The sequence below is a fragment of the Kiritimatiellia bacterium genome, assembly GCA_028715905.1.
Lineage (GTDB): Bacteria > Verrucomicrobiota > Kiritimatiellia > JAAZAB01 > JAAZAB01 > JAQUQV01.
In genome coordinates this window covers 1-115343 of sequence record JAQUQV010000002.1, presented here as the reverse complement: position 1 = coordinate 115343, position 115343 = coordinate 1, and the positions used below count along the sequence as shown (strand labels likewise).

The window sequence follows — 115343 nt, the reverse complement described above, 5'->3', positions numbered from 1 at the left end:
GTTTCAAGGTGAACAATATTGATCGGAGTTATGCCGGGCATATCAACCTCTACGGCGGTATAGTTCAATTTTACCGCGGGGCGGTCGGAAGAATAACCCCCACGGGTTATCGCAAGAATTATACTTTTGACCAGCGCCTGGAAACCAAGCCGCCGCCGCACTATCCCTGCATAACAAACGAGTATCTTTGGACCGGCTGGCGGGAGAAATAAACGGCGTCTGAAATTGGAATTCACGTCTTTCGCCAGCGGGCAACGCCCGCTTGAGCGAAAGCGGTTTGCCGCCGTGGCCGGCGGGTTTGCTGATTGGAAAAAAAACATGCGAGAGGAGTTTTCAAAATTGATATTCTGGCCCGCGACCGTTGCCGGAGCGGCCGGAGTCATTGTGCTGGCATGGCTGACCTGCCAATCCATGTTCCGCCTGTGTGGCGCGCAGCCGGATCATGACAATCCGCTTCCGGCGGTTGAAACCGCGCCGGCGGCGCGGGAAAACATTAACCCGGACAATACCGGCCGGATGTTTTCTCCCCCGCCGGTTGATAATGAGTTCTGCACGGATTCGGCGTTAATCCGCCAGCGGGAAAAAGAGCGGCAGGAAATGAAGACCGGCCTGCCCTTAACGGGAGACAATGCGTCTAACGTCTTGGCGCCCGGAACGGGACGGCAAAACAAACCCGCGGATCCGTGTCTCTAGAAACTTTCAGCCCGACGGAGCCGTTTTATGAATAAAACTTATTGCCAGCGTGGTTTCACCCTCCTGGAAACCATGATCACCGTGCTCTTGTTCGGGCTGGTGATGGCGGGGATCGTGGAGGTGTTTATAATGTGCAACAAATTTTGGCATGTTACCTCTCTCAGCATGGAAACCGAACAAATGGCCAACCTGGCCGTTTCAAGGATAATTAACGGGTACGGCACGAACATGGGCATCCGGGGAGCGGCGAGCATGGAATTGCAGACAAACGTTTACGGCCATCCTATTCCATTCTTAAGCAGTTATAAATACTGGGAAACGGGCGAAAGCCCGCCCGCGGCGGCCGATACGGCACATTATGCGCACATGGGTTGCGCATTCGGTTCCGACGGCAGCTGGCGGCTGATTTTCTCCAATTCTTTTGACGGGGTTCATTGCATTGATTATAATATCAGAATGAGAAATATCCTTTTCTGTCCCGACACCAACCAGACCTCCGCGGCCAGGCAGAATAGAACATTAATTTGCAATTATGTTTCCGCCGCGAGCGTTATCCCCAACGCCGACGGCTCGGCGGAAATCCGGTTCACGGTTGAGAAACGGGATGGCATGTTTCTTGCCAGCAATCAGGCCAGCCTGTTTATCACCGAACGAAATTAGGAACAAGGAGATTATGGCAAACATACAGGCAAGCAAGGGCCCGCCGGGCAAACGGAGGCTTGTCATGCTGTCCGTTCTGGCCGCCGCGCTGATTCTGGCCGTCCTTTGGACATTGATGCGCATGTTGAATGGTTCTGGCGCCGACTCGGCGGAAAATTCGTCATCCCGGCAGGATTTCGGCGCCGGCGGAGGATTGGCGGCCATGCCTTCCGCGGAGGAACAGGAGGAGGCGGAAAAACAGCATGCGAAAGAACGGCGGATGGAAACATCGGCTCAAATAACCGCTTTCGCGCATCCGGCGGAGCCCGTTGCGGCCGGCCGGCATGACGATGAGATCAAACTGCAGAAGTTGAAAACCGATGTCAACCGGCAGCTCCTTGAACGGTTGAAGCAGTGCGTTAAAGACCATCCCGACCGCGACAACCATGAGCTTGAACGGCAAATTAAAAGACGCGAAAAACAAATCAATCCGATGTTTTGACGGGAAAACACAATCATGACCAGGCATGCAACATATACCGGACGGCAACAGGCGTCGTTTACCCTGCCGGAAGTCATGATTTCCGCGCTGATAATCGTGATCGTGCTGGGCGCCCTGCTTTCCGCCTTTGTCAGCGCCAGACGCAGCAACGCCCTGGCGCAGAACTATCTCATGGCCCAGCAGATCGCCCGCAGCGAAGCCGAGCGGCTCCTGACAAATTCATATTCCGCCATCGGCGGCTCCACCGCCGTTGTGGCCAATACGATGCTTGCCGGTTGCCGGATGATCCGCTCCGTGGCTGAAACCAATTTGCGCAAGAATGTCGTGATCACCCTTGAATGGATTGCGCCGTCTTCCTCCAAACGGGAGGCATTGACTAATTATATCACTATTTGCAATCCGAACTGAAGACATTGTCCGGGAGGGAAAACATTATGAATTATTGGCATTATACGTCTGGCGCGGAAAGACGGCCGCCACGACCGGCCGCCGGAATTAATTCCTCGGGCATGGCACTGGTAACAGTGATCATTTTTGCGGCGGTGGCCGGTATCCTCGCGGCGGGATTATATCATGCCAGCGGCTCAAGGATCAAACAGGCCCGGCAGGAAATGCGCTTTGACAAGGCTTTTTTCACGGCTGAAGCCGGCATTGAACATGCCAAGGACGAATTGCGCCGCGGCGCAACCAACGATGGCGTATTCTTTGGCGGCGCCACGAATTACGGCGAAGGCGCTTTCCGCGTCAATGCCTGGCCGAACGTGGTCGGGACCAATACCTTTGTGGTCATCCGCTCCACCGGCGTTGTGGAAAACGTCCGGCGCGTGATTGAAACGGAAATATGGCTGACGCCGTTCCTGCCGCCGAACAGCGACGGCGGGTTCTGCATATACGGCACGAATACCGCCCTGAGCGTTAAGGGCGACAGCAAGCTTGACGGCAGCGACTGGAATCTGCCCTCTACCCTCGGCGGGAGCGACGCCGCGCCGTCCGGCAATCCCACCAATCCGGGCGTTTTGTATGTCTCGCCCAGCACCACCATTGACCAGCAGAAAACGGATTCAATCATTGGCGAGCCTCCCATAACCAACGCGGTAGGCGAATATAACGAAACATACTGGATGCAATTGGTGGCCGGCATAATGCCGGATGCTTTGTACAGCGACGGCGACAACCTGGGGACGAGAGAGTCGCCCGTCATAACGTTGCTGCCGGCCGGCACAACCATGTTCAACGGCAACCGCTCCGGCGCGGGCATTCTGATTGTGCCCGGCGACGCCATGCTTAAAATCACCGGAACATTTGATTATGAGGGACTGGTCATTCTTCTGGGTGACGGCCAGATTGACCTCAGCGAAGACCTCGTTTCCATCGGCACGGCCACCATCTTCGGCTCCGTGATTTGCGTGGGAGGGAATTTGAATGTTGACACCAAGGGAACCTTTGACCTCAAGTACAGCACGCAGGCCCTGGCCAACCTGGCCAGGCTCCAGGTCCCGCCGCGTCTGGAAGTGATTTACTGGAAGGAAGTTAAATGACCGCCGCTCAAATCCTGCGCCCCGGCCGCCCCTCCCTGAAATTATGAACCGCACCCCTGAAGACCGGCTCATCACCAGCCCGCAGAATGAGAAAATCAAGGAGGCGGTCGGACTGCGCCGGCGCGCATACCGCGACGAGCTTGCCCTTTTGATCGTGGAAGGCGAACGCGAGTTGGCGCTGGCCCTGGAAAACAATCGCCGCCCGGTGAGGCTTTTTTACTGCCGCGATTTTTTTGCGGGGCGCGGGGAAGATGCGCTCATCAACCGGTGCCGCGCCGCCGGCGCGGAAATAATCTCGTGCCCGCCGCGGGTCTTCGCCAAAATGGCCTACCGCGACAAACCGGACGGATTGCTGGCGGTGGCGCCCCAGGCGCAAATCGGGCTGGATGATTTGAAACTTTCGCCTTTCCCGCTCCTGGTTGTGGCCCAGGCGATAGAGAAGCCCGGCAATCTCGGCACCATTTTTCGTTCGGCCGACGCCGCCGGAGCCGATGCGGTCATTGTCTGCGACCGCTGCACGGATGTGAATAATCCCAACGCGTTGCGCGCCAGCGTCGGCGCCGTTTTTACCGTGCCGGCGGCGGAAGCCTCATCGCAGAATGCGGTCAGATGGCTGCGCGCTAAAAAAATTCAGATTCTGGCGGCGAGCCCCCATGCCGAGCTTGAGTATACGCAGGCCGATTTTCGCCGCGGCACGGCCGTTGTGGTCGGCGAGGAGCACCGGGGTTTAAGCGCATTATGGATGCAGGCCGCCGAACGGCAGGTGCGCATTCCCATGCGCGGCAGGATTGACTCGCTGAACGTGGCCGCCGCGGCGACCATTCTTCTTTTTGAAGCCGCCCGCCAGAGGAGCGCGGCCGGGATCAGTAAGCGTTGACCGCGACCGGCGCGGCTGAATTCCCAAGTTCTATTTGGCCGCGGCCGGTTGATTGGCAGCCGCGGTTTTAGCGGGCGGTTTGTTTGTGGCGGCCGCCGCCGCTTTTGCCGCCGCCGCTTTGGCGGCTGCCTCGGCCTTTGCTTTGGCCGCCTTCTCGGCTTTTATTCTTTTTGCCTCCAGCTCGGCCAGCATGGGGAGTTCATAACGCCAGCGCGTTCCGGCGGAAAGATATTTCCAGGGGAGCGTCCTGGCGCCTTTCGGGGATTGCACGGTCAGCCCCTCCGGATCAGCCGCAACAACATTTCCCTCAACCGGCATGCCGTTGGCAAGCCTTACGGTGATTTCCGGCATTTCCGTTTCCTCCTGAGCGGAGCCGCTTCCCGCCGGCAGGAGAAAAGCGCAGATAATCACGCCGGCCGACATTGATTTTACGGCCGGCCGCCAAAACCGCTTTTTAACATTCGTAATGTTCACGGGTTTACCATAACGCCTTCCGCAGGGCTTATCAAGCGCCGATTGCATGTTTTTGCGTTTAACGCGCTTTCCTGAAAAGATTACTTCGGCTGAATATTGCCGCCGGGATAATTTTTATTCTTTCCGCAGGCAAAGGTCGCGGGCTTTGAAACGCGGGTGGTGATAGCGGGGTTTACCCGCGGTTGACCGGCCGTATTCTATGGCCTGCACCGGGCACCATTGCAGGCACGCCATGCATTGCTCGCAATGATGCATCCAGACCGGCCGGCGCTCCGCCGCCATCCGGATGTTTTCCACGGGGCAGACCCTCGCGCAGAGCGCGCAGTGCGCGCATTGTCGGCCGGCCGTGAAATTACTATCCGATTCGGCGAAATGATTTATGGCCGGTTTATGGATCGGCGCCAGCAGCCAGCCCAGCGGCGGCCGCGTGTCTTCATAAATCCCGGTCCGGCCCGCGGCGATTTCGGCGGCGATTGCCTTGACGCGTTCCTTTGCTTTTTCAAAGATACGCGCCTGTTTTTTGGCCGGGGGCGGGGCCTTGAGCGCGGGATAATTTCCTGGCATGACGATTGACCATCCGGCCGCCAGTTCGGCGCCCCGCTGATTCAACAGGGTTCGGGCTTCCCGGTGGACCGTTCCCGCCAGACCGCCCATGGTAGCGACCGTGTAAATGTATTTTGCCCGGTTGACCGGCGCGCGCCTGAGGAAACGCCGGACGATGAGGGGCAGGCCGAATGCATAGACCGGGAAAACGACGCCCATGTGTTCAGCGGCTGGGAAATTACGGTTTGCCGGGCCGGCAATTGGAATCAGTTCGGCGCCGCCCTGTTCTTGCGCCAGGTCCATGGCGACGGACAGCGAATTGCCGGTGCCGGAAAACCAGTAAAGCGTTTTTTTCATTTTTGACTTCTCAGGCCGGCGGGAGGGGCGCCGGCCGGCAGCTTGTGATAATCGGCAAAAATCCTGTATCCGTCCGCGCCCATGAAACGCGACAGCAGTTTCCCGTCGGTTTTGGTCATGTCCACCAGGATCAGGCTGTCCACCACGTTGGAAAACCGGCGGTCAACGTTAAAGCTCAATATCCTCGCGTTCAGTTTCAGATAGTGTTTGAGAAGAATCGGCACGCCCTTGCCGTCCTTTTCTATTTCGGAGATGAGCAGGGAAACATCGTCAATATCCTGAACGAGCTTGGCCACCGTTTTCCGTTCCGTTCTTAACGCGCGGTACGGGGCGCGGGCCTTCACGTAGCGGGCAAATTCCGGATGCAGCTTGGTCTGCCGCAGGAATTGCACGATGAGCTTCTTGGAAAAGCTGTGATAATCCTGGCTGATGCTGACCGGGCCGAAAAGAATTTTATATTTGGGGTGCAGGACGACAAAGCGGCCGATCCCGCGCCAGAGCAGGGCCAGACAGCTGTATTCCTTCTGATATTCGGAACGGATGAAGGAACGGCCGATCTCTATGGCGTCTTTGAGCGGATTCATCAGCGGGCGCTTGAACTTGAAAAGAGTTGTGGTGTACAATCCGCGGGCGCCTTGATTGTGGAGAATGACGTCTCCCAGGCCGAGGCGATAGGCGCCGACCAGCTCCGATTTTTCCCGGTTCCATAAAAACAAGTGCAGATAATGCTGGTCAAACCGGTCCAGGTCGGTCGGCCGGCCGGTGCCTTCATGAACTTCACGAAAAGTTATTTCCCGCAGGCGCCCGATTTCACCGAGCATTTGCGGAATCTGCTGGGCGCGCGCCAGATAGACGCCAAATCCGCCGCTTTGCGCCAGCAATTGTTGAGGGGGCAGGACCGCTATTTCATTCCGCAGCAGGGAGGAATCTGCGGCCGGCGCGACCGTTTGTGATTTCTGCGCGGCGAGGCGGCTGAACACGATGGAAGAAAGACTGCGGCGGGGGGTGCGCAGACGGTTTTTAAGGAAAAAAGTGCAGTTGCGCAGGTATTCAGTGATCGCCTCGTTATCGTTGAAATGCCGCAGTCTTTTCCAGGGTATGGTTTTGCCGATATACACGTTCATGACTTTTGAGCTTTTGTTGATCAACTCGTGCGGCAGCAATATGGTCCGCAGGCGCGGATGGAAAAGCCCCGCGAGCTGGAATAAGAGCGAATTCGCGCCCGGAAAAAACACCGGCAGAACATCCGCTTGCGCATGCTTGATAATGGCGCCGACATGCGGGCTCCAGCGCGGGTCCGTGACTTTTGCGCGGCCCCAGGCAAAATGGGCGACCTCGCCCGCCGGGAATGTTACCAGCGCCCCGCCGTTTGCCACCCAGCGGATGGCCGCCTTGATTGCCTTGGCGTTGGCAATTGAGGAACTGCGGTTGCCGAAGGGATCCACCGGAATGATCCATTCGCGCAGTTCTGACAGGCGCTGGAGAAGATAATTGCCAAGGACCCGGACGTCCGGCCGCGCCCGGAAGATGATGTGGCCGAGCACCACCCCCTCCAGCCCGCCGAAAGGATGGTTGGCAACCACCACCAGGGGGCCTTGTTTGGGTATTTTCAGAATGTCCTGCTCGGAAATTGAATAGTGCGCCTGCACGCAGTCCAGACAGTTCTGAAACACGTTGTCCCGTTCCGCCATGGTTGAAAAAAAGGCCAGCCTGTCATAGGCGTCATTCAGCGCCTTGATGGAAAGAGTTTTCTCAAGCGGATGCTCCAGAATCGTCAGGAGCCATTTCTGGACCGGGTGGTGGGCCGACGCCTTCAGGTCAATCAGTTTCATATTAAATACCACGCGACTGGACGACAGGCATTCTATCCGACTGTAAAAATAAAGGCAAATGTATTTTCGGGATATTTCCGTTGACATGCCGCCCGGATGCGATATAGTTGCCGCGGTTCTTTGTGAACAGGAAGTGTGCTTGCGGAAAGAGTACGGAAATCCGTGAAAATCGGATGCGGTCGCGCCTCTGTGACCGGCTACGAAACTTCAAGAAGCCACTGTGAGCCGAAACTGCAAGGCGAACGGGAAGGCGAAGGAGTAGGGGTTGCCCCGGCAAACGGCGGGGTTGAAGCCGGAAGTCAGAAGACGTTTCTTTCCATGCTCGTTGCATGGCAACGAATGAAATCCGTTGCCGGCTCCTTCGCTTGAAAGGAGAATGAGGGTCATTTCGCAGGTAAAGCCTTCAGACTCGGCGGGAGTCAGAAGGCTTTTTTGTTTTATGTCCGTAAATTTTCAAAATAACCGCCGGCCGCGCAAACTGCGCCTCTTTGCGCTAGGCGGGATTGTTTTTGCCGCCGCCATGTGTTCCCATGCCTTTGCCGGCGGCGATATCCCGGAAAGGATCGTATCCCTGGCGCCCGGCTATGATGAAACCATCATTGAACTGGGATTGCAGGATAAAATCGCGGGCGTGACGGATTCTTCCGACTACCTGGCAGAGGTCAGGAAAGCGGCCAGGATCGGCTCATACGTCAAACCAAGCATTGAAAAAATTATCGCGCTCAAACCGGATATTGTCCTCGCCGCCGGTTTCGCCGGCCAGCATCCAGTCGCCAGAAAACTATCCGCCATCGGCATCCGGGTCGTGGTCATGGATGATACGCGGGGCATAGAGGAGATCTTTGCGGTCACCAGGCGGATCGGCGACAGTCTCGGGGCGCAGGAACGGGCCGGCGAACTTCTCCGCAGAATGGAGACCGTCATCAGGGATATCCGCCGCAAAACCGCCGGGCTTCCCCGGCCGCGGGTCTACATTGAGACCGGCCGCGACCCTTTATTCACCTGCGGCAGGGGATCGTTTATCAACGACATGGTGGAAATCACGGGCGGCAAAAACATTGCCGTGGAAATCAACCGTCCTTTCCCGCGGATTTCATCGGAATTCGTCATCAGCCGGGATCCCGAAGTAATCATCCTGCCCCGCATGGGAAGAAATTTCGGCAAGGAAGACCTGTCCCGGAGAAAGGGATGGGACCGCGTTTCCGCCGTCACAACCGGCCGGGTCTACGACGACCTGGATTCCTACGCCATTACCATCCCCTCGCCGCGCCTTATTTTGCACGGTTTGCCGGAGCTGTTGAAACGCATCCACCCGGAGCTCGCGGTAAAAGCGGAGCCGGGAAAAAACAAACCGCGAACGCTGGCGGCGGTCCCGGCCGGTCGGCGTCCCGGCGTGCTGATTTTGTTTGCGCGATAAAATTAGTTTCAGGCTGGCATTTTCCATCCGCCGGCGCGTTCCGCATAAAAAAGTAAGGGAGAGAAAAACAGTGAAAGCAAAAACAAGGGCGCTCATAACAACGGCGTTCGGAATTGCGGCAGCCTTAATCGTTTCACAGAGCAACCGGGCCCAGGAAGCCGGCCTGCAGAAGGAGCCCGCAACCGGCCCGGCCGTTCCGGCGGCAACCCAGGCGGTCGCCGTTGCGGAGGCCGACACCGTGATAGTATCCGCCACCAGGATTCCGCAGGCGGTCCGGGACGTGGGGGTGAGCGCCGCGGTGGTTCCGCGGGAAATGATAACGGAGTTGAACGCGCAGAATATCGGGGAGGTCCTGGAAAAGGTTGCCGATGTGCGGGTGAACGCGTACGGTTCCATGGGGGCGGAGAGCGGCATTACCCTGCGCGGCTCATCCGAGCACCAGGTTTTGCTGATGGTTGACGGCCGCCGGGTTAACGCGGCTTCCGTGGGACGCGCCGACCTTTCCATGTACCCGGTTGATCAGATTGAGCGCATAGAAATCATCCGCGGGCCGGGCTCGGTCCTTTACGGCGCCGGGGCCATGGCCGGCGTGGTCAACATTGTTACGCGTGATCCCCCGCCGCGCCTGCAGACGGATTTAGCGGCTTCATACGGCACAAAAAACACGCGTCTTCTTCAACTGGATAACGGGGCGAGAATCGGCCGGTTCGGCTATTTGCTTACGGCCAGCCAGAACGCGTCCGACGGCTGGCGGGAAAACAGCGCCTGCGACGGCTACCACATTTCCGGGAAACTTGATTATGACATAGCCGCTGAATCGCGGCTGACGCTCAATTCCGGCTTTTCCCGCCAGAACAAGGGCGTGCCCGGTTCAACCAGCTGGCCTTCGCCCAACGCCAGACAATATGACCGGCAATACTGGCTTGATCTCACGCATAAACACGAGTTTGAAACCAATTCTTGTCTTACCAGCAAGATATTCCTGAATCAGAATTGGCAGAACTATAAGAATCCCGATCTTTTCGCCGACAGCATCAGCCGGGACCGGAAAACGGGCCTGGACGTCCAGCAAACCCTGCCCTTCGGCGAGAGGCAGTTGCTCTTGGGAGGAATTTATCTTGAAAACGATCATGTAGACACCACGGAATCCGGCGGAGTGTCGCCGATCGGCGGCGCCCGCGATCTTTTCACCGGCGCCGGCTTCCTGCAGGACGAAATATCGTTCCTTGAAAAATTCGTCGCCACCCCGGGCCTGCGCTGCGACATCCAGTCAAAATGGGGCGCCGAGCTCAGCCCGAAGCTGAGCGGGCTCTACAAAATTACCGGCGCCACCCGGCTGAAGGCTTCCGTCGGCCGCGGGTTCCGGGCGCCCACCGTGAACGAGCTTTACTGGCGGGACGATTATTCCGAGGGGAACCCCGCTTTAAAGCCGGAAGAGGCCTTCAGTTATGACGCCGGCATTCAGCAGTCGCTGGGAGAAAAAAGCACGGTCGGGATTTACCTGTTCCAGAGCCATATGAAAAACCTGATCGCGTGGTTTGATGACGGCCGGGGAATTTACCGGGCGGAGAACGTCAACGACGCTCTTTTGCGGGGGTTGGAAACGGAATTGAACATCCAGCTCACCGATGAAATTTCAGGCGCGTTGAATTATACCCTGCTGGGCGCGCGGGACGCGAGCGGCGAGTACGACGGCAACACTCTTGCTTACCGGCCGAAGAACAAAGCCGGAGGCCGGCTGGGTTACCAGAGCAAATGGGGCTTGAAATTGAACGTGAACGCCGAATATACTGACTCCGTCTACGCGGACCGGGCCAACGTGGAGGAATTGGGCGGTTTTTTAACCGGCGGCGCTTACGCGTCGCAGGTCATTTGCACGGGTGTGGAGATTTACGTCCGCGGCGACAATATTCTGAACAAGCAATATCAGCTGGTCAACGGCTATCCCATGCCCGGCGCCAGCGTGATGGGCGGGATGAAGGCGACATTTTAACCCCCGTTTTTGAAACAAAAATCGCCATTTCAAAGCAACAAAATGAACAGACGCCTCCATTGGACCGCGGCGATATTGATTCTGGCCGTTCTGTCGGCCGGCACGGCCGTTATTTCCTTATGCCTCGGCCCGGCCGAGATCCCTCTCGCCGGGATTATTGCGGCGTTGACGGGAGGGGGCGACCCGGCGGCGCGCACCATTTTATACGAAGTGCGGCTGCCCCGCATTTTGCTCGGCATTGCGGTGGGCGGAGCTTTGAGCCTGGCCGGGGTGATTCTGCAGGGCATGTTTCGCAATCCCCTCGTGGAGCCTTACACCATGGGCATCTCGGGCGGGGCGGCGTTGGGGGTATGTTTAACCATTGTTCTGAGACTGCATAGCGGTTGCGGCGTCTGGTCCCTGCCCCTGGCCGGGTCAATCGGCGCGGTTGCCGCAATTATCGCGGTATATTTTTTGAGCGCGCGGGGGAACGTTCTGAACATCCGGAATCTCCTGCTGATGGGGATCATGATCAGTTTTATCTGTTCTTCGCTGATCACGCTTCTTATGGCCATCTCCAAGACCGAAGACCTGCACAGCATTATTTTCTGGGTCATGGGGTCCCTGGAACAGCCCGACACGCTGCTCGTGAAAATCGTGTTGGCGATGTCCGCCGTCCTGCTCGGGGTTACTTATTTTTTCTGTCTGGAACTTAACGCCTTGGGCCTCGGTGAGGAAGAGGCTTTGCATCTGGGGGTAAGCGTGGAAAACACGAAACGCATGCTTTTTTTCCTAGCCTCCGTCCTGACCGGGTTGAGCGTGGCGGCGGCGGGTATCATCGGATTCGTGGGGCTGGTGGTGCCGCACTTCATGCGGCTCTTCCTCGGCAATGATCACCGGATTTTACTTGCTGCCTCCTGGCTCTGCGGCGGCGCGTTCCTAATCTTCTGCGACGCGCTCGCGCGGACGGTGATCAGTCCGGCGGAATTGCCGGTGGGGGTTATCACCGGCTTGCTGGGAGGCGGCATATTTGTTTATGTTTTGTGCCGGAGACGGCCGGGAGAAAAGCCATGCTCCATGTAAAACAATTGACGTGCGGTTATTCCCGCCTGTCCTGCGCGGCATTGGCCAAGAAGGCGCCGCTCCCGGCCGGGGATTCCGGTTTTGTCATCCGCGACATAAACCTGCACGTGGCGGCCGGCGAGATCACCGGGATAATCGGCCCGAACGGCTCGGGCAAAACCACCCTGCTCAGGGCGATTACAAGAATGTTAAAGCCCGCCGGCGGCAGCATACTCCTTGAGGGAAAAGACATCTGGCGGATGAAAAACAAGGATCTGGCCCGCAAGGTAGCCGTTGTCTCCCAGAATGCCGAAGCCGGGTTTATGACGGTGGAGGAGTTTGTGCTCCTGGGAAGAATTCCGTATTACGGCGGTTTCCGTTTCCTGGAAACAAAAAACGATCTGCAAATCGCCCGCGATGCCATGACCCAGACCGATGCGTTCAAGTTAAAGGATAAATACATGGGGCAGATCAGCGGGGGCGAACGCCAGCTTGCCCTGATCGCGCGCGCGCTGGCCCAGGAGCCGACACTCCTTCTGCTGGACGAGCCGACCACCTATCTGGACATCACCCACCAGGTGGGCATCCTTGATCTTGTCCGCCGGCTGAATAAAAACTTCGGACTCACCGTGATTATGGTGCTGCACGACCTCAACCTGGCCGGCGAATACTGCCATCGCCTCGCCCTTCTCAAGGCGGGTCAAATGCATAAATACGGCCCGCCCGAGAAGGTGCTGGATTACCGGATTATTGAGGAGGTCTATAAAACCGTGGTGGTTGTTGAAAAAAATCCCATTTCCCGCAAACCTTATGTCCTGGCAATTTCAGAGGCGGCGCGGGAATTATCCGCCGGCCCGGCATCCAAAGCCTTGGTGCAGGGAAAAAACATCCGTTTTGTCTGTTCCTGGAGCGGCGGCAAGGATTCCTGCCTGGCCCTTCACCGCGCCGCGTCCGCGGGCGCCAAGCCGGCCTGTCTGCTGACCATCATCAGCGAGGATGGAATACGGTCAAAATCGCACGGCTTGAGAAAGGAAATCCTGGAAGCGCAGGCTTCCGCCCTGGCGCTCCCATTGCTTGTGCGCTCCGCCGCCTGGGAGGAATATGAAACCGTATTCATTGACGCCCTGCGTGAACTCCGCGGAAAAAATGTCAGGACGGGCGTGTTCGGCGATATTGATTTTCCCCCGCACCTTGCCTGGGAGAAAAAAGTATGCGCGCAGGCCGGAATGACGCCATGCCTGCCGCTGTGGGGATGCGAACGTCGGGAAATTCTTCTGGAATTCCTGGCGCTTGGTTACAAAGCCGTGCTTGTTGCCGTGAACGAAAGGAAACTGGACCGGAAATTCCTCGGCCGGATTATTGACCGCGGAATTATCAATGAATTCCTGAAGATTGGCATTGATCCGTGCGGTGAGAACGGCGAGTATCACACTCTTGTCGTTGACGGCCCGCTTTTTTCCCGGCCGCTGTTGATTGAGCCCGGCCCCATTACGGAACAGGCCGGATACTGCCTGCTGGATGTGCGTTTGTCAGCAAATGGAATGAGAGCGGATTCAGCGAAACAACCGTGCCTGTCCCCGGCGGTGGTTCAACCAAGATGAAATTGGCGTCCAAGGAAACCTCCCTTGCCGCCGGCGATAAAGCCATCAAAGACAACCGCCGGCGTATCCGAAAACTCCAAGCCGAACTCGGCGCCATTGCAATGAATAACGATGAAAACGATATTCAGTTGAAAGCCGAACGCATCCAGGATGTCCAAGCGTTGCAAACCGATACAAATGCGTTGCGCGCGGAGCGCCGGAATATTGAACGCAAGGTGAAAATCAAATACGCGGGGTTAACCACGTTAATTGCATTCCGGAGACGTTTCTCCATTATGGCGTGAGCGTCAACACGGGCGGCGGCCATGAACGGACGCATAATTTCTTTTTGTTTTTCTTCCGCTTCTTCGCGGCTGGTTGTTTCAAGGCTCTGCCGGATCAGCCGGCCTTCAACCATATATTTCAGCCACCATGTTTTTCCGCGCTGATAAAGATTGCCGGTGCGTCTTTTTTTTGTCATATTCCCCTTGCTTTTCGTTTTGTGCGGTTCAATTTGCTTCTGATGGTATTATTGGTCAATAAAATCAATTTTTTCAATACCAGAAGCCTGGGTGGCGGAATGGCAGACGCATCGGACTTAAAATCCGCTTTTTGACTGTCCGAGACTTACTCGCGGGGTCACAAAAACAGCCCGCCTTTACTGCTCAAAACAAGCATTTCGCCCTTTATTATCAGCGGTTTTGCAAGATCGACCTTTTCGGTGTTTTTTGCTTCCGTGTGTTTTCTTGAGCTTGCCTGATTTTGCTCAAATAGGGTTTTCATTAGGCACAATTGGGCACAGTCCAAAATGTCCGATGGTGTCCGATGATTAAGAAAATTTGTGCCTAATTGATCGTTTGCCGGAATCGGACTCTTTTTCCTATGGTCAAATAAATTGTGCCCAATGTGCCTAATTCCCGGAATCAGTTGAATTATATTTTAACCTTGTGGTGGGTATGGCATGATTCATTTTTGCTCTGTTAGCGTGGCAGGACAAAAAGATAAAAATATATTGACACTATGCCGACCAGTTGGTATAGTGCCAGTTGTAAAAAAAGGAGAAAAGGCATGAGTTCGAGACCATCGTCGCGTGAGCGGATACTGGATGCCGCCGAAGATGTCGTGCTAAAGGAAGGCGCGACGCATATGACGCTGGACGCCGTTGCCTCAAAGGCGGGCGTCAGCAAGGGAGGATTGATATATCATTTTCCAAGCCAGCGCGATCTTCTTCAAGCTATGGTGAAAAGGTTCGCCGGCAACATGAAAGCGTGCAAGGCAAAGTTCCGCGCCACACTGCCGGCGAGCCCGGTCAGGGAGATTAAGGCATCAATCCTAGCGTGGTTCACCCTCGGGGACGAGTATCGGCGCGCCGCCACGGCTTTGCTGGCGGCTGTAATCCGCGATCCGAAACTGCTCGATGACGTTCGAAAGGAGCGTTTAAAAAACATGACCGGAATTCTCAATGCGTCGCCAAGTCCCGATCGAGTGACGATCCTGTTGCTCGCTATGGAGGGTATATGGATGTCGGAGTTGCTGGGTATTTCCAATTTCACCAAAAGCGCACGCAGCCAGATAAAACGGACGCTTCTCCAGCTCGCAGATGAGTGGTTCCGGCCGCCTGCGACGCCTAGGCCGCAGAAATGTCCGCGTCGTCAAAAAAATCTGAGCGATAGCGTTTCAAAATGAATTTCGCAAAAAGGGTGTCGCCCCATCAGCCATAATTTCCCGTGCGGGCGATGGTGGGGATGGATTCAGGCTCCGCCTTAAATAATGAATACAGATAAGAAGAATGGCAAAAAAACAGTTTTGATACTATACCGTCCAGTCGGTATAGTGCTGTAGGGATGGGCAAACAGGAGGATGGCATGAAAAATATTTGCCGGCTTATTTTCATTACGTTCGTTTTTGCCGTCACAAATACGTTTGCCGATCAACCCGTTCCGGATGAAGACGTAGGAAAAACCTTAGAATTGAGCATAAGCTCAACTCCGCCTGAGCATGAATCGAAAATCCCCGAGGCGTTTACCATCGATACCGGTACATCATTGGAAATTGAAGCCGCCACCCTGCCGGCGCCCCGTCCATCTCACCTAATCCGCGGCGTTCTGACGGTCAGCGCCAGCACCGATTTGCAGAACAGCCTTGAGGATGACGCCGGACACGCACGCGCAACAAGAGAAGCAATCCTTGCCGGAATTGACGTGCCGGTTTCGAAAAAAACATCGATCAGCGGTTCAATTGAACGGGAATGGAGCCAATATGATTTTGACTTGAATCCTCCCGAACTTGCGGGGATCGGCTTTATGCATCTTTCCATAACCCGTTTCGGATTGATCGGACGGTAATGTCCCGTTCGTTGTTAAAATTAAGTGACGGTTTCCAGTCTGATCCGATACAATCGGATTGGGCAAAAACAAAGAAAGGAAACCGTCATGGGCACAGATATTATCAAATCGGTCTTGGAAGGGCAAGCGGGACTAGATGAATGCAAAGAGGCGATGCACACGGCATTGCGCGGGGTTATGATAAAGGCATTAATAGATCAAATGCGAGAGGAAGTGACGGCGCTTTGCGGGCCGTATTACAAGCCTGAGCCAGGGGCGGCGCATCGGCGTGCGGGCAGCGTGGTGGGGCAATATTGGCTGAACGGAGCGGAGGAACGATTTGCGCGGCCGCGGGTTCGGCTAAAGCGGGGCCAGGAAGTAAAGCTCAAGAGCTATGCGGCGGCGCGGAAAGCCGATGCGGTGCAAGCGGCCATCTTGCGGGCGGTGGCCAGCGGGGTGAGCAGTCGGGACATGCAACAGTTACATCCGCAGGGAGGCCGCGGATTCAGCGCCAGCGAAGTCAGCCGGCACTGGGTGTCCGGCAGCTTGCGATATCTGGCAATGCTCAGGGATCGCGATCTACAGGCGGAACCAGTGGCCATTTTGATGCTGGACGGGATAGTTCTGAGCGAGGCAGTGGTGGTGATCATTGCGTTGGGTGTTCTGGGAGACGGGCACAAAAAGATGCTGGATTTCGAGGTGGGCAGCACAGAGAGTTATGAAATCAGCCGGGCATTATTGGAGCGGCTGGATCGGCGCGGGGTTCGATTTGGCGGACGGCCGTTATATCTCCTGGATGGATCGTCGGCTTTGAAACGGGCCGTCAAGGAACGGCACCCGGATGCGGTGATACAACGCTGTCTGGTGCATAAAGAACGAAACCTGCGCGGTTGCTTGTCCCGCAGGGATTATCCGGAATTGAATCGGTTGATGAACCGGCTTCGGCAGGCTCAGGGTTCACAAGCTGCGCGGGAAGCGTTGAACGATTTGAAGCGTTTCGTGGCGGGCAAGAATCGGAAGGCTTTGGAAAGCGTGGAAGAGGCGGGAGAAGAACTTATCGCGTTGCATTTGCTGGAGGCGCCCAGCACGCTTCAAATCAGCCTGCTGAGCACAAATGCCATCGAGAACCCGATTCGCAACTTTCGAGCCAAGACCCGGCGGGTGACGCGGTGGCGTCCGCAAAGCGATATGACCGAACGCTGGACGGCGTATGCCATGCTGACGGTGGAACAGGGATTTCAGCGTATCTCAGGGTATCGGGATTTCCCGATCCTCCTGCGTTCCTTGGGTTGGAAAGAGGAAAATATCACCAAGGCGGCCGGCTCTGGCGTTCAGAGCGGAATTGAGCCGAAGATACAACCCAATAGGGCCGTTATATAACGTTCGGACAAGAAGGAAACACACAGAAAAATCAAGACTGGAAACTACCCTATTTTAACAATTGACGGCACATCCCCGATCGGACGCCACAAGATCAACAAGGACTGGACGGCGATTGCCGTAGGCGACCTTTCTTTTTCAACTGAGGACCATGCCGCATGGAGCGACGGCATGACCGGCGGCGGGCTCGTGGCCGTACGGCAACAGGTGAACAAATCTTTTGCATGGCAGGTGGGGGTTGTCGCTCACACACGCCTTGAAGACTCCACACTCGTGCTTCCGATCCCCGGCATTGACTGGAAAATCAACGACCGTCTTTCACTGCAGACGGCGCAGGGAGTGACTTTATCCTACAACCCGTATCAAAAATCGCGCTGGTTGTTTGACCTCGGGGCTAATTTTGAAAATCGTGTTTTCCGGATGGATGACCGTTCGGCCTTGCCCGGCGGAATTTTTATTGATCGGCGCATCCCTTTGCTTTTGGCGGCCACCTTTAAGCCATACCCCGGGCTTTTCGTCAAAATATCGGCCACAGTTCCCGTCTACCGGCAATATAAATTCTGCGCCGATGACGGCACGACCGTGGATTCGTTCGGCTCCGATCTGACACCGTCGTTTAATCTTTCGGTAGGTGCTGTTTTCTAGCGGCTTTGGTTATTAGAAGAAATAATTAGATAAATAGGAGGATAACATGGAAAAGAACAATAATCATGGCAGGTTTTTCACGGTTGAACAGACATTCGACGTAATGTGCCTGCATTTTACGACACAGTCTGAATATTTCCCTGGGATGCTTACTGACATAGTGAACGAACTAATGTCGTTCCTGTCTGATCAGGAAAAGCGTCCCTCAAAGGCGTTGGTTCTCTATCCACCCCCGGGAATACTGTCTCCGGACAGGTTTGAAAAAATTATGGCTGCACCCGGTATTGTTTGCTCTAACGAGCCGATCCATCGGCAGGACCCGATGACGCAACGCGCCATGGAGCAAGACTTTATACGCGAGATAAATGCCTCGCACCGATTGATCAAGGGCATTCGCCGCATTGACGATTTTGTGGTCGCAGCCCTATCGGGAAAGACCGTTCTTTCGCTGTTTGGTCCGGCCCTGGCCTGCGACCTTCGTGTAGTTTCCAAAGACTTCGTGCTTATCAACCGAATGCCCTATTCCAGGCTTACGCCATGGGGCGCACTACCGTGGTTTCTGTCGCGCATCCTCGGACGCGCTAAAGCTTGGGCACTGCTTGCAGAGGAAAAAGATATCAACGCAGATCAGGCCTTTGATCTGGGACTCGTAGACAGAATCGTTCCCACGGAGCAACTCAAAGGAACAAGCGTCACCCTCGCGCAAATAGGCGCCGCGCGCCCATGGACCATTCGTGTTGCCCTGAAGCAGGCCATGAGCCATGTTGATGCCTCACTTGAACAGTATCTGGAGATAGAAAAGTCGCTTTTTCTTTCGTCTTTTGAGCAACGCTCTACAAGGTTCTCGGAGGGAGGTGATCCTATGCATTAAATGCTCATGGGCAATGAAATGAAAAAACATTATTCATTTCATGCGCTGGTCACGCGTTGAAGCGATGATTCCGAAATAAAGAAGATAAACAATACGAAAGGAAAAAGTCAATGAAACAAAGTCTAAAACGCAAGCAAGTGACATTCACATTTAAACATGACCCCGGCAAAGAAGTGTTCATTGCCGGCTCGTTCAACAACTGGGATCCCAAACGTACCAAACTTAGGGAGAAGGATCAGCCCGGGATATATAGCATCTCCCTGATGATTGCCAAGGGGTGCCACGAATACAAATTCGTTGTGGACGATGTCTGGCATGCTGATCCGGCGAACCAGGAGTTTGTCGCCAATGAGTTCGGATCGTTGAACAGCGTCGTAGTCGTTTGACGCGTTGTGGCTGGTGATAGTTGTAGTGAGTGTGTCATTGCTTAGAGCACTCAGGCTTATGCGTTTTTCAGTAGCCGAGCGTGCGTATGCCGGTGCTTCTGAACCGCCGCTATATAGGCACCGGCCTTTAAACGACATGTTGAACGCGCTCATATTGAGACCGAAGTTTTTTTGGGGAATATTCCTTTTTCTGGTCATGGTTTTATACCCTTTAAAGGAAGCAAGCGGTGAAGACAAAGCCAGATATTTTGAAATCGGCATTGGGGCAGGTACAGACATGATGCATGGTCTCGGCACCAAACAGGCCATCATAGCACCGGCCATCAACTTGAAAATAAAGGATGTAAAATCATTATGGTTCCGTCTTGAAGGAGATCTGGAGCTAATAAATGATGACCGAAGGTTAACTTTTGTGGCGGGCGCAATCCCTATGTTAAGGCTGTATTTCTTCGCTGATCAAAATAAGCCCGGATTTTTTATAGAAGGCGGAGCGGGCATCAACTTGATAAGCCGCAATACGATCGGCAACAGGGAACTTGGCGGAGTTTTTATTTTTAGTGATATGGCCGGTGTTGGATATAAGTTTATCGCGGGAAAAACCCCGCTATTTCTTACATACAGATACCGGCATCTCTCAAACTTGTGCTTATATTCACATAATAACGGACTTGATTCCCATTATTTAATGCTATCTATAGGCTTTTAACTTCTCCCCGGGAAGGCAAAAAAACAAATTTATATTAATATTAAATGTCCGCGTCGTCAAAGAAAGATGAGCAATAACGTTTCAAAATGAATTTCGCAAAAATGGCGTCGTCCCATCGGCCATAATTTCCGGCGCGGACAATGGTAGGGACAGAATCAGGCTCCGCCTTAAACAATGAATGCAAATAAGAAGAATGGTGAAAAATGGTGTTGACACTATACCGTCCAGTCGGTATAGTGAAGCGCCTTGCGGCAACGCAATCCTCATGATAGGCGTGTATGCCGGAACTGGAAAGGAACTGGAAATAGTGATTAAAAGATCGAAATTATCCGCTCGGGCAAGAACATTGGTTGTTGTTTTTCTGGCCGTCACGAATCGCGTCTGGGCGCAAGAAGCTTATATTCTCGGCGGAGTCATTAAGAATACAAGAACTCATGCAAATTCATCCGCATTACAGCTTGAATGTTTGGAGAGATTGGGAGACACGTTCGCATTAAGCATTGCCTACTTGAACGAAGGCCATTTCTCGGACCACCACCGGGATGGTGTTGCCAGTCAATGCTGGGTCAGCCGCGACGTGCTTGACCAGCAACTCTCCATTTCGGCGGGAATTGGCCCTTATTTCTATTGTGATACAACTTCTGATTCAACCGCCGACTACATAAACGATCACGGAGTTGGAGTTATGACCAGCCTTGCGGCAAACTGTTCCCTGGGAAACCGCGTGTTTTTACAGTTACGTGGCAACTGGGTTGCGGCCAGCGAGATAAATACCGTATCCCTTTTGGTGGGGATTGGTTATCGGTTCGGCACTCCATATAAAACAGAACCTTTTCCCAAATTGTCGTTGCAGGAAGAAACGACACCCCGCAACGAAATCACTGTGCTCGCTGGAAGGACGATCGTGAACAGCTTCGGTTCCGAACGCTCGGTTCCCCTGAATATTGAATACCGGAGAAAACTATGGCGACACATAGAGTGGACGATCGCAGGACTTTATGAAGGTTATAACGCCAAGATCAACCGGTATGGTCCGGTTTCACAGTTTTGGGTGGCCAAAGCATTTTTTAACGATCGATTTGCATTGGGTACGGGCGCAGGATGCTATTACGCTTTCGACAGAAAACAAGACGCTCCCTATGATGGAACTTTTTTTGCCGGAATCATCTCGGTAACAGCCCGTTACCAATTCCAACCACACTGGAATGTTCGCATCACTTTGAATCGTGTTTTGTCGGATCACAACCGCGACAGCGATGTGTTGCTTGGCGGCATCGGTTACCTTTTTTGAAAAAATTTATAAACACAAGGATTTAAAGCAACAAGGAGTTTGACAAAAAAGAGAATGAATTTGTGTATCTGACGGATAATACTATGAAAAGTATTTTGTTTATGGAAAAACTCTTTCTGGGGCACAAGATAAAACTTCTATGTGGCGTTGAACTGTTCAATCTGTCTTTGATCAAGGACATGGCGGTAATGGGATACTCCGTTACCGTTCCGGCTAGCATTGCATGGGGTCGTGTCATCAAAAGTCATGTCGGAACTCTGCCGGTGGAGATTATTGATTTGCCATGGAATTCCAGTGATATGCTTGGAGGACTGCTGGCCTTGAAGAAGATCAAAGCGCGGTGCTTCGACCTTCTTCTGCTTGGCAATGTCGGGGACAGCCTGATTCCGGTCATTACCTCATTGCGCTGGATGCGTGCCGCCGGACGTATTGCATTGATTGCTCATCGCGAGCCGAAAGCGCGGTTTATCCGTTCCCTGAGTCGCATGCCTGTTGCCGTGCTAGCGGTAAACAAGCAAATAGCGTCCCGCTTTGAGCAGGGAAAATTTACTTCAATGATGACCCGTTATGGAATCGCGCAATCCGAATTGTTCCATCCCGCTTATTCGGTTTTGGGCACGCGGAAAGATCGTGTTGATTTTTGCGTTGTCGGCCATTTGGAGCGGAAATGGAAAGGGGCCGACACGGCGGCATCGGCCTTTCTTCAGCTTCCATATGGAATCAAGCAAAGATGCCGCCTGCATCTTGCCGGATTTGTCAATCCTCCGGTCTTCTTTGATCCCGATATCATCACATATGCATGGCTTCCGCACGAACAGATGGGGAATTTTTTAAGGCAAATGGATGTCATGATTGTGCCATCGCGAGACGAGATCGTTATGAGAGAGACATTCTCACAGGCCGCTGTTCAGGGCATGCTTACCGGACTGCCGTTGATTGTCAGCAATCTGTCGGTTCTCACGGAAAAAATCGACACGGGCGGAGGCTTGATATTTGACGATGTTGACGGTCTCACAAAAGCCATGTGTCGGCTTGCGGATGATCCGCAGCTTAGACGGAAAATGGGAGAACAAGGCCTGCAAACGGCCCTGAAACGATATGTCTGGAACACCAAAATATTTATTGGCGAGATATGGGGTCGATGATTTATCCGGTATTTTAGCACTTTGTAAAAACGGTTGCCTAATGTATTCGTTTTTTTATTTCGCGGCGTCATGAACAGTATTTTGTTTGTTGACCAGGTGTTTCTTGGATGCAAGGCAAAACCGCTCCGTGGCGTTGAAATATGTAATCTATGCCTGATGAGAAGTTCCAGAAAGAATCGTGGCGGGGGAATCATTTCCCTTCTTCACCAGAGCATTGGGGACACCCTCCGGTCAGAATAAGACGCAAGACACTTCAAGCTCTGGCTCTTAAGATAATTCCTGTTTATATTTCAGCCTTCATTTCCCCCGGTATGGATTATTTTCCTATGGATTTAATCCATACAATCATACTTCTCCTTCCCTGCCATTGATCCACTGCAGCATTTTTCAAAAGAGAAAAACTCTTTTTTTAACTGCTAATCCTTAAACGAGCAGCGTGCGTCCCGGTATTAGATAGATATGGTTGCGCCGCACGGCCTGTGCCGTATGAAAAAGTGACTTGCTTTGTGTGTGATCAGAAGGGGCGGCATAAAGTGATTAACTCGGAAAGAGATAAGATTTTTGACCGGGCTGTTCCGTTGGATGAAAACAAGCAGTATTGCAATCCCGCTCCTGCCGTATCCTAAAAAACGAAGGATGAAGCTTTCGCGCTTATGGAGACGCTCCTTCATTTGGCGGCGAACGGCGATCTGGATGCCATGGATCTGAAAATCATTGAGGCGTTGAATTGTTCACCGATGCCGTCAATGCGGGAAGTCGCAAAACAGTTGAACATATCAGAGGGAACGGTTCGGTATAAAATTACGCACATTAAGGCCTTAATTCCCAAGAGGTTATATCCAAAAACAAGGAAATAATTACGCATTTTAGCGTTATAGGTAGGAGGGATAATTCGTGATGGAGGATAAAAAACTATGAAAACGGGAAACAGTTATGAAGTGGCAAAGCTGGCAATCAGCGGATTATCGGCCAGGGATCGGCAAGCCTTATTGCGTGAATTGACCGCCCAGCCGGCGGATTTACAGCCGGATAGAATTCTCAGGCGCGCCCAGGTTGCAAAACAATTTAATGTTTCACTCGGGGCAGTTGACCTTTGGGGGAAACAAGGAATTTTGAAGCGGATAAAGTTGCCGGGGCGCACCAGGGCTGCGGGTTTTCGGGAAAGTGACGTCGCCGCGCTTGTGGCGGGGGGCGCGAAATGAACGGATTTTTATTACTGGTTATTGTTCTGAGTGTGTTGTTTTGGTTTTTTCTGACAGATAATTTTCATAATGGAGGTAAAAAAACATGAATGAAATAAACAGGATAATTAAACGTCGCACATGCAAGCTTGCCGGATTTCCTATTAACCGCAAATTGGTTGTTATGCTTGAGCCGGGCGATGTCTTGGCGATTCGGGAAGCTGGCCGCCGAAAAGTTTATCGCGGATCCATTGAGAAGATTTATTGGCTGTTGGTTAAGTTGCAAGTTGAATTGGAGCGTCGGGAAAAACAAAAGGTTAAGGAGAAATGTGACTGAGATTGTCTGGTTGAAAAGGCAAGGGGTCAATATTCAGATTTTGAAAATTGACGAATCATTGTCCGGGTTTGTTTTCGTGAATGGCAAAGTGTCTGAATTCATAAAATTTAATTGGGAATAATTGAAATATGAAAGATTGCTCAAGTTGTAAAAATAGTCCGTTAAATAATTCAAAATTAGCCGGGAAAGCTTTTGAAAAAACGCCTTGCTATTTATGCGTGTTGGAAGATCAGAAGAAAAATGAAGAAGACGGAAATTTTATTGAGTCATGTGGAGCTGTTGAATTTGATGAAGCTTTGCATGGTCATATTTCATCGGTTGTTGATGGTTCTATTGGTTGTTTTCGGATGCGTTCTTCCCGGAAGCGTCGGTTATTGAAAATGAAAGTGGCGATATTTGATCTTATTGTGGCTCGGGAAATTGATTCCGTGGATTGCCAGATTCTTGAATTGTTGATGGCATATCCTACTCCGTCAGGTCGTGAAATAGCTCGGAGAATGAAGATGTTAGATGAAACGGTGCGGCTAAAAATGGGCAGGTTAAGACGTTTATTATTAGAGAGATGTAAAGAAAAAACGGCTTAATTATGGGCATTTTGATCCTATTAGTAGAGGGACATGATGTCCGCAAGCTATAGACGGTTAGTCTGAAAATAAAAATGCGTGGTTCATTTCCTCTAGTTTCCCGGTGATAAACATGAAAGATGAATTATTGGTTCAAGTATTAAAAAACATAAAAAAGGAAGGGTATTACTGTCTTGTTACTGAGCTTGACGAGCTGGATCAGATTATTATGAAAACTCCGGTTTTTGAGCATTTTGAGACGGCGGTTTGTGATTGCTTGTATCGGATAAAAATCATGTTCGGTGATAAAAATATAACAATAAGAACGGGGGACAAGAAAAATGAAAGTTAAGGCATTGATTATAGCGGAAGAAATTCATTCGTTCAAAACACGCAAAGGCGAAGAAATCAGGCAGGTCTTATTGACCGCATTGGATAAATCGGAATTAACGGAACATCGTTTCAAGAACACGTTTGACGTGGCACTGGATACGCCTGTTGAAGAGTACAAAAATTCCGTTATTGATAAACTCGTTGAATTAGCTCTGACAGATTTGAGCCAGATATTCGGCGGACGCGCGCGTTTTCGCGGCAGATTGATTGATAAAGCAGTCAAAGTGTAATGATTGAAGCCGGGTCGGTGATTTGGGGAACTGGCCTTACCAGGATATGGGGATTGGCCGATCCGGCTTTCTTCTGAAAGTTAATTTCACAAAATTATCATGTTGAAATCATGATTTTAGAAAATCCAGAGACATTCTTTTTGAGTTCTATTATGTGGCAATTATTCGGCGGCCTGACCTTTCGGCAAGCTAAATTGTCTGAACGTGCCCGGTTGTCAATGTGGTTTGCTTTTTTCAGGCAAATAGCGGCTCATAACAAGGTTCATAGGAAAGATTTACTCTGGTGCTTACGCTTAGAGCGCGGCGATTCGTTCGGGCGTTTGCATTTTCATTTTTTAATCGCCGGCCTGCCGGAACAGGGTGTCACTATGGGAAATAGATTTGCGATGCGCGCGCTGTGGAAACGTATCGGCGGCGGTATTTCCCGGATTGATCTGTATGACAATCGGTTGCATGGGTTGCCATATATTGCGGGGCTGTTGGGTTGCTCTGCCTCTGATATAGGCTCTGGATCTATGGCGTATGAGTCGGCCAAGTTCGGGGCGGCCAGGTCGGTTCTGATGCTGTCCAAGTCGGTTGAGAAAGTAATTCTGATGAATCATTATCGGGATTCTTTGATGCTGGCAAAGTTACAGACAGACGGAAACGTGCAACACGTCGTCGGGTAATCACCCGAACGTGACATACAAAGGTTCCGGGCGGCCTGCCGCCGCGCAAGCGGCGGCGGGCTGACCGGATGGCTTGAATATAGGTCTATCAAAATTCAGTCCTGCGGGGTTGGGGTTTAAGGCTGGACGGGGGGGGGGCTTCGTAATTCAAAGCGGTTTTAGGTGGTTTAAGCCTTCGCGCTTTTGGGTGGCCGGAATCACTGCCTGGGGATGGAAGGGAAGATTTGGGGAATGGAAATCAATGTATTGACTGAACTGCTTTTCGGTTTCGGGATCGGGCTAAGCCTTGCCTTTCTCGCAACCGGCTTCCGGTATGTTTTGAAATCGTTTTCAACGGTCGGGGACTCCGGCTGATGGGCTTATGACAAAAAGTGAAGCGTATAGACTGGCGAAATCATTCTGGGCTTTGGGTTTGGGCGCTTTGATTGTTGAAAGGCGTTTAGATATCCGGCGTCGGCCTTACCGTCATGATTGGCTGGTTTATGCCTACGGTGAACAATCGCCGTCCGGTTTATCTACCGCTTTACAGTGGGCGAACAGGCTTTGGAAAGAAAATTATATCAATGCAAAGACATGAAGCGAACATTTTGAAGGATTACGCCTGGTCTAACGGCGCGGAAGCGTGTCTTTTCTGTGTTCATGATGACGTAATTAAAACCGTGGAAGATATGGAAACTATGATTCTTCCGGATGGCACAAGCACTTTTGCCGGTCGCTGGTTTGTCTGTGTTGACGGTCGCCGGAGTCCTGAAAATTACCGGGAAGCGGAAATATGGTTAGACCGTCTTTTGTGCGCTGTGTGATTTTCAATATGGGAAAAAATCAAAAATTGAGAGGAGGTGTTTCTAAGATGTTCAAGATAATCAGAAAGTATATCAAGATCGGTTTGCCGGTCGCTCTTGCGGTCGGTTTGCCGGTACTGGGTTTTGCAGAGGACACGCCTCCGCTTGACCTGACCGCGGCTGGCGTGACGCTGGCCGGATATATCGCCGTGGCCGCTGGTGCGGCTTTGGCCATATTCCTTGGTCTGTATGGTATCCGGATAATTGTCCGCGCTTTCAAAGGCGTGAAATAATCCGTCCGGGTCGTGGGACAGCCCTGCATAGGTGGGGCTGTCCTTGTCCGGTTCAAAAGTTGGGTCTGGTTACGGAGCAATGATTACGAAAGTTTTATGAAGTAATGATTGCGCGAGTATGAGCAAAAGCCAAGAACAGTTTTATTTTGTAAATCTGTTCGTGGGCGTTGCGAATCTTGGGCGGTCTTTTCCGGTGCTGATTAAAAGTTGGTTTCAGGGGGCGAAGCAATGATTACGGAATTTATGACGTAATGATTGCGTGAGTATGAGCAAAAGCTGCAAACAGTTTCACTCGGTGAATCTGTTTGAAAAGCGTTGTGAATGGAAGGCAGTTTCCGATGACGAATAATATTATAGAAGTTTCCGGCGCGGCGATCTATGCGGGATTGTATGAGCTTTTCATTCAATTTCTTCTGCCGGTCGTCGTTATATGGGGAGGGTGTTATGGGGTTAAGGTTATTATTCGCGCTTTTAAGCGTGTTTCTGGCGGCTGATGTTTTTGGTTCGTCCTTGATGGTTTTTGACGAGCAGGTTTATTCCGCTGTTACCAATCTTTCTTCCCAGGTTTCAGATCTTTCGGTTCAGGTTGCAGGTCTGACAAACCTGGTCTTTCAGGGGTCGTCTCTGGCTTTGAATCAAGCCTTAATGTTTTTGTTGAAAGTTAATTTATGGATTTGGGGGACAATATGCGCGCTTATCTGTGCGGTTTGCTTCTTTGCTCGGTCATAATGGCTGGACTTGTTCGTCCTGTGGTGGCTGAGGAACGTCCCTGGAGCCGGAATCCGTTCAGCCAGGGTCAGGGAAACGGTTTAGGGGCCGTCATTCAAGTTGATCAATATTATAATGTTGTTTGGTCAAACTGGCCGGTTGGGGTGACAAAACCATCTATTGGCCCGTTTTGGTCCAGGACGTTTAAGAATTTTGAAGGTGGTTCAATCTGGGATTTTCATTATATCCCGCCTCCGGGGGATGCAAATTCTATGCAGCCTCCCGGGAATCTGGTGAATGGATCAAATTATTATTTTCAGTGTGATGTTCCTGTTTTGAATAATTCTTATCCTATTGTGGATTATCAGTGGGCGAATTGGCATTTTTACACTGATGTCGGATGGATTTATTGCGTTTATTCTACGAATGGCCCGCCGCCGCCACCGGATTATTATTGCTATTTTGACTTGGAAGGTGTGGTTTTTTTGGATGGACAAACAAATAAGGGCTTTCAAGCTGAATTATTTGTAGCGTCTGCGATAGACAATACTTATCCGGGACCCTGGTCATCCAAAGGTGTTTTTACTCATACGACTTCAGGCGCGTATCTGGACAGTGTCCATTACAAATTAGGAACAGTAGAACAAGCATATAATGTTTTTTATGAGTGGATTATTTATGTTCCTGGTCAATTGCCGGAGCAGTTGCCGATGGCGATGACGTCTCTTTCTAATCCGAATGATTTTCATTATGTGACGAAGTTAGATTTTACTGATTACAACACTAATTCGCCTTATGTGCCGCCTGCTCCGACAAACTCTCCGCCTGACCCTTATATCCCTTATCCCGGAGATGATGCTTATGACCCGGAAACACCGCCTGGCCCCTGGCCGCCTTATTATTCGCCCTGGCCGCCGAATTATTATCCGCCGCCGCCTTTGACGGAGTGGCCGCAATATCCGCCGCCTAACTGGCCTTACAATACCAATTCGCCTTATAATCCGCCCGGGCCGGATGACCCTACACCGGACCCGAATAATCCGACAAACTATGTGCCGCCGGATCCCGGCAATACAAACGGGGCTGGCGGCGGTTATACGCTGGCGCAATGGTATGACATGCTTCGTTCTGCGTTAAGTGATGAAGCAAATTCTTATATTCCTTCTGACCCAGCGCAATACGGCTTAACGTATTCAAATGACCTGCTCCGCGCGGCCAGTGATTATACGGAAAAATATTTTGCTGAATCCGATAAAATTCAGGCTGACGCTGACGCCTTTTTTGTCAAGGCAAAGGGAATTCTTGACGTGGTTTCTTTGCCCTTGCCGAGTGTCGGCATTAAAGAATCGTTTAGCTTTACGTTTCCCTATCTTGACCAGGTTGTAGAAATACGGACCTCTGACTGGCCGATAATCGGCGTTTTCCGCACGTTCATGAAATGGATCATGGCTCTGCTTTCGTTTTGGATTGCTTTCGTCATGATTAAAAGAACATTCGGGAGGGTATAAAATATGTTGAGATTATTATTTTTATTTGCCGGCAAGTGGCTTGACGCGATCATTCGCTTTCTTCAAATATCCGGGGGCTTTCTGTCTTATCTGATTTCCTCCGGCTTTGCGATTATTCTTGCGTTTATGATGTCACTGACCAGCGCGATCCGGTTTGCTTCTCATTTGCTCGGCTATATTGCGCAATGGATTGACAAGCTTAGAATTCCTGACTCTGTGACCGGAGGCTTATCTGACACGGTCAATGTCTTGTCCATCCTGGAGATTACAAACACGTTTTTTCCTCTGACTGAAACTTTCCTGATGATGATTGCGCTTGTTTCGCTCGGTATCGCTTGCGCGGTATATGGCCTTGTCAAGTCATGGATTCCTACCGTTTCGGGGTAAGGCGTATCGTCCAAAAAGAGGGGGTGCTGGGATAAGGACTGACTCCGGATCGCCTGACGTGGAGTGTTTTAAGGGGTGTTTTTTTTCCGGCGGGGGTAGGAAGTGATAGAAGTTTATGAAGGCCGTTTAGGTGGCGGAAAAACTTATCATGCTGTCCGGCGTATGTGTGAATATATCGCCGCCGGTGGTTGTGTATGTTCAAATATCATGTTGAACATGGAGCCGGTTAAGGCGTTTTTGCGGAGTCGGCATGATTGGGAATATCAAAAAGGCCAGTTTATCTATCTGGAAGATGAACAGATCAATCAATTTTACAAGCATACTCCCCCAGGTATTGACGGGACTCCGTCGCTGGTTGTCATTGACGAAGCTCATATCTGGCTTAACGCCCGGGATTGGGCGAACGTCCTGCGCGAAATGCTTATTTTCCTTTCTCAATCCCGGAAGTGTTTCACGGATATTATTTTCATTTCTCAATCTGCGCTTAACTTGGACAAGCAGATTATGCGGCTGGTTCAATATATCTGGCGTTTCCGGGACCTCAAAAAACTCAAGATTTCCGCGCTGGGGATTGGCTGGCCGCTCAATCAGTTTCTTATGGTTCAATATGATTATGACGGCAAGACAATTTTGGACAAGAGGTTTGAATTCAAGGACGTTGGCATTTATGCGCTTTATAATACATACACTTTGCTTCGGACTTTTACCCGGCTCAAGGGGCATGGTGCGAAGTTTGACGGCAAGATTAAACGGAAGGGACGGCGTATTATGAGATTGATTTTCTTTATTCTTTTGATTATCGGGCTTGGCTGGCTGGCCTGGTCCCGGCTTGGCTCCAGGTTTGGATTTATAAAAGACAAGCCGGTCCCGTCTGTGGTTATGCCCTCTGCCGGTCCAGCTCGGCCTGTGGCTGGTTCTGCGGTCGCGCCAGGCGCTTATTATGTCAAGCCGCCTGTGGATGTTGTCCTGCATGAAGCGTTTCTTGGAGTCGTAGAAGATGAACGGGGCCGGGTGGTGACAACTGAAAATGACCGCTATGTTCAGGGGCAATATTGTCGGCTTGGCAAGGTCCTCTTTTGTTATGACGATAAGGTTTTGATTTCCGGGTTTGATAAAAAGCCGCATATGGTTCTTGCCGACATGGCCGCCATGCAGAGAATCCGGGACAGGATTGCGGAAGACCAAGCGGCAAAAGAACGGGCGACTTTGGCGCAAAGCCAAAACATTGAAAAACCTGTTCTTGGTTCAGAAGAAAAAGTCGGTCTTTCTCAAGCCGTCGCAAATAAAATGCTTATGCCGTAAAGGTTTCCGTTCCTAATAATTATAAGTTCCGGGTGCCCCGTACTGCTGAGGATAATGTTCATTTCAATCTTTCGTGTGAAAACCGATTTGCTTCCGTGGCGGTTCCGGCGGACGCATGAGTTCCCGGATTGCGTCAAACACAACCTTAAATTGCGCGTCATATTTCTTCTCAAGCTCGGCCAGCTTGCGCGCCAGTTCAGTGTTGGAAGCCAGCCATTGACGGATACGGACAAAGGCGCGCATGATTTCAATATTGACGCGGACTGCGCGCGGACTCCGTAACACGCTTGACAGCATGGCAACGCCCTGTTCGGTGAAGGCATAAGCCGGTTTCCGTCTGCCGCCCCGGCCTTCTTTTGATATTCCATTTTGGAATATCAAGTTTGCAACCTCTTGCCGTGTAAGCTGAAACATGAAGTCATCAGGGAAGCGGTTAAGGTTGCGTTTCACCGCCTTGTTGAGATTGAACGTTGTTACGCCATACAGCACGGCAAGGTCGCTATCAAGCATGACCTTCTGGCCGTGAACAAGCATGATTTTCTTTTCAATATTACTGGACGGAATAATATCTTTATTTAGCATATTTTTATCCTTTCGTTTTAAACGTTATTGCAAGTGATTTTGGTGTTGTCAAGGTTAGTAATTCATCCCGGACAATTCGCCATGTTTTACTATTCAATCGCTCTGCCAATACCTGAACTTTATCGGCTTTAATCATTTGCTCTGTTGCCGCCGGCAGGGCTGGCAAGGTTTTGGGAATCAGTTCCCCCATGACAGACGGAAGCGCGGCTACAGCCTGTTTAAGCGCGGCTTCTCCGGCATGGGAATAGGTGTCATGGATTGCCAGCGTGGAATGTCCGACAATTGCCATTGTAACGGATAACGGCGCTCCGGCTTCGCGTAGCAGAGAAACAGCGGAATGTCTTAGCGAATGAAAACTTGCGCTTGCCACTTTGCGAACACCGTTTCCTTTGCGATTGGTTGTAATCCCGCATTTTTTGAAATGCGCCTGAATTATATTGGTTACAGCACACGCGCCCCGGCGTCTGTATAGATCGGCCATGTTCGGATGTATGTAGCCTTTGCGATTGACCGGTGGAATCTCATTAAAAATGTTCAGTAAAACCGGATGTAGCGGCACAGTCAAAATTCTGCCAGATCGCCGGGCGGTCTTGTGTGGCGTGTAGCGAATCAGGCGTTTAATCAGGTCAACGCATCCCCAGTCCATCATTACCGCATCGCCCAAACGCGCGCCCAGGTATAGCCCCATTGCCAGCATTGAACGAAGTTCCCCTGTCGCTGATCGGCAAACCCTGATCAATTCTTCCGTGGAAAGCTCTCTATGGGATTGCGTCGTTAGATGTTTGCGCGTAATACCGGGAAACGGATTTTCTATAATTTTCGCCTTGTCTTTTAGAATACGGAAAACCAGATCACAAACGCGGACGTGTTTATTAAAAGTATTCGGCGTTATGCCCCGGCTGGTCAGGTGCGTGGAATATTCTTCGGCGGTTTCTTTTGTGACTTCGCGCAACTGTTTCATGTCCGGATGTTCTTTTGTCAGCCATCGGACAAAACTTCCCCATTGCAAGGCATAAGCCCCCAACGTTGCCGGTCCGCTGTCCGGCCTCTTGGGTGATTTTATAAAAGCATCCCAAGCATCAACCACGGAAAGCGGCGGGTGGGCGGTTTCCTCTGCCAGGTCGCGCTCTATGACAGCATCCCGGAGACGCTTCTCCATTATGGCGTGAGCGTCAACACGGGCGGCGGCCATGAACGGACGCATAATTTCTTTTTGTTTTTCTTCCGCTTCTTCGCGGCTGGTTGTTTCAAGGCTCTGCCGGATCAGCCGGCCTTCAACCATATATTTCAGCCACCATGTTTTTCCGCGCTGATAAAGATTGCCGGTGCGTCTTTTTTTTGTCATATTCCCCTTGCTTTTCGTTTTGTGCGGTTCAATTTGCTTCTGATGGTATTATTGGTCAATAAAATCAATTTTTTCAATACCAGAAGCCTGGGTGGCGGAATGGCAGACGCATCGGACTTAAAATCCGATGGCCCTAAAGGCCGTATGGGTTCGACTCCCATCCCAGGCATTTGACTTTAACTGAACCTGCTTTCGCAGGGCTGACGCAACGCGCAAAAACCTGTTGTCCGCAGCGCCGCGGGTAAACGGAATTGATTGACAAAGCCCGGGGGAGATCATGCGTTACGCCATCGTTTCTGATATTCACGCGAATTGGCAGGCCTGGAAAACGGTCTTGCTGGATATTCGCAGCCTGAAAGTTGACCGCATCATCTGCCTTGGCGACGTGGTCGGATACGGCCCTAATCCGCGCGAGGTGCTGGAATCGGTTCACGAGACGGTGGATTATTTCGTGCTGGGAAATCATGACGCGGCGCTGTGCGGCAAGCTGGAAAGCACGCTCTTTAACGAACAGGCCCGCATGGTGTTGGCATGGACGCGCGACCGCGTCAGCCGGGAAGCGCTGGACTTTTTGAAAACAATTCCACTCGCGCTTGCCGGGGAAAACTTCCGCTGTGTCCACGGCGAATTTTCCGAGCCGGGATTCTTTAATTACGTAATTGAGCCGGAAGACGCCCTGCGTTCATGGCAAACCGTCGCGGAACCGCTGCTTTTCAACGGGCACACTCATTGCCCCGGTATTTTTCTGACGGGTGCGAGCGGAAGACCTTACCGGCTCGCCCCCGAGGATTTTGAGCAGGAACAGGGAAAACGTTATCTGGTCAACGCCGGCTCCGTGGGCAATCCGCGCGACAGCGATACGCGTTCATCCTACTGCATTTACGATCTCCGCCGGCGCGCCGTATTCTGGCGTAAGATTCCCTTTGACCTGGATGCCTACCGGCAGGCTCTGAATGAGGCGGGGCTGCCGGCCGAGCCGGGCGGATTTTTGGAACGCGACCCGAACCTGGCGGCAACGCCGCTGCGCGCCAGGCTGAATTTTATTCCGCCGGCCGCCAAGGCGCAGGCGGCAAAGGACGTGATTGAAGTCCAGGTCATCAAAACATTGAAGACAAAAATCCAGCGCTGGCGTTTCGCGGCCCTGTTGTCAATTTTGGCTGCGCTTGTTCTGTTCATTGCGGGCGCCATTTACCGGCACCGGATTGTTAACCGCGAGTTGGATATCGGACGGGCTGACCCGATTGTTGTTTACCATGGCGCTCCGTCCCGGAATCTTTTAACAACACCCCCTTCCCCGCTGCCGCCGAACAGCGTCCTGCCGGGTTGGATACTGCATCTGGGCGATAAATACCGCCAAAGCATTGAAGTCTGCCGCGGCGAGGAAGGCGCCCCGGTATTCCGGCTCTCCTCGGCCAACCCGGGAACAACCATCGGATTGTCGTCGGGAATTATTACGGTCACGGATGACATGAAATTCGTCCTGGAAGCGTTTTTCCGCAAAAGCGATGATTTTAAAGGCAGCGTCTGGACGGCGGTTTCGGTGGTAAAGAAAACCGGGGAAAAAGATGTCAGCATGGAACAATACGTTGTCAAGGAGCCGGCCCTGATGCGCCGCGGCGGGTGGATGGCGGCCAGGCAGACCTTTGACCTTCCGAAGGGAACGCATACCATCCGCCTGCACGTGCGCGGAAAATTCAAGGGCGCCGTCCTGGTCAAAAACATTCTGTTGCAGCGCAAGACCGGGAATTGAACGATGTCTGTCCCCCATTATTTAACGGCGGATTGCGGGCCAAAATCCGGGCAAGCGGCAAATTCCAATCTCCGCCGTTACTCCTTAAATGAAGTCTGGATCCGCAGAACATCGTGCAGAACAAGCGCGGCCGGGTTTTCCTCTTGACATATTTCCTGCAATATCACTTTATTTAGCAGTTAAAAACAAGTTTCCGCCGGTTTTTTTGAGCAAATTAAAATCGCAAAGAAAAAAATGGAGGCGCAGCCTGAACCCGCGCTGTAAAAAGCCGTCATGATCCGCACCGGCATAGGATTTGATATTCACCGGTTCGCCGCGGGCCGCAAACTGGTCCTGGGCGGCGTCCGTATAAAATCGGGGCCCGGCCTGGCCGGCCATTCGGACGCGGACGTCCTTTGCCATGCGGTCATGGACGCCCTGCTCGGCGCGGCCGCGGACGGCGACATTGGAACCCACTTTCCAGATAATGAAAAACGCTGGAAAGACGCCGACAGCCTGAAAATGCTTGCCGCAGTCGGCAAAAAATTAAAAAATAAAAGGATGACTGTCGTTAACATTGACGTTTCCGTGCTGGCAGAAAAACCGCGCCTGGCTCCTTACCGCGACAAAATGCGCGGCAAGCTGGCGCGGGCGCTCTTGCTGGATAAAGCGCGGGTTTCCATCAAGGCAACCACCCTGGAAGGGCTCGGGGCGCTCGGCCGCGGCGAGGGAATCGCCGCTTTTGCCGTGGCGGGAGTAGCCCAGGCAATCCCGAACGCCAAGCGTTGAATTTCAAGCGGCACAACATGTTGAAAATCTTCAATACCTTGACGAGACGCCCGGAGGAATTCATCCCCCTTGCCCCGCCGGACGTGAAAATGTACACCTGCGGGCCGACGGTTTATAACCATGCCACCATCGGCAATTTCCGGGCCTATGTTTTTGAGGATATTTTACGCCGCTATCTGAAGGTTTGCGGGTTCAAGGTGCGCCAGGCGATGAACCTGACGGACGTGGACGACAAAACCATCCGCGGCGCGCGCGCCGCCGGCGTTTCCCTGGCCGATTATACCAAGCCTTACAAGGACGCTTTCTTTGCCGATATGCAGACGCTCAACATTGAGCCGGCCGAGCATTACCCGGAGGCGACCGGACATATTCCGGAAATGATCGCCCTCATTCAAACGCTCATTGACAAGAGGTACGCTTATCCCGCAGCGGACGGCTCGGTCTATTTCAGCATAGCCAGATTCAAGAAATACGGGCAATTGGCCCATCTTGACATGCAGGGACTCAAGCCGGGCGCAAGGATCGCTCAGGATGAATATGAAAAGGAAAATGCCTCCGATTTTGCGCTCTGGAAAGCGTATCAGGAGGAAGACGGCGATGTTGCCTGGGATTCGCCCTGGGGCAGGGGGCGCCCGGGCTGGCACATTGAATGCTCGGCGATGAGCATGAAATATCTCGGCGAATCGTTTGACCTGCATACCGGCGGAATTGACAACATATTCCCGCATCACGAGGACGAAATCGCCCAGAGCGAGGCGGCCACCGGAAAACCCTTCGTCAAATACTGGATGCATTGCGCCCACCTCGTAGTGGACGGGCGCAAGATGTCAAAATCGCTCGGAAATTTTTATACCCTGCGCGATTTAACCCAAAAAGGATTTTCGGGCCGCGAAATCCGCTACGTCCTCCTTTCCGCCCATTACCGCCAATCCCTCAATTTCACCTTTCCGGCGCTGGAGGCGGCCCGTTCATCCCTGCACCGGCTGGATGAATTTAACGCGCGCCTGCAGGATGCCGCCGGAAAGACCGGAACCAGCCCTGGCGGAAATCCGGCCTGGATTGAAAATTATTTCCGGAAATTCCGCGCCGCAATGGACGAGGATCTGAACCTCCCCGCCGCCCTGGCGGCCTTGTTTGACATGATTCACGAAGGCAACCGTAAAATGAATGCCGAAGCTCTTTCCGCCGCCGAAGCCCAGGCCGCGCTCAATGCGCTGGACGGCATGGACGCCGTTCTGGGCGTATTAAAACGGGGCATGGACAAACCCGACCGCGCCATCATGGAGCTCGCCCGGTCAAGACAGAACGCCAGAAAGGCAAAAGACTGGGCGGAAGCCGACCGGCTGCGCCGGGAGATTGAAACAAAAGGCTGGATTATCCAGGACGCGGCGGACGGGTTTAAGCTTAAAAAAAGAAGTCAGTAGTCAGCAGACAGAACATGAAATCCAAACGCGGCAGATTGATAACGTTTGAAGGCATTGAAGGCAGCGGCAAATCCACCCATGCGCGGCTCCTGGCGGAAAAACTGCGCACGGCCGGCCATGAAGTTGCGGAAGTCCGCGAACCTGGCGGCACGTCCATCGGCGAAGTTATCCGCCGCCTGCTGAGCAGCAAGGCCGGAAGCGAGAAAATGTGTCCCCGGACGGAACTCCTGCTTTTCATGGCCAGCCGCGCCCAGCTTGTGCAAACCGTCATTTTGCCGGCTCTACGGCTCGGAAAACACGTCGTTTGCGACCGGTTTTCGGATTCAACGGCAGCCTATCAGGGATACGCCCGCGGATGCAGCCTGAAATTAATCGCCGCCATCAACGCCTTCGCGGTCCAGAAACTCGCGCCCGACCTCACCATTCTCCTTGATCTGGACCTGCGCGCCGGATTCAAAAGACTGCACCAACGCAACCGGCGGCAGGGAACCGAAAAAGACCGGATTGAAAGCGAGAACATGGCCTTCCATCAGCGCGTCCGCGAAGGTTATCTTGATCTGGCGAAAAAAAATCCGGAGCGGTTTTGCATTGTGAACGCCGGGCGGCCGGTGACAAAAGTTCAAACGGATATCTGGAAGGCGGCGAAAAATGTCATTGAGCGGTGAGTTAGAATCGTCCGTTCTGTCCGGATACCTGTCGAATTATCGCCGTCCCGCAGCTGGTTTGCAAACGGTGAAGGAGGCGTTGGCTCAAAAAAATTGAAAATATGCGAGTTAATTGCAAAACTCCTGTTTTGCTGGAATTCAGTCAGGAGTCAGAATTCAGAATAAGCGCAAGTCGCTGATATTAAGCATCTTGGCATGTGCTGTCGTTCTGACTACTGTCTTCTGACTTCTGGATTCTGCTTGCAAAAGTAGACTTTTGCAAGCGACTCATGCCATGGACAATAAATCAATAATGGGTATTATAGCTATAAGTCTCAACATAAAGGTATATAGTCATGAGAACCATACAAATGACCCTGGACGATAATCTCGTCAAAACAGTTGATCGCGTTGCCAGAGAAACAAAGACCACCCGATCAGCCTTTACTCGCGAAGCCCTTCGTCTGGCAATTCGCCGGTTGCAGGCGCGGCAATTGGAACAAAAACACCGGCTGGGATATGCCGGCAAACCGGTTGCAAAGGGAGAATTCGATGTTTGGACAAAAGAGCAGGCCTGGGGTGAAAAGTGAAAAGAGGCGAGGCCCGATGGTACAGATTCCAACACCCCGACAAGAACCGTCCCGTGTTAATTTTGACGCGGAATTCGGTCATGGAATATCTGAATGAAGTCACCGTAGCGCCCATCACGTCAACCGTACGGGACATCCCAAGCGAAGTTCATCTCTCCCGGGAAGATGGAATGCCCAGAGAATGTGCTGTAAATTGCGACCATTTTCAAACTGTTTCAAAAAACAAACTCGGGAACGTCATCACAACGCTTGTTCAATCAAAGATGATGGAAGTCCAGGCAGCTATCCGGTTTGCCCTGGAATTGGAAGAGTGAAAGAAATAAATGATTTGATAATGACATCGGTCAATCCGCCCGTGGCGGAGGTTCAATAGCAAGTTGCCGGATCAAAAGATTCTGTTAATCAATCTGTGCGGACCAGACCAGATAAACAATGATATTGACAAAAGATAGGCATTGTCCTATATTCAGCACATGAAATTCAATTGGAGTCCCGAGAAAAATAAATGGCTCGCAGAAAACCGCAACATTACATTTGAGGAAATAATTTATCTTATAGACGAAGGCTATTTGCGGGCAATTTTAAAGCACCCGAAGAAACCAAATCAAGAAATATTGGTGGTTGAACGCGAAGGATATGCATTTAATGTGCCCTTTGTGAAAGAACATGATGGAACATGTTTTTTAAAAACAATATATCCCAGCCGCGCGTCAACTAAAAAATATATTGGAGACAAAAAATGAAAAAATTACTGCTCACTAAAGAAGAAGCGGCGCTGGAAAATGAAATTGAAAATGGCGAATGGGTTGCTGTTCCCGATATGGCGGAAGAAATAAAAAAATATCAAACCCATGCCCGGAATGCTTTGAATAAGATCAAAAAAATCAACATCCGCATGTCCGATTGGGACTATAACAATATAAAGCTACGGGCTATTCAAGAAGGCTTACCTTATCAAACATTAGTTTCAAGTATAATTCACAAATATTTAACGGGACAAATGAAACCCAGCTAAAGGCCACAGATGGCGGCGGCTTCGTTCCCCACATGCCCTTCTGGGTGTATTACCACACGCCGTCAGGATGTAGTTTGCCGTTGACTCTGCATGACGAATGCCTACTATATCCTCAAATAATTTGATAATGACATCGGTCAATTTGACCGATCAAAGGCTCAATCGCAAATTGTCAGATCAAAAGATTCTGTTAAGCAATGGTTGGGGATGAGGAAAAAACATCATGGATGGCGAGCTATTCAAGAAGTTGGTCACGGAACCCGAAAAATGGCTGTTCTACCTCTGCCTTGCATGTGTCATCATATTCGTGCAAACGATCATCAGCCGTGTCGCCGATGCTGTAGTCAAGCGACTGTCCGCCAAAGTCAAAGAGAAGAAGGGGATCCTCTCTGTCCTTGGGGCCGTATCAACCATGTGCAATCGGATGTGAAATACGACTTTGTTTATGTGGACCGGGAAAGCTTTGAGAAATTCAAGCCTGTCTCATTCAGGCAGTTGGTTGATAGCTTCAGGGAATATAAAAAGCAAAACGAGCGGAAGAATTCAGGATGAGCGGTGAAGTCGTTAATAAACTGAAACAATTTCAGGATAGTTTTGCCGGCGGCCGGATGGGGCATGCCTACCTGATCGTCGGCGACCCGCGCGGCAATGCCGGACAACTGGCGGAAAGCATCCTGCAGATGCTTTTTTGCGCCGGGAAAACAGAACGCCCCTGCGGAAACTGCAACAATTGCCGGCGGGTTTCAAAACGCATTCATCCTGATATTATCCGGATTGAGCCGATCAAAAAATCACGCGGCATCCTGGTGGAACAGATTGAGGAAGTGATCAGGCAGACTTTTCAAACAACCTTTGAAGGCGGCTGGAAGGCCGTTGTGTTCAGCGACGCCGAACGGATGAACAACGAGGCGGCGAACAAACTGCTGAAAACGCTGGAAGAGCCGCCCCCGCGCAGTATTTTTCTTTTGCTTTCCAATCAGCCGGAAGCCCTTCTGCCCACCATCGCTTCCCGCTGCCAGCGGGTCGCAATGAGCGATTGCGCCATTGATTCTAATGACGAATTGCGGCCGGTCGTGGCCAAGATCGCGGCCGGCGCGGCAAGCGGCGGGACTGCGGCCGGACTGCTCCAGGCGAAAGAAATGCTCGCCCTGCTTAAAGAAATACGGGAACAGGCCGAGCACGAGACGGCCGAATGGCTGCGCCTGGCCCAGGTAAGCGGCGAACAGAACGAAGACCTGGAAGAAATAGGCCTGGGAAGAACAGCCGCCGTTTATCGCGAGCGCCGCCGCCACGTATTGCACCTGTTGATTATGTGGCAGAGGGATTTGCTCATTTGCGCCAGCGGCCTGCATGATGACAGCCTGCTGTTTTACCGTTCCGATGCCGACCGGCTCCGGGCGGCGGCATCCGGATTGACATATCCGCAGGCAATGAATAACATAGCCGCGGTTGAGAAAGCGCAGGCATGCCTTGACCAATATCTGCCCGAAAACATGGTTATAGAAAGGGCGTTTCTGCAACTGGCTGCCAACACCAATGCCGCATGCCGCCCCTGCGGGGAAAGGGAAAATGTTTCGTCTGCTTCACGTTGACTGCGGAGACATTCATTTGTGGCAATGCAACGTCTCCCCGGTCCTCGCCATTAACAAGGGCGACGAATGCATCGTTCAAAAGGAAAATCACCTGGAATTCGGACGCGTGATCATGGAGACCCGCAACGGCGCCGCGGAGACAAGCGGCGCCGCCCCCATGGTGATGAGACGGGCAACCCTGCAGGACCAGGCCGTGGCGCATGAAAACATCCTCTTATCCAAAAACGCATGGCGAATCTGCCAGGAAAAAGTCGCCGCCGGCAATCTCCCCCTGCGGCTGATCCGGGTCCACTACACGTTTGACCGTTCCCGCCTGATGGTTATGTTCACCGCCGAGGAAAGAATTGACTACCGCCAACTGGTACAGGCGCTGGCCGACGAACTCCATGCCCGGGTGGAGATGAATCAGATCGGCGCGCGCGACGCGGCCGCCCTGCGCGGCGGCATGGCTTCCTGCGGGCGGGTCATGTGCTGCAAGAGCTGGCTGCAGAAGTTTGAAAACGTGCACATGAGCCTGGCAAAGAACCAGGGCCTGCCCATGCGCCAGACATCAATCAACGGCATGTGCGGGCGGCTGAAATGCTGCCTGCGTTTTGAATATTTCAGCGCGTATAAAAAGATAAACAGTCCCCCGGCCGCGCATCCGGCGGCATTGGAGGGCGAAGAGCAGCGCCTTTAACGCCGGGAAAAAGAAAAACATGCGAACCGTCATGCCATAACGGCGTTAATTTCCGCACATTGCCCGGCGGCGGCCGACGCAAAGACCCTGCGGACGGGCATGGGTTTGCCGAAAATTGTCTGCGGACAAAAACCGCGCCGGATTTTTTTCGTCTTCCAGGGCAAAAAAAATGCTTGGCCTGGAGCGGTAAATAGGGATAATGGGGGGCATGTTAAAAATTCTTTTATTGAACGGCCCGAATCTGGGACGGCTCGGCAAACGCGAGCCGGGCATTTATGGAACGGCGACTCTGGCCGACATAGAACGCGTTCTCCAGGCGCGGGCCGGGGCAAGCGGGGCAAAAATATGCTCTTTCCAGAGTGATATTGAAGGGGCGCTCGTTGCCAAAATCGGCGCCAGCGAAGGAGTCTATGACGGCATTATTTTCAATCCGGGCGCCTACACGCATACAAGCATCGCCTTGCGGGACGCCCTTCAATCCGTGCAGGTTCCCTGCGTTGAGGTGCATCTTTCCAACACCGCCGGCCGCGAGGAGTTCCGGCGCTTCAGCCTGACGGCGGCGGTCTGTCTGGGACAGATCATGGGGTTCGGGGTTTTAAGTTATGAACTGGCGCTCATCGCCCTGATTGATTATCTTTCCGGAAAGCGCAAAAAGAAAAGACAAAAGAGGTAAATATGGAACTGGAAGAGATAAGGCAGATCATTGATTTGATGAATGAAAACGGCTTGAACGAGTTTGAACTTGAAAAAAACGGCGTGCGGCTGCTGATCAAGAAAGGCCCGTCCGGCCAGGTCATCCATACGGTGCAGGCGGCTGCTCCGCCGCCGGCGACCAAGCCGGCGGAAACCGCCCCGCCCGCTCCGGACGCCGCGCAAAATAATTGCGTGGAAATTAAGGCCCCGTTTGTCGGCACCTTTTACCGGGCGCCCTCGCCGGACGCCGATCCCTATGTGGCCGAAGGCCAGGAGGTGAATGCGGACACGGTTTTGTGCATCGTGGAGGCCATGAAGGTTATGAACGAAATCAAGGCGGAAATCCGCGGCATTGTGCGCGCGATTCTTGTGGAAAACGCCCACCCGGTCCAGTATGGCCAGCCCTTGTTCAGGATTGAAAAAATCTAAAGAAAGGCACACAGGCAGAAGGGACAAAGGCACAAAGTGATAAGAACATTTAAGAAGATGTTTGCTGAACAAACTTTGTGCCTCTGTGCCTTTGTTACTTTGTGCCTGATTTAACATATGTTCAACCGAATTTTAATTGCCAACCGCGGCGAGATAGCGCTGCGAATCATCCGGGCCTGCCGCGAGATGGGCATCAAGACCGTTGCCGTTTATTCGGAAGCGGACGAGAAATCGCTGCATGTCCAACTGGCCGACGAGGCAATCTGCATTGGTCCGGCCCCGGCCAATGAGAGCTACCTGAAAATTTCCAATATCATCAGCGCGGCCGAAGTGACGGATGTTGACGCCATTCATCCGGGATACGGCTTCCTCGCGGAAAACGCGCACTTTGCCCAGATTTGCACAAGCTGCAACATCGCCTTTATCGGGCCCTCGTCCGAAAATATCCAGCGCATGGGCGATAAATCCGTGGCGCGGGAAACAATGCGCAAGTACGGCATTCTGCCGATCCCGGGCAGCGACACGGTTTTGAAAACGCAGGAAGAAGCCCTGGAAGCGGCCCGGAAAGCCGGCTATCCGGTCTTGATTAAAGCCGCGGCCGGCGGCGGGGGAAAAGGCATGCGCATCGCCCATAACGACGTCAGCCTGGCCCAGGCTTTTATCATGGCCAGCTCCGAGGCGGAGCGCGCTTTCGGCAACGGGGCGGTTTATGTTGAAAAATACCTTGACGACGCCCGGCACGTTGAAATCCAAATCATTGCCGATCATCACGGCAACGTTGTCCAGCTCGGCGAAAGGGATTGCAGCATCCAGCGGCGCCACCAGAAACTGCTGGAGGAAACCCCCTGTCCGGCGCTTACTTCCGACCAGCGCCGGAAAATGGGCAAACTCGCCGTCCGCGCGGCCGAGGCCATAAATTACCGCAACGCCGGCACTATTGAGTTCCTCCTTGACCGCTCCGGCCGCTTTTATTTCATGGAGATGAACACGCGCATCCAGGTTGAACACCCCGTGACTGAAATGGCAACCGATCTGGACCTGGTCAAAGAACAGATCAGGATCGCCGCCGGCGAAAAGCTCTCCTTCAGCCAGAAGGATATCAATCCTGTCGGACATGTGATTGAATGGCGGGTGAACGCCGAAGACCCTTTTCATAATTTCGCGCCCTCGCCCGGCAAGGTGGAATGGATTCATTTTCCGGGCGGTCCCGGGATCAGGGTGGACTCGCACGTTTATCCAAGCTATGAAATCCTGCCGTATTATGACAGCCTGATCGGCAAAATCATCGTGCAGGGCGCGACCCGCGCGGAGGCGATCAACCGCATGTACGGCGCGCTCGGCGAATTCATGATAGAAGGCCCGAAAACCACCGTGCCGCTCGGGCAAGCCCTTATGAACGACGCTTCATTCAGGCGCGGCAAGTATAACACCGCCTTCCTGGACAATTTTGTCAAGGAAGGCCTTGAACTGCTGAAGAATCCCCGGTAATCCGCCATAGGAGACAGAAAATGCAGACAAAAAACAGCGCCCGCATGGAGCATCCGGAAAAGAAAAATTTCGCCGACCCTTATTACACTGAAAACCGGACAGACGAAGGCAGCGATCTGGGCGCCATCATGGTGCACCACGGCGTGATCGCGGTCATCGCCAGAACGGCCGCGTTAAAAGTGCCGGGCGTGGTTGAAACGAGCAGTTCGTTTGCGGACGGCATCGCCAATATCGCCAGCATGATCGGCCGAAACACCGGCGAGCGCGGCGTGAGCGTCAAAATGCAGGGACAGAAAGTAAACGTTGAAATCAATCTGATCATTGAATACGGGGCTAAAATCCCCGCCGTGGCCTGGGCCGTCCAGAACGAGGTCCGCCAGGCCGTTGAAGAGATGACCGGCAAACAAGTCGGCGCCATTGACGTAGTGGTTCAGGGCGTCAGGCTGCCGTTAGAAACCAAATCCGCCGCCGGCGAATCGCCGGCCCGCCGCCCAGAGCTGGAAAGCGCGGCCAGACCGGCTGGAACCGGCCTGGCCGGCGGCGGCTAAAAACATGGAGGTAAAAAAAGTGAAATTCCTGCACGGCCTGATGAAATTTATAATCTCAATTTCGCTCCTCGGACTGGGGCTTCTCTTTTTAGCCGAAGTTTTCGGGGTGCCGAGCGGCATCGGTTACTTTCTGTTCAGTGACGCCATCGGCAAATTTGTCGCTGGCACCGTCCTGATCCTGATCGTCATTCTCTACTGGCTGACCGCCATGGGCGGCGATGCAAAGGAGCAGTTTCTGTCTTTTACAACCGAAGGCGGCAGCGTGAATATCCGCGTCAAGGCGGTCAATGAATTCCTGAAGCGCCTTGCCGACGAATTCGCCGACATCCTCAATCTGCGGGCGGACATCGCCGCCTCGCGCGACGGCCGCATAGAAGTGCAACTGGATATCGACGTCAAGAGCGGGACGAAAATCCAACAGCTTTCCCAGGTTCTGCAGCAGCGCGTGCGCGAAAGCATGCGCGACGGGCTCGGCATCGCCGAAATTACTTCCATCAAGGTCAATGTGAACGAAATCATCCCGGGCGAAAAGCCCCTGCCCGAAACCGACAACCGCGCCGACTGGCAGGATACTTCCGTCTAAAATGTGTGAATGAGAAGGGCGTCGCGCAGTTTGGGCTCAAACCAGGTGCTTTTAGGCGGCATGGTCCGGCCCGCGTCGGAAATCGCCAGCAGTTGATTGATGCCGGTCGGATACATTGAAAAAGCCGCCGCCGCGTTGCCGGAATTCACCCTGTTCTCAAGCTCCTGCGGCCCGTGAATGCCGCCGATGAATTCCAGCCGGCTGTCCGTCCGCGGGTCTTTAATCCCCAGGATTTTATCAAAAAGCTGGTTTTGCAGAAGACTGACGTCAAGCGCCGCCGCGGGATCATCAGACGGCGGCATTTTTTTCAAATGCAGGCCGAACCAGCTTTTGTCCAGATACATGTTTATCCGGCCGGCTTCGGCCGGGGCCCGCGGGACGTTTTGTTCAATAATGAAATATTTTCGGACTTCCTCAAGAAAACGGCCGCTGTCCATGCCGGCCAGATCGCGCACACAGCGGTTATAAGCAAGAATTTCAAGCTGTCCGGCCGGGAACAGCACCGCCAGGAACCAGTTAAACTCGGCGTTTTCATCAGCATTGGCTTGCCCAAGCTCGCGGGCGACGGCCGCGGCGGCCGCGGCGCGGTGATGGCCGTCGGCAATATAGGCCGCCGGCACCTGCTTAAAAGCCTCAATAAAAGCAGCGGTTTCTTTTGCCGGCCAGACGGCATGTTCCACCCCGTCCGGCGCGGTGAAATCATAGAGCGGCGGCTGTTCTTCCGTTGCGCGGATCAGGCTGTCAATTTCCGGCCTATCGCGGTAAGTCAAAAATACCGGTCCGCTGTGGGCGCGCAAGGCAATGGTATGCTTTTTACGGTCTTCTTCCTTTTCAATCCGCGTCCTCTCGTGTTTTTTGATGACGCTGTTTGCGTAATCGCCGACATGACAGCAGGCCGCGATGCCGTGCTGGTAACGACCGTTCCGCCTGAGACGGTAAACATAAACGCACGGCCGGGACGCGCGGATTAAAACCCCGCGCTCCTGAAGGGCGGCGAAATTGGCCGCGGCTTTTGCATAAACTTCCGGGGCATAGGGAGCAATGTTTTCGGGCAGATCAATTTCGGCGCGGGAAACATGCAGAAAGCTCATGGGATTATCGCGCGCCAGGGCACAGGCCTCAGTGCGGCTGACAACGTCGTACGGCACGCTGGCCACCCGGTCAACCAGGTCCTGGCACGGACGCAAAGCGCGGAACGGATTGATGCGCATGTTTTTCGCCTTCCTTGTCCGCGCTGAATGCACGCGGCATCTCTGTTTAAAACTGAATTCATTATTACATTATAAATCCGCTTGTAACAAGCAGAATGAATGTGTAAAAATAATTGTCGAACGCATTGAACGCTAAAACCGTAAAAACCAAAATTGCGTGATTAAATTTTTTGACTTTCCATCCCATCAGAATTCATCCCGCGCGTTGTTTCCATCCCTGATCATTCCGTTGCGATTTGAGATGGTTCTTCTGGCGCTTGTGATTTGCATCGCCGCCTTTTTCAGATTGTATCACCTGGGCGAATCCGCCTTCCGGGCGGACACGATGATTTTCATGGATTTTGCAAGCCAGCCGGCAGGGCCTGTGGAGATGTTTACAAAATGGACAACCGACCTTGGGATGCATAAATCGGGACAATTTCCCTTTCCTATGGCATTGATGAAGCTGGTCTTGAACATCACGGGCGCTCAACCAACCGCTTTCATGGTACGGCTGCCTTCGGCCGTCTGGGGCATTTTGTCCGTGCTGGCCATATATGGATGCGGCCGTGTCCTGGCCGAGAATGCTTTTGCCTTGTTTCTGGCGGCGCTGTTTGCGCTGAACCCCTTTCATATCGGGATCAGCCGCGAGGCTTACTTTTATCCGCCGCTGGTTTGCGGCAGCGCCCTGATGCTTTGGGCGATTTTCCTGCAGATTCGGTCTGGCCGGGATAAAACGGCGCTGCCTGTTTCGTTTTATGTTCTGCTCGCCTCGGGTTTTTTCCTGACAACCTATGCCCAGCCTTCATCCTGGAGTTTCGCCCTTATCGCCGCCTTGGCCATCGTTGCGTTACAGGTTAAAGGCGGTTTCCGGAACCGGGCAATGCTGAAAGGTTTGTTCTGGATTTTCGTTATTCTGACCATCATCGGAACGCCATTGTTGTTTGCCGACTGGTCGCTTTCAGAAATGTTCAGTATATCATCGCCAGCCCACAAGGAATATGTCAACCGCGTAATCGGTTCCCACCGCGAATCAATTTGGTCGTTGCTGCAAAAAACAGCGCTTGCCTTTAGCTGGGGCACCACATGGCCGCGAGCGATGTTCACGGTTGCGGTATTGCTATCTGCCCTGGCAACAATGATTTATTTATGGCAGCATGCGTTTATTATCAAGATTTTTGTTATATTGACAGCCGGCGGCATTGTTTTGTTTGTCATCACCCGTTTTTTTCTGGCGGCTGAAGTCAGCTCTAGATATTTGCTGGCTTTCCTGCCCCTGCATCTGATATGGCTCGCGCTCGGATTGTGGCTTGTTCCCGGCATATTACGCGCATCCGGAAAAATCGGCAAAAAAGTTTACATTGCGGTTCTCTGCGGACTCATGGCGGTGGCACTCGGCTTGAACCTCTGGCCCGCCTATCTCGCCACCCGACTCACCGGTAAACCGATCCCCTACTGGGACATTGCGCGTTGGTGCGACAAGAATCTGCCGCCGCATACGCTTGTGCTCGTTGAGCGCTGGCTGGACCCCTGGAACGAACTGAGGGTTCATAATTCCACCAACGTTTATTTTACTTTCCCGGTTCCTTCCGAACCGCAGGACGTGTTTGAGCGGATGAACTGGCCCGCCGCCGCCCGCCAATTCATGGAAAAATATCCGGATGCGGCCTACCTGGAGTTTTCCCGCCTGGAACGGCCGGTCAAGGCCATTGCAACTAACTGGCCTTTTGCCAGAAGCGTTTCTTTCACAAATGAGGCGGCCATCCGCCTGGCGCGGCTGGGCCTGGCGCACCGCGAGGAATTTTTTACTCCCGATAATAACCGGTTGATTAACACCATTTTTTATAATACCCGGGAAGATGTTCTTGCAAATGCCCGGAACGCCGGAAAACAATATCTTGTTTTATACGGCCCGGAATGGGGTTACGTGAAACTCTGGCAACAACTGCGTGATTTCCGCGACTGGCGCGTTCTTGAAAACCGGGCGTCCCTGGAAATCTACAACCTGACTTCTTCAACCAACAGGGTAACGCTCAAGCTGCGCGGCATGGCGCTCAACGGGTCCAAACGGGTCGCGAGCGATAGTCAATATCATGATTTCCGCCACTTGCAAATGGAGGAATGGGAGTTAAAAGACATTGCCCTGCGTCCGGGGTTGAATCAAATAGTTTTTTCCGATCCACTCTGGTCAATCTCCAAAATCCCACTATTGACAAGCGACGCTCAAATCACCCCCGCCCGCCAAAACTTGCCAAAGGAGAAGACAGACACCTTAAGAAAAAGCTCTGGCGCCGTTTATCCGCAGATCTCTGACCAGCGGCCGGGCAACTTCAACCGCGCAAAAAACGAACAGCCATTCGCATTTTGAACCACAGGCCGACTTTAAGCATGTAAGCACGCGAAAGGGCATAAGGAAAATAAACACCAAAAATAATTTTTATCAGCCAATAAGGAATTCCCAGGCAGACCCGGCGCAGATATTTGCAATTGAAGAGCACCGGAAAACGCACAAAAAACGGGAAACAGCACATTAAGCGCCGAATCATGTCTTTTTCTGCTGGATCGTAATTTAATGGACTTTCCGTGAAACAATTTTTCGGCAATGGAGTGTCAGGGTTATAGTACCCGTGTTCAACCGCATATTGCGAGAGGCTCAATCCCGGGAACGGCACAAAAACCGTAGCATACGCCAAGGCCGGCCTGGCGTTAATATTGGCGCGGATTGTTTGCAGCATCTGATCAATAGACTCCCCCGGCAAACCAATCATATTGCCTATGCGGAAAGGGACTTTGTACCGGCTCAACCAATAAGCGGTCAGCTCAATCTGCTCGTCGCTGATGGCACGCCGCAGAACTTCATTGCGTAATTTTATATCGGCAGTTTCTATACTCCACATTACGCCGGCACAACCGCTCTCGGAGAGCATCCGGGCAACATCTTCATCCACTAAATTGGCGCGCACCGAACAGTTATAAGTCAATCCGACCTCTTTTGGAAATCGCGCGCAGAACTCGGCAAACCATTTTTTGTCAATAATGAAAGTGTCGTCGCTGAAAGCCACATTTTGCAATCCGTAACGTTGCTTCACCTGAGCAAGCTCTGCAAACAGATAGTCCACGCTTTTTTTTCGGACATATTGACCGCACCCCTTGAACATGGCTCTGTACTGGTGGTTGAAACAATAGGTGCAGTTAAAAGGACAACCGCGCCCGGAAATAAACTGCTTGGAGGGCATCTCCTTCAAGAGTCCATTCTCGGCATAAACCTGTGTCCGATCCGGCAAAGGCAGAGCATCCAAATCCGCAAATTCCGCGAAAGACCGCGGGCCGGATTCTCCACACAGAAAGATATTGCCAGACGGCTGAAAATTGTTACGCAGAAACGCCAGCAAAGCATACTCGCCTTCGCCAACACAGGCCGCATCAATGGTTGAATTTTGAATGCACTGCCAGTCAAAAGTCGGCCCGGGACCTCCAATGATTGAAAAACCGCGCCAGCGCCGTTTCACCTGTCTGTCAAATTCAATATAACGCGGCAACGAGCTGGTGAAAGAGGAATACAACAAGACATCCGGCTGGTATTTGACAACCCTTGCAATTAATTTTTCAACATTGGTGCCGGCAAAAAAATTCACATCCATGCCGCCATGTTTTAAACATGAAATAAGCGAATAAACACCTTGCTGGTCGGAGATATATTTCAATAAATCAATGAATAATAATTTCATTGCCACCCCAAGGCACGAATGCACAACATACCTCATTCCGGGGCATCTTGCAGGGATGTTGCGCACAATAATGTTGTATCGTAATCTTTTATAATATATCTTTGCATAAATGGCAATGCGTTTAAAAAACAGGTAAATACGGATGGCCGTAAAAATATTAAGCATCGGCGGGGGCTGGGTCGTGAACCACCGGCATTTGCCGGCGTTGAAATTGAATCCCGGGTTTGAGCTGGCCGGGATTGTTTCCGACAATGAGCAACGCACCCGGGAAACCGCCCGGCGTTTTGGCGTTCCGCATTTTGCGGCCAATATTGATTTTTCGGCTGACTGGCAGGCCTCGGCCGACGCGGTCATCATCGGGACCATTCCGCACGCGCATTATGAAATCGCGAAGCAGTCGCTCCTGGCGGGCAAGCATGTTCTGACCGAAAAGCCAATGACCCTGACCGTGGAACAGGGGCAGGAACTGGCAGCCCTCGCCAAAGAAAAAAAACTTGTCATGGCTGTCGTCCACAATTTTCAGTTCAGTGGGGCGGCAAAAAAATATCAGCATGACCTCGCCCGAGGACGCATCGGCAAAATCCAGGCCGCCTATGGCGTACAATTGTGCAACCACCGCAGAAATATTCCTGCCTGGTGCGACAAACTTCCCTTGGGATTGTTTTTTGACGAATCGCCCCATTTTTATTACCTGTTCCGGTGGTTGAGCGGCGGGCAATGCTCGTTTTTAAACGCGACAGTATGGAAGAGCCGGGAGCATCGCAACACACCCCGCCTGGTAACCGCCGAATACCGGGCTTGTTCCAATGCTTCAGAACAAGCCGGGGATGATTTCCCCGTTTATCTCCATATCAACTTTGAGTCCAGCTTGACGGAATGGCACGTAACCGTGGTAGGTGAAAACGGCACGGCGGATATTGACGTCTGGCGGGATATTTACGTCTATCTGCCCAATGACGGCGTTCACGCGGCCAGGGACATTGTGCGCACAAGCCTGCTGGCAACCGTCCGGCACTGGCAGGGAGTTTTAACCGGCGGCATCCAGTATTTCCGCGGCCGGCATCTCTACGGCAATCTGGAAGTCCAAAACCGCTTTCTGCAAGCCATCCGGGGAAATGATTCACTTCAGGGCATGAGCGCCGAAGAAGGCATTCAGGTCGTTGCCATGCAGCACGAGCTTGTTAATCGCGCGGTTTATTACGACTGATCAAAGTGTTTCCCATATTTTAAGAATTCAAACTTTCCGTGCGCATCCTGCTTGTCACCAATTACCAACCGCCGCACATGGGCGGGATTGAATACGCCGCCGCCGCCCTCAAGGAATGCTGGCTGAAACTCGGCCATGAGGTCGTCTGGCTGACAACCGATATCCCGCCCGGCGCTTTCCCCCGCTCAAAGAACAACGTTCGCGTGCCGGCCGCCAATTTCCCGGAACGCAAGTGGCAGATAAATACGCCCCTCATCAATCCTTTCTGCCTGCCGCTTATCAACCGCGCGCTTAACGCCTGCGACGTGGTCAATGTTCACAGCCTCGCCCCCGGCCTGGCAAGTTTTGTCATGTTCCTGGCCCTGCGCCGGCGCAAACCCGCGGTCGCCACCCAGCACGTCGGCGTAATCCCGCTGGCAAACAAAATGCTGGATATTTTTCAAAAATCGTTTCTCTGTGCAACCGCGAAATGGGGAACCGGGAAAGGAATGAAGCTGACTTTTGTGGGCGAAGCTGTCCGGCAGTGGTTCCTGGATAACGCCGGGATCAGGCCGGAACAAACCGTTATGACCCCGGCCGGCATTGACCACAATGTCTTTTTCTTCGCGGCCGACGAGGAACGGCGGCGGTTCCGCGCCAAATGGCGCCTGGATGACAAAGCGCTTAACGTGCTGTTCGTGGGGCGGTTTTACGAAAAAAAAGGACTGCCGCTGATCCGGCAAATGGCGGAAACATCTCAGGAAATTCGCTTCACCCTGGTCGGACAGGGGCCGATTTCACCGGCATCCTGGGGGCTGCCCAACCTTCGTTTAATTGCTTATGTTTCCAGCGCGGAATTAAGGGAATTATACGGAGCGCATGATCTTTTCATTATGCCTTCCATCGGCGAAGGTTGGCCGGCCGTGATTCCGCAGGCCATGGCCTGCGGTCTGCCCTGCCTGATTTCAGAGGAGACTTTTCTGGGTTACGGAAAAGACCGGGAACGGTTTATAATTTGCCGCCGCGATGCGGCCGCCCTGAAAAAAGCGGTTTTGCAATTCGCCGCCGGAACGCCCCTGCCGGATGAACAGCGTTTCGGGCTTGCAAAATACGCCCGCGCGCAATGGGACTGGGAAAGGACGGCCGGGATTTATCTTGAGTTATTTGAGAAAAGCCTGCAAATCAATTAGGTCCCCGATCGCGAAGCGCATCGGGGGCAACTATTATCCCGTTCGACGTAGGGGCTTCGCTTGCGAAGCCCTTCCGGCGGGCGTCGTCAAGCGACGCCCCTACGGGATTTTCGGACAAACATATGTCTTTGAAATTCCTATGCCTTCAATTAGCCCGCCAAAAGCGGCAACTGTATTTGATAGATGTAGGAGCCGCATCCCCATGCAGCGATTCCAAACACCAGATACATCGCCGAACAGGGGTTCGGCTCCTACCCACGATTTTGCGCTCTTTTGCGGCAAGTTTGAGATTTCCATGCCTCAAGTTATGAAGAAAGCCAATCCGAACGGCCATCCCGCCGGCCGGCAGAATTGATTCAGGCATCCGCGTTGCGAAACAGCAGCATTCCGAGAGTGAGCGCCCCGGAAATATAAAGAACCGCATAGCCGCCTGCTCTCAGAAAATATCCCGGCCCCAGCGCGCCGCTCTTCTCAAACGCTTCATCAACCCAGAAACATTGCCAGTCCGGCAACGCCGCCGCGCAAATCCCGGCAAGCGGACCGCCCCCGGCGAGGTTGACCAGCAGGTATTCGGAAATCATCCCCAGGATAAAAACCAGACAGCAACAGAAAAAAACAACCGCCGGCACAAGGCGCGCGGAAAATGCCAGCGCAATCGCGGAAAGCGCGGCCAGAGCCCCGAAGACAAGGAACGCGGACGGAACCAGCCGCCAGCGCATGAGCGTCCCGAAAGCGACAAGTTGCCCGTCCAATCCGAAAAACGAGGCAATTATCAATGCCGCCAGCAGACAAAGCAAAAGCGTCTTAAACAGCGCCGAGCAGAAATTGTACCCGCGGTAATTCGCCGCGCCGGCCGCCGCGAAAGCCAGTAAAAATGCCGCGGCCAACATGCCGCCGACCAGCCAGTCCGTATGAATGCCCGCCAGGGCCATGCGCACGGCAAGCAGAGCCGCCATGCCGCCGGCGGCCGTGAACAGAAAGCAAACAAGCGCAATGCCGCAGTATGTGGCCGCGAAAAACAATTCACGGCTGACCGGCTTGGCCAGCACCATCCCCGCCGTCCCGTCGCGGACCTGCCTGGAAAGAGACGCGATGGATGAGGCAACCACCAGGAAAAGACCATAGAGAAAGCAGGAAGCCAGCGCGCCGTCGCGGACAATGCGTTCTTCCTGGCCGAGCGTAAAAACCGCGATCACCGGCAGCATGCCGATCGTGGCGATACAGACCGTCAGCAGAATAATAATCACCGGCTGGCGCATGATGTCGCGGGCCGTGTTCAAGGTTAATGAAAAAAATATGCGCATAAAAAACGACCGGATCAGCTTGTCGTTCCTGCCTGATAAAATTTCTGATAACTGCGGTCGCGCGCCTTCCACAAAACCGCCAGGGTTAATGAATAGGGCACGGTAACGATAATATAAAGCCATATCGGCACATCATGCGCCAAGCCGGCCAGCTCGTCCAGAAACATGGTCTGGTAGCGCCGGGCGGAAAAATTTGCCAAAACGACCGCCGCCAGAAGCGGAAGAGCCATAAAAACCGCGACCGTGCCGGCATAAATCCGGGATTCCAGGCGCTCTTTCTTCAAAGACAGGCGATTGAAAAAATCGGCGGCGATGATATTGCTCAAATAAAGAGAAACAATAACCGCCGCGGCCAGCGCGCCGACGTTAAACGTGAAAAAGGAAACATACGGCATGGCGCGCCACCAGCGCACAAACGGAAAAAAATATATTTCCAGCAGCGCCAGCAATAGCGCCAGCCCCACATGAAAATTCCAGCCGGAGCTTATTTTTCCGGCACGCAGTAAAGTCAGCAGCCCCCAGCAATAAAACGCAATTCCCAGAAAACAGGCCGGCAGGCGGATGTTGGCAAAAAACTCAAACTTCGCCTGGCTCAAAAACAAAACCGCGGCCAGCGCCAGCCCCCAGAACATGCGCGAAAATCCCCTGCCAAGGCTGATAAAATCAATCGTTTCTATATCTTCCCCGCCTTTTCCGGCAGCAACTATCCCTTCGCCCGGCGCATCATGGTTCATAATTCCACTTTCAAAATTGCGTTTTTACCGCCGATTTAGAATAGCGTATTAAAAGTCATCGTCAATAGCCGGTTTTTGCAGTTGAATAAAAAAAATGTTTGTATTATTCTTGCCCGCAGAAAGGTAAAATCATGTCAAACACTTTTGGAAAAGTTTTCCGGGTAACAACCTTCGGTGAATCCCACGGCCCGGCCCTGGGCGCGGTCATTGACGGATGTCCCTCAAGGATTCCAATTTCAGAAAAGGAACTGCAAAACCAGCTTGACCGGCGGCGTCCGGGGCAAAGCAAGCTGACCAGCCAAAGGCAGGAAGCGGACCGGGTAAGCATTCTTTCCGGAATAGAAAAAGGGATGACGACCGGCGCGCCGATCGCGCTTTTAGTAGGCAATACCGACGCGCGCTCTTCTGATTACAAACGTTTCTCAAACGTTCCCCGGCCGGCGCACGCCGACCTGACTTACCTTTTAAAATACGGCATTTTGGCGGCCAGCGGCGGAGGACGGGCCAGCGCGCGCGAAACCGCGGCGCGCGTCGCCGCCGGAACGGTGGCGGAAAAATTGCTCGCCGTCAGACACGGCGTGCGAATCACGGCCTGGGTAAGTTCGGTCGGCCGAATCGCGGCGCCGGATTTAAGCGCCGCGCCGCCCGCCCGCGCCGCCGTGGATAAACACGCGGTCCGTTGTCCTGACGCAAAAACCGCGGAAGAAATGGAAGCTGAAATAGAAAAAGTCCGCGCCGCCGGCGATTCCATCGGCGGAATAATCACCTGCCTCTGCCGGCCGGTCCCGGCCGGCTGGGGCGAGCCGGTGTTTGACAAACTGCCGGCCCTGCTGGCGCACGCCATGTTATCCATACCGGCCGCAAAGGGCTTTGAAATCGGGTCGGGGTTCGCCGCGGCACAAATGCGCGGTTCAGAACATAACGACCTCTTTGTCAAAAAGGGGAAACGCCTGGGAACGCTGACCAACAACAGCGGCGGCATCCAGGGCGGCATCAGCAACGGCGAGCCGGTTTTCTTCCGGGTGGCCTTCAAGCCCGCGGCAACCATCGCCCGAAAACAGCGCACGGCTGATTTTAACGGCCGCCCGGCCCTGCTGGAGGGCAAGGGCCGGCACGATCCCTGTGTTGTTCCGCGGGCCGTGCCGATTGTTGAAGCAATGACCGCCCTGGTCCTGGCCGACGCCGCCCTGCGCCATATTCCGCCGGCAAAATGACGGCCGGCCGCCCGCCAAAATATTCCATATCAGCCGATGGGTTTCAGCAGGGATTCCAGATTTTCTTTTGTAATCAAATCCACGTCTCTCTGCTCTTCCAGGAACGGACGAATATCTTGCCTCACCTGGTTGATATTCAATTTGCCGATCTTGTCGCGCACGAGATCTTTCCACTGGCCGCTTTTAAATGCGCTTTTGCCCTCAGTCTGATCCAGCGCATTCTGCAACAACAAAAGATTTGGCTCAGGCTGCGGCCGTTGCGCCCGGTACCAGAGAAAGTCATACCAGTCCCTGCCCTTGCAATGCTGGCGCGTAATCAACGCGTGCAGTTTGCCGGCCATAAGCGACGGCAGGTCATAACATCTGACCACAAACATCCGATGACGTTCAATAACCTGATTCCGGGTCTGCGCCCCGCCCGGGGGGCGCGTATCAATCTCCAGTTTGATTGATAGTTTCTGTTGGACCATTGCGGCCAGTCCAACATCTTTGAGAACTTCGCCAATCTTGATCCAAGCTACGTGGACTGTCTTGCGGTCATTCAAAGTAACCGTGGCGTCGAGGCTGGCAAGCTGAAGATCCCGCTTTGTTTTGCTCAACCATTTCTCGGGGAAATAGTTATCTTTGGAATCAAGCGAGAAATCCAAATCCTCAGAAAATCTCGGCAATCCGTATAAAAATCTCAACGCCGTGCCGCCGACAAAAGCGATGCATTGGAAAGCTTCGCTTTCATGAAACGAACGCATTACCAGCACCTGCAGATATTCCCGAAGCACATTAAGGCGCTGGGCGGGATCTGCGATATTTCTGGTCAGACTGATAACCTCGTCTTTCATAATTCCTTTGCCCCTTCCATCTCCGCTTTAACATATACCCGCCAATTCTTGACAGCCCGGAGAAGACGGGACGATTGATACAATTCCGCATATTTTTCCAACTTCTTCCGTGACACGATTTCAAAGTTCTGGAATCGCATGCTGGCCATACGTTCTGTTGTCCACTCCCTGTTTTCAATATGCCAGAGATCCAGCAGGGCTTTCTCGGGAACGGCGATCAGAACCTTTTGGCCATCTATGTCTACGGTTTGGTAACCGGTAAAACAATCCGGTTTGATATGTTTGTATTGAAAACTTCCGAACTCATTCTTAAATAACCGTGGCACACGCGCGGTTGCGCTTGTGAACAAAACAACCTTCTCCGGAATCACTCCGTAATATCCCAGCGCCCAGTGAAAACTCAGGTACGATGGTGTGTAAATCCGGTTCGCCATTACTGCCGGATTCGGATTCACCTTCCGGTACAGCTCGCCCAACACATACATGCCGCGCCGAAGGGAAATAATTTTTCGCTGTCTGATCAGGCGGGACAACTGCATGCGCAAGGATTGCCTCGGCTCTCCCGCGAGTTGCACAATCGCTGCCAGGTCAAAATGCGGCATCTCCCTGACAGCCTTAATAAGCTCTCCAAATCTCATAATCATTAATATACATTATTGTATATTGTTGTAAATAATATTTTTATAATTTTATCCCCCCGCAAATCCGCAGGGAATAATTATTTGACAAGGGGGAATTAGATTTAACGTCATGCGTCCATAGTCATGAATATTCTTCCTATACAGCGCCCTGCATCCGGAACGGCTCCAGCGCCAGTTTGAACAGACCGTTGACCTGCTTAAAACCGGCCATGCTGGCGATTTTCCAGGAAATCCTGCGCGTCAAAATCAAGCATCGCATTCCGGGATTTGAGACCGGTGATTTTGTCAAAGCGCTTGAACATTTTCCAGAACCGGTAATCCCGTATGAACGCCGGCGGCGCGGATACATCAGCGCGGCTATTTAGCAATCCGCAGAAAAGAATCGACAGGATTACAGGATACTTTTTTATCCTGTAAATCCACTATTCCTCAGTTGGTCAACTGCCTGACTTTTCTTTTCACCTCAACTTTGACAACCCCAAAGTTGATTAAGGCGCTCTTTATATTCCATCACGTTAGAATATCGCGCGGTTTTTATCTGCCGAATCCGTATATTTTTTTCTTCTTTTGTTGCGCGGTTCCGGAAACAGGCCCCACGGCAATCATCGGGTTGGCGGCAGAGACGGTAACCGTTGCGGTAGATTTCTCAAGTTCATTTTCTATCTTGCCGACTGTGCCGTTAAACGAATCCCTGCTTCCGGGCTTGATTTCCCTGACGTCCGTGGGCAGGCCGATCTTGTCAAGTATCGCAATGAAGGGATCGGGATTCAGTTCTTCCACGTTCACCATGGTTTTCGGGTCCCAGACGCCCCTGGCCACGAGCATGGCCGCGGCCACCGGCGGCACGCCGGCCGTGTAACTGATGCCCTGGGATTCTACCTCGCGATAGCATTTCTTATGGTCCGAAACCTGGTAAATGAAAACCTCCCGTTTCTTCCCGTTTTTCCATCCCCTGACAAAATTGCCAATACAGGTTTTGCCGGTGTAGCTGGGCGCGAGCGTCTTCGGGTCCGGCAAAAGCGCCTTGACAACTTTCAACGGCACGACTTTTTGCCCCGCGCCGAGCGTTACCGGCAGATGTGAAAGCAAGCCGAGCGTGCGGAGCACGGTAAAAACATTGATGTAGTGGTCGCCGAATCCCATCCAGAACCGGATGCTGTTGGCGTCAATGTTTCTGGAAAGCGAATGCAGTTCGTCGTGCCCGTTCAGGTAAATCGGCTGGGGACCGACGACCGGGAAATCGTAAACGCGCTTGACGGAGTGCGTGGGATATTGTTTCCAGCGCCGGTCAATCCATGTCCAGACTTTGATAAACTCGCGGAAATTAATCTCCGGGTCAAAATTGGTGGCAAAATATTTGCCGTGGCGGCCGGCATTGACATCCATGATGTCAATTGTGTCAATTTTGTCAAAATAATGTTTCGCCGCCAGGGCACAATAGGCGTTGACCACGCCCGGATCAAAACCGACGCCGAGAATGGCGGTCAGACCATTTTTCCGGCAGCGGGCTTTGCGCTTCCATTCGTAATTGGCGTACCAGGGCGGGTTTTCGCAGACTTTGTCAGGTTCCTCGTGAATGGCGGTATCCAGGTAAACCGCGCCGGTTCCCAGGCATGCCTCCAGAACCGACATATTGACAAACGCATTGCCAAGGTTGATGACAATCCCGGCCCGGGCGGCCTTGATCAACCGCATGGTCGCGGAAACGTCAAGCGCGTCAAGCCGGCGGGAATAAAGCTTTTTTGACTTGTCCTTGACATGATTTTTCCTCTTAACGCTCTGGATGATCGCATCGCATTTGGATTGCGTGCGCGACGCGATGCAGATATCGCCGAGCAAATCGTTATGCATGGCTGCCTTGTGGGCCGCAACATGCGCCACCCCGCCGGCGCCTATGATAAGTATGTTTTTTTTCATAATTTCCTTTTCAAACATTTCCTCTATTAATCAGATTCACCAACACTTTGACGATGATATCCTTGTCCTTCGGCTTGCTTTCCGCGATCAGGAGTGTAAGCGCGACGAGCGCATTATCTGCGATGCGTTTGGTCCCGTCTTTCCGGTACAGAATCCGGTTAGCGTCCATGAACCAGACGAACAAGAAGGCGGCAATCCGTTTATTGCCGTCGGCAAAAGAATGGTTCTTGATCACGAAATATAAAAGATGAGCCGCTTTTTCCTCAATACTTGGGTAAAGCTCGTGCCCGCCGAAAGTTTGATAAATGGCGCCAAGCGAACCTTTAAAGGACGCGTCTTTCTCCTGACCGAAAAGCCCGCCACCAAACGGCGACTGTTCCGCCAACTTTGCAATGGCTTTCTTGGCCAACTCGTATGTCATAACAAAAGACGTTGTCAAGGTGGTGTCACGAAACGCCAATTGCCGATGGTCATACTGATCAAGAAGCGACAGAGCCAACGAGTAGTTGGCAATGATCTTGAGCAGACCTTCTGCTTCGTTACCTGCCAATTGCCGGTCTTGCATGATCCGGCCCATCAGGTCAACGGCTTCTTGTAGTTCTTTGAATCGCGTTGCCTGTTCACGCAGTCTCTTTTCGTTGACCGTATATCCTTTAAGAATATGGTCTTTGAGGACTTGCGTTGCCCATATGCGGAACTCCGTGCCACGCCGGGAGTTAACCCGGTAACCGACTGAGATGATCATGTCCAAACTGTACATCACCACGGGTTTATCTGACCCGGCAATATGCATTTTTTGCATATTGCTTTGCGGATGCAACTCTCCTCCTTTGAACACGTTATGAATATGACGCGAAATGACCGATTGATCCCTCTGGAACAGATCAATCATTTGGGACTGTGTCAGCCAGACGGTCTCTTGATGCAGGTTGACTTCCAGGCTGGTCCGCCCATCCTTCGCCCGGTAAATAACGATTTCTCCTCTCGTCTCCCCATTCTGCATGTTCGTCTGCATTATTTCCTTCTCCAAACGTTAAAGATCACCCACTACTGGAAGCGCGCCCAGCGCGCTGGAGACAGTCTGGCAAAACATCTGTTTTGTGTGTTTCTTTATGCCGAAACTCAGAAGTGCTTCTCGATTAACTGAATTGATTCGTTGATTTCCTCCTGCGTACCGAAGCCGAGAGAAATTTCAAATTCCTTTTTATGACAGACTGGCAACATAATCCTTGTATCCAAAACTTCTGACCGTAGTAAATGTTCCATCCAGCCTTCTCACGCAAATGGCCGGCATGGGCAGGCCGTTGAACCAGTTCTTTTTGACCATTGTGTATCCGGCCGCGTCCGCGATGCGGACAATATCGCCGGACTTCAGCCTTCTCGCAAGGCGGTATTGGCCGAACACGTCTCCCGCCAGGCAGGAACGGCCGGCAATCATGCACTGGAAGCGTCCCCGCCCCGGGGCGGCAATCCGCGCGCTGGTCCGATAAACCAGGTGGTCCAGCATGTGCGCCTCGGTGGAAGCATCCACGACGGCGATGTCAATTTTATTGCGCACAACATCCAGCACCGTCGTTACCAGCTCGGCGCAGCCGGCAATAACCGCCTCGCCCGGCTCCAGATAAACCTGCACGCCGAACCGCTCGCTGAATTTTTTCAACAGGCGGCAGAATTTTTCAAGCGGGTATTTCCGTCCGGTAAAGGTTACCCCGCCGCCCAGGCTGACCCATTCCAGTTTCTCAAGGAAACCGGCATAATTGCGCCCGATGAAATCCAGGGCCGCCGCAAAATTTTTAAAGTCGCCGTTCTCGCAGTTAAAATGAAACATCGCGCCGCTGACAAGGCGGGATACCCGCATCAATTCGCGCCGGTCCCTGACGCCCAAACGCGAATATTTACGGGCCGGGTCGGCCAGATCGTAATGCGAATAACTGATTCCCGGATTGATCCTCAGACCGATCTGCGGACCGCGCGCTTCGGCTCCATGGGCTTCAAGCTGGGAAACCGAATTAAAGATGATTTTATCGGCGAATTCAGCGGCGGCCTTGACGTCCTCCCTGGAAAACCCGACGCTGTAGGCGTGCGTTTCCCCCCCGAATTTTTCATACCCCAGGCGGGCCTCAAAGAGCGAACTGCTCGTGGTGCCGTCCATGTATCTGCGCATCAGGGGAAACACGCTCCAGGTTGAAAAACATTTAAGCGCCAGCACGGACTTTGCGCCCGAATAGGCGCGCACCCGCCGGATGATTTTAAGATTCCCGAGCAGTTTGCTTTCGTCTATCAGATAATACGGCGTGTTCATCACAAATCCCCCGCGCTTCGCGCTTTATTAGACCGCTGGAGGAGCCCCGCTGAGGCGAATTATCGCGCCAGCGGGGTGGCGCCCCTACAGGTTCATCATCTTCGCAAAACTGTCATATGCCTGCCCAGCTGCAGGCCAACCACGCGCTGTGCGTGGCCAGGTTTTAAACGGAATGATCCAAGGCGGCAGGCCGCCATCCGAAAATTTCCCGGCAAATATTCCCCGCGTCCCGTTCGCCGGCGTTATTCTCTTTTTCATCGTTTGGGCAACACGCCCTTTAGGCTTGCCATCAGGTTTTATCGCACGCCGTAGACGACGCCGTGATAGATGCGTTCATAGGCGCCCATGTCCACCCGGCCGTAGCGGATGCGCGCGGCGCCGTCCAGATCAACCGCGTTCGTCATCCATTCCTGGTTCGTGCCGGCATTGACGCAGGGAGAATCCTGCGCCAGTCGAAAATTATTATTGTCCTTATCCGCGAGCTGTGGATCGGACTCAATATTACCGGCGTAATAATATCCCTCGATTCCACTGGTCGGAAAGGTGTTAGTGGGCGCAATGCAGCTGTTGATTATTTGGTAAGAACCTTTGCCGTTGGAATTAAAATAAACATTACTATCAGACGATCCCACATTGAAATAACTGACGACATTTTCAATACAACCGGTATATGTAGAAGCAGCATAAAGATAAATTCCTCCAGCCTTATTACCTACTATTGTGCAATTCTGAACTTTTCCCCCTGTATTATAGATAGACACTGCATGCTGGCCCATGTTGCCATAGATTAGCGAATTACGCAAAACCGCATTGTCCTTCAAGGCCACGCCGCTGCCTATTAGATAGGTGCCGACAACTTCATTACTATAAATTTCACAATTATTAATGGAACTAGTAGATTCAAAAGTATGTATTCCGCCGCCCGTAACTTCATTCCCTGTTTTTCCCTGGTATACCGTGTTTTGAGCAACGACACAGCTCGCAACTATACCGCGTCGCAGAAGAATTCCTCCGCCATAGCAGTTATAGTTAATGTTCCCAATAACTTCACAATTGGTCATAACTCCACGCCAGACATAAGCCCCACCCCCGCTGGCCAGACTGCCAAACGTATTGGTAGCCACGCACCCTGTTATCCGACAATTTTTAACAGTATTACTGACATCGTTGGCCATATAAACACCACCGCCTGAAGTTGCACATCCGTTAGTAATCGTAAACCCATCCAACGTCTTCGCACCGCCACCCGATAAGAGATAAAAACATCCCCCATAGGTGTTCGTCGGCATCCCGTATCCTCCATCCACAATCGTTGCCTCCCGGCCTTTGACCCCGCGGATTGTCAGGGCGTTGGTTATCAGCACCTGGTTGGTCAGATAATACGTGCCGTTGGAGACTAGCACCAGTCTTGGTTCGTCGTTGGTCATGGCGGCATTGACCACGTCAATAATATTTGTTCCGGCCGTGGCCCAGTTGGTGTAGGGATCAACAGCGCCGGTCCATCCCGGCGTCCCGTTCGTCACCACGTAATGCATGGCCCCCGGACAGGCCGCCGCAACCAAAAGTCCCATCGCAACCAGTAATAATCTTTTCATCGTCAACCTCCATCTTTATGTCAATTCATCCGGAACTCCAGGATACGAACATCGCCCGGCGGAACCGTTATTTTGACCTCGGCCTCATTACCCGTTTTCCGCATCTCCAGCTTTTCTCCCTTGACCCATTCCGCGATTTTCTTCACCTCCGGGCCGCCGGCCGCCTTGTTCAATGTTACCCGCACATCGGCCTTTTTTGTATCATCAATCATTTCCTTTTGTCCACCCTTTTTGAGCACCCCCTCATTGTTGATCAGCGTTACCACCCAACCCCTGCTGCTCCTGTTCACCAAAACTTCCACATTTCCTTCCCACCGGACCGGCAACAATTCATCCCGCAGATGTCCCATCAGGTAGCCGAACATATTCAACATCCGATTGCGACTTCCAACTTCATACAAGTAATCAGGCGCGGTCAGGATCACGCGGCCCTTGCCGTATTCGTTCATAGTCGCCAACGCGTCTTTTTTGTTATCGCCGTCCGCGCGAATGATCAAAGGGGTTGCGCTTATCGGTTTCAGTCGCCGATATCCGAACGATTTCCGCTCGGCTGCCGCCTCTCCATCCAACAGGCTGTACCATATTCGACCTTCGCCGCGCTCGTTCAATATTTTGCATCCAAGAAATGCCTCGGGCAATGTTCCGTCGCTGATCTGTGCGGCATTTATCAACAATGTGCCGCCCTCGCTGACGTAGTCCAGCAGGCGCTGCGCAAACAATTTGTCCAAATCAACATTACCTACCAATAACAGAGTTCTATACGTCTTCAAAGTCTCCAGTCTGGCATTGTTCGTAAGCACATCAAACATATCGCCATAAGGAGAAGTCACCATCGTATGTCCTTCACTTCTGACATTGTCCTCCCAGGGAAACAAGGAGTTATTAACGGCTCGCATCATATAATCGCCTTCCGTGTAGGGCAAAATCCCCAAGATTCTATTCCTTGCGTAATTCAGTATGAATCCATGATATCGATCAAAGATCAAACCCACAGGCGTATAAGCCATGCCGCGGTCATGTTTTTTGACAATATTATCATATAATTCTTTACGGATTTCGCCGGCCGGCGACAGATAATAGTGTTTATCTCTCATAACTTTCACCAATGGATCGGTTTTATCGATATGGCGCCAATCATAAAGCGCCACATAAGTTGAGAGACGTTCGTTTTTACCAGGATATGGTTCGAGATCGTGTTCATCTCTGATCATATTGACGCCCGACATGTACGCGGCGAACAATTGCCGCCGTTGCAGCGAGAGAGATGTTCCGCTGTATGGCCCGAATTTTGTTCCCCTCCGGCATTCCGGAGAAAGGCACCCCGAATAGCTCATTGCCGAATCGCCCGCGACTCCGGCGGCATATAGCGCCAGATATGTCCGCCACGGCTTTCTGTATTGCCGCGCCGCCCCGCGCGAGAACGCGAGCTGCATGGGCGTGCATACAATTCCTGAAGCGCCGAGTTCCTCGCCGCTGTACGGGGCCCCAAGCTCCAATATCCAGTGATCCAGATAGGTTGCCGTCCCGCAGGATGTCCAGGGGCGGAATACCAGATGGGTAAGCGCCCAACTCCTGAAATAAAACATATTAATATTGGTATTAATGGTTGAATTGAAATAGGCGGCCGTAAATCCCAAAAATGCTTCCTGCCGGGTGCGCGGATATGGCAACCCCATTGCCATCCAGCATCTTTCGCGAGCTTTGTTGCCGAAACATTCATCGGCCATGAAACCGGCAAACCTGTCGCCGTACTCCTTTAAAAAACGACGGCAAACCGACGGAGCGATATCCAGAGGCCCAATCTCTCCGTACACGGCGAACGGCCTGTCTGTTTCATGCAGGGCACGATATATCACGGACTGTGGGTCAAAAAAATCGTATTCAAAATTAGTAATCTTATAAGGATATTCTCTGATGATCGGAGAGCTCCCGATCCGCATCAACGAATCCTTTATAAAGGGCTCATCTTCCAAGCCGACCTTCTGCCAAAATGACGGATAATAACATATGTCAAACCAGAAATCCTTTCCCAGAATCTGACGATTTGTCCAGACTTCAGGCAAGTCATAGCCGCCCCGCGCCGCGTCAGACGTCAAAAAGATATTTCCATCAGGCTGTTTCGCCCCGGGCGCAGCCGCCATGGGGCCAAAACTCCGGCGTACGAGTTTAACATCTAAGGCCGCTTTGCGATCTTCCAATTCCGATACCTTTGTGTTTGTCGCGTAAAATTCACTTATTGACAGGCCTCCCTTTATTTTAACCGCCGCCGCCAGTTTTTGCATATCATCCAAAAGCCCGGATTTTTCTTTTGCTATTTCATCGGATGCCGACAAATTGCCCGTGCTTTCAATCAAACTCTCCAGGTGACGCAAGGAGAGTTCCCTGAAAATCCGACGATCCATCGCCGCCTTTTGATCCTCAACTTTAATCACTTCATCTATTGCCTCATGAAATTCTTCCGGGGATAAATCAGCCTTTGCCTTGAATTTTGACTCCAATCTGCGCGCCTCATTCAAAATGGCGTCCCTGTCGGCATTCATGGCATCCGCGACATATATCTTTTCGGTTTCTCTGATTAATATTCCCAACTTTTGCAGGATTACTGCCTGATATGAGCCGAAAATAAAACGGGCCGAATTGTACAAATCGTGAAAACTGTCGGACAAGATCGGCGGCCAAGAGCTGTATTCTTTCTTAGACGACACTTTTCTGCAAAAATGCCCGCGAAACATCGTTCCCTCATCCGGCTTAATTTTCAAATCGGCAAGCGGAATGGCCATTTCCACGGCCCATGTGTTATTACTTCCGATTGCGGATGCTGCTTTCTTGGCGGCGCGGACGCCTCGCGAGTTCATAATAAACTGGCGTGTGGTAGATTGGAGCTCCATGTTCTCGTTAAAATGGAATTCCGTTTCATCGTCGGCCGGATCCTGCGTTGGATTGTAACCATGGCAGAGTAACGCAACGTAAATATTCTCGCAATCACGCATAATGAATGCTTCCGTCTGGTCGGACGCGGCATTACTGGAACCTCCTAAATGCACAAACAGGCCCGCCTTTGCGCTGCCGCGCCATTCTTCACCTTTGATTTGCCCGTCAATTTCAGGCGCTGTCGCTCTGGGCACAATCAGTGTCTCTACGTTCGTCAAACCGGTTATAACCGTAAGCGGTAAAAATAAAGCCACCAAAAACGATTTGCTCATAACTTTCATCCTCATTTCCTTTCATCTATTGATCCAATGTTCCCCCTTCGTTTGACGGCAGATCGTTTATTTATTGAAGAGCCGGTGGCAACATCCATTGCGTGGATTCTCCAGCTGCCGGCCTTGTCACTCAACGCCAGCGGCACAATATCCGTTGCGGCGCCGTTCCTTACAATCAGGTTTCGGCTATAATGTTTTTGCGCGATACCGTCGGGATTTTTCACCGTTATCCGAACCACGTGACATCCGGGTGATTCGGTTTTTAACCTGACGCTATATTCAATATTTCCGCCAATGTCGGCTTCCTGTTGTACATTCAACATTATTAAATCTTTCGGCTGTTCTGAGGGAAACAATGCCCATAATCCGGCCATGCCGGGTTTCAATTCATCGCTGATTCTGTCCTGATATCCGAGATAGCGGCCTGCGCGGACATTGTAAACATGTCTTTTCTCGGGCAGGATTATCACCAAGCCCTGATTCTTAACCGCAGGCGAATGACTTCTCAACATCCCAACATACCGGGTGTCATGATCGCTAAATACAACCAGTTCCCCCTCATACAAATCGCCCTTGTCGGTTTTGACAGAAAATTCCGGCGAAATGCCTTTTTCGCTCAGTTTGCCTGAAAACCGATGCCGCTGTTCAATATCTCCGGATTTCCCCCTCTTATAGCCCCTGACTTTATCTCCGACTATTTCTACGCTGTTCTTTTGCCATTCCGCCCACTGCATATCAGGAACCAGGGGTTTCCCATGTTCGTCATAAATTCCGGGGATTGTGTCCGCAACGACATGGCCGCCAGATTTTGAAAAGGCCATAAGAGCGTCTCGTTCCGCTTCCGACAACGCTATTGAACTCGGAAGAATTATCAGTTTATATTTTTCTCGCGTCAATATTCCTTGCGCCAGTTGCTCATAGGAGATAAACCGATATTGATGACAGAGATCCTCCAGAATTCTGATGAAATCAAGCGCGCTGTCATTGGAATTTCCATGCTTTGCATAATACGTCGCCGCGTGCAGACTGGATTGGGAATACAGGATCGCAATACCGCCCGTATCGCGTTTGGCATTCAAGAGCAGTTTCCCGATCCCGCCTTTGATCTCCAGAACCTCCGTGGACGTTGCCTGAAGGACCGGGAAAGGCTGAAATGAAGTCGGGTTCATCGTATCCGAGCAGAAAATACCGTTGGCGGCGCGTTCAATCATATTATACCACCATACTGTGTTCATCTCGTGAAACAATGTATGCCACGGCTCCCAATGGCCGTATTCTTTAAAGCTTGTCAAATTCCGGTACCCGCCGCACCAACGTCCGGTAATGGATTTGTTTTTATGGAAAGATCTTAATATTTCGGTCTGAAGGTGATCGGGATAGACGCCCAGAAAATCTAAATTTTGCGACAATTGCCACCAATCATAACCGGTAAAACTGGTTGTGTTAAAAAGCCCGTCAAAACCCACCCGCGCATCAGGGGCATATTCTCTCGCCGCAGCGGCGCCAGCCTGATGAATGCCGAGAAATACGCGCTCCATAAAGAGTCTGAAATCAACCCACCGTGCCGGTTGATCGAGCGCGCGTGCTTCCGCCAGCGTAAGCGGCGTTATTTCATTCCACGTTTTATATCTGCTTCCCCACTCGGAGTTTAGAGCCTCAAGCCGAAGATACAGCGCCTTAAGATATTTCCTGAATCCTTCCATGCAATGCTTGGAAAAACACATCTCCACGTCATTCAACGATAAAAAATTTTCGTCACCCAGACAATAAGCCGGCGGCCCAAAAACGACTGCCTCGCGTACAAGCCGATGAATTCTTTCCTTTTCCATGGTGATGTATTCCGGATCGCTCAGACACGGCGTCCGTTCGTAATGAGTTTTGTCCGCAGCATTCTCCCTGTACATATCCCCGCGATATGACGTGATCCAAGGCACCGGCTGGATGCCCGCCAAAGCATTGACCCAGCACAACATCCACGGATTGTTCAGGGAAGCATGAGTATCCGCGAATACTTTTGTGTACGCCAGATTCATGCCAAGCGCGCGCATTTCCTTGCGGGCATAATACCAAGGGTATTCATTGAATCCATCCTCCATCGTTAGAAACCCGAAATCATCCGCGATATATGGAATTTTCACGGGAATGAAAATTTCCTTATGACTTACTTCGTGGCCGGCAGCGTCATTAAGAACCAGGCGTCCCTTCATCAAACAAGTCAAAGGGCTTCTCGCGTCAATTTTCGTTTGGATCAACTTTTGTCCCGGCGGAGCTTTCTGAGTTATCTCGCCGAGAAGTCTTTCATACATGTCCCATAATCGGACATTTAAATACAATTCCTTCCTGGTATTTCCCTCTAACATTGTAGAGAGGGACATACTGGAGCCGGATTCCACAATAGCCGGGGTGACGGCAACCGAACTTATTTGCGCGTCTCCTTTTATTTCAAAAACACAAGTTCCCCAATCGAGGTTTTTGCCTTCCTTTTTTAAAACGATATCGGCAAGGTATTTGCCGGGCGCCAGGCTTGGAAGGGCGATCTCGTTTTCCCAAATATCTTTTTCCCACGCGATTTCCCCGAGATCGTTGCGTATTTTCACGCATTGAACGGCACTTTTGGCGTTGTAATCGCCATCAACCACTATTCGTTGATTCTTGACGGTCCATACGACGCTCTTTGCCGGATTTTTGCCGGATGCCCAGAGCACTGCTTTTGCCGCAAGTGAAAAATAATAATCCACCTGCCATATTCTCCATGCAGGTTGCGCCGGCAATGGCGGAACAAAATAGGTGTTTTCAGAATTTCCACCCAAGGACAATATTGCCACGCGCCCCTTGCCGAATTGTTTAAGGCTCACGATTGCCATGGCGGCTTCTCTGTCGGATTTATATCCCTCGCTTCCATATAAGGCGGTGAAAGGAATTCCCGAGCAAACCCACGATGAATCGGTTTGTCCAACGGTCGGCGCGGATTGAATGACGCCAGGCACATAGTTTTTCATGCCGGAACCGGTGAAACCGATGACTAATCCAGTTCCTTTCTCAACCTTCTCCAAAATGATTGCCTGTATGTCTGAGGGGAATGCCGCCCAGCACATGCCCCCCATAATCAAAACATCATAATTATTTGTCAAAATATTCTTCAGGCGTTGAACCTGATCCTGTTGGCTGAAACCGGCAAACGCGCAGACCGGGGTGCCGTCGAACTCTGGTCCGGTTATTCCGCTGAGCCTAGTGCGTCCAAAAGAGCCGAAGGTGTCAAAGGCCATATCCAAACATTGCGCCAATTCCACGGTATCGCGGTGACACACGCGCGGCGCAAGCGCCAATGTTTTTACCTGTCCGAGACTCCAAGGTTTTGCCCATTCTGTATGTGGGGTTACGTAATTCGTAGACACCTCCTCGAATTCAGGCTCATATCCCGAATAATGTGGAGTGATATTGGGAAAATATTTTGTCCACACGCGCTGCCTCACATTGCCGCAAAAAGTATTCGCGCCAACCATTAACATCCCGAAAAATGTCAACAGGAGTGTTTTATATTGAGTGGACATGCAAGGCTCCTGATTCCTTGACAGCTTTGGCCGTCAAGGAATGTTTTTCCGAATGATTAATTTTCCGCCAGAGGCGGATATCTGCCTATGGCATGACGGGTTGGCATCGCCCAAAAGTTTGCGAAAGCCGAACCGGTTGTTTTTGCGATTTTCAGCCTGTTCCGCAATACCGTCCGCAATCACCGCCGTTATGCGTTCACAATCACGCACGTTTCTTTGCCGGCTTTCCCCGGCATTCTTTTCTCAATTTCAAATTTCATCAAGGCAAGCTTGGATAAGGCTGTTGAGGCTGCCGGTGGCGAGGCAAACACATTGATCGCAAGCCCCGTAATAGAGCCGCAGTTCATCCTTGGCTTGATCCGCTATGGCGCCGCATGGAAAAACGGTATTATCGCAGTTGCCGTGCCGCTCGTATTCCTCTTCAGGCCCCAGAATATAACTGTTCGTTTTCCCGATCACTTTCCATGGTTCTTTCAAATCCAGCAGCATGGCGCCAATGTAATAATAGGTTCCTCCGGCAGGAGCAGAAACCCCGTGAATTATCACCAGCCAGCCTTTGTCCGTTTTTATGGGCGGAGTCGGCCCGATCTTTTTTTCGTTCCAGAACCGGTAATTGGCCGCCAATACCGGCCGAAATCCGCCCCAGTGCAGTAGATCGGGCGACGATGAAATCCAGAGGTCGCCGCTACAGCGGGTGTCGCCGCCGGGCCGGTCAAGCTTCCAGTATTTTCCGCCGATTTTTTCCGGAAAAAGCGATGCTCCCCGGTTGCGCGGCTGGGTAATAATCCCCATGCGTTCATAGGTTATAAAATCCATGGTCCTTCCAAGCATGCCCACGGGTGAGACGAAATCACGGACCATAACCGGCGTCACGATATAATAAACATCGTCTATTTTTGTAACGCGGTTATCTATGAAATGATGACAAAGGGACCAGGGAAATTCTTCGGACTGCACGCCAATGAAGTCTTCCATGCCAAGGGCGAAATGAACACCGTCGCTGCTTCTAGCGATTCTTGTCTGCCCAACATCCCGGCCATAGCCGCGTCTGGCCGCATGTTCCACCACCGAAACCAACAGCAAGGTTTCGTCATTGTAAATTACCGGCGAGGGATTGTAAAGCTGGGCTGTTCCGGGATAATCCTTGACATGCAGCAGCGGATTGGCCGGGTGACGTTTTAATATTCTTGCGGCGTCTTGCATATTTGCCTCCGATTATACCCTGGTTCCGTGACGGCTTTGGCCGCTGCGGAATATTTTTCCGGATGATCAATTTGTTGTTCATATGAAAAGGAAGGACAAACGGCGGTTGATGAGCGCACAACCAGTTCCGGCGCAATCTTGACATGCTGTTGTTGCACAGGCTTGCCGCTGATCATATCGCTTAATAAATCCAGCGTCTTTTGATTCTGAATGCGAATCCGGGTGTCTATCGTGGTCAGGGATACCGGGTAACACGAAGGAGGCAGCCGGTCGCTGTATCCGATCACCGAGATATCTCCGGGCACGGATTTACCGGTGCACAAAAGTCTTTTCATAACTCCCAGTGCCATTACCTCTTCCACCGTTAGAATGCCGGTCGGACGCGCAGCCTCCACCCACTTGTCAAATCGGCCAAGATCTATATCTTCGCCGTACGGCATATCTATAATCAACTCCGGCTTAAAGGGAATATCACGCTTGTCCAGAGCCGAACGATATCCCAAAACGGCCGTTGCCTTGAGATAATTATTCATCGCGGTGTTGACTAGGCCAATCCGGGTGTGTTTCAGTTCGGCCAGATGATTCATTGCCATGCGTATTCCCTCAAAAACATCTCCCATGACACTAAATATATTGTCCTCAAAAAGGTCTGTTCCTGCCAATATGAACGGAACCTGTCTGTCTTGAAGCCATGCTATATCGCCAATATCAAGGGGAACACAATAGATCAACAGCGCATCCAACCGCTTTTGATCCAACATATTGCGCAACAGGCAGGCAGAATTACGCAATCCCTGCCTGGGATAGGTAAAGGTTGACAAATGTATATGCCGGCGGTCGCAGTCGGCCATTAGATTCAATATCTCGTATGTAAAAACAACACCATTCACTTCTATGTCCTCTTGCCATGCCAAGCCGATTCTGGCGTCTTCCAGCTTTATTGTTTTTGAATGATTGGCAATAAAGGTGCCTTTACCATGTAATCTGACCAGTTTTTCCCCCTTGACCAGTTCGGCCAGCGCCTGGCGCGCTGTAAATACGCTTACCTTGTATAAGGCTGCCAACTCGCGTTCCGAGTAAAATCTTTCGTCCGCTTTCTTTTCCAATATCTGTTGCAATAAAATATTCTTTAATTGGAAATACTTGGGAATTTTAGAATTACCGTCCAATATTGATTCTTGTATATTCATTTTATTTCATGCGCCATGGTGCTCCATAGCTCTTTAAAACTAAAAATATCACTTAATTTATAAATTGCAAGATTTTTTTACTCTTTTTCGGTAATGTTCCAAGGCTGTGTTACCCCCAGGGGTAACACAGCCTTGGCTTGTTCACAAGATGTCCCGGAATAATATTGCAAATCTGCTTCAACATAGTAATTCACTTGCGTGAAGGAAATGCCGGCCCTGGTCATACGGCGGGCCAGCCAGTTGTGCCCGTTACAGTAGTGGACACAGCGGCCGGTGTCGTAACGGAAAAAGGTGCGATGGGTGAGTTTATCATGCCAGAAGAACCACTGCGTGATAGCGTCCGCATGGGCAATGTCGGGCAGGGCGCCTTGGATGATGATCCGGTCAAAACACGAATAGGCGCCGAGAATGTCCTCGGTATGCCGTTCAAGAAATGCATAATGAACCTCCTTGTTGTCACAAAGTTGTATCACCCGAATATTGCGCGAATTTCGTGCAATATTCGCTTTCGCTCAGGCGGGCATTGCCCGCCAGCGAAAGACGTGAGCGACGTAGGCCGCAACGCGGCTGCACGCCGTTTGCACCCGTTATGCGGGCGCCCGCTTTTTCTGATTTTATTTATTGACAATCACTGGTTTTTGCATAATTTTTACTCCAAACAGTAATAATTTTCAAAGGACTGAAATATGCTGGGGCGGATTTTTGATCTGTTTTCAAACGATCTTGGCATAGACCTTGGCACGGCGAACAGCTTGGTCTATGTCAAAGACCGGGGAATTGTGCTGCGGGAACCGTCGGTGGTTGCCATTCAAACCGGGACCAACCGCGTTCTGGCGGTCGGCGCGGAAGCCAAGCGGATGCTGGGCCGCACGCCGGGTAATATAACGGCCATCAGGCCGATGAAGGACGGCGTTATTGCCGACTTTGAAATTACCGAGGCCATGTTGCGCTACTTTATCCGCAAGGTGCAGGGCAACCGCATCATGGTCCGCCCCAGAATCATTATTTCAGTACCCAGCGGAATAACGGAGGTGGAGAAACGGGCGGTAAAAGACTCCGCTGCGCACGCGGGCGCCCGAGAAGTGTATTTAATTGAAGAACCCATGGCGGCGGCGATCGGCGTGGGGCTTCCGGTCCAGGAGCCGGCCGGCAATATGATTATTGATATCGGCGGCGGGACAACCGAGGTGGCCCTGATTTCATTGGCAGGCATTGTGTTCAGCCGCAGCGTCCGCGTGGGCGGCGACGAAATGGATGAGGCCATTATTCAGTATATGAAGAGAGCGTATAACCTTATGATTGGCGAACGCAGCGCCGAGCAGATCAAGATAAACATCGGATCCGCCTATCCCCTGGCCGAGGAAACCAGCATGGAGGTCAAGGGCCGGGACCTGGTGGCGGGATTGCCGAAAACGCTGACCCTCACTTCTGAAGAAGTCCGGGAAGCGCTGCGCGAACCGGTCATGGCCATCGTGGAGGCGGTGCGTTTCACGCTTGAGCGCTGTCCGCCGGAACTCTCGGCCGATCTGGTTGACCGGGGGATTGTCATGGCCGGAGGGGGGGCTTTACTGCACGGCATAGACAAACTCGTGGCCGAACAAACCGGGTTGCCGGTTCATATGGCTGACGACCCTCTCAGCGCCGTGGCGGAAGGGACGGGCATGGTTCTGCACGAGCTCAAGTTCTTGCGCAAAGTGGCCAGTTACGGCGCTTGACCAGGACTGCCGGTCCGGTTTGAACCCGCCCGCAAACGTTCTTCTCGCCGGAAGTTTTCACTCTCACATGGAATGGTGTCTCTCCCGCCGTTATTCCGCCGTCTGAATCCGTGAGGCGTATTTCATCGTTTGCCGCGTGAAATGCCGGATACGCTTTGCAAGACACGCAATATGAAACGCGATATTTTTATTTTTATCTTTTTTTTCATTCTGATGGGCGTTTTGTTCAGTCTGCCGCCGGAACAGACGAACGCCGTCTCGGGATTTATCCGGGATATTTTCGCCGTTCCGCAGGCGGGGTTCCGGCGGGCAAGCGACCGGGCAGGTGATTTCACCCGCAGTAAGCGAGAACTGGCGGATGAAAACAGGCGGTTGCGCCTGGAGAATGAAACTTTGCGCGATAAAATCCGGCAAAGCGAGCCGTTGGAGCGGGAAAACCGGGAATTGCGCGCGTTGCTTAAGTTGAAATCAACATCCGGCTACCGCCTGCTGCCCTCCCAACTGCTGGCGCGGGACGTCAACGGCTGGTGGCAGACGGCCCGGCTTGACAAGGGCGGGGAGGACGGCATCCGGCCCGGTCTTCCCGTCATCGGTCCGGATGGGCTGTTGGGTCAGATTGTTGACGTTTCCCGCACCACGGCGGACATGCTGTTCCTGACCAGTCCCAAGGTAAGAATCGCCGCCCGTCTTGCGCGTTCGGACGTTTTCGGGATTGTCCGCGGCCAGGGCGCGTCGTGGCAGGGCCCCGCCGTCTGCCGCTTGGATTATATCGCGAAGGATGCCGAGATCAATCCGGCGGACGAAGTGATATCTTCCGGTCTGGGCGGGGTTTATCCCGCGGGCCTGGTTATCGGCTATGTCAAGAGCGTGCAGGCTGACGCTTCCGGCCTTTTTCAATACGCCGAAGTTACGCCGGCGGCGGACTTCAGATCGCTGGACGTGGTTTTTATCGTTCTGCCTGAGAGGAACGGGCCGGCGCCCGGACAAACGGAACAGGAGCAAATAGCCCCATGAGCGCGGTTATTATGATGATGGCGATAGGATTCGGCGTGGTTATTGAGCAAACCATCCCCGCGCCGGCTTTTATCGGATTTGCGCGGCCGCCGGTTCTGGCGAGCGTGGCGGCATATTTTGCCCTTACCCATTCCGCGCCGGCGATGCTTTCGGCCGCGTTGCTCGGGGGGATAATCAGCGACAGTATCGGCGCTTTGCCTCCGGGCGGGAGCACGCTTGCGTTTGCGGCGTTCGGAACCGTTCTGTATTATTATCGCCATGCCGTTTTCAGCGGGAAGCCGATGACAAATGTTTTTCTGGGCGCCGTGATCGGGGCCGGCGTGCCGTTAATTGTCCTTTTCTTCCTCCTGTTCTCCGGCCGCACGCCTTTTTGTTTTCAGCCCGGACTGTTTATTCTTAAACTCATCGGCACGACGATTTACGGCGCGTTTTTTTTCCCGGCGATATACTTCCTGTTGAAGAAACTGGAGTTGATGACCGGCGTCTGCCCCTCGGATGATATTTCAGATGACATTCATGCGACTAACTGACCGGGAAAAAAAACGATTGTTGATCCTGGCGTTGATAATGTTCGGCAGCCTGGCCCTGCTGGCCGGCGCGATCTGGTTTATTCAGATCGGGCAGGGACATGACTATCTTCTCAGCCAGGACCGGCAGTCAATCCGCCGCGTGCGTCTGCCGACCGTGCGCGGACGGATCTTTGACCGGAATGGGATATGCCTGGCCGGCAACCAGCCGGATTACGGGATATGCATTTATCTTGAAGAACTGCTGCGTTCCGGCAAAAAACGTCCGACCGCCCGGAAAGCCTGGGACATGGTTCAGGAACTGGCCCGGATTACCGGCGTTGAGCCGCAGACCACCTTAAGGCGGATCAACGACCATATTTACATGCGCAAGCCCCTGCCCATGCCGGTCTGGCTCCATCTTGACCATAAGGCCATGGCGCGTTTCGCGGAAATCAGCATGCATTTTCCCGCCGCGGATATCGCGCTCTATCCAAAGCGCATCTATCCCTGCGGCGCCTTGGCCGGCCACATTATCGGATATGTGGGAACCGGCAAAGCCGGCGAGGATACCGAGCGGGATTATCACTATTATCTTCCCGACATGGAAGGCAAAAGAGGGCTGGAGAAAGTCTATAATAAATGGCTGGCCGGGAGCGCGGGCGGGAGTTTGATCCGGATTGACGTGGCGGGATTCAAGCATGACGAAGAAAGCATCCGCGAACCTGTTCCCGGCGGCGACCTGCGCCTCAGTCTGGATTTACGCCTGCAGCGTCTGGCGGAGGAGGCGCTCGCCGGCGAATGCGGCGCGGCGGTAATCGTGAATCCCGAAAACGGCGATGTTCTCGCCATGGCCAGCGCCCCGGGTTTTGATCCCGGTATGTTTTATCCGCATCTCGCGGTTCACACCTGGCAGGCCCTGGTGGAGGATAAACGCAAGCCGCTTTTTAACCGCGCCATATCCGGTTCGTATGCGCCCGGCAGCATTTTTAAACCGTTGATTGCCATCGCGGCCCTGATTCAGGGCAAGGCCACCGCGGACACGGTCCTGAAATGCGACGGTTCGCTTGCGCTCGGCGGCCGCGTTTTTTCCTGCCACGGGGGCGTGGCGCACGGCGACCTTGATATCGCGCGCGCGCTGGAAGTATCCTGTAACGTGTTTTTCTACAAACTGGGATTGCAGTGCGGCTATGACGCGATTTATCATATGGCCCTGGCCGCCGGGTTCGGCGAAAAGACCGGGCTTGACCTTGACGGCGAGTCCGCCGGTCTGCTTCCTTCCAAGAGCTGGAAACGGCAGACAAAAGGCGAGCTCTGGCGCGACGGCGACACCTGCAATATCGCCATTGGCCAGGGCGACCTGCTGGTGACGCCCCTGCAAATGGCGATGTTTGCGGCCGCCATCGCAAACGGGGGGCGTTTATACCGTCCCCGGCTTGTCATCGGCCGGAAACGGCACGACCAGAGCGAGTTTGAGCCTGTCCCGCCGATTCTTGAACGCGACCTGCGCTGGTCGGCCGATCATTTGGCGGTGGTCAGGGAAGGCATGCGCCGCGTTGTTTGCGAACCTTCCGGCACGGGCCATTTGGCCGGCCTGCCGCAGGTCGCAATGGCGGGCAAGACCGGCACGGCCGAATTCGGCCGGAAGGGCTCCGGCCGGCAGCGCGGCTGGATGATTCTCTTTGCGCCTTTCGCCCGTCCGCAGTACGCGGTTGCCATGGTCATGGATGCGGCTTCCGGCAGCGGCGGGGCCGACGTCGGACCGCGGCTGGGAAAAATGATGGCGGAAATTTTTGCGGACGAGAGGCGGAGCGCAGAATAAATGCCGCAAAATTTGAAAACAGAAACCAGCGCGGAAACGGAATTTTTTTATCCGGATTTTCAATGTCATCTATGAGGAACATAATTCAGCAATTGCGCCGCTTGAACTTTCCGATTCTGGCGGCCATGTTTGTTCTGCTCGGCCTGGGCATTGTGTTCATCTACAGCGCCACTGCCAACATGGCCGATCGGGAGGGCATACGGCTGTATGAGAAACAGATCGGATGGGCGGCGCTGGGTTTTGCCTGTTTCCTTGGTTTTGCCCTGACGGATTATCATTATTTGACCCGTCTGGCCTGGTGGATCTACGCGGCCGGCCTGATCCTGCTGGCGCTGGTTTTTGTGCCGCATATCGGGCTGGAGATGTACGGGGCCAAACGCTGGCTGCAGGTGGGCGGGGCGCGTCTTTTCCAACCGGCGGAATTCATGAAAATCGCCCTGGCGATTGTGCTCGCCCGTTTGTTCGGCTGGCCCGGCCGGCCGGTGCGCCGCTTAAGGTATGCCGTTATCGGCGTGCTTGTCACCCTTTTGCCGGCCGCGCTGATTATCAAGCAGCCCGATCTGGGCACGGCAATCGTATTTTTCCCGGTCCTGCTGGGCGTGATGTTCGCCGCCGGCGCGCCGGGAAAAACAATATTCTTTTTCCTGGCTACCGCCGGCTTGATCGTGCTGCTGGCGCTCTCCGTTGTTTTTCTGCCGGCGCGCTTCGGATTGCCGGAGCAGGAGCACAAGGAATTATTGATGCGCGCCGGCATCACCCCGTACCAGCGGGAGCGGATTCTCGTGTTTTTTGACAGCGGGCGCGACCCGCTCGGTTCGGGATGGAACAAGGCCCAGTCGCGGATCGCCGTCGGCTCCGGCGGCTTGTTCGGCAAAGGTTTTCTGCGGGGCACCCAGAATATACTCGGATTTTTGCCGCGGACGGTCAAGCCGACTGATTTTGTCTTTGCGGTGATCGCCGAGGAAAAAGGTTTTGCCGGGGTCCTTTTTACCCTGACGGTTTTTGCGGTGCTGATTTACGGCGCCCTGCGGTCAGCCGCGGTGGCGCGCGACAAAATGGGCAGGTTGTTATGCGTCGGATTGGCGGCCATGATTTTCTGCCATATTTTCATCAACATCGCCATGACCGTTGGTTTGGCGCCGATTACCGGCATTCCGTTGCCGCTGATCAGTTATGGCGGCACATTTATCGTAAGCACCATGTCGGCTTTGGGCATCGTGCAAAGCGTGCATATCAGAGGAGATTGGCAGTCTTAACAGCAACGTAGAGCGGAGAGCGGTCGCAATGGTCTTTACATGCGCGCCATGTTGTCCGCTAAACGCTGGTCTTATAACAGAAAGGCAGGGATTCATGTTTGGTTTTCGCAGAAGAAAAAAAACAAACCGCAAGGAAATTATTATCAGCGTGGAAAAACTTGAAATCAGAGTCGCCGTGCTGGAAAACGGAGTGTTGGAGGATTTCAAAATTGAGCACCCCACCGAGGAAAGAATTGTCGGCAGCATCTTCAAGGGAAAGGTGCAGAATCTTGAGGATGGTCTGCAGGCCGCTTTTATTGATATCGGCATGAAAAAGAACGCTTTTCTCCATTATTGGGACATGTTCCCGGAGGACGTGGCGCGGATTGAGGCGATAGACGGCGGCAGCGGCGGAGAAACGCGTTCTCATTCACGCCGCCGCAATTATTCCCGGGAGGAAATCGCGAAACATTATCCGGTCGGCTCCGAAATCATTATCCAGATTAACAAGGGCCCGATCGGCACGAAGGGCCCGCGCGTAACGGCGAATCTCAGTATTCCGAGCAGGTTTTTCGTGCTCATGCCGGGCAGTTCGCTGCGCGGCATATCGCGTAAGATAGAAGACGAGAAAGAAAGGAAACGTTTAAAAAAAATACTCCGGCGCCTGCCTGTGCCGGAGGGATGCGGCCTGATAATCCGGACGGCCGGCGTCGGCGCGTCCGGGTCAAGCTTTGTGCGCGATATGCGTTCGTTGCTGGCGGCCTGGCAGGCCATTCAGACCGCCGCGGCCGGCAAGCCCGCTCCGGCCTGCTTATACGAGGAGCCCGACCTTATTGAGCGCGTTGTGCGCGATTCCGTCACGGAAGACCTGGACGGCATCATTGTTGATTCGGCGGAGGAATACGAACGCATCAGGAATATTCTCGCGGCTGTTTCGCGGCGCGCCCGGGGTATTTTGAAACACTATGACGGCGTCCGGCCCGTTTTTGAGCATTACGGAGTTGAACAGCATCTGGAAGAAGCGTTCCGCCGCAAGGTGGTGCTCAAGTCGGGCGGTTACATAATTTTTGACGAAACCGAGGCGCTGATCGCCGTGGACGTCAACACCGGACAGCATAAGGGCGCTTCTTCGCAGGACGAAGTGATTCTCCAGGTCAATACCGAGGCCGTGCATGAGATCGCGCGGCATTTACGCCTGCGCAATATGGGCGGGTTGATTGTCATAGATTTGATTGACATGCGGCACAAACGGCACCGCAATGCGGTTTATCACGCCCTACGGGAGGCGCTGAAGAAAGACAAGGCGCGCACTCATATTCTTCCGATTTCCCAGTTGGGCTTGCTTGAAATGACCCGCCAGCGCGTGGATGAAAGCATAGAATCCACCATGTATATGAACTGCCCCTATTGCAATGGAAGGGGAAGCGTCAAATCATTGTTTAATATGAGCGTTGAAATCCAGCGCCGGCTTTTGGCCATCATGCGCCAGTCTCAGCGCGGTGACAAGGAGAGCCTGGCCCTGCGGATCACCGTCAACCCCACGATCCTGACCCGCCTGCGCGAGGAGGACGAGGAACTGCTCCTGAAAATGCAGGAACAGTTTCACGGCCGGCTCTCTTTCCGGCCGGACCCCAACTGCCACATGGAGGAAATCTCAATTGTCAACGCCGAAACCGGCCAGGAGTTGTTTAACAACCGGACCCGCTGATGCTCTTCCGCCGCGCCTCCGGTTTGCCGGAAGATCGGAGAATATGCTTGGTCAAACCGCGTTGAGGTGATAAAAGAAATGAAATCGCGCGCGGTCGGGTGAAAAACGGAGAAAGACAAGCGCCGGCTGAAATCGGCAATCGGCCGCAAACGGCCGGCTGCAGTCTTAAACGCATTTTTTGACAGCATAAGAGAGTGAATGCCCAACTTACAGGGCGGCTGCGCCGCCATCCAGAATTTGCCGCCGGCGGCGCCCTCTCCGCCCGGGGCGCATTTATCGTTTTGCTGTTTTCAGCCTGTCTTGCCGTTGCGTCGGCGAAGGGCGCCGGCCCGGCGGCAGTCGCGGACAATATCTGGATGTTGCGCGATAACGATGTGATTGACGGCCGGGCCCTGGCGATCCGGCTGAACGAGCAAGCCGACGATGTTTCCGTCTGCCTCCGCGATTTTTTCTCGGAAAAAACAGAGCGCCTGCTGGCCGATTACGACGGCGTTAATCCGCCCGGCGATGAGCTGCGCCAGTCCCTTCTCGCCGATTTAAACCGCGTTATCGTGGAATCGGAATGGTGCCAGGAACCGGTTCTGCAAAGGGCCGAACTCTCCGTTACCGCCCGGAGCCTGATCAGCCAGAACCCGCGCGGTTATGAGCGCATGCATCTGAACCGGATGGTGCTGGAGGAGATTTTTTCCAATGAAATCGCCGGCCGGCCGGAACGGGCCTGGATGCTGGGGCCTTCGGACCTGTTGAACCTGCCGGATTTTGCGGTCAAACTGCGCGAGGCAAAAGACCCGGTTTCGGCCTATCTGCGCGACCATTTCTCCGAAACTGTGCGGCGGCAATTGCGCGAATATGACCCCGCGCTTCCGCCCCCTTCCAATTTCCGTGAAAATCTGGCGAACGGACTGAATATTATTCTGCAGAGCGACCGGTTTTATGAAGAAGAACGCTTTGCGGCGGTGAAACTTTCGGCGCGCACCAAGGGCCTTGTTGAACAACAGGCGGCCGGACTGGCGCTGGTCAGGCTCAACCGCTATCTGCTGGAGGAAGCGTATCCCGGCTGTATTACCCCCATAGAAGCCGTGCCGCTGGATATGCGCGCGGACAGTCTTGAATTTGACAGCGCCAGCAATCTGATCATCGCCGCGGGCCATGTCCGCCTGCAGAAAGGCGACGAACTGTTGCGCGGCGACCATGCGATCATGAATCTTGATTCATACGATGTCCTCGCCGAGGGCAACGTGCAGTTTGAAAGCGGCAGCGACGTCTGGATCGGCAAAAAACTGCGCTATAACTTTCGCTCCAAAAAAGGCGATTTCGGCGTTTTTTCGGCCTACATGGAGCCTTTCTATGTCCACGCCGAGTCTTCCAAGCGCATCAGCGAAAATGAATATTTGCTCAAGGATGCCGTGCTCTCAACCTGCGAAGGCGAACACCCGCGGGCTTTTTTCCGGGTCAAAAGCGCCCGGATTATTCCCGGCCGGCACGTCTATGCCCGCCATGTAACCCTCTACGTGGGTGGGGTGCCGATCATGTACAGTCCTTACTGGGCCCAGAATATAGGCGACCCGAATTTCATCAGTATGGTGCCCGGTTACAACAGCCGCATGTGGGCATTTCTGCTCACGACCTTTAATTACCGGATCAGCCGCCATATAGAGGCCAAGTCGCATATTGACCTGCGCGCCCGGCGCGGCGTCGCCGTCGGCCAGGACATCCTCTGGTCATCCAGCGGCAACGCCAAGGGGCTTTCCACCGAAAAATACATGGGCGAGCTGGAAGACGAGCCCTGGTCTTTCGGAATGCGCTCCATGAACCGCTGGGAACATCCCGAAGAGGAGGAAGATGATCAATGGAGCGGCGACCTGATCACTTACTATGCCCACGACCTCTGGCCGGACGAAGGCAATGAGTATGACTATGCCGTTCCCGAGGACCGCTACCGGGTGCGCTTGTCGCACAACCATAATCTTGACGAGCGCGATTATCTCATGTTGCAGGCCGATTATCTCAGCGACCCCTATCTGGTTGAGCATTTCTTCCGCCAACAGTATAAAACCGACCCGGAACCGGATAATTACCTTGTCCTCGGCCGGCGCGGCAGATATTATTCGGCCAGTCTGCTGTTCCGGCAGAGGCTGAACGATTTTTACACGACCGTCAACCGTCTGCCGGAAGCCACCCTGGATTTCACCCGCCAGCAGATCTGGGACACGCCCTTTTACTATGAAGGCAAGCACACCCTCGGTTATCTTTCAAAGGAGTGGGAGAAAAAATATACCAACCGGACGGATTACTCCGTTTTCCGGTTTGACACCCCCAATACAATTTATTATCCCACCAAGCAGTTCGGCTTCCTGAATATCATCCCGCGCGCCGGATGGGACGGCACTTTTTATTCGGCCGGCTGCGACTATTACACCAATATCACCACAACTTCCTATTTGGACACCAACGGCGTAACGAAAACAAAAATAACCACCAATGTCTTCACCCGCGCCGGCGACGCGCAGTTCCGCTCCATGCCGAAGCTGGGCGTGGAGACCTCCTTCAAGGCGTTCAAGGTCTGGGAAACGTACCCGGGCACGGTCATTAATCATATCCGGCATATCGCCGAGCCTTACGCCGATTATTCTTTCACGCCGGAGCCGAACGTCCTCAGTTCCAATCTCTACCAGTTTGACAGCATTGACGAGCGCGGCAAGCTGAACGAGGTTAAATTCGGGATGCGGAATAAAATCCAGACCCAGCGTTTCGGCAAACTCTCCCCTTCTTCGCGCAGTTATGTGGTCGCCGACCTGATTAATGCCGATATCTGGACCTCCTATCGGATCGCGCCGGAAAAAAATCAAAACCTGTTCAAGAATATAAGCTATGACATCCGTTCCGCGCCGGTTGACGGCATGGAACTGTACGTGGACGGCGAGTTTGACCAGTATGAGAGAAAATTCCATACCATTAACACGCGCCTGGCCGTTTTTGATGACCCGGCCTGGCGTTACGAGGTTGAACACCGTTACCTTCAGGACAGCAACAGCCTGCTGAACAACGAGCTTAAACTCTCGCCCTTCGCCAACTGGGCCTACAGCATTTATCTGCGCTATGATTTCCACGACCAGCACATGGAAGCATACGGTTTCACGGTCCAGAAGACCATGGATTGCATCGTCACCAAAATCGGGGTTGAACAGCAAACCGACGACGATTTCACGGTCTGGCTCCAGTTCTGGTTCACCCAGTTTCCAAAGGTCCGGATGGACGTGGGGTTGTAGCGGGAGCCGTCCGCCGGGTCTGGCCGGGCCTGAATATGTGTTTATAGCGTGAGCCCCAAAAAAAGACCGTGAGCCCAGCGGTCAGGGCGGAAATCAGGAACCACCGGAAAAAAAATGATTAACAGCGAATTGGTTTTCGGGCACAATCCCGAGGAAAAAATCGTGGCGGTTGAGGCGGACTGCGGGTCTGATCCTTGTCGGGTTGTGGTTTTTTCCCGGGGAAAAACCGGAGTCAGCAAGCGCGGCGCGCCTTTCCGGCCTTTCATGATCGTTGAAAACGAAAATCTGCTGGAGGGTCTGGACGGCAAGTTCACGATTCAAAAGCTGGCGGGCGGCGGCCCGCTTAAAATTGCCGTCTCTTTCCAATCCTGGCCGGAATGGGAGCGGGCGAAAAAGCGGCTGGTCCAGAAAACGGGCAAAACCGCCGGCGCGCCCGACGCGCCTTTTATCATGCTTAACGATCCCGTGCACCAGCACCTGGTTTCTTCGGGCCGCACCTTTTTCAAGGGCATGGACTTTGAGGATGTGCGCCGGATGCAGATAGACATTGAAACCCATACCGCGCCGGGTTTTGAATTCAGCAATCCTTTCCGCGCCGAAGACCGGATCATCATCATCGCCATGCGCGACAGCGCCGGCTGGGAGGAAATCCTCGCGGAGGGGCCGGGCGGCGAAAAAGAGCTGTTGAAAAATTTTGTCGCGCGCGTGCGCGAACGCGACCCGGACGTAATAGAAGGCCACAATATTTTCAAGTTTGACCTGCCTTACATTTCCGCCCGCGCCGAGCGGCATAAGGTTGATTTAAAGCTGGGGCGCGGCGGGGAAACAATGCGGTCGCACCCCAGCCGGTTTGCGCTCGGCGAAAGAATGGTTTCTTTCGCCAAGCCCGAAATATACGGCCGGCACGTCGTTGACACTTATTTCCTCCTGCAGGCCTATGATCTGGCGCGCCGCTCGCTGGAAAGCCTCAGCCTGAAGGCGGCGGCGCGCCATTTCGGGCTGGCATCCGGCGGACGGGTTTATATTGAGGGCGACCGGATTTCCGGGGAATTTGACCGCAATCCGGAGCGCGTTGCCCGCTATGCGCGCGATGATGTCCGCGAAATCGCCGCCTTGAGCAATCTGCTCTCGCGCACTTATTTTGTCCAGGCCGGGGTGTTGCCCTTCAGTTATCAGAACATCTGCCTGCGCGGCAACGCCGCCAAGATTGACGCCCTTCTCCTGCGCGCTTATCTGCGCCGGACAGCGGCCCTGCCGTATCCGGGAAAAGCGCGGAAATTTGAGGGCGGTTACACCGATATATTCCGGGAAGGCGTCATCCGCAACGTCCACCATTGCGACGTCAGCTCCCTGTATCCATCCATCATGCTCGTCAGCAAAATAGCGCCGGACCGCGATGAACTCGGGCTTTTTCCGCAGATGCTTGCCTATTTCCGCGAATACCGCCTTGAAGTCAAACGGAAAATGCGGCAGAGCAAATCCCCGGCCGAGAAGCATCGTTTTGATTCCCTGCAAAGCGCGTTCAAAATACTGATCAACTCGTTTTACGGCTACCTGGGTTTCGCCCAGGCGCGTTTCAATGATTTCAACGCCGCCGAGCGGGTTGCCGCCGAGGGGCGGGCCATAATCAAGGACATCATCAACTGGCTCAAAAAAAACGGCGCGGATCCGGTGGAGGCCGATACCGACGGCATTTATTTTGTCCCGCCGGAGTTTAAATCCGAAAATGACGCGGAAAAATTCCGCGGAAAATTGAGCGCGGCCCTGCCCGCGGGCATTGATTTGGAATTTGACGGCGAATATCCGGCCATGTTCAGTTATAAAATAAAAAATTACGCCCTTTTGACCGGCCAGGGCGAGATCATCATCAAGGGCGCCGCCTTGAAGTCGCGCGGCCTTGAGCCCTATCTGCGTTCTTTCCTGCGCGATTATCTGCGTCTGAAACTTGAATCCAGGGACGCCGAAATTCCGGGGCTGAAAACGCAATACGGGGAAAAAATAAACAAGGGCGGTTTTGCAATCGCCGAACTCGCCAAAACCGAGACCTTAAAGGATGCGCCCGCCACTTACGCGGCCAAAATCGCGAAAGGCGGCCGGGGCAGAAACGCCGCCTACGAGCTGGCCCTGCGTTCGGGCCGCGCTTACGAAGCCGGCGACCACGTTTCCTATTATATTGCCGGCACGAAAAAAAATGTGGCCATGCACGCGGCCGCCCGCCTGGTCGCGGAGTGGAGCCCGGCAAAACGCGATGAAAACCTCCTTTATTACCAGGCAAAACTTGAGGCGCTCTATAAACGGCTGCAGTCCGGACAGGGGCTTTCCTCCGAAAAAGACGCGGATGGTTAGGCCATGCCGGCTTTCTTCAGGTCCGCGTTTTTTTTCGGACGCAAGGCAGTTCTGCGTAATTTCCTTGTAAAAAAAAGGGGTTGATTATACTCTCTTGCCATGCGTGATGGTTTTACCCTGATAGAAATCCTGGTCGTGGTGCTGATCATTTCCATTCTGGCCGGGATCGTGGGCTTGAGCGTTCTGCGCCACCCCGGCGAGGCCAAAGTGACGGCTGCCGTCATGCAGATCAAAACCTTCAAAAGCGCCCTCCAGCTTTATCGGATGGAACACAACCGTTATCCGACCCAGGAGCAGGGTCTGAAGGCGCTCTGCGTCAAACCCACCGCGCCGCCCGCGCCCGAAAAATACCCGGCCGAAGGTTACCTTGAAAGCGTCAACCTCCCAAAAGATCCCTGGAAACATGACTTCATTTATCTTTCCCCCGGAAGGAATCAGGAGCCATATGAAATCATTACCTATGGCAGCGACGGCGAGCCCGGCGGCGACGGAACCGCCGCCGATATCTCCAGCTCGGACCTGTAGGGAAAGACGGAAGGCGGAAAGCAGAAGGCAGAAAAGTGTTCCTGAATGTAAAAATTCCGGCCTTCAGCCTTCAGTTTTCAGCCCTTCGGGCTTTACTCTGCTTGAAATCCTGGTCGCTCTGGTAATCGTGGCTATTGCCGTTTCGGCAGCGCTCGGTTCCCAGATCAACGTCCTTAAAATTGAGCAGAAATCCCGCGCCCTCCGGATTTTCCGTTTTGAAACCGAACGCATTTTTTCCGCCACCCGCCGCGCGGAAAACGAGCAGCACCTGGCGGAATTGCTGGCAACCAACAACCTCTGCCGGCTGAAGTCGGCGCCGCTGCAGATTGAAGACGGCACAAATGTTTTAACCTTCACCAGGCACGAGTTGAACGCCGAAGCCCTGCCGTCGTTTTCGTCCGTCTTTTACATCCGCCCGCCCGCGGTTTCCGACCCGGCGGCGGCGACGGACGGAAAAACTTTGCGCTCCGGGCGCTGAACCGGCACAATCCAAATTTATTTTTTTTTGCCCGATAAACCTCATGCGCCTGAAAATATTCATTAAAACCTACGGCTGCCAGATGAACGAGCGCGACAGCGAAATGGCGGCCGTGCTTCTCCAGCGGCGCGGATTCACCATCGCCGATTGCGAAAAACAGGCGGATATTATTATCCTCAATACCTGCAGCGTCCGCGCCAAGGCGGAGGAAAAGGCAATCGGGAAAATGAGGCTGCTTGCCGCCGGCAGAAAAAAGGGGCGGAAAAACCTTATCATTGGCGCGGCCGGCTGCATGGTGCAGAGAATGCAGGCGGATATTTTCCGCCAGGTTCCGGGGCTTGATTTCGCGCTCTCGCCCTCTGCCTTTGCCGCCGCCGGAGATGTTATTGAAAAAGTTCTGGCCGGCCGGCGGCCGGCCGCTGATTTTTCTGAAGGCCGGCCCGCTGGCGAAACAAACACCCACTTTGAAAACAAGGTGTCGGCGTTTATCAACGTCTTGTACGGCTGTAACCGGCATTGCTCGTATTGCATCGTGCCCGCGGTGCGCGGCCGCGAGTGGAGCCGGCCGGCGGCTGAAATCATCCGGGAAGCGGCCGAAGTGGTCCGGAACGGCGCCCGCGAAATCATTCTGCTGGGCCAGAGCATTCTGGCCTACGGCCGCCTCAACCCGGTCTGGAAAAACGAACCGGAATCGCCCCTGGGATTTACAGAGCCTTTCCCCCGCCTGCTGGAAGCCCTTGCCGCCGTCAACGGATTGAAACGTCTGCGTTTCATGTCAAGCCATCCTTCCGGATGCACCGATGAACTCGCGCGTTGTTTCGGGGAACTGCCCGCGGTCTGCCCGCATGTTCATCTGCCCCTGCAATCCGGCTCCGACCGGATTTTAAAAATGATGAACCGCGGCTACACCGCCGCGGAATATCGCGGCGCCGTCGCCCGCCTGCGCCGGCGGGTTCCGGATATCGCCGTAACCACCGATATCATCGTCGGATTTCCCGCCGAGACGAGGGAGGATTTTGACTTGACCCGCGCCTTCATGGAAGAAATAGGGTTCAATAACGCTTTTATCTTTAAATACAACCCCCGGCCCGGGACGAAGGCGGCGGAATTGGACGATGACGTTCCTTCTGCCGAAAAGTTGCGCCGGAACCATGTCATCCTTGAGGAACAGAACCGGCGCAGCCTGGAGCTGAACCGGAAACTGCTCGGCCGGGAATGCCTGGCGCTGATTGAGGGCCGGAGCCGGCGGAATCCGGACCGCTGGTCGGGCCGCACGGATGGGAACGTCCTGGCCGTGTTTGAAAAAACGGACGGATGCCGGCCGGGTGGACTTGTCCGGATCAAAATCAACCGGGCCGAAGCGCAAACATTATACGGCGCGCCGTGTTGAGCGCCGGGCTGCGGAAATGAGCATCAGATCGCGGCCGAATTTTCAAAATCAATGCTGAAAGCTGCGGGACGGCACGGCATTTGCCTGCCCGACCGCGAACTGGCCTGCGCGCCGGCGCAGTCGGCGGAGGGAAAAAATTATCTGGGCGCAATGCGCGCGACGGTTAATTGCGCCCTTGCCAACCGCCAGATTCTGACCCAGCTGGTCCGGGATGGATTTCAAATGATTTTCGGAAAAATGGACCTGCCGCTCCTTTATGATGTTTCGCACAATATCCGCCACGTTGAGGAGCATGTAATCGGCGGCCGGAAACAGACGCTTTATGTGCACCGCAAAGGCGCCACGCGCGCCCTCGGGCCGGGCAATCCGGCCCTGCTGCCGGAATTTCAGACAACGGGCCAGCCGGTCCTGATTGGCGGCACCATGGGCACGGCCTCCTACATTCTCGCCGGCACTATTCAGCAATAGTGGTTGTAGACGTAATTTGCCCAGTACATGTAGTAATTATACAGGTAATTGGCGTACGAACTGTTGCCGTAATACATGTAGTAACAATATTCAACGTAGGCGTAATAATAATAGGCATAAGCCAGAGCCACGTAACTGCCGGTCCGGAGGTAGTAATTGTAATAATACGAGTAATAATTGTGATAATACGAGTAATAATACGCGTAGTAATATAAGTTGTAATAATACTGCGCGTACTGCATGTAATAATTGTAATAATAGTTGGCGGAAGAAGAATCGCCGCAATACAGGTAATAATATCCGATGGCATAGGCGTAATAGTAATAGGCATAGGACAGGTAGTAGTAACTGCCCGTGGATTGATAGGCAGACCAGTATTGCCCGTAAAGCCCGTAATAATACATGGCGTATTGGTAATAACTGCTGCTGCCGCCGGTGAGTTTCAGGGTATGCGTCCAGGAACCCTGGTTGTATGCCTGGCACACATAGTTATAGCTTACCAGGCTCTGACCGTACCAGGGGTCATTCACATAAACCGAACTGCCGGAAGTCCCGCGTAATACGGCGATGTGTCCGCCGCCGCTGTTCCATCCATAGCGGATCAGGACGGGGCGCGAGTTGTTTATTTCGGTGTTCAGATTGTTCAGCGACATCCGGGACGCGGAGCCGGAACTGCTGATATTGCCGAAATGCTTGAGAATTTCGTCGCAGCCGTGCATGCTGGAATCAGTGGAACCGTAAAGATAATTGGGTATGTTTCGGCCGCCGACCGCCCAATTTGCGATGGCCGTCTGGGAATATGAATACCCTTTGAACGCCAGCACCATCTGGGAGCCGGCGTCCCAGCACCACTGGTCCTTTTCCTGTTTATACTGGGGAACGTTCAGCTTGGCCCCCGGGCAGGCGCCCGTTGCCGTCAAGATGCTGATCACGGCAACGGCTATGAACTTTGGCGTGCAATGGCGAATATTCATGATGCGTTTCCTCCTTATTGTGAATTGCATTATTGGTCAGACCCTTTAAGGGCATCCCGCACAACCGGTTTCAACTGGTTCATTGCGTCATCAATCGTTCCCAGCGTGGCATAATCGGCAACGGCCGGCGTCTGTTTGGCGCCCATTTCCGGGGCGTTCTTTATGGTCAGAGTCGTAAGATTGTAAGCGTCCTTTTCCGGGACGGAAACCAGGAATTGCTTTGCCTGGAAAACGGCGATCAGCATCGGATGGTATCCCTGCGCGGCTTTCCATTGCCGGCAGAATGCGCTCAATTCCTGCGCCACGCCCGCGTGGCCGAGCGAAACCGCCTCCCAGCGGCCGTCAAGCCGGTCAACGAGCAGCATGGCGCGGGGCTCGCCCGCGATCAGGACGGGAAACCACCAGGTCGTGGTCGGAGTAACCATGGAGGCCACCGTCATGCCGGCCTGATATTTTTCCAGGGCGGAAGGGGGGATGGTATGGAGCTGGAACGGGGCGCCGAGAGAGGCCGCGTTCAAATCATCGCCGGCGGTAAAGCCGAATTGCTCTGGCGTATCCGCGATTTCACTCAAAAACGGCCGCAGCCCCTGCTCGGCGGCCAGTGTAACTTCTTTGGGAGCCTCCGGCGCCGCAAAACAATAGACAGAGAGCATCAATACCGCGGCCATTAATGCGACTGATATTTTTCCTGTTTTCATGTCTGGTTGTTCCTTTGTTTGAGTTTTTCGTATGCTTCCGCGCGGCGGAAAGCCGCCTGCCGATAATACCCTAAGGCGGCAGCGCCGCCATCCAAAACTTTCCCGGCTGGCGATCCGCCGGTCTTATTTAAACTTCTGCGCAAAATTCAGGCAATAAAAAAATACTATGATATTTTTGGGATCATGTCAATATTGTTTTTGCCCTGTTTTCAGTTGATTTTGGGCCGGAATGTAGTAAACATTTGGATATGGAACGGCCGGACTGGGACACTTATTTCATGAACATCGCCCGGGTTGTCAAGACCCGCGGCAACTGTTTGCGCCGGCAGGTGGCGGCGGTGATTGTCAAGGATCACCGCATTATTTCAACCGGATATAACGGCACGCCGAGCGGCATCCGCAACTGTTATGAGGGCGGTTGTCCGCGTTGTGCCAGCAATGTCGGGTCCGGGGAAAACCTCGGTGAGTGCGTTTGCGCGCACGCGGAGGAAAACGCCATTATCCAGGCCGCCCATTACGGCGTGGGTTTGAGGGGGGCCGTATTGTATTGCACGGAAAGTCCCTGTTTATTATGCGCCAAAATGATTATCAGCGCGGGCATAAAAAAAGTGATTTACGAGAAAGCGTATCAGTATAACCGGCAGGCGAAGGCGTTGCTGCGGCAGGCCGGGGTGGCTTGCCGCGAACACAAGCGAAAGGGATGCCCATGAGGATCTTGGTCACCGGCGGGGCCGGTTTTATAGGAAGCAATTTTATTCATTACATGCTGCAGGAGCATGCCGATATCCAGATCGTTAATTTTGACGCGCTCACTTACGCCGGCAATCTTGAAAATCTGGCGCCGGTTGAGAAGGACTCCCGTTACCGTTTCTTCAAGGGCGATATCGCCTCGCCGGAGGATATCCAGGCCGCGTTCAAGGCGCAGGCGTTTGATGCGGTCGTGCATTTTGCCGCCGAAACTCATGTTGACCGCAGCATACATCTTGACGTTCAGCCCTTTATTACAACCAATGTTTCCGGCACGCAGCGTCTGTTGGACGCCTGCCGCGGGTATTCCGTGCCGCGCTTTGTGCATGTTTCCACCGATGAAGTCTACGGCAGCCTGGAGAACGGCGGCCGTTTTTCGGAAGAGACGCCCCTCCAGCCGAACAATCCCTACGCGGCCACCAAGGCCGCCTCGGATTGCCTGGTGCGGTCCGCGGTTAAATCCCACGGGCTCAACGCCGTGATCACCCGCTGTTCAAATAATTTCGGGCCGTATCAATTTCCGGAAAAACTGATCCCGCTGATGATCGCCAATGCCATGGAAGACAAGCCCCTGCCGGTCTATGGCGACGGTTTACAGGTGCGCGACTGGATTTATGTCCGCGACCACTGCCGCGGCGTTGACTTGGTTCTGCGGAAAGGCCGGCCCGGCGAGGTTTATAACATCGGCGGCCGGCACGATGTCCCCAATTTGGAGGTAATCCGGCTGCTGTTGAAACTGCTGAATAAACCGGAGACGCTCATCAAATACGTCAACGACCGCCCGGGACACGACCGGCGTTACGCGATGGACACGGCAAAAATAGAGACGGAACTCGGCTGGCGGCCGGCGTTCAGTTTTGAACAGGCCCTGCGTTTGACGGTTGACTGGTATCTGGCCAACCGGACTTGGTGGGAGCGGGTGCGCAACGGGGACTACCAGAATTACTACCGGCAGGTCTATAATCGGAAATTCACGGCGCAGCCCGCGTCCGCTCAAAGGTAGGGGGTCAGCTTTGCCTTCAGGTCTTCCTTGCGCATGGCCCCCACCATCTGTTCCTGCACGGCGTCTTTTTTAAGGACCAGCAGGGTGGGTATTGAGCGGACATAAAATTTTTCAGCCAGGCCCTGGCTTTCATCAACGTTGACCTTGCCGATTTTGATTTTTCCGGCAAGTTCATCCGCCAGCTCCGCCAGCACGGGCGCGATCATCCGGCAGGGGCCGCACCATTCGGCCCAGAAATCCACCAGGACCGGAATGTCGGAATTGGTTACTTCGCTTTCCCAGTTGCTTTCATTCAGATGAATAATGTTATCACTGCTCATGACATCCCCCTTGATTATTTCGTTGGCATTAAAACAGACCCGAAGGAACGGGCAAAATAAGTTCCGGACCGAAGGCCTGGGCGGTCAGCAGGTATGCCAGCAGGACAAGACAAACCGCCGTCAGGCCCGCCAGGATTGAAAAGACCGGCAGAGGTTCCTCGGGGGCGGATATTTCCGGGGCGGGTTTTTTTTCGGGCGCGGCGGCTTTCGCTGGCGGCCTGGCCTCCGCCTGGCGGGTTACGGACACGGTGCGCGCGATAATGTTCCGGTCGGTCCGCTTTATTTTGATCGTTTTACGCTGGGTGGCCGGCGTCAGATATTCCGCCTCTTTCGGCAGGTCAATTTTTGCCGTTTCGGACTTTTTGGCCGCCTGCATTTCGCCGGCCGCCTCGGCAATGATGGTTGACGGCCGTTTGAGGCGGATGGTTTTCGGGCCGGGAGTCGGCTCCAGCGGCGATATGGCGGGAATGGGGCTTGTTTTTTTAGGGCTTTCGGCCGCCTGCGGACCGAGCTCCAGTATTATCCGCGATGTTTCCTTGAGCGGCCTTTGCGGGGACGGCGGCCTGATGACGGTGGCGTTTTCGCCGACCGGCGCGGTCGGGGGCTTGGAGCGGGCGGTTTTAACCACGGTCGGGGCGGTGGTAATATCAGGCGGACTGATGACAATCGGCGAAGTTGAAGGCCGTTTCAGGCGGATGGTCTGGGGAATCGGCGACACCTTGTGAGTGGGGATGCCCATGATCGGCCCGGTGGATTGTTTGTCATCGGCCTGGCCGGCGATGGAGGTGGTTGTCTTTTTAGGCGCAGCCTTGGCGAGCAGGGCGTCGTCAAGGAATATGCGCGTCGTTTTTTTCAGGGATTCAATTTCCGAATCGTCCCTTTTCTTGTCTGAAGCGTTGTCATCCATGGTTGCCGCCTTATAAACGTAAGACCCGCAGGCTATATGGTCATCATTTCTTTTTCCTTGCGTTCAAGGTTTTCGTCAAGTTTTTTGATGTAACCGTCGGTCAGATTCTGGATTTCCTTCAAGCCGTTGTCCTTTTCGTCTTCGGTGATTTTGCTTTCCTTGGCGAGCGCCTTGATTTTTTCGTTCGCGTCCTGGCGGATGCTCCGGACGGCGACCCGGCCTTTTTCCGTCATTTGCCGGGCGATTTTACCGAGTTCGCGGCGGCGTTCCTCGCTTAATTCCGGTATGGGGACCCTGATCACGCGGCCGTCGTTCAAAGGGGTAACCCCCAGGTTGGCGGCGATGATCGCTTTTTCAATGGCGGGCAGAGCGGTGGGATCGTAGGCGTTGATGACAATCAAACGCACGTCCGGCGTGGCAATGCCGGCTATTTCGCGGAGACGCACCGTAGACCCGTAGTAAGCAACCTGCAGATGTTCAACCATGCCGGCCGAAGCCTTGCCGGTCCGCAGGCCGGCAAACTGCTGCAAGACAAATTCCAGGGCCTTTTCCATCTGTTCTTCGGCGCTCAGAAGAATATCGTCAAGAGTCTCCATGACCAGTTCCTCAGTTGGAAATCAGCGTGCCGACCCGTTCGCCGGCCAGGACGCGCTGCATGTTTTCATCCTTGAAAAAATCAAACACAATAACCGGAATGTTGTTTTCCATGCAGAGCGAAAACGCGGCCGAATCCATGATTTTAAGCGTATCCACCAGGGCTTTGTGGAAAGATATCCGCATGTACTTTCGGGCCGATGCGTCTTTCAGTGGGTCCCGGTTGTAGACCCCGTCAACCTTGGTCGCCTTGAGAAGGATATCCGCCTTGATTTCATTGGCCCGCAGCGCGGCGGCGCTGTCGGTGGTGAAATAAGGATTTCCCGTGCCGCCCGCGAAAATGACCACCCGCCCTTTTTCCAAATGGCGGATGGCGCGCCGGCGGATGAAAGGTTCGGCCACCTGTTTCATTTCAATCGCCGTCTGCACCCGGGTGTTTATGCCGATTTTTTCAAGGGCGTCCTGCAGGGCCAGGGCGTTGATGACGGTTGACAGCATGCCCATATAGTCGCCGGTGTTGCGGTCAATGCCGTGGTTCTGGCCGTTGCCGCCCCGGAAAATGTTGCCGCCGCCGATGACAATGGCAATCTGGGCGCCCATGCGCCGGCCGGCTTTAATGCTTTGGGCCACGCGCCGCACAACGCCCGGATCAATGCTCTGCCCGGTCCGGGCGTTTTGCATAGTTTCGCCGCTCAGTTTTAAAAGAACCCGTTTGTATCTGCTCTTCCGGTGTTTTTTTACAGCCATATTGCCGCCAGTCGGTGTTCCATGGCCGCCGCCGAAGCGGCGGAATGCTTCATTTAATCGGCAAAATATCAATTTGTTCGCCCGCCGTCAAATCAAATATAAATTTTTCTTGTTTGAAAGTCTCCCCGCCGGCGGTTATAATTTCCCGCAATTTCGCGGTCTGATGGAATCGTTCCGCGGGTTGGAGAGATGCAATGAGTGCGCCAAAAACGATCGTGCCCGCCGCCTCCGGACGGAAATGCGTTTTTTTTGACCGCGACGGTATTGTCAACAAGTCTCCCGGACCGGGCCGCTATGTGACGCGTTGGAAGGATTTCCGCTTGATCCCCGAATTTCCGGTTTGCCTGCGGACCGTTCTGCAACTGGGTTATCAGGCCGCGCTGGTCACCAATCAAAGAGCCGTAGCCAGGGGGCTGATGAGCATAAACGATCTGGAAGATATCCACCGGCGCCTGCGCCGCCTGCTCATGAGCCGGTACGGATTGGAACTGCTTGAGATAGCGTATTGCCCGCATAACGTTCATGAATGTTCCTGCCGCAAGCCGCAGCCGGGCATGCTTCTGGCTTTGGCCGCAAAATATCATCTGGACCTGGCCGCTTCATGGATGATCGGCGACTCGGAAACGGACGTGGAAGCCGGCCGGCGGGCCGGATGCAGGACGGTGCTGGTGGCGGGCCGCGCCGGCGGCACCCGGGCCGATGAGCGCGCCGCTTCCATGCGCGCCCTGGCGAAAAAAATCAGCCGGATAATCAGGCCTTGACCGGCGGATCAAAGTTTCAAGGTCTTGAACCATTCGGCCAGACAGGCGGTTAACGAGGCCAGGACCAGGCTGATACAGAAGGCAATGGCCGTCTTGCGCAAGGCCCCCCGCTCGGAGCTTTTTAACGCCGGCTCGCCGACTTCAATCACATCGGTCGTTTTCAGCATAGTGTCGGCAAACTGCATGGCATTGGATGAAATCTGCGGCTCCTGGATAATTGCATGGTTTTCAAGCTGGCGGGCCTTGTATTCAAGGTATTTTTCAACGTCCAGCAGGAAATCATGATTGGCCACGGCGGCTGCCAGAGCCTGGTCCGCATGGTAAAGCATTGTTTTCACAGTCAGGTATTCCGAGTTCTGTTCCTGGCCTTTGATGTGAATCCGGGAAAGGTCTTCCAGTTTTTCGGCGGATGTTTTCTCGCTCAGCTCGCGCCAGAGCTGATTGTCTTCAATTCCGCGCGCCAGTTCAACGAAAGGCCGGGTCTGCTCGGCGTTGGCTTTCAACTGTTCGGCCTTGGCCCGGATCTCCATCAGTTTGAACTGGGCCGTTTTCAACATGGAGCGCACCTGGCTCAGCGCCACGCTGATATTGTTTTTCCGCGCGCGCGCCAGGTATTGTTTGATCCATGTTTTTGCCACGGCCACGGCTTTTTCCGGAGAGGAAAAAGAGACCGTCAGCACGATCAGGCTTGATTTCGCCGGCCGGAATATCCGGACCATCCGGCTCAGGTCGGCCGCGGTCAGCGTCTCATCGCCCTTGCTGATTACGGCGGCGACTTCTTCCGCGATAAAAGCCGACTGGATTGTCTGCAGGTGGGAAATAATGGTTGTTTCAAAAGCGGCCTGGTCAATTTTCGCGTCTATGTCGGAGGAAGCCTGGATCACCTGCAGGAAGCCTTCCGCCTTGTATTGGCGCGGCGACAGGAAGAAAAACACCGCCGAAATCGCCGTGGCAAGGACCACAAAAACGGCAATCTTCCGCCGGTGTTTCAGGATCATGCGGGCAATGTCGCCGATAGAGATGAATTCCTCGCGGGATTCGGGCGGCGGAAGGACGTTCGGCCTGGTCGCGTCGTTTTCAGCGTTCATATTAAAATGTTTCCTCTTGCGGCGGCCGCGCCGCCATTTGTCGTAAACGGCATTTAATAACAGGCCGCGGAGATGTTCAAGAAAAAACTTTCGCTCAAGCCGGGCAATCCCCGTTTGCGCGAAAGCGAATGTTGCACGATTTTCGCGCAATATTCGGGTTTTATGCGTTCAAAAAGCGCGGCGGCCCGCGCAGTCAAAGATCATAAATGCCGGCAGATTTTTTACCTTGATGCGGCGCACGGCCTCCATGCCGAGTTCGGCAAAATCAATGATTTCCGCCTCCGTAACGTGTTCCTGCGCGAGCAAAGCCGCGGCGCCTCCGATGGTTCCCAGGTAACAGCCGCCGAATTTTTTGCAGGCCGCGGCCACCGCCGGCGAACGGTTGCCCTTGGCCAGCATGACCAGGGAGGCCCCGTGCGCCATCAGCTCCGGCGCGCAGGCGTCCATGCGCTGGGCGGTGGTCGGGCCCATGCTGCCGATGACTTTTCCCGGGGGGGATTGCGAGGGGCCCGCATAAAAGACGGGGTGTTCCTTGAGATAAGCCGGCAATTCTAGGCCCGCGCGCAGGGCGCGCAGAAACCGCTCGTGCGCCATGTCGCGCGCCACGATCAGCGTGCCGTCCAGGAGCACCAGTTCGCCCGCCTTGCGCTTTTTCAGCCCGGCCAGCATTTTCCCGAAGGGCTGGTCAAGGTTGATGCGGGGCGGCGCGCCCGGCATGTCCCGGCAGTCGGCCAGAAAACGCGCCGGAGATTTTTCAAGCTCTTCCAGGAATGCGCCGTCCTTCGTGATTTTCCCGCGGATATTGCGGTGCGCGCAGCAGGAGACGCCGATGGAAATCGGGCACGATCCGGCATGGCGCGGCAGGCGGATGACGCGCGCTTCCATGGCCAGGTATTTGCCGCCGAACTGTGCGCCAAAACCGGTTTTTTCAGCTATCGCCATCATGCGTTTTTCCCATGCCGGGACGCGGAACGGTCTGCCGTCCGGCGCCCCCTGGACCGGCAGATTGTCCAGCCAGCCGGCGGTCGCCAGCTTGAGCATGCGCAGGTTTTCCTCGGGCGAGGTCCCCCCGACCACCGCCGCGAGATGATAGGGCGGGCAAGCCGCCACGCCCAGGGAACGGATGTTTTCGTCCAGCAGTTTTTCAAAAGAAACTTCGTTGAGGAGCGCCTTGGAGCCCTGGATCAGGGCGGTTTTATTGGCTGATCCGCCTCCCTTGGCAATAAAGAGAAAGTTGTATTCTTCCCCCGGCACGGCGCGGATGTCAATCTGCGCCGGTAAATTGTCGCCGGTGTTCTGCTCGTCAAACATGGCCAGGGGCGCGACCTGGGAATGGCGCAGGTAATGTTTCTGCCAGACCGAGCGGATGGCCGCGCTCATTACGCCTGCGTCGTCCGTGCCGGTGCGGATTCCTTCGCCCTTCCAGGCTGCGACGGTGGCCGTGCCGGTGTCCTGGCAGACCGGGAATACGCCCTCGGCGGCGATCACGGCGTTTTTAATGAGGGAGGAAACCACGAAACGCTCTTCCGGCGAAGACTCCGGATCGCGGAGAATGGCGGCCAGTTTTTCCAGGTGCGCCGCGCTCAGGTAATACGCCAGGTCGGTGAACGCCTCCGTTGTGATGGCGGCGAGCAGGTCTGCGCCGACCGTGATGACCGGCTCGTTAACAACCGCGCGGAGCGGCTCCGGCGCGGAGGCCAGCCGGCGGTAACGCGGGTAATTTCCGGGATGACTATTGTTGATCAACGACATTGGCGATTTCCTCAATGCTGATTGTTTCCTTTCGGCCGACCATGCCGACCAGCAAATACTCCTTGAAAATCGGGTGATATTTATATTCATGCAGCAGCCGGAAATTTTCAATCCGGCCCGACGAGGCGACGTGCGTGCGTGTGCCGGTGCAGACCATTTCATGCTCGCCGATGCGGATATGATTTTCACCGGAGGCCTGGATGGGCACGTCCCGGCGGATGATATCTTGCACCCTGGCCTCCAGTTCGGCCGGGTCAATCTCCGGCTTCTCGGCGAAATTGATCACGAAACCGTGTTTGACGTCCGAATGCATGACGGGGTTTTTATAGTTGTAATCCCGTTCCAGGACATAAGTGGTGATGTCCTCGGCCGAATGCGCCATCAGCCGGTACTTGATGGTTTTATCCACCACGCTTTTTATGCCGGCCGGGAACGGCCCGAAAACCGAGGGACGCGCGACGATAATCTCCTCACCGATGCCGAAAATAATCTGGGCGTTGTAGCCGAGCGTTTTATAAATCAGGTCAAAGTGTTCAATAATCACCCGCCGCCCGCGCGCCACGGCCCGGTTGATCGCTTCCGCGATCTCAAATTTCTGCTTGAACGCCGCCTCATAACGCACGTCAATATGGAAGGTATGCGGGGCGAAAAAATCATCCGGGGTAAAATCGTAAAGCCGGGCCGGCCGGATGTTGACGCCGTCGTCGTCGTTGGTCAGTTCCAGCCCCGGGAACAGGCCGCGGATCAGGGTTGACTTGCCGGAGCCTTCCGCGCCGATGATGCCGATGATAAGGTCGGCCGGGTTGAGATAACGCCGCGATAATTCCGCGCCGACCATGTAAAGGCGCTGGCGGCCGCGCGGCGCGTAATAGGCGGCGTAAATCAGCGTTTCCGAGTAATGCGCGCGGAAACTTGACTGGGTGTTTGCGTCTTTCGGATGCATGTCGCCTTGCGTCTGCCGCGCCTGTTCACGGTGAAAAATTCAAGTCCAGCAGCGGCGCGTGCTGCTGGGCGCCGTAAATATCACCGTCGCCGGGCGCGCCCGAGGGAAGGTAACGCCGCAGCGTTATCTTGACCGCGCGCGCCGGCTCAAAATAAATTATGCCGAGAATATCCCGCGGCCGCACGTTGTAAAGCGCCGCTATTTTCCGCGCCGTAATCAGCCTGCGGCGCCTGAACAAATCAAAATAATGTTTGTTTTTGAACATGATATCAAGCGTCAATTCAAACGGCCCGGCGTTTTTTGAACGAATGACGCGCGCGGCCTGCAGGATGTTCTTTTTCATGAACGCGCCTTTCCGTCCCGGATGTTTTCCACCTCCAGCGGGAAAGCGGCCGGGTCCTTGATTTTCATAAGGTGATAAACCGCAAACTCGTAGACTGCGCCCATGCGGATATCGGAGGGCGAAAAGAGCAGGGCGAGATTGCCGGCCGTGGAAATCCGGCCGGGATAACCGTAATGGAGGAGCGTTGAGCGCGTTACGCTGCAAAGCATGTCGGCTTCCTCCTGCGTGCCGGCCAGCGCTTCCATGACAATGCCCAGCTCGTGGCCGGCCGCGCGCCGGCGCGGCTCCAGCGCGCCCATCACGCCGTTTTTGCCGTAGACGTGGAAAATCATCCGGCCGCGCAATTTTGTCTTCCGGCCCATCTTCTGAACCTGGCTTTCAACCGACTTTAAAATATCGTCAATGCCGGCAATCATGACCGGGTCGCGCGTGCCGGCGATGCTGATGCTGCGGAAACCGGTCCGGCGCGCTCCTTCCAGTTTGACCCAGTGATCCGGCGTTTTTTCAAAGCGGCTGCCGCGCACTTCAACCCGGCCGCCCGCCAGCTCCCGGAACGCGCATTTTTCCAGATTGATGACGCCGCCCGGACCGGGCAGATGGCAGGGGTCCGACTTTTCGTAGAGCGTATGGGCCGCCGTGGAAAGTTTGCTGAATTTCCGGGCCGGATTCAGGCTTTCCAGGATAAACGCGTCGCGGCGCAGGGTGCCCAGCACGCAATCGGCGCCCGAGCCGGGCGCGGCGGCGATCGCGGCGCATTCCAGGATTTTGCCCATGTGCATGGCCAGGCCGGGATCATAGCCCGCGGCAATTGGCAGCGCCGCGAATACCGCCGGATCGTAACAGCGGCCGCATAAAACCACCCGGCAGTCTTTGCGCAAGGCGCGGATAATCGGCTCCACGCCGACCTGGGCGGCGATGTAAGGGCAGGCTTTGACCGCTTCGGCGGTCAAGGGCGGGGCAAAGGGCAGGGGGTTGATGTCCCCCGCGCGCCGCGCCTTCAAAACCCTTGCGGCGGAAACATCCGAGAATATAACGCCCATCCTGAACGAAAGTTTTTCCTCGCGGGCGACTTCATGGATGAGACCGCGGCACCATTCCAGATGGGGCCGAGCGCCGGCGCCGCCTGCCGAACCAATCACCAGCGGGATATCCAGCCGCGCGCCGGCCGTCAACAGGAAGCGTAAATCCCGTTTGACAAACGCGCGGCTGGTGAACGATTTGCCGCTGCCCAGGTAATAGGGGCCGGGATCGGTGGAACCGGCGTCCACCCCGATCAGGTGCGGTTTTCTTTTGAGTCCCCGGCGGAACGATTCCTCCGGAAAGCCGTAGCCGAGAATGCCGGTCGGCGATAAAACGCGCATTTCATCATGCATAATCCGCGGCCTCTTTCATTTGTTTTTCTGCCGCCATTTCAGGATGCGGGCAATCCGTTCCATTTCATTATTAACAATCATGAATCCTTCGTCAAACCCCATTCCCGGCTTGGCCAGCATTCTTTCGGGCCGGCTGGCGCAGGCCAGGTGCACGCAGACCCGGCTGGAAATCTCGGTTTCGTTGCAGGTGCCGCCCTGGTAGGCTTCCATGCCGTGGCTTTTGCAATAGAGCACGCTCGCCACGGTGTTTTGAATGCCGCCCAAATCGGGCGTTTTGATCTGGAGCATATGGCCGGCCTCCGCCGCGCAGAAATCGCGGATATCCTCCAGAGTGTTGCACCATTCGTCGGCGACGATTTTAACCGGGGCGCCCTTTGCCGCGAGCCGGCGCTTGATAACGCGCAAAGCTTCCATCTGTTTCTGTTTTTCATCCATGTCCACCGGGCCTTCAATGTAAAGCGCAAAGCCGCCGGCGTCTTTTTCCAGGCCGGCCAGATAATCGGCGGTTTTGGAAAGGTTGCCGTCATACAATGATCCGATGGTTCCATAGACGTCAATGTGGATAACCGGCCGGTATGACGGATCCGGCCGCAGCTGCCGCACGCGTTTTGCGATCCAGCGGATGTATTCCTTCAGCTTGCCGCCGTCGCGGCCGAGTTTTTCTTCAATATTGTTGATCAGGCCGTGCGGCAGAACGTCAACCCGCTTCAGAATCATTTTGTCCGCGTTTTCATAGCGGTTGTCGCCACTCTGGGCAAAGATCGGCACGCGCTCCGCAATGATGGGCAGACGGTATTCCCCGCAGATTATTTCGCACTTCAGCTTGTTTTCCGCCTTGGCGCTGGCGTCCAGCAGGGCCTGGGTGAGTCCGTAGAGCAGGGCCGTATGCAGCGGCCGGCCTTTATGGCGGAAAGCGCAGATTTCTTCCGCCATTGTCCGGAATTTTTCAATTTTGCGTCCTTCCAGCAGGGGCCGGATGTTCCGTTCCAGAAAAGGCAGTCCGCGGCGGGCCAGCAGGAGGGGGGCACGGCCCCCGGCTCCGGAATACTGGACGGCGGCGCAATCCCCGAGGGCGATCCGTTCGTTTTCAAGAACGAGCATGACCGAAATGCTTTCGCCCGCGACGCGGATGGCGTCAAATCCCCGCGTTACCGGCCGGCCGCGGTAGGCGAAACCATCGCGCTGCGCGCCTTCTTTAATGGCCCGCTGGTCGTCAAAGAAGAAAGCGGATTTGCCGGCGGCAAACAGCGCGCGTTTGATTTTCATCGTGGTCTCCCCACGAGTTTTCCCTTGCTGATTGCGTAAATATCGTCGGTTACCATCTGGAAACACACGTCCCGGCCTTCGGCCCCGGCGCGTTCCTGCAGGCGGTCGCGGTGAAATGTTTTTAATTCTTCGGTCAGCGGAAGGCCGCCCGCTTTAAAGAGCCGGATGCATCCGTCGTTATCGCGCATCGGCAGGACTTGTCCGCGGTTATAGACCGATGGCGCGAACGGCACGTCCAGCACGCCGGCCGCGAAGGCCGCGATGACGCCTTCCGCGAGCTCGCCCTTGCCGAGCGCGAACACCCGTTCAAGAATGCAGTTGACCTCCTCCGTGATTATTTTCATCTCGCGCTCCACGGCGGCGTTATCGCCGAAATGCTGGTCCGCCAGCATGTTGATTATCTGGCGGGTGGCCTTCAGTCCCTGGGTGTTGGCCTCTTTGGTGGGAATGCCCATGGCTTCGTGCGGCGTTTTGACGATGATTTTTTCCGCGCCGGAAAAACGGGCCACGGCCGCGCCCCAGGCGATCACCGCAAAAGCCTTGGCCTCATCCTCGGGGAAGCCGCCCATCCATTGATGAAAAACAACGGTCAGGTCGCAGTCGTCAAAACCTGCGCCGTGAAAATAATTGCGGGCCAGGGCGCGCAGGGACCTGACCGCCGCAATGTCCTGGATCATGTTGCCGCCCTGTCCGTAACCGAGCGTCAGGGATTTCACCCCCTGCTCTAAAGCCAGCAATCCCTCAAGGATGCCTATGGCGTGGCTGATGCAGGGCGGAACCAGCGTGCCGGTCAAGGGGCCGAACGGCTCGCGGTTGATGAGGGCGCCCTCTTCGCCGTAATAACCGGCCAGGCGGTCCACGTACTGCCAGTCGGCCAGTGATTTTCGCAGGGGCGCGTTTTTGGCGTAGGGGATATTATAGGAAATACCGCCGCCCTCAAAACTCGTGAACCCGGCGGCCAGCGTGATCTCGGCCAGCAAACGGGCGTCGGGCGTGCCGTGGCGGATTTGAATGGGCCGCGAAACATTTTCCACCACCCGGCGGCATTCCGCCAGACCGTGGTTAACGGCGGGAAAGCCGTTCAGGAGCGAGGTGTTGGCCGCGATTGATTTTTCAATGCCCTTCGCCGCTTCGGCGTAATTGTTCTGGCGCGTGTAGGCGTCGATGGTCGTAGGCAGAAGGTCGGCCCCGCCCTCGCTTTCAAGGTAACGCAGCAGTTTTATGTGCTCATCCACCAGCGACACGCCGGCGCGCGGCTGAAGCAGTATCCGGCGGTTTTCGCGCGCTTTTCGGACCGCGGCCGCGAAACGGCGTTTTTCGGGAATCGCGTTTTGATAGCGGACCGCCTCCTCCAGGCGGATGTCTCCGCCGGTCGGCCAGGCACTCAGAACGGATTCGCGCGCGCTTAAGAATTTTTTCAGGCGGATGGCGTTTTGACGCACGTTATTTTATCCTCCCTGCGGGTGACTTCAGGTTAAATAAGACCGGCGGATCGCCGGCCGGGAAAGTTTTGGATGGCGGCGCTGCCGCCTTAGGCAAGACGCCCCACGGCTCTCGGCCTCCGCAGCCGGAACTGCTTCGGCGGAGGAGACTGCCGCGGGAAGATTTCTTTAATCCCGCCAGAACCGGCGCAACGGCCTCGCCCGCCAGGCGGCGTTGAAAACGTCCGCCGGCTGATTCGTAAACCGCGCGCGCGCTCAGACGCAGTCCGAGGTCGCCTTCCACGGTTCTTTTCAGCTTCGGTTCTTCCATGCCCCGCAAAACCGCCGCGTCCTTGCCGGTAAAAGATTCCGTGCAGGAATAAAAATCAGTTGTGGCCCCGCCGAGGTCAATCAGGATCAGGTCGTCCCATTCCGGCGCCGTCTGGGGCAGGGTTGCCAGCAGATCAAACACCGCCCGCGGCGTCGGCTTCAACGGCGCGGAACTCATGGCCGCCACTTTGGCAAGCCCCTTGCCGGCAACGATCCTTTTCATAAAAATTTCATGGATGGCCGCGCGGGCGGGCTCAATGTTCAGGCGGCCGATTTCCGGCAGAAGGTTTTCGGTTACAACCAGCGTTTTGTTCTTGAGCAGTTCCCGGATTTCATCCTGCTGTTTGGCGTTGCCGGCATAGAGCACCAGCAGGTCGCGCGGGGTTGTGGGACTTTTATCTTGCGCCAGCACGCGGGATGCCCGGCCGTTGAGCGCAAAAAGCGCGCCTTTCGTGTAGGTTGACCCGATATCTATTGAAAAAACTTTCCGGATGTTCATAACTTGCGGCGGGCCTGAATATCGGCCTGCAACAGCTTGGCGGCTTCCTCCAGGGGCGCGGCCGGCGGAAAAACACGGTCAAACCCCATGGCTTTGAATTTTGCCTCCACCTGCTCAAACGACGTTTTCCCGACCACGAGGTTGCCGCCCGCGTAAAGAACAATGGATTCCAGGCCGCGTTCTATGCAGCGTTCGCGGAACCCGGCGCAGTCAATTTCTCCGTGCCCGTACAGCGAGGAAACGAGAATCGCCTGCGCGCCTGTTTCAATGGCGGCATTGATGAATTCATCCTGGCTGACCATGACTCCCAGGTTGACTACCCGGAAACCGGCCTGCAAAAAAAAACCTTCCAGAATCCGGTTGCCGACCGAATGGCAATCGCAGCCGATTACGCCCAGCACGATGGCGTCTTTGTCCGTCGTCTTCATTTTTTTGGTTTTTACCGCCGCCGGATCAGGTCCTTGATCCGTTCCTCCACGTACAACAGGGAACTGCGCTCAATCTGGTAGTCAAAGGGGATTATCCGTCCGCCGGAGTGCGTGAAAGCCTGAATGGCGGCGGTATTGTCCCTGGTAATGGGAAAGGTGTAACCGGGCGGAGTGATGATGACCTGGTGCGCGGCGAGAAAACCGGGCAGTTTGCCGGTCTCTTCCGGCGCGAGATGGTGAACGCGTCCGGCCGGTATTGAAAAATCATTCAGCCGGCGGATAATTATGTTCAGGAATTGCCGGCTTTCGCAGATTACCCCGATCTGCTGGTTCATGCCGATTCCCGCAAGGTCAATGATGGATTGCTGGGTGGGGGCGACGACGAGTTGCACCAGCTTGTCTCTGACGGCCGGGCAGCGCCCGGCCAGCTCGTTGTAATGCGTGGCGGTGCACAGGATAAGGTCAAAGGCCGCCAGACGGCGTTCCGGATGTGTTTCCTGAAAAATATCATCCAGCAGGATTCTGGTGAGCGCAATCTGGGCGATGAATCCCAGCTGGCGCTGGAAGATTGAAAGCGATTCGGGATTGCAATCCACCGCGGCGACGCATAACTGTTCAAACTGGCTTTCCTTTTCCAGGATGCTTAGATCAATCAAGGCGCGTATTTCGCGGTATGAAAAGCGCAGTTTTTTGAGTTCAACCAGAAGGTCGTCAATGATCTGCAAGGCCCGTTCCTTGCGGTTTTGCCGGGAAACCTCCGGCTCTCCCGCCACGATGCTCCTGCTTCCGGGAAGAATTTCAATTACATGATTCCTGGCCAACTCGCTGTAAGCCCTGGCGATGGTGCCCCTGGCCAATCCCAGTTTTGCGGCCAATTCCCGCTCGGAAGGCAGTTGATTCCCCGGCGGGATCAGACCGTTTTGCACGCGGGATGCGATTTGGCCGGCAATCTGGCGGAAGACCGGAATATCCGCGTGCTTTTTGATATTGATTTCTGGCAGCATTTTTTTTCTGTGGACTATTTCTAATAACCACTGGAATATACCAATTTTTAAAAAACATGCAAGGGGAAAATGTAATGGTTCGCGATGGGCGCATTTCACTTCCGCAGGGTGTTTCTGAATAAAGCCGATCAATCCTGATTGCTTTGGTTTAGACCGTTCCATTTAAACATGATACCCTTTTGCGTAGAAGTTTAAATAATACCCGGCGGATCGCCGGCCGGGAAAGTTTTGGATGGCGGCGCTGCCGCCTTAGGAGGCGAACGTTTGGAGGGCGGAAGGAAAGCCGCACGAGCCCTGCTGGATATCCAAAAATAATTAGAGTTTGATTTGCCCGCTTTTTACGGATGCTTCGTTTTCAGGCGAACCGCCTCCCAGGCGGCATCCGCTAATTCTTGACATCATGATCGGAAACGGGGGCAATTGGCAATTTGTTTCCGTGGAAGCGGGAATCCGTAATGACGATTGCGATACACCACGGGAGATACGCCCGTTGTTTTTTTAAAAATTTTTGAAAAATGGCAGACATCATCATAACCCACCCGGGCGGCTATCTCCTTGCAGCGCAAGGAATCGTAACGCAGGAGAGTCTGCGCCGCTTCAATCCGCAACCGCTGTTGATATGCAATCGGCGACAACCCGACAATCTGCTTGAAAGCTCTCTGAAAATAGCCGGCGGACATGCACGCCATGGACGCCAAATCCCGAATGGCAACATGCTCCGAATAATGACAGTTGAATTAGGCCCCGATCGCGAAGCGCATCGGGGGCAACTATTATCCCGTTCGACGTAGGGGCTTCGCTTGCGAAGCCCTTCCGGCGGGCGTCGTCAAGCGACGCCCCTACGGGATTTTCGGACAAACATATGTCTTTGAAATTCCTATGCCTCAAGATAACTTTGAACGCGTTGAATAGGGGTAAAAGCCGGATATTGATCCTGTTCTTTAGGCAGGAAACATTCCCGAATAATCAAGGCAAATAGGGCTATAATCGTCTGCGCGGCCATCATGTTTGACAAGTGGCTCGTGGATTCCAGCCGGTCAAGCGTGTGTTCCAATAATGTTTTCATCTCGCGCGTTTTTTGACCGGGCAAAACCACAGGGAACCGAATGACCGGCAAATCAATTCCGGCAAAAACCGACAACAATCTGTCAAAACCGATGCGCAACGGCTCGTTGTCAAGGCCCCGGTACGCGAAGGTCATTTCCGAATAAACAGCGGCGCCTTTTTTTAAAACAAGAAAATTATGCGGTTCTCCGGGCGAGGTCAGCGCCACCGTCCCCGGCAGAACGGGACGCGCTTTGCCCCGAAAAGTGAAGGCATTAACCCCTTCGGTGTAAACGACCATATGAAACACATCATGTAAATGCTCGTTCGTTCTTTGTCTTTTATCAATCCTGTGGGTTACGTCAATGGTTATATGAATCAGGGTAAAATTATACAATCTGCCGTCCACGATAATATTTAACGCCTGCGGGGTAAAGGCATTCTGGCTGGTTTGAACGTATGATCGCCGTTGAGCCATAAAGTCACTATACTACAACAAATGGTTATTTTCAACCATTGCGAGACAGACTTTGAAAATGATATATTGAATTAGTTAAAAAGGAGATGGTAAAACAGCATACCGTCCATCCGGAACGCCTTACCAAAAGGAAAAAGACCTCATGAATCCGCGCGAAATAATCAAATGCAATCTATCGGGCAAAAATGCCGGCCGTTTCGGAATGAATTTCAGAGGAAACCGGTGTAATGATTTTGCATACGCCGGCCTTTCTCCGTCTGCCATTTGGGAAAAGAAAACATGGACAGAGGGCGATATGGAATTTTATACGGATGAGTGGGGCAACACCTGGCACCGCCTGGCGGGCATGAGCGCCGGCGGCGAAATATTCAAGCCGGCGCTTGAGGATTGGGGACGGTTGCAGGATTGGAGACTGCCGGATTTTGATAATCCGGCCCGTTACGCCGCGCTCAGGGAAACATTTGAAAAAACGCCCGATAAATTCCGCGTGGGACATCTGCCGGGGTTCCCTTTTTCCATCTGCCGCTATTTAAGAAAAATGGAGGTTTATTTTCAGGATTTGATTCTGGAACGGGAACATATTGACGAGTTGCACAACAGAGTCGCCGGACTTCTGGAACGAATGATTTCACAGTACGCGGCCGGCGGCGCGGACGGGATTTCCTTTTGTGAAGACTGGGGAACTCAGGACCGGCTGCTGATCAGGCCGGAAATGTGGCGCGAGATTTTCAAGCCGCTTTACCGCCGGTTGTGCGCCGCCGCTCATAAAAACGGATTGCAGGTATTAATGCATTCCTGCGGTTATAACTGGGCCATTCTGGATGACCTGGCGGAAGCCGGCATAAACGCATTTCAATTTGACCAGCCGGAGTTATATGGTCTTGACCGTCTGGCGCACAAGCTGAAGGATATCGGCGTCTGTTTGTGGTCGCCGGTGGATATCCAGAAAATAATGCCGACCGGAAACAAGGATTTGATCGTCAAGTCCGCGGAAAACATGGTAAATCTGTTTTTTAATCAAAACGGACGATTTATCGCCAAAAATTACGGCGACCTGAAGGGGATCGGCGTAAGGGAAGAATGGGAGCAATGGGCATATGACGCATTTGTCAGACTGGCGGAAGCAAATTCGCTGATGCAATCCGGGCCAAGGACGCTCTGAACGCTGGTTCAATGAGCCGAAAAACGCAATTGAACCGCCATGACATCCAAATCACCTCGCCCCAAGGCGTTCGGCCAGGGCCGGATCCGGCGCCGCGCCGAATTTCAAGGCGTTCCGGTAATATTCGCCGGCGGCCGTTTTTTCGCCGCCTCCGCTCTTGAGAATCAAACAGGCAAGATTGTAATGGGTCTCCGGCAAGCGGGGGTCAAGCTCCAGCGCTTTCTGCATTTCCGCAATGGCGGCAGAGATCTGCCCCGCCCCGGCCAGCGCCGCGCCCAGGATAATATGCGCGGCAATATTGGCGTTGTCATCATTGAGCGCAATGCCGGCCAGCTGGATCGCCCGTTCAAACTGCCGGTCATGACATAAAATCAGCGCAAGCAGCAAGTTGACGCCGCTGTCGGGCGAAGGAACCACGCACCATTGAAAGAGGAGATCGCGCGCCTCGTCAATCATGCCCAGTCTCAGAAAACACCGGCCGGCGCCGGCCAGGGCGGGAAGGCGCCGCCTGTCCCCCGCCAGGGCCGCGTTATACATTTCCAGGGCGTTCTGAAAATCCCCGGCCCGCTCCCGGGCGGCGGCTTTTTCAATCTGGACGGCAAGCTCGTTTGTCGCAACGGCCGGCGGGGGAAGCGGCGCGGCCGCCGGCCGGCCCGAATCAGCGGCGGGGACGGATTGCTCCGGCCCGCCATCCGGGGCAGGCAAGTGGGGAGCGGCGGAGTCATGGCGGTATTGGCCGGATGCAAGCGTTTTTTCAAGAGCGTTGCGGCAGTAGTTTGCCCGGAACGTTACCAGATTGGTCTGCCACATCGGATAATCGGAAGCCAGTTGCCGGAACAGCTTGAGCGCCTCGTCGTAAAGCGCGGCCGCCTCCTCTTCCATGCCGCGCTCCCGCAGACGGTCGGCCGTTGACATTGATTCAAAAGCCGTCAAATAACGTTTGGATGGCTGGGATTCTTCCTTGCCGGCCGCCGGCCCGTCCGTTGTTGGGGCGGGCGACCGCGGAGCATCGGCGCAAAGCAGGTTAAGCCCCGCCAGCGAGGCCGCCAGCAGGACGACGCAGAAAAACCAGGCGTTAAAGCGTTGCGAACACATCGTCCGGATCATCATTTGACTTTGGCTCTTAATCTGTTAATAATAGCAGAAAAACGTCCTGTGCAAACAAGTTAATGAAACATTTTTCAAACACCGCGCCGTTCCCGTTCCGGAAATCAAGCGCGCCCGCAACGGCCGGGGAGTCCGGTGTTATCCTGGCAATTGTCCTGATTCTGCTGGGTGTTATCACGGCGCTCGTCCTGCATGCCCAGGCTCTCGCTTATGCGCACCTGAACTTGGAAAACAGGCGGTTATTGCGCGCCCAGCTGCGCAAAACGGCGGGAGACGAGGTTTGGCGCGCGCTGGCCGTTCTGGCGGCCGACCGGGATCTCCTGGCCGATCACACCAACGAAAGCTGGGCCGCGCCCATGCGCCTCAGCCTGCCAAACGGGATTGAGACCGAGACCATCATCATTGACGAAAACCGTTTTATTGACGCGAACGTGCCGGGTTATGTTTCCCCGGCGGAACAAGGGCGCGCGCCGGCGGCGATCGTGCGCGATTTGCTCGCCGGTAAAAAACACCCGGCCGATTCACGGCCGGCCTTCAGCCCCGAAATCCAGTCTGAAATTATCAAAGACTGGACCGACCGGGACGCGGAAGGGAATTATGAACAAAGATATTACCTTCTCCGGCAATCGGAATTTTATCCGGCCAATCTGCCGATGGCCAGCCGGGAAGAATTAATCTGGCTCCTGGACGCGGCGACTAATCGCGCCGCCGGACCGGACAACCTGGCGGTCCTGCCGGCCGGGGAAGCGCGCCTTGAGCCGGTCAACATCAATACCGCCGACCGGCGGACGCTGCTGGCGATATTCGGCGAAAACAACGCCGGCCAGGTGGAAACCATCATCCGCCGGCGGGACGCCGCGCCCCTCCTGGCATTGGATGCGGCGCTGGACGCGGAGATGTTGAGAAAATTTTCGGCCTATCTTTCCGTCAGAAGCTTTTTTTTCTCGGTTTACGCAAAAGCCGGCGTGAGCGCTTCCGCGGAAGCGGTTTATTGCCTGGCAAAACGCGACCAGAGCGGCAATATTCAGGTTCTCAGGTGGGTGGAGCAGTGAAGCCCCGGGACAAGGCGTCTGCCGGATGCTTGAGGGTTACAAGGCGTGAATTTCAATTTTCCAGTTTTTAGTTTCCGGTCCCGGCGTTCCCGGCTGGGGGTGAGCCTCAGGGAACAAACGCCGGTGGCCGTGCGCGCGGAGCGTTCTATCTTCGGCCGCATCCGCCACGCGGAGGTTGTCTGGCCGCCGGCGTCGGCGCCCGGGCAAAACGGGCCCGTGTGGAAAACGGCCGGTTGCATCGGTATTCAGGAAAGCCTGACGCTGTGGCTGGACACTCCCCTTTCATCAAAAAGAAAAGTCATCAGGGTGCTCCCCTCAATGCTTGACGTGCAATTGCCTTTCCCGCTTGAGGACTGCTGTTATTCCTTTATCCGGTTCCGCCGCCGGAAAGCCGGCAACGGGATTTCCGTTCTGGCCGTCGCCGCGCGGCGCGCGGCCGTTCAGCGGTGTCTGGATCAATACCGGGCCGCGGGCATTGATCCGTTGATTATTGACCATGAAGGCCTTGCTCTCTGGCAGCAGAGTTTGAGTGAACATCCGCCGCGCTCCGGAACCGCCCGCGTCGTGGCCGCCCTGGAGCCGGATCACATTGCCCTGGTCGTCGGGAAGGGCGAGCTTTTTATCAACGCGCACAGCCTGCAAACCCCGGCCGGGAGCGGCGCCGTCTCCGAAGAACTGTTTCAGCGCGTCCGCCGCATCCTCTGCGCCGAACTGCCGTCCGGCGCCGCCGTTGAATGGGTTTTTTGCGGCCTGCTGGCGCGGCAGACGGCATTGATCAACTCTTTCCACCGTCTTTTAAACAATGAATGGCCGGGACCGTGCGTCATTCATCAATCGCCGGAAAATTTTCTGCCGCGCGCGCTTTCCGCCCGGGCCCTTGAAAACAACCGTGCGTCCTGTAACCTGCGCCAGGGTGAACTGACTCATCCGGCGGCCTTGGCCGCGCGCCGGAAACATGCGCGGCTTTCAGCCCTGCTCCTTCTGCTGACCGGCATACTGCTTTGCGTTTTCAACCTCGCCTGGCAGTTTATCGCTTCGTCCCGCTTTAAAGACGCCCAGCGCGAGATTGCCCGCCTGACGGCGGAGCTTGCCCCGGGCCGCGCCGTGACTTACGGCCGCGAAGCCGAAGAAATGCGGCCCGTCATGCAAAAACAACTTGAGGATTTTTCCCCCCTGCTGAATGTTTTTGCGGAACCACTTTCAATCAGGATGGCGGCGGTTATCAACGCCGGCCGGGAGGCCGGGCTGGCTTTCACGCGTTTCGCGATCAGCCGGGAGAAGATAACAATCAACGGAACGGCCGCCGGCGGCAGCCGTTCCGAGAACCTGGCCGAATATCTGAAGAACATGGGATACAATGTCGTGGCGGAGCAGGAAAAACCCGGGTCCGGCGCTCCCGCCCCCTTTGTCATAAAGGCGAATATTCCCGGGGCGGGCGGACTGCCATGAAATTTAAAACCCTTTCTTTCCTGCGTTTCTGCGTCCTGGTGGTTCTTGCGGCGGGTGTTTTTTGGACCGCGCTCAATATTTTACGCGCGGACGAGCTGTTCCGCAAAACGCGGAGCAAGCTGGCCATCATAAGGGAACTGCGGGGGATGCAACAGGAGCAGGGTTGCATTGCGGCCGCCCTGGCTGCCCTGGCGGCCGTTTCCAATCCGGCCCCGCCGCTGGCGGCGCTGGCCTCGGCGGCGGCCGCCGGCCCGGCGGCGGAAATCCGCGAGCTGGAACTGCGGCCGCTGGGACGCGGATGGAGCGTCAAAAGGACAGAAGTGGCTTTCAAGGAAATCAAACTGGATGCCCTCGCCGATTTTCTGCGCGCGGCCGAGACCAGCCGGCCGCCGTGGCGGCTGGCCGAGGCCGTTATTACCGCTTCCAGCAAAACCGACGGCCGGGGCGACGCCGCGCTGATTATGGAAACGGTGGCGCGGGAAGAGCCGTAAACAATTCGGTTGCAGCAAGACAAGGAGGAACAATTGATGAAGGGAATTATTCTGGCCGGCGGAGCCGGGACAAGGCTTTATCCGATCACGCGCGTGGTCAGCAAGCAGCTGCTGCCGGTCTACGACAAACCCATGATCTATTATCCGCTCTCCGTCCTGATGCTGGCCGGCATCCGCGATATCCTGGTCATTTCCACCCCGGAAGACCTGCCCCGTTTCCAGGATTTGCTGGGAAACGGCGCGCGGCTCGGCCTGAAATTATCCTACGCCGAACAGCCGCGTCCGGAAGGGTTGGCCCAGGCCTTTCTGATCGGGGAAAATTTCATCGGGAAAGAGCCGGTTGCCCTGATCCTGGGCGACAATATTTTCTTTGGACACGGGCTTTCCGCGGTTCTGCGCAAAACCGGCCGGCTGAAAAAAGGCGGGTTGATTTTCGGCTATCCGGTCAACGACCCCGAACGCTACGGCGTGGTGGCTTTCAACAAAAAAGGACGCGTCGTCAGCATTGAGGAAAAACCCGCCCGGCCGAAATCGCATTACGCCGTGCCGGGGCTTTATTTCTACGACGCCGAAGTGGTCGGGATAGTCAAGAAACTGCGCCCTTCCCCGCGCGGCGAACTGGAAATCACCGACCTCAACCTGGCCTATTTGAAACGCGGCGACCTGCGGGTGGAACTGCTCGGCCGCGGCTTCGCCTGGCTGGATACCGGCACGCATGAGTCCTTCATGCAGGCCGCCAATTTTGTCCAAACCGTTCAGGACCGGCAGGGATTGATTATCGCCTGCGTGGAGGAAATCGCATACCGGCTCGGATACATTTCCAAAAAACAGCTGGCCGCGCTGGCCGCGCCGATGTTAAAGAACCAGTATGGCCGTTACTTGATGAAAATTGTCCGGGAAGAAACTATCCTGAATATTGTTTTATTGAAGCAACATTTCGCCCCGGGCAAGCGCCTTAAAAATCAGAAAAAAAGTTCGCCAGGTTGAATTATAAGATGCGTTTTTCAGGCTTTCTTTCGCCTTTCGCATCTTATATCGTTTTCGAAAACTTCACGTCTTTCGCTGGCGGGTATTTGCGCGGGCATTCTTTTTTGAAAGGGAAACAGTTGTGATACCTGACCGCCATGGAATCGCATGTGCCGGCAACTGGATCATTGACCGGGTAAAGATTGTTGACCATCTGCCGGGCAAGGGCATGCTGGGCAGTATTCTTTCGGAAACCTCCGCCACGGGCGGCGCGCCCTTCAACGTCCTGGTTGACCTGGGCAGGATGAAGGCAAAATTTCCCCTCGCCGGCATCGGCGTGATCGGCAACGACAGCGGCATGAATTTTATCAGCTCAATCTGCGCACCTTTGAAAATTGATACTTCCCGGCTTATCGCGCTTCAGGACGAACCCACCTCCTACACCGATGTCATGACCGAAGCCGACACCGGTGTGCGCGTGTTTTATCATTACCGCGGCGCCAACGCGCGTTTTTCACCGGAGCACGTCAATGTCGCGGGCCTGCCCTTCCGGATTTTCCACCTCGGTTATCTGCTTCTGCTGGACGGCATGGACCAACCCGACCCCGACTGCGGCACCGCCGCCGCAAAATTACTCAAAAAAGTCCAGAAAGCAGGCATCAAGACCAGCGTGGACGTAGTCAGCGATGAAAGCGACCGTTTTGCCAGAATCGTGCCCGCTTCCCTGCCCTACACCGATTATCTCATCCTGAACGAAATTGAAGCCGGCCGGACCACGGGAACACAAGTGCGGGACGACAGCGGAAAGCTGATCCCCGGCGGCGTCGTTGACGCAGTTGACGCCTTGTACGAACTCGGCCGCATGGAGCTGGTGGCCGTGCATATGCCCGAAGGGGCTTATTTGAAAACAAGGAACGGCAAAAAATATTCGCAGGGCTCTCTGCGCCTGCCCGAAAATTATATCAAGGGAACGGTGGGCGCCGGCGATGCTTTCTGCGCCGGCATGCTTTACGGACTGCATGAAAGCTGGGATGCGGCAAAAACGCTCAAACTCGGCGCCTGCGCCGCGGCCGCCTGTCTTGCCCAACCCGGCGCCACCGACGGCCTCCGGCCGTTGAACGAAGTGATGGAATTGGGGAAACGCTTTCCGGAACACGAACCGCCGGTGGCTGTATAAAAATAATCGTTCTGGAATTCGCCACAAAGATGCACAAGGGACTCATTCAAATCTACACCGGCGCCGGCAAGGGCAAAACCACCGCGGCGCTGGGCCTGGCCCTGCGCGCCGCCGGCGCCGGCTTGAAAGTATACCTGGGACAATTCATCAAAAAAGGGGGGTACAGCGAAATTAAGGCCCTGCGCTGGTTTCGCCCTAAAATCACCGTTTGCCAGTACGGCGCCGGATGTTTTGTCAAGGGCAAGCCTTTGCCGGCTGATATACAACGCGCCCGCAACGGCCTGGACAAAATTGCCGCGGCCCTGCAGTCCGGGAAATACGACGTCGTCATCGCCGATGAATTTTTTTGCGCCCTCAAGGCAGGGCTTTTCACCAAAAAAGATGCGCTGGCCCTGATGGACAAAAAAACTTCTGCGGTGGAACTGGTTTTAACCGGGCGTGACGCCCCGCGCGAAATGATGCAAAGGGCCGATCTCGTCACGGAGATGAAAAAAATCAGGCATCCTTTTGACTGTGGCATTACCGCCAGAAAAGGGATTGAGTTCTGAAATATAAAGGTCAATAGAAGGACCACATTGTCCCGTCGGCGCCGGACTTGTAGCCCACGTAAGTGTTGGTCTCCGCGGAATCATAATAAATCCTGGTCTGGCCGCGGTCAAAGGGCCCCAGGGCGCTGTCGTCCCATTCCAGATATCCGGCGCTTTTCAACGCCTCCAGTTCCGCCGTGTGATCCCCGCCCCATCTTAATCCCCAGTAAACCCCCGCTTCGTTCTTCCGGCGGGTGTAGACAATCCTGATCTTTCCGCTCACGCTCGCCTCGCAATTGGACTGCAGATCCAGCCCTCCCGAATAGCCGGAAAGATAATTCGTCACATATCCGCTGTCGCCGATCACCAGGTTGGTCAATCCCGCCACCCGCGCGCCGTTTGAGATCACCACCCCGTTCGCTTCTCCGCCCTCCGGGCTTATGAACAATCGACTCGTCTCCAAAATTGATCCGTTCCCCTCTATCCGTTCCACGTTCCCCCCGTCCGATGCGGTCT

115 protein-coding genes, 1 tRNA gene, 2 pseudogenes and 1 riboswitch (1 of these 119 running past the window's edge) are annotated in these 115343 nt (G+C 54.0%); of the genes and pseudogenes, 76 read left to right on the top strand and 42 right to left on the bottom strand.

Going from position 1 to position 115343, the window contains the following annotated elements; translation table 11 throughout:
- From PHP98_01275 to PHP98_01245, 7 genes are all read left to right on the top strand, one after another.
- Positions 1-212, top strand: the final stretch of a protein-coding gene (locus PHP98_01275) for a hypothetical protein (protein ID MDD5482271.1). It extends 1450 nt beyond the left edge of the window; 212 of the gene's 1662 nt are visible here — the last part of the coding sequence; its start codon lies beyond the left edge, outside the window; its stop codon occupies positions 210-212.
- A 106-nt stretch (positions 213-318) separates the two neighbouring features.
- Complete coding sequence (locus PHP98_01270; GenBank protein MDD5482270.1) at positions 319-693, top strand: hypothetical protein; 375 nt, start codon at positions 319-321, stop codon at positions 691-693.
- Between the two features lie 27 nt (positions 694-720).
- Complete coding sequence (locus PHP98_01265) at positions 721-1353, top strand: prepilin-type N-terminal cleavage/methylation domain-containing protein (GenBank protein MDD5482269.1); 633 nt, start codon at positions 721-723, stop codon at positions 1351-1353.
- Between the two features lie 13 nt (positions 1354-1366).
- Positions 1367-1834, top strand: coding sequence for a hypothetical protein (locus tag PHP98_01260; protein ID MDD5482268.1), 468 nt, complete (start codon positions 1367-1369; stop codon positions 1832-1834).
- A 15-nt stretch (positions 1835-1849) separates the two neighbouring features.
- Positions 1850-2242: a prepilin-type N-terminal cleavage/methylation domain-containing protein gene (locus PHP98_01255; GenBank protein ID MDD5482267.1), complete on the top strand. Its 393-nt coding sequence runs from the start codon at positions 1850-1852 to the stop codon at positions 2240-2242.
- A gap of 101 nt (positions 2243-2343) precedes the next feature.
- The gene (locus tag PHP98_01250) at positions 2344-3372 is read left to right on the top strand and encodes a hypothetical protein (GenBank protein MDD5482266.1); all 1029 of its coding nucleotides are present in this window, start codon (positions 2344-2346) and stop codon (positions 3370-3372) included.
- 43 nt (positions 3373-3415) lie between these two features.
- The gene (locus tag PHP98_01245) at positions 3416-4249 is read left to right on the top strand and encodes an RNA methyltransferase (protein ID MDD5482265.1); all 834 of its coding nucleotides are present in this window, start codon (positions 3416-3418) and stop codon (positions 4247-4249) included.
- Between the two features lie 30 nt (positions 4250-4279).
- On the opposite strand, the gene PHP98_01240 is transcribed toward PHP98_01245, so the two are convergent.
- From PHP98_01240 to PHP98_01230, 3 genes are all read right to left on the bottom strand, one after another.
- The gene (locus PHP98_01240; GenBank protein MDD5482264.1) at positions 4280-4723 is read right to left on the bottom strand and encodes a hypothetical protein; all 444 of its coding nucleotides are present in this window, start codon (positions 4721-4723) and stop codon (positions 4280-4282) included.
- A 114-nt stretch (positions 4724-4837) separates the two neighbouring features.
- Positions 4838-5623 (bottom strand): EFR1 family ferrodoxin, encoded by a 786-nt coding sequence (locus PHP98_01235; protein MDD5482263.1) that lies wholly within the window; start codon positions 5621-5623, stop codon positions 4838-4840.
- On the bottom strand, positions 5620-7455 hold the full coding sequence (locus PHP98_01230; protein MDD5482262.1) for a GNAT family N-acetyltransferase: 1836 nt from the start codon (positions 7453-7455) through the stop codon (positions 5620-5622). Before PHP98_01230 ends, PHP98_01235 begins: the two co-directional genes overlap by 4 nt.
- Positions 7456-7567: 112 nt before the next feature.
- A riboswitch (cobalamin riboswitch) is annotated at positions 7568-7786 on the top strand.
- Between the two features lie 108 nt (positions 7787-7894).
- On the opposite strand from PHP98_01230, the gene PHP98_01225 reads away from it, so the two are divergent.
- From PHP98_01225 to PHP98_01210, 4 genes are all read left to right on the top strand, one after another.
- Positions 7895-8872 (top strand): ABC transporter substrate-binding protein, encoded by a 978-nt coding sequence (locus PHP98_01225; GenBank protein MDD5482261.1) that lies wholly within the window; start codon positions 7895-7897, stop codon positions 8870-8872.
- Between the two features lie 70 nt (positions 8873-8942).
- On the top strand, positions 8943-10865 hold the full coding sequence (locus PHP98_01220) for a TonB-dependent receptor (protein ID MDD5482260.1): 1923 nt from the start codon (positions 8943-8945) through the stop codon (positions 10863-10865).
- 42 nt (positions 10866-10907) lie between these two features.
- Positions 10908-11927, top strand: coding sequence for an iron ABC transporter permease (locus tag PHP98_01215; protein MDD5482259.1), 1020 nt, complete (start codon positions 10908-10910; stop codon positions 11925-11927).
- Entirely contained in the window at positions 11915-13507 is a 1593-nt protein-coding gene (locus tag PHP98_01210) for a diphthine--ammonia ligase (GenBank protein MDD5482258.1), read from the top strand. The genes PHP98_01215 and PHP98_01210 overlap by 13 nt, the downstream gene beginning before the upstream one ends.
- Positions 13508-13631: 124 nt before the next feature.
- Here the strand turns inward: PHP98_01210 and PHP98_01205 are convergent, their stop codons facing one another.
- A complete protein-coding gene (locus tag PHP98_01205) occupies positions 13632-13967 on the bottom strand; it encodes a hypothetical protein (GenBank protein MDD5482257.1) in 336 nt (111 codons plus the stop codon).
- A gap of 158 nt (positions 13968-14125) precedes the next feature.
- Positions 14126-14269: a hypothetical protein gene (locus tag PHP98_01200; protein ID MDD5482256.1), complete on the bottom strand. Its 144-nt coding sequence runs from the start codon at positions 14267-14269 to the stop codon at positions 14126-14128.
- A gap of 285 nt (positions 14270-14554) precedes the next feature.
- On the opposite strand from PHP98_01200, the gene PHP98_01195 reads away from it, so the two are divergent.
- From PHP98_01195 to PHP98_01095, 21 genes are all read left to right on the top strand, one after another.
- On the top strand, positions 14555-15172 hold the full coding sequence (locus PHP98_01195; protein ID MDD5482255.1) for a TetR/AcrR family transcriptional regulator: 618 nt from the start codon (positions 14555-14557) through the stop codon (positions 15170-15172).
- A gap of 179 nt (positions 15173-15351) precedes the next feature.
- Positions 15352-15831: a hypothetical protein gene (locus PHP98_01190; GenBank protein ID MDD5482254.1), complete on the top strand. Its 480-nt coding sequence runs from the start codon at positions 15352-15354 to the stop codon at positions 15829-15831.
- 87 nt (positions 15832-15918) lie between these two features.
- Positions 15919-17190 (top strand): transposase, encoded by a 1272-nt coding sequence (locus tag PHP98_01185; GenBank protein MDD5482253.1) that lies wholly within the window; start codon positions 15919-15921, stop codon positions 17188-17190.
- Positions 17191-17283: 93 nt separating this feature from the next.
- Complete coding sequence (locus tag PHP98_01180) at positions 17284-17835, top strand: DUF6268 family outer membrane beta-barrel protein (GenBank protein ID MDD5482252.1); 552 nt, start codon at positions 17284-17286, stop codon at positions 17833-17835.
- A gap of 46 nt (positions 17836-17881) precedes the next feature.
- Positions 17882-18706 carry an enoyl-CoA hydratase/isomerase family protein gene (locus PHP98_01175; protein ID MDD5482251.1) on the top strand — a complete coding sequence of 275 codons (825 nt, stop codon included), beginning with the start codon at positions 17882-17884 and terminating at the stop codon, positions 18704-18706.
- Between the two features lie 110 nt (positions 18707-18816).
- The gene (locus PHP98_01170) at positions 18817-19092 is read left to right on the top strand and encodes a glycogen-binding domain-containing protein (protein MDD5482250.1); all 276 of its coding nucleotides are present in this window, start codon (positions 18817-18819) and stop codon (positions 19090-19092) included.
- A gap of 58 nt (positions 19093-19150) precedes the next feature.
- The gene (locus PHP98_01165; protein MDD5482249.1) at positions 19151-19798 is read left to right on the top strand and encodes an acyloxyacyl hydrolase; all 648 of its coding nucleotides are present in this window, start codon (positions 19151-19153) and stop codon (positions 19796-19798) included.
- Positions 19799-20063: 265 nt separating this feature from the next.
- Positions 20064-21089, top strand: a complete 1026-nt coding sequence (locus PHP98_01160) for a hypothetical protein (protein MDD5482248.1) — start codon at positions 20064-20066, stop codon at positions 21087-21089.
- A gap of 62 nt (positions 21090-21151) precedes the next feature.
- On the top strand, positions 21152-22234 hold the full coding sequence (locus PHP98_01155; protein ID MDD5482247.1) for a glycosyltransferase family 4 protein: 1083 nt from the start codon (positions 21152-21154) through the stop codon (positions 22232-22234).
- A gap of 914 nt (positions 22235-23148) precedes the next feature.
- Entirely contained in the window at positions 23149-23436 is a 288-nt protein-coding gene (locus tag PHP98_01150) for a hypothetical protein (protein ID MDD5482246.1), read from the top strand.
- Between the two features lie 85 nt (positions 23437-23521).
- The gene (locus tag PHP98_01145; protein MDD5482245.1) at positions 23522-23752 is read left to right on the top strand and encodes a hypothetical protein; all 231 of its coding nucleotides are present in this window, start codon (positions 23522-23524) and stop codon (positions 23750-23752) included.
- A 128-nt stretch (positions 23753-23880) separates the two neighbouring features.
- A complete protein-coding gene (locus tag PHP98_01140) occupies positions 23881-24336 on the top strand; it encodes a hypothetical protein (protein ID MDD5482244.1) in 456 nt (151 codons plus the stop codon).
- Positions 24337-24448: 112 nt separating this feature from the next.
- Entirely contained in the window at positions 24449-24667 is a 219-nt protein-coding gene (locus PHP98_01135) for a hypothetical protein (protein MDD5482243.1), read from the top strand.
- A complete protein-coding gene (locus tag PHP98_01130; GenBank protein MDD5482242.1) occupies positions 24657-24938 on the top strand; it encodes a hypothetical protein in 282 nt (93 codons plus the stop codon). Before PHP98_01135 ends, PHP98_01130 begins: the two co-directional genes overlap by 11 nt.
- A 110-nt stretch (positions 24939-25048) precedes the next feature.
- Positions 25049-25606 carry a hypothetical protein gene (locus PHP98_01125; protein ID MDD5482241.1) on the top strand — a complete coding sequence of 186 codons (558 nt, stop codon included), beginning with the start codon at positions 25049-25051 and terminating at the stop codon, positions 25604-25606.
- Between the two features lie 231 nt (positions 25607-25837).
- Positions 25838-25960 carry a hypothetical protein gene (locus PHP98_01120; GenBank protein ID MDD5482240.1) on the top strand — a complete coding sequence of 41 codons (123 nt, stop codon included), beginning with the start codon at positions 25838-25840 and terminating at the stop codon, positions 25958-25960.
- Between the two features lie 113 nt (positions 25961-26073).
- Positions 26074-26409: a hypothetical protein gene (locus PHP98_01115; protein ID MDD5482239.1), complete on the top strand. Its 336-nt coding sequence runs from the start codon at positions 26074-26076 to the stop codon at positions 26407-26409.
- Between the two features lie 47 nt (positions 26410-26456).
- A complete protein-coding gene (locus PHP98_01110) occupies positions 26457-26681 on the top strand; it encodes a hypothetical protein (GenBank protein ID MDD5482238.1) in 225 nt (74 codons plus the stop codon).
- A 668-nt stretch (positions 26682-27349) separates the two neighbouring features.
- Positions 27350-28897, top strand: coding sequence for a hypothetical protein (locus PHP98_01105; GenBank protein ID MDD5482237.1), 1548 nt, complete (start codon positions 27350-27352; stop codon positions 28895-28897).
- A 3-nt stretch (positions 28898-28900) separates the two neighbouring features.
- On the top strand, positions 28901-29284 hold the full coding sequence (locus PHP98_01100) for a hypothetical protein (GenBank protein ID MDD5482236.1): 384 nt from the start codon (positions 28901-28903) through the stop codon (positions 29282-29284).
- A 102-nt stretch (positions 29285-29386) separates the two neighbouring features.
- Positions 29387-30586, top strand: coding sequence for a zonular occludens toxin domain-containing protein (locus PHP98_01095; protein MDD5482235.1), 1200 nt, complete (start codon positions 29387-29389; stop codon positions 30584-30586).
- A 63-nt stretch (positions 30587-30649) separates the two neighbouring features.
- Here the strand turns inward: PHP98_01095 and PHP98_01090 are convergent, their stop codons facing one another.
- On the bottom strand, positions 30650-31168 hold the full coding sequence (locus tag PHP98_01090) for an ORF6N domain-containing protein (GenBank protein MDD5482234.1): 519 nt from the start codon (positions 31166-31168) through the stop codon (positions 30650-30652).
- A gap of 4 nt (positions 31169-31172) precedes the next feature.
- Positions 31173-32372: a tyrosine-type recombinase/integrase gene (locus PHP98_01085; GenBank protein MDD5482233.1), complete on the bottom strand. Its 1200-nt coding sequence runs from the start codon at positions 32370-32372 to the stop codon at positions 31173-31175.
- Positions 32373-32598: 226 nt separating this feature from the next.
- Between PHP98_01085 and PHP98_01080 the strand changes: the two genes are divergently transcribed.
- The 17 genes from PHP98_01080 (at position 32599) to amaP (ending at position 44716) form a co-directional block, all read left to right on the top strand.
- Positions 32599-32682, top strand: a tRNA-Leu gene (locus tag PHP98_01080).
- Between the two features lie 108 nt (positions 32683-32790).
- Positions 32791-34263: a metallophosphoesterase family protein gene (locus tag PHP98_01075; GenBank protein ID MDD5482232.1), complete on the top strand. Its 1473-nt coding sequence runs from the start codon at positions 32791-32793 to the stop codon at positions 34261-34263.
- A gap of 273 nt (positions 34264-34536) precedes the next feature.
- A complete protein-coding gene (gene ispF / locus PHP98_01070) occupies positions 34537-35031 on the top strand; it encodes a 2-C-methyl-D-erythritol 2,4-cyclodiphosphate synthase (protein ID MDD5482231.1) in 495 nt (164 codons plus the stop codon).
- A gap of 17 nt (positions 35032-35048) precedes the next feature.
- Positions 35049-36455, top strand: coding sequence for a cysteine--tRNA ligase (gene cysS, locus PHP98_01065; GenBank protein ID MDD5482230.1), 1407 nt, complete (start codon positions 35049-35051; stop codon positions 36453-36455).
- 14 nt (positions 36456-36469) lie between these two features.
- Positions 36470-37120, top strand: a complete 651-nt coding sequence (tmk, locus tag PHP98_01060; protein MDD5482229.1) for a dTMP kinase — start codon at positions 36470-36472, stop codon at positions 37118-37120.
- Positions 37121-37470: 350 nt separating this feature from the next.
- Positions 37471-37689, top strand: coding sequence for a ribbon-helix-helix domain-containing protein (locus PHP98_01055; protein MDD5482228.1), 219 nt, complete (start codon positions 37471-37473; stop codon positions 37687-37689).
- On the top strand, positions 37686-38003 hold the full coding sequence (locus PHP98_01050; GenBank protein ID MDD5482227.1) for a type II toxin-antitoxin system PemK/MazF family toxin: 318 nt from the start codon (positions 37686-37688) through the stop codon (positions 38001-38003). The genes PHP98_01055 and PHP98_01050 overlap by 4 nt, the downstream gene beginning before the upstream one ends.
- Before the next feature lie 159 nt (positions 38004-38162).
- Entirely contained in the window at positions 38163-38432 is a 270-nt protein-coding gene (locus PHP98_01045) for a toxin (GenBank protein ID MDD5482226.1), read from the top strand.
- On the top strand, positions 38429-38704 hold the full coding sequence (locus PHP98_01040) for an antitoxin (GenBank protein MDD5482225.1): 276 nt from the start codon (positions 38429-38431) through the stop codon (positions 38702-38704). The genes PHP98_01045 and PHP98_01040 overlap by 4 nt, the downstream gene beginning before the upstream one ends.
- 223 nt (positions 38705-38927) lie before the next feature.
- Positions 38928-39134, top strand: coding sequence for a hypothetical protein (locus PHP98_01035; GenBank protein MDD5482224.1), 207 nt, complete (start codon positions 38928-38930; stop codon positions 39132-39134).
- Between the two features lie 118 nt (positions 39135-39252).
- A complete protein-coding gene (locus PHP98_01030; GenBank protein MDD5482223.1) occupies positions 39253-40296 on the top strand; it encodes a DNA polymerase III subunit in 1044 nt (347 codons plus the stop codon).
- Positions 40274-40975, top strand: a complete 702-nt coding sequence (gene ricT / locus PHP98_01025; protein ID MDD5482222.1) for a regulatory iron-sulfur-containing complex subunit RicT — start codon at positions 40274-40276, stop codon at positions 40973-40975. The genes PHP98_01030 and ricT overlap by 23 nt, the downstream gene beginning before the upstream one ends.
- A 199-nt stretch (positions 40976-41174) precedes the next feature.
- Positions 41175-41648: a type II 3-dehydroquinate dehydratase gene (gene aroQ, locus PHP98_01020; GenBank protein ID MDD5482221.1), complete on the top strand. Its 474-nt coding sequence runs from the start codon at positions 41175-41177 to the stop codon at positions 41646-41648.
- 2 nt (positions 41649-41650) lie between these two features.
- On the top strand, positions 41651-42097 hold the full coding sequence (gene accB / locus PHP98_01015; GenBank protein ID MDD5482220.1) for an acetyl-CoA carboxylase biotin carboxyl carrier protein: 447 nt from the start codon (positions 41651-41653) through the stop codon (positions 42095-42097).
- Between the two features lie 117 nt (positions 42098-42214).
- On the top strand, positions 42215-43585 hold the full coding sequence (accC, locus tag PHP98_01010) for an acetyl-CoA carboxylase biotin carboxylase subunit (GenBank protein MDD5482219.1): 1371 nt from the start codon (positions 42215-42217) through the stop codon (positions 43583-43585).
- Between the two features lie 20 nt (positions 43586-43605).
- On the top strand, positions 43606-44133 hold the full coding sequence (locus PHP98_01005; GenBank protein MDD5482218.1) for an Asp23/Gls24 family envelope stress response protein: 528 nt from the start codon (positions 43606-43608) through the stop codon (positions 44131-44133).
- A 4-nt stretch (positions 44134-44137) separates the two neighbouring features.
- On the top strand, positions 44138-44716 hold the full coding sequence (gene amaP, locus PHP98_01000; GenBank protein MDD5482217.1) for an alkaline shock response membrane anchor protein AmaP: 579 nt from the start codon (positions 44138-44140) through the stop codon (positions 44714-44716).
- On the opposite strand, the gene PHP98_00995 is transcribed toward amaP, so the two are convergent.
- Positions 44713-45927 carry a DUF1015 family protein gene (locus tag PHP98_00995; protein ID MDD5482216.1) on the bottom strand — a complete coding sequence of 405 codons (1215 nt, stop codon included), beginning with the start codon at positions 45925-45927 and terminating at the stop codon, positions 44713-44715. The two genes, amaP and PHP98_00995, sit on opposite strands and share 4 nt — an antisense overlap.
- Before the next feature lie 430 nt (positions 45928-46357).
- On the opposite strand from PHP98_00995, the gene PHP98_00990 reads away from it, so the two are divergent.
- A complete protein-coding gene (locus PHP98_00990) occupies positions 46358-48274 on the top strand; it encodes a hypothetical protein (GenBank protein ID MDD5482215.1) in 1917 nt (638 codons plus the stop codon).
- On the opposite strand, the gene PHP98_00985 is transcribed toward PHP98_00990, so the two are convergent.
- Positions 48237-49142 carry a radical SAM protein gene (locus PHP98_00985; GenBank protein ID MDD5482214.1) on the bottom strand — a complete coding sequence of 302 codons (906 nt, stop codon included), beginning with the start codon at positions 49140-49142 and terminating at the stop codon, positions 48237-48239. The genes PHP98_00990 and PHP98_00985 overlap by 38 nt on opposite strands.
- 634 nt (positions 49143-49776) lie before the next feature.
- Here PHP98_00985 and PHP98_00980 point away from each other — a divergent pair.
- Both PHP98_00980 and PHP98_00975 read left to right on the top strand, forming a co-directional pair.
- Positions 49777-50841: a Gfo/Idh/MocA family oxidoreductase gene (locus PHP98_00980; GenBank protein ID MDD5482213.1), complete on the top strand. Its 1065-nt coding sequence runs from the start codon at positions 49777-49779 to the stop codon at positions 50839-50841.
- A 38-nt stretch (positions 50842-50879) separates the two neighbouring features.
- Complete coding sequence (locus PHP98_00975; protein ID MDD5482212.1) at positions 50880-52010, top strand: glycosyltransferase family 4 protein; 1131 nt, start codon at positions 50880-50882, stop codon at positions 52008-52010.
- A gap of 356 nt (positions 52011-52366) precedes the next feature.
- Here the strand turns inward: PHP98_00975 and PHP98_00970 are convergent, their stop codons facing one another.
- Positions 52367-53290, bottom strand: a complete 924-nt coding sequence (locus PHP98_00970; protein MDD5482211.1) for a hypothetical protein — start codon at positions 53288-53290, stop codon at positions 52367-52369.
- A gap of 38 nt (positions 53291-53328) precedes the next feature.
- A complete protein-coding gene (locus PHP98_00965; protein ID MDD5482210.1) occupies positions 53329-54048 on the bottom strand; it encodes a hypothetical protein in 720 nt (239 codons plus the stop codon).
- 131 nt (positions 54049-54179) lie between these two features.
- Here PHP98_00965 and aroC point away from each other — a divergent pair, with 131 nt between their 5' ends.
- On the top strand, positions 54180-55262 hold the full coding sequence (aroC, locus tag PHP98_00960; protein MDD5482209.1) for a chorismate synthase: 1083 nt from the start codon (positions 54180-54182) through the stop codon (positions 55260-55262).
- Between the two features lie 29 nt (positions 55263-55291).
- Here aroC and PHP98_00955 read toward each other — a convergent pair whose 3' ends face one another.
- On the bottom strand, positions 55292-56008 hold the full coding sequence (locus tag PHP98_00955) for a nucleotidyl transferase AbiEii/AbiGii toxin family protein (GenBank protein ID MDD5482208.1): 717 nt from the start codon (positions 56006-56008) through the stop codon (positions 55292-55294).
- An 86-nt stretch (positions 56009-56094) separates the two neighbouring features.
- Positions 56095-56631, bottom strand: coding sequence for a hypothetical protein (locus PHP98_00950; protein ID MDD5482207.1), 537 nt, complete (start codon positions 56629-56631; stop codon positions 56095-56097).
- Positions 56632-56927: 296 nt separating this feature from the next.
- Here PHP98_00950 and PHP98_00945 point away from each other — a divergent pair, with 296 nt between their 5' ends.
- Complete coding sequence (locus PHP98_00945) at positions 56928-57104, top strand: hypothetical protein (protein MDD5482206.1); 177 nt, start codon at positions 56928-56930, stop codon at positions 57102-57104.
- Between the two features lie 169 nt (positions 57105-57273).
- On the opposite strand, the gene PHP98_00940 is transcribed toward PHP98_00945, so the two are convergent.
- From PHP98_00940 to PHP98_00900, 9 genes are all read right to left on the bottom strand, one after another.
- Positions 57274-58656, bottom strand: coding sequence for a saccharopine dehydrogenase family protein (locus tag PHP98_00940; GenBank protein ID MDD5482205.1), 1383 nt, complete (start codon positions 58654-58656; stop codon positions 57274-57276).
- Positions 58657-58666: 10 nt separating this feature from the next.
- Complete coding sequence (rhuM, locus tag PHP98_00935; protein ID MDD5482204.1) at positions 58667-59671, bottom strand: RhuM family protein; 1005 nt, start codon at positions 59669-59671, stop codon at positions 58667-58669.
- A gap of 189 nt (positions 59672-59860) precedes the next feature.
- Positions 59861-60958, bottom strand: coding sequence for a carboxynorspermidine decarboxylase (locus PHP98_00930; protein MDD5482203.1), 1098 nt, complete (start codon positions 60956-60958; stop codon positions 59861-59863).
- A gap of 296 nt (positions 60959-61254) precedes the next feature.
- Entirely contained in the window at positions 61255-62553 is a 1299-nt protein-coding gene (locus tag PHP98_00925; protein MDD5482202.1) for a right-handed parallel beta-helix repeat-containing protein, read from the bottom strand.
- Between the two features lie 20 nt (positions 62554-62573).
- Positions 62574-65093 carry a hypothetical protein gene (locus PHP98_00920; GenBank protein ID MDD5482201.1) on the bottom strand — a complete coding sequence of 840 codons (2520 nt, stop codon included), beginning with the start codon at positions 65091-65093 and terminating at the stop codon, positions 62574-62576.
- A gap of 674 nt (positions 65094-65767) precedes the next feature.
- Complete coding sequence (locus PHP98_00915; GenBank protein MDD5482200.1) at positions 65768-69082, bottom strand: beta-galactosidase; 3315 nt, start codon at positions 69080-69082, stop codon at positions 65768-65770.
- 474 nt (positions 69083-69556) lie between these two features.
- Complete coding sequence (locus PHP98_00910; protein ID MDD5482199.1) at positions 69557-70510, bottom strand: glycoside hydrolase family 130 protein; 954 nt, start codon at positions 70508-70510, stop codon at positions 69557-69559.
- A complete protein-coding gene (locus PHP98_00905; protein ID MDD5482198.1) occupies positions 70486-71700 on the bottom strand; it encodes a substrate-binding domain-containing protein in 1215 nt (404 codons plus the stop codon). Before PHP98_00905 ends, PHP98_00910 begins: the two co-directional genes overlap by 25 nt.
- Before the next feature lie 77 nt (positions 71701-71777).
- Entirely contained in the window at positions 71778-72173 is a 396-nt protein-coding gene (locus PHP98_00900; GenBank protein ID MDD5482197.1) for a hypothetical protein, read from the bottom strand.
- Positions 72174-72386: 213 nt separating this feature from the next.
- Between PHP98_00900 and PHP98_00895 the strand changes: the two genes are divergently transcribed.
- The 12 genes and pseudogenes from PHP98_00895 to PHP98_00840 all read left to right on the top strand — a co-directional run bounded on the left by PHP98_00895 (position 72387) and on the right by PHP98_00840 (position 88164).
- Positions 72387-73415 carry a rod shape-determining protein gene (locus PHP98_00895; protein MDD5482196.1) on the top strand — a complete coding sequence of 343 codons (1029 nt, stop codon included), beginning with the start codon at positions 72387-72389 and terminating at the stop codon, positions 73413-73415.
- 171 nt (positions 73416-73586) lie between these two features.
- The gene (gene mreC, locus PHP98_00890; protein ID MDD5482195.1) at positions 73587-74429 is read left to right on the top strand and encodes a rod shape-determining protein MreC; all 843 of its coding nucleotides are present in this window, start codon (positions 73587-73589) and stop codon (positions 74427-74429) included.
- A complete protein-coding gene (locus PHP98_00885; GenBank protein MDD5482194.1) occupies positions 74426-74959 on the top strand; it encodes a hypothetical protein in 534 nt (177 codons plus the stop codon). The genes mreC and PHP98_00885 overlap by 4 nt, the downstream gene beginning before the upstream one ends.
- Positions 74946-76757 (top strand): penicillin-binding protein 2, encoded by a 1812-nt coding sequence (gene mrdA, locus PHP98_00880; protein MDD5482193.1) that lies wholly within the window; start codon positions 74946-74948, stop codon positions 76755-76757. Before PHP98_00885 ends, mrdA begins: the two co-directional genes overlap by 14 nt.
- A gap of 71 nt (positions 76758-76828) precedes the next feature.
- A complete protein-coding gene (gene rodA, locus PHP98_00875) occupies positions 76829-78013 on the top strand; it encodes a rod shape-determining protein RodA (GenBank protein ID MDD5482192.1) in 1185 nt (394 codons plus the stop codon).
- Positions 78014-78107: 94 nt separating this feature from the next.
- Positions 78108-79700 carry an Rne/Rng family ribonuclease gene (locus PHP98_00870; protein ID MDD5482191.1) on the top strand — a complete coding sequence of 531 codons (1593 nt, stop codon included), beginning with the start codon at positions 78108-78110 and terminating at the stop codon, positions 79698-79700.
- Positions 79701-79894: 194 nt separating this feature from the next.
- Positions 79895-82969 carry a hypothetical protein gene (locus PHP98_00865; protein MDD5482190.1) on the top strand — a complete coding sequence of 1025 codons (3075 nt, stop codon included), beginning with the start codon at positions 79895-79897 and terminating at the stop codon, positions 82967-82969.
- Positions 82970-83083: 114 nt separating this feature from the next.
- The gene (locus PHP98_00860; protein ID MDD5482189.1) at positions 83084-85315 is read left to right on the top strand and encodes a DNA polymerase domain-containing protein; all 2232 of its coding nucleotides are present in this window, start codon (positions 83084-83086) and stop codon (positions 85313-85315) included.
- A 99-nt stretch (positions 85316-85414) separates the two neighbouring features.
- Complete coding sequence (gene gspG, locus PHP98_00855) at positions 85415-85840, top strand: type II secretion system major pseudopilin GspG (GenBank protein MDD5482188.1); 426 nt, start codon at positions 85415-85417, stop codon at positions 85838-85840.
- A 127-nt stretch (positions 85841-85967) separates the two neighbouring features.
- Positions 85968-86318, top strand: coding sequence for a hypothetical protein (locus PHP98_00850; GenBank protein ID MDD5482187.1), 351 nt, complete (start codon positions 85968-85970; stop codon positions 86316-86318).
- Positions 86319-86361: 43 nt separating this feature from the next.
- Entirely contained in the window at positions 86362-87708 is a 1347-nt protein-coding gene (miaB, locus tag PHP98_00845; protein MDD5482186.1) for a tRNA (N6-isopentenyl adenosine(37)-C2)-methylthiotransferase MiaB, read from the top strand.
- A 21-nt stretch (positions 87709-87729) separates the two neighbouring features.
- Positions 87730-88164, top strand: a pseudogene (locus PHP98_00840) (RtcB family protein).
- 2 nt (positions 88165-88166) lie between these two features.
- On the opposite strand, the gene PHP98_00835 reads toward PHP98_00840, so the two are convergent.
- The gene (locus PHP98_00835; protein MDD5482185.1) at positions 88167-89150 is read right to left on the bottom strand and encodes a papain-like cysteine protease family protein; all 984 of its coding nucleotides are present in this window, start codon (positions 89148-89150) and stop codon (positions 88167-88169) included.
- A 29-nt stretch (positions 89151-89179) separates the two neighbouring features.
- The gene (locus PHP98_00830; GenBank protein ID MDD5482184.1) at positions 89180-89848 is read right to left on the bottom strand and encodes a hypothetical protein; all 669 of its coding nucleotides are present in this window, start codon (positions 89846-89848) and stop codon (positions 89180-89182) included.
- 248 nt (positions 89849-90096) lie between these two features.
- Between PHP98_00830 and PHP98_00825 the strand changes: the two genes are divergently transcribed.
- Together PHP98_00825 and rfbB are read left to right on the top strand one after the other, a co-directional pair.
- Entirely contained in the window at positions 90097-90558 is a 462-nt protein-coding gene (locus tag PHP98_00825) for a cytidine/deoxycytidylate deaminase family protein (GenBank protein ID MDD5482183.1), read from the top strand.
- Entirely contained in the window at positions 90555-91598 is a 1044-nt protein-coding gene (gene rfbB / locus PHP98_00820) for a dTDP-glucose 4,6-dehydratase (protein MDD5482182.1), read from the top strand. Before PHP98_00825 ends, rfbB begins: the two co-directional genes overlap by 4 nt.
- Here rfbB and trxA read toward each other — a convergent pair.
- Genes trxA through pyrH form a run of 4 tightly spaced genes read right to left on the bottom strand, consistent with a single transcriptional unit; the run spans position 91589 to position 94166 of the window.
- A complete protein-coding gene (gene trxA / locus PHP98_00815) occupies positions 91589-91918 on the bottom strand; it encodes a thioredoxin (protein MDD5482181.1) in 330 nt (109 codons plus the stop codon). The two genes, rfbB and trxA, sit on opposite strands and share 10 nt — an antisense overlap.
- Before the next feature lie 28 nt (positions 91919-91946).
- Positions 91947-92825, bottom strand: a complete 879-nt coding sequence (locus PHP98_00810) for a hypothetical protein (protein ID MDD5482180.1) — start codon at positions 92823-92825, stop codon at positions 91947-91949.
- A gap of 32 nt (positions 92826-92857) precedes the next feature.
- Positions 92858-93421 carry a ribosome recycling factor gene (gene frr / locus PHP98_00805; protein ID MDD5482179.1) on the bottom strand — a complete coding sequence of 188 codons (564 nt, stop codon included), beginning with the start codon at positions 93419-93421 and terminating at the stop codon, positions 92858-92860.
- Between the two features lie 10 nt (positions 93422-93431).
- Entirely contained in the window at positions 93432-94166 is a 735-nt protein-coding gene (gene pyrH / locus PHP98_00800) for a UMP kinase (GenBank protein ID MDD5482178.1), read from the bottom strand.
- 194 nt (positions 94167-94360) lie between these two features.
- Here pyrH and PHP98_00795 point away from each other — a divergent pair, with 194 nt between their 5' ends.
- On the top strand, positions 94361-94927 hold the full coding sequence (locus tag PHP98_00795) for an HAD-IIIA family hydrolase (protein MDD5482177.1): 567 nt from the start codon (positions 94361-94363) through the stop codon (positions 94925-94927).
- 8 nt (positions 94928-94935) lie between these two features.
- On the opposite strand, the gene PHP98_00790 is transcribed toward PHP98_00795, so the two are convergent.
- From PHP98_00790 to PHP98_00735, 12 genes and pseudogenes are all read right to left on the bottom strand, one after another.
- Complete coding sequence (locus tag PHP98_00790; GenBank protein ID MDD5482176.1) at positions 94936-96015, bottom strand: Wzz/FepE/Etk N-terminal domain-containing protein; 1080 nt, start codon at positions 96013-96015, stop codon at positions 94936-94938.
- 168 nt (positions 96016-96183) lie between these two features.
- On the bottom strand, positions 96184-97767 hold the full coding sequence (locus tag PHP98_00785; protein ID MDD5482175.1) for a fumarate hydratase: 1584 nt from the start codon (positions 97765-97767) through the stop codon (positions 96184-96186).
- The gene (locus tag PHP98_00780; protein MDD5482174.1) at positions 97748-98710 is read right to left on the bottom strand and encodes an alanine-tRNA synthetase second additional domain-containing protein; all 963 of its coding nucleotides are present in this window, start codon (positions 98708-98710) and stop codon (positions 97748-97750) included. The genes PHP98_00785 and PHP98_00780 overlap by 20 nt, the downstream gene beginning before the upstream one ends.
- 25 nt (positions 98711-98735) lie before the next feature.
- Positions 98736-99053, bottom strand: a complete 318-nt coding sequence (locus tag PHP98_00775; protein MDD5482173.1) for a DUF4387 domain-containing protein — start codon at positions 99051-99053, stop codon at positions 98736-98738.
- The gene (locus PHP98_00770) at positions 99050-100426 is read right to left on the bottom strand and encodes an acyclic terpene utilization AtuA family protein (GenBank protein MDD5482172.1); all 1377 of its coding nucleotides are present in this window, start codon (positions 100424-100426) and stop codon (positions 99050-99052) included. Before PHP98_00770 ends, PHP98_00775 begins: the two co-directional genes overlap by 4 nt.
- Positions 100427-100441: 15 nt before the next feature.
- Complete coding sequence (locus PHP98_00765; protein ID MDD5482171.1) at positions 100442-101692, bottom strand: methylaspartate ammonia-lyase; 1251 nt, start codon at positions 101690-101692, stop codon at positions 100442-100444.
- Positions 101689-103134 carry a methylaspartate mutase subunit E gene (locus PHP98_00760; protein MDD5482170.1) on the bottom strand — a complete coding sequence of 482 codons (1446 nt, stop codon included), beginning with the start codon at positions 103132-103134 and terminating at the stop codon, positions 101689-101691. Before PHP98_00760 ends, PHP98_00765 begins: the two co-directional genes overlap by 4 nt.
- A gap of 1 nt (position 103135) precedes the next feature.
- On the bottom strand, positions 103136-103942 hold the full coding sequence (locus PHP98_00755) for a glutamate mutase L (protein ID MDD5482169.1): 807 nt from the start codon (positions 103940-103942) through the stop codon (positions 103136-103138).
- Positions 103939-104370: a methylaspartate mutase subunit S gene (glmS, locus tag PHP98_00750; protein ID MDD5482168.1), complete on the bottom strand. Its 432-nt coding sequence runs from the start codon at positions 104368-104370 to the stop codon at positions 103939-103941. The genes PHP98_00755 and glmS overlap by 4 nt, the downstream gene beginning before the upstream one ends.
- A gap of 11 nt (positions 104371-104381) precedes the next feature.
- Entirely contained in the window at positions 104382-105374 is a 993-nt protein-coding gene (locus PHP98_00745) for a GntR family transcriptional regulator (protein ID MDD5482167.1), read from the bottom strand.
- 398 nt (positions 105375-105772) lie between these two features.
- Positions 105773-106090 (bottom strand): annotated as a pseudogene (locus tag PHP98_00740) (helix-turn-helix transcriptional regulator).
- Positions 106091-106251: 161 nt separating this feature from the next.
- A complete protein-coding gene (locus PHP98_00735; GenBank protein MDD5482166.1) occupies positions 106252-106896 on the bottom strand; it encodes an AraC family ligand binding domain-containing protein in 645 nt (214 codons plus the stop codon).
- A 295-nt stretch (positions 106897-107191) separates the two neighbouring features.
- Here PHP98_00735 and PHP98_00730 point away from each other — a divergent pair, with 295 nt between their 5' ends.
- Positions 107192-108058, top strand: coding sequence for a uroporphyrinogen decarboxylase family protein (locus PHP98_00730; GenBank protein ID MDD5482165.1), 867 nt, complete (start codon positions 107192-107194; stop codon positions 108056-108058).
- Between the two features lie 51 nt (positions 108059-108109).
- Here the strand turns inward: PHP98_00730 and PHP98_00725 are convergent, their stop codons facing one another.
- On the bottom strand, positions 108110-109168 hold the full coding sequence (locus PHP98_00725; GenBank protein ID MDD5482164.1) for a tetratricopeptide repeat protein: 1059 nt from the start codon (positions 109166-109168) through the stop codon (positions 108110-108112).
- Positions 109169-109227: 59 nt separating this feature from the next.
- Between PHP98_00725 and PHP98_00720 the strand changes: the two genes are divergently transcribed.
- The 6 genes from PHP98_00720 (at position 109228) to PHP98_00695 (ending at position 114848) form a co-directional block, all read left to right on the top strand.
- Entirely contained in the window at positions 109228-110217 is a 990-nt protein-coding gene (locus PHP98_00720) for a type II secretion system protein GspK (GenBank protein MDD5482163.1), read from the top strand.
- A gap of 99 nt (positions 110218-110316) precedes the next feature.
- Positions 110317-111666, top strand: coding sequence for a hypothetical protein (locus PHP98_00715; protein MDD5482162.1), 1350 nt, complete (start codon positions 110317-110319; stop codon positions 111664-111666).
- Positions 111663-112157: a hypothetical protein gene (locus PHP98_00710; protein MDD5482161.1), complete on the top strand. Its 495-nt coding sequence runs from the start codon at positions 111663-111665 to the stop codon at positions 112155-112157. The genes PHP98_00715 and PHP98_00710 overlap by 4 nt, the downstream gene beginning before the upstream one ends.
- A 36-nt stretch (positions 112158-112193) precedes the next feature.
- Complete coding sequence (rfbA, locus tag PHP98_00705) at positions 112194-113144, top strand: glucose-1-phosphate thymidylyltransferase RfbA (GenBank protein ID MDD5482160.1); 951 nt, start codon at positions 112194-112196, stop codon at positions 113142-113144.
- Positions 113145-113265: 121 nt separating this feature from the next.
- Entirely contained in the window at positions 113266-114300 is a 1035-nt protein-coding gene (locus tag PHP98_00700) for a carbohydrate kinase family protein (GenBank protein ID MDD5482159.1), read from the top strand.
- Between the two features lie 29 nt (positions 114301-114329).
- Entirely contained in the window at positions 114330-114848 is a 519-nt protein-coding gene (locus tag PHP98_00695) for a cob(I)yrinic acid a,c-diamide adenosyltransferase (GenBank protein MDD5482158.1), read from the top strand.
- 10 nt (positions 114849-114858) lie between these two features.
- Here PHP98_00695 and PHP98_00690 read toward each other — a convergent pair.
- The coding region (locus PHP98_00690; GenBank protein ID MDD5482157.1) for a hypothetical protein at positions 114859-115343 on the bottom strand (485 nt) is incomplete at its 5' end.

Bases quoted from the DNA above. Each gene is read 5' to 3' on its own strand.
- PHP98_01270 (MDD5482270.1), top strand. From the start codon at position 319: ATGCGAGAGGAGTTTTCAAAATTGATATTCTGGCCCGCGACCGTTGCC.
- PHP98_01265 (MDD5482269.1), top strand. From the start codon at position 721: ATGAATAAAACTTATTGCCAGCGTGGTTTCACCCTCCTGGAAACCATG.
- PHP98_01260 (MDD5482268.1), top strand. From the start codon at position 1,367: ATGGCAAACATACAGGCAAGCAAGGGCCCGCCGGGCAAACGGAGGCTT.
- PHP98_01255 (MDD5482267.1), top strand. From the start codon at position 1,850: ATGACCAGGCATGCAACATATACCGGACGGCAACAGGCGTCGTTTACC.
- PHP98_01250 (MDD5482266.1), top strand. From the start codon at position 2,344: ATGGCACTGGTAACAGTGATCATTTTTGCGGCGGTGGCCGGTATCCTC.
- PHP98_01245 (MDD5482265.1), top strand. From the start codon at position 3,416: ATGAACCGCACCCCTGAAGACCGGCTCATCACCAGCCCGCAGAATGAG.
- PHP98_01235 (MDD5482263.1), bottom strand. From the start codon at position 5,623: ATGAAAAAAACGCTTTACTGGTTTTCCGGCACCGGCAATTCGCTGTCC.
- PHP98_01230 (MDD5482262.1), bottom strand. From the start codon at position 7,455: ATGAAACTGATTGACCTGAAGGCGTCGGCCCACCACCCGGTCCAGAAA.
- PHP98_01225 (MDD5482261.1), top strand. From the start codon at position 7,895: ATGTCCGTAAATTTTCAAAATAACCGCCGGCCGCGCAAACTGCGCCTC.
- PHP98_01215 (MDD5482259.1), top strand. From the start codon at position 10,908: ATGAACAGACGCCTCCATTGGACCGCGGCGATATTGATTCTGGCCGTT.
- PHP98_01210 (MDD5482258.1), top strand. From the start codon at position 11,915: ATGCTCCATGTAAAACAATTGACGTGCGGTTATTCCCGCCTGTCCTGC.
- PHP98_01205 (MDD5482257.1), bottom strand. From the start codon at position 13,967: ATGACAAAAAAAAGACGCACCGGCAATCTTTATCAGCGCGGAAAAACA.
- PHP98_01200 (MDD5482256.1), bottom strand. From the start codon at position 14,269: ATGAAAACCCTATTTGAGCAAAATCAGGCAAGCTCAAGAAAACACACG.
- PHP98_01195 (MDD5482255.1), top strand. From the start codon at position 14,555: ATGAGTTCGAGACCATCGTCGCGTGAGCGGATACTGGATGCCGCCGAA.
- PHP98_01190 (MDD5482254.1), top strand. From the start codon at position 15,352: ATGAAAAATATTTGCCGGCTTATTTTCATTACGTTCGTTTTTGCCGTC.
- PHP98_01185 (MDD5482253.1), top strand. From the start codon at position 15,919: ATGGGCACAGATATTATCAAATCGGTCTTGGAAGGGCAAGCGGGACTA.
- PHP98_01175 (MDD5482251.1), top strand. From the start codon at position 17,882: ATGGAAAAGAACAATAATCATGGCAGGTTTTTCACGGTTGAACAGACA.
- PHP98_01170 (MDD5482250.1), top strand. From the start codon at position 18,817: ATGAAACAAAGTCTAAAACGCAAGCAAGTGACATTCACATTTAAACAT.
- PHP98_01165 (MDD5482249.1), top strand. From the start codon at position 19,151: ATGCGTTTTTCAGTAGCCGAGCGTGCGTATGCCGGTGCTTCTGAACCG.
- PHP98_01160 (MDD5482248.1), top strand. From the start codon at position 20,064: ATGATAGGCGTGTATGCCGGAACTGGAAAGGAACTGGAAATAGTGATT.
- PHP98_01150 (MDD5482246.1), top strand. From the start codon at position 23,149: ATGAAAACGGGAAACAGTTATGAAGTGGCAAAGCTGGCAATCAGCGGA.
- PHP98_01145 (MDD5482245.1), top strand. From the start codon at position 23,522: ATGAATGAAATAAACAGGATAATTAAACGTCGCACATGCAAGCTTGCC.
- PHP98_01140 (MDD5482244.1), top strand. From the start codon at position 23,881: ATGAAAGATTGCTCAAGTTGTAAAAATAGTCCGTTAAATAATTCAAAA.
- PHP98_01135 (MDD5482243.1), top strand. From the start codon at position 24,449: ATGAAAGATGAATTATTGGTTCAAGTATTAAAAAACATAAAAAAGGAA.
- PHP98_01130 (MDD5482242.1), top strand. From the start codon at position 24,657: ATGAAAGTTAAGGCATTGATTATAGCGGAAGAAATTCATTCGTTCAAA.
- PHP98_01125 (MDD5482241.1), top strand. From the start codon at position 25,049: ATGATTTTAGAAAATCCAGAGACATTCTTTTTGAGTTCTATTATGTGG.
- PHP98_01120 (MDD5482240.1), top strand. From the start codon at position 25,838: ATGGAAATCAATGTATTGACTGAACTGCTTTTCGGTTTCGGGATCGGG.
- PHP98_01115 (MDD5482239.1), top strand. From the start codon at position 26,074: ATGATTGGCTGGTTTATGCCTACGGTGAACAATCGCCGTCCGGTTTAT.
- PHP98_01110 (MDD5482238.1), top strand. From the start codon at position 26,457: ATGTTCAAGATAATCAGAAAGTATATCAAGATCGGTTTGCCGGTCGCT.
- PHP98_01105 (MDD5482237.1), top strand. From the start codon at position 27,350: ATGGATTTGGGGGACAATATGCGCGCTTATCTGTGCGGTTTGCTTCTT.
- PHP98_01100 (MDD5482236.1), top strand. From the start codon at position 28,901: ATGTTGAGATTATTATTTTTATTTGCCGGCAAGTGGCTTGACGCGATC.
- PHP98_01090 (MDD5482234.1), bottom strand. From the start codon at position 31,168: ATGCTAAATAAAGATATTATTCCGTCCAGTAATATTGAAAAGAAAATC.
- PHP98_01085 (MDD5482233.1), bottom strand. From the start codon at position 32,372: ATGCGTCCGTTCATGGCCGCCGCCCGTGTTGACGCTCACGCCATAATG.
- PHP98_01075 (MDD5482232.1), top strand. From the start codon at position 32,791: ATGCGTTACGCCATCGTTTCTGATATTCACGCGAATTGGCAGGCCTGG.
- ispF (MDD5482231.1), top strand. From the start codon at position 34,537: ATGATCCGCACCGGCATAGGATTTGATATTCACCGGTTCGCCGCGGGC.
- cysS (MDD5482230.1), top strand. From the start codon at position 35,049: ATGTTGAAAATCTTCAATACCTTGACGAGACGCCCGGAGGAATTCATC.
- tmk (MDD5482229.1), top strand. From the start codon at position 36,470: ATGAAATCCAAACGCGGCAGATTGATAACGTTTGAAGGCATTGAAGGC.
- PHP98_01055 (MDD5482228.1), top strand. From the start codon at position 37,471: ATGACCCTGGACGATAATCTCGTCAAAACAGTTGATCGCGTTGCCAGA.
- PHP98_01045 (MDD5482226.1), top strand. From the start codon at position 38,163: ATGAAATTCAATTGGAGTCCCGAGAAAAATAAATGGCTCGCAGAAAAC.
- PHP98_01040 (MDD5482225.1), top strand. From the start codon at position 38,429: ATGAAAAAATTACTGCTCACTAAAGAAGAAGCGGCGCTGGAAAATGAA.
- PHP98_01035 (MDD5482224.1), top strand. From the start codon at position 38,928: ATGGATGGCGAGCTATTCAAGAAGTTGGTCACGGAACCCGAAAAATGG.
- PHP98_01030 (MDD5482223.1), top strand. From the start codon at position 39,253: ATGAGCGGTGAAGTCGTTAATAAACTGAAACAATTTCAGGATAGTTTT.
- ricT (MDD5482222.1), top strand. From the start codon at position 40,274: ATGTTTCGTCTGCTTCACGTTGACTGCGGAGACATTCATTTGTGGCAA.
- aroQ (MDD5482221.1), top strand. From the start codon at position 41,175: ATGGGGGGCATGTTAAAAATTCTTTTATTGAACGGCCCGAATCTGGGA.
- accB (MDD5482220.1), top strand. From the start codon at position 41,651: ATGGAACTGGAAGAGATAAGGCAGATCATTGATTTGATGAATGAAAAC.
- accC (MDD5482219.1), top strand. From the start codon at position 42,215: ATGTTCAACCGAATTTTAATTGCCAACCGCGGCGAGATAGCGCTGCGA.
- PHP98_01005 (MDD5482218.1), top strand. From the start codon at position 43,606: ATGCAGACAAAAAACAGCGCCCGCATGGAGCATCCGGAAAAGAAAAAT.
- amaP (MDD5482217.1), top strand. From the start codon at position 44,138: ATGGAGGTAAAAAAAGTGAAATTCCTGCACGGCCTGATGAAATTTATA.
- PHP98_00995 (MDD5482216.1), bottom strand. From the start codon at position 45,927: ATGCGCATCAATCCGTTCCGCGCTTTGCGTCCGTGCCAGGACCTGGTT.
- PHP98_00990 (MDD5482215.1), top strand. From the start codon at position 46,358: ATGGCATTGATGAAGCTGGTCTTGAACATCACGGGCGCTCAACCAACC.
- PHP98_00985 (MDD5482214.1), bottom strand. From the start codon at position 49,142: ATGCCCTCCAAGCAGTTTATTTCCGGGCGCGGTTGTCCTTTTAACTGC.
- PHP98_00980 (MDD5482213.1), top strand. From the start codon at position 49,777: ATGGCCGTAAAAATATTAAGCATCGGCGGGGGCTGGGTCGTGAACCAC.
- PHP98_00965 (MDD5482210.1), bottom strand. From the start codon at position 54,048: ATGAACCATGATGCGCCGGGCGAAGGGATAGTTGCTGCCGGAAAAGGC.
- aroC (MDD5482209.1), top strand. From the start codon at position 54,180: ATGTCAAACACTTTTGGAAAAGTTTTCCGGGTAACAACCTTCGGTGAA.
- PHP98_00955 (MDD5482208.1), bottom strand. From the start codon at position 56,008: ATGCGTTCGTTTCATGAAAGCGAAGCTTTCCAATGCATCGCTTTTGTC.
- PHP98_00940 (MDD5482205.1), bottom strand. From the start codon at position 58,656: ATGAAAAAAAACATACTTATCATAGGCGCCGGCGGGGTGGCGCATGTT.
- rhuM (MDD5482204.1), bottom strand. From the start codon at position 59,671: ATGCAGACGAACATGCAGAATGGGGAGACGAGAGGAGAAATCGTTATT.
- PHP98_00930 (MDD5482203.1), bottom strand. From the start codon at position 60,958: ATGAACACGCCGTATTATCTGATAGACGAAAGCAAACTGCTCGGGAAT.
- PHP98_00925 (MDD5482202.1), bottom strand. From the start codon at position 62,553: ATGAAAAGATTATTACTGGTTGCGATGGGACTTTTGGTTGCGGCGGCC.
- PHP98_00920 (MDD5482201.1), bottom strand. From the start codon at position 65,093: ATGAATGCCGACAGGGACGCCATTTTGAATGAGGCGCGCAGATTGGAG.
- PHP98_00910 (MDD5482199.1), bottom strand. From the start codon at position 70,510: ATGCAAGACGCCGCAAGAATATTAAAACGTCACCCGGCCAATCCGCTG.
- PHP98_00905 (MDD5482198.1), bottom strand. From the start codon at position 71,700: ATGAATATACAAGAATCAATATTGGACGGTAATTCTAAAATTCCCAAG.
- PHP98_00895 (MDD5482196.1), top strand. From the start codon at position 72,387: ATGCTGGGGCGGATTTTTGATCTGTTTTCAAACGATCTTGGCATAGAC.
- mreC (MDD5482195.1), top strand. From the start codon at position 73,587: ATGAAACGCGATATTTTTATTTTTATCTTTTTTTTCATTCTGATGGGC.
- PHP98_00885 (MDD5482194.1), top strand. From the start codon at position 74,426: ATGAGCGCGGTTATTATGATGATGGCGATAGGATTCGGCGTGGTTATT.
- mrdA (MDD5482193.1), top strand. From the start codon at position 74,946: ATGCGACTAACTGACCGGGAAAAAAAACGATTGTTGATCCTGGCGTTG.
- rodA (MDD5482192.1), top strand. From the start codon at position 76,829: ATGAGGAACATAATTCAGCAATTGCGCCGCTTGAACTTTCCGATTCTG.
- PHP98_00870 (MDD5482191.1), top strand. From the start codon at position 78,108: ATGTTTGGTTTTCGCAGAAGAAAAAAAACAAACCGCAAGGAAATTATT.
- PHP98_00860 (MDD5482189.1), top strand. From the start codon at position 83,084: ATGATTAACAGCGAATTGGTTTTCGGGCACAATCCCGAGGAAAAAATC.
- gspG (MDD5482188.1), top strand. From the start codon at position 85,415: ATGCGTGATGGTTTTACCCTGATAGAAATCCTGGTCGTGGTGCTGATC.
- miaB (MDD5482186.1), top strand. From the start codon at position 86,362: ATGCGCCTGAAAATATTCATTAAAACCTACGGCTGCCAGATGAACGAG.
- PHP98_00835 (MDD5482185.1), bottom strand. From the start codon at position 89,150: ATGAATATTCGCCATTGCACGCCAAAGTTCATAGCCGTTGCCGTGATC.
- PHP98_00830 (MDD5482184.1), bottom strand. From the start codon at position 89,848: ATGAAAACAGGAAAAATATCAGTCGCATTAATGGCCGCGGTATTGATG.
- PHP98_00825 (MDD5482183.1), top strand. From the start codon at position 90,097: ATGGAACGGCCGGACTGGGACACTTATTTCATGAACATCGCCCGGGTT.
- rfbB (MDD5482182.1), top strand. From the start codon at position 90,555: ATGAGGATCTTGGTCACCGGCGGGGCCGGTTTTATAGGAAGCAATTTT.
- trxA (MDD5482181.1), bottom strand. From the start codon at position 91,918: ATGAGCAGTGATAACATTATTCATCTGAATGAAAGCAACTGGGAAAGC.
- PHP98_00810 (MDD5482180.1), bottom strand. From the start codon at position 92,825: ATGGATGACAACGCTTCAGACAAGAAAAGGGACGATTCGGAAATTGAA.
- frr (MDD5482179.1), bottom strand. From the start codon at position 93,421: ATGGAGACTCTTGACGATATTCTTCTGAGCGCCGAAGAACAGATGGAA.
- pyrH (MDD5482178.1), bottom strand. From the start codon at position 94,166: ATGGCTGTAAAAAAACACCGGAAGAGCAGATACAAACGGGTTCTTTTA.
- PHP98_00795 (MDD5482177.1), top strand. From the start codon at position 94,361: ATGAGTGCGCCAAAAACGATCGTGCCCGCCGCCTCCGGACGGAAATGC.
- PHP98_00790 (MDD5482176.1), bottom strand. From the start codon at position 96,015: ATGAACGCTGAAAACGACGCGACCAGGCCGAACGTCCTTCCGCCGCCC.
- PHP98_00785 (MDD5482175.1), bottom strand. From the start codon at position 97,767: ATGTCGTTGATCAACAATAGTCATCCCGGAAATTACCCGCGTTACCGC.
- PHP98_00780 (MDD5482174.1), bottom strand. From the start codon at position 98,710: ATGCATCCGAAAGACGCAAACACCCAGTCAAGTTTCCGCGCGCATTAC.
- PHP98_00775 (MDD5482173.1), bottom strand. From the start codon at position 99,053: ATGAAAAAGAACATCCTGCAGGCCGCGCGCGTCATTCGTTCAAAAAAC.
- PHP98_00770 (MDD5482172.1), bottom strand. From the start codon at position 100,426: ATGCATGATGAAATGCGCGTTTTATCGCCGACCGGCATTCTCGGCTAC.
- PHP98_00765 (MDD5482171.1), bottom strand. From the start codon at position 101,692: ATGAAAATCAAACGCGCGCTGTTTGCCGCCGGCAAATCCGCTTTCTTC.
- PHP98_00755 (MDD5482169.1), bottom strand. From the start codon at position 103,942: ATGAACATCCGGAAAGTTTTTTCAATAGATATCGGGTCAACCTACACG.
- glmS (MDD5482168.1), bottom strand. From the start codon at position 104,370: ATGAAGACGACGGACAAAGACGCCATCGTGCTGGGCGTAATCGGCTGC.
- PHP98_00745 (MDD5482167.1), bottom strand. From the start codon at position 105,374: ATGCTGCCAGAAATCAATATCAAAAAGCACGCGGATATTCCGGTCTTC.
- PHP98_00735 (MDD5482166.1), bottom strand. From the start codon at position 106,896: ATGGCTCAACGGCGATCATACGTTCAAACCAGCCAGAATGCCTTTACC.
- PHP98_00730 (MDD5482165.1), top strand. From the start codon at position 107,192: ATGGAATTTTATACGGATGAGTGGGGCAACACCTGGCACCGCCTGGCG.
- PHP98_00725 (MDD5482164.1), bottom strand. From the start codon at position 109,168: ATGATGATCCGGACGATGTGTTCGCAACGCTTTAACGCCTGGTTTTTC.
- PHP98_00720 (MDD5482163.1), top strand. From the start codon at position 109,228: ATGAAACATTTTTCAAACACCGCGCCGTTCCCGTTCCGGAAATCAAGC.
- PHP98_00710 (MDD5482161.1), top strand. From the start codon at position 111,663: ATGAAATTTAAAACCCTTTCTTTCCTGCGTTTCTGCGTCCTGGTGGTT.
- rfbA (MDD5482160.1), top strand. From the start codon at position 112,194: ATGAAGGGAATTATTCTGGCCGGCGGAGCCGGGACAAGGCTTTATCCG.
- PHP98_00695 (MDD5482158.1), top strand. From the start codon at position 114,330: ATGCACAAGGGACTCATTCAAATCTACACCGGCGCCGGCAAGGGCAAA.